We start from the raw sequence: 106,276 nt of genomic DNA on the forward strand, positions 1-106,276 counted from the left end.
GCACGTTCAGGATCTGGCGCTCCTGCGCCGCCGCCGCGGTGGGCAGCAGGGCCGTGGCCATGGCGACAGCGGCCATCACGCCGAACGCGGAGCCCCGCAGGCCCGTCCTGAAACCTTGCATCAGCGTCCCGTCCGGATGGTGGTGGTCGAGACGCGGCCTGCGCGCTCGTAACGGATGTCCACGGTCGTCGCGTCGGCCAGTTCGGCCCGCAGGCCCGACAGCGCGCCCATGCCGTTCAGCTCGACGCCGTTGACGGCCAGGATGACGTCGCCGGTTTGGAGGCCGGCGCTGCGCAGGGCCTGCCCGTCGCCGGCGGCCGAAACCGTGAAGCCCGACACCGACATCCCCTTCATGCGCGGGCGCAGGGACGCCTGGCCGATCAATCGCCGGGGATCGACCACGGGCGCCGCGGCCCGGGCTTCGGCCGTCGGCTCGGTCCGGGGCGGCGCGACCACCTGTGGGGTCGACGGGGCCGGAGGCGGCGCGGGGGCGCCGGCCGTTTCCCCGAACTCGACCCGTCCGACCACGGGGCCCCGCGCCACCGTCACGTGGTCGGCCGCGACGGTGCGAAGCACGAGCCCGGGAACGATTTCCTCCCCCACGCCGACCGACAGCTGGCGTCCGTCCGCCAGACCCAGAATGGCCGATCCCGCTCCGCCGTCGCCGGCGCGCACGCCGAACAGGCGCAGGCCGTCGACGGCCCCGGCCGCAGCGGGGTCGGCCGGCGTTGCGGCGCCCGGAAAAAAGGCGTCGCTGCGTGTGAAGACGGACGCGTCGGGTCGGGCCACGGACGCGACGGGGGGCGGCGTGGAGGCTTCGGCGGCGGGTGCGAGAAGCGAGAGCGCCGCGCGCGCCGTCTGGCCCAGGATCAGCACGGCCAGCGCGCCTTCGGCCATCAGGCGCAGGCCTTCCGGCCGCGCCCGCAGCGCGACGAAGCGCGTGCCCGCCCGCCCGATTTCCTGACGCACCCGACCGATCACGGCGACGCCCCGCACCACCCCTCCGACGGGGCGGGTTCGTCCTAGACGATGCGTCCGTGCACGGCGCTCATGGCTCTGTGACGTTTGGGCGGCGCTTCCGCGAAACTCGCGCCGATCACGGCGGAACCGTCACGATACTGTCGGATGCGTTCAGCCGCCCTCAGGCAGCGAGCAAAGTGTTGGTGCCCCGGGTCGGGCTCGAACCGACACTCCTTGCGGAACCGGATTTTGAGTCCGGCCGGATTGAAGTATTTTCAGAGTGTTCGCCAAAGGGCGGCGCTGTTGCGGCGCGAACAGCCAGTCAGCAGGCCCGCTCCTGACTCTTCGCGGACCTCCAGAACGTCGACTATCCGGAGCCGTGGTGGCGTTGCCGCCGAACGTTGCCGCAAGTCCGCGGTGCACTGCGGGATCGGCCGCGTCCGGATCTGTGTTAGGGTGTGGAGACGATGGCTCGCGGGAGAACGCCCGCGCGGCCCCAACCGAAGGATTTCGTGGAAGTGCTCTCAAGTCGTATCATCCCGTTGGCCGCTGTCGCCGTGGCCGTTCTCGCCGCGCCGCCGGTGTTCGCGCACGCCCGGCTCTTGGCCGCCACGCCGGCCAGCGGCGCCACGGTCAGCTCTCCTCGCACCATCGCCTTGACGTTCAGCGACCGCTTCGCCGCTCCTTTTTCGACGGTCCGAGTCGAAGACCAAAGGGGCCGTGCGGTCGCACTGACCAAGACCGTTTATCAAGACGGCAAAACCCTAGGCGGCACGTTCGCGGCCCCGCTCCCCGCAGGGGTCTACCAAGTGAGCTGGGCCATCGCGGCGGCCGACGGGCATCGCATGACCGGGAACTACAGCTTCACCGTCCGCTGACGTGCCGATTGATCTGACCGTCGTCGCCCTGCGGTGGGTGCAGTTCGGCTCGGCCGTCGTGGCGCTCGGACTGCCGTTGTTCCAAGTCTACGCATCGGCCGCCGTTCCGGGCACCTCGGGACGTCGGGTGGCGATGATCGCGGGACTGGTTCTGGCGGTGGCCTCCGCGTTCGGACTCTTTGGCCAGACGGCGATGATGGCCGGCAGCTGGGAGGCGGTCGACGCCGCCGCGATCGGATATGTCGTCCAGTCCATGAGCTTGGGGACCGCTCACGTCGTCCGCGCGGGGCTCGCCTTGCTGGGAACGACGGTCTTGCTGCTCGGAGGCGGGCGACGGTCCGCGGCGCTGGTGGCCGCCGCCCTTTTCGCCGGGGCCACGGCTAGTTTCGCCTGGAGTGGGCACGGGGCGTCCAGCCAAGGGCCCGCCGGCTGGATTCACCTTATGGCGGACATCGTCCATGCCTTGGCTGGCGCGGTCTGGCTGGGAGCGCTGATAGGGTTTTCCCTTCTGCTGCTTCATCGTGAGGCCAACGACGTCCACGCGTCGGCACGCTCGTTAACTGGCTTCGGGACGATCGGAACCGCGGCCGTGGCGGCCCTCGCCTTCAGTGGAGTGGTGAACGCGGCTTTCCTGGTCGGCCCCGATGGCTCCCGACTTCTGACGAGCTCCGATTGGGGGCAGCTGCTGGTCGCAAAGCTGGCGCTGTTTCTCTTGATGATCTGGCTGGCGGCCCAGAACCGCTACAGCCTGACGCCGAGGCTGAATCAGGCGCTCACCGAGGGGCGCGACGGCACAGAAGCTGTCCACAGCCTGCGGCTTAGCGTCGGTCTGGAACTGGCCGCCGGCGTCGCTTTGCTGGGGCTGGTCGCGGCAATGGGCGTTCAGTCGCCGCCCGCCTCCATGTGAAGCTCAGCGCGGCGTCCGCGAGGACCAGTGGACATGTCGGATGCGCCAGCCATCGTGTCCTCGCTGAAGGATCATGGTTTCCGCCGTCACGCTGTTGACCGCGCGGCCGTTGAACTCGCCGGTCGTCCGACCCTCCGTCAGCACCCAGGCCAGGTCGCCCTCCACCCATGCGGCGCGTCGCGTGACCTCCGCCGTCGTGGCCGCGGCGAAGGCCATGTCGGCGGAGAGATGGTGGTGAGCATATTCGTCGCGCGACCGCTCCGCCCCGCCGCCTTCCAGAACGACGACGTCCTCAGCCAGGAAGGCCAGAACGGCGTCGCCGTCGCCCGACTTCAAGGCGGCGTGGAATCCCTCGACGGCCGTGACGGCGGAGACCGCGACCGGATCGGCCGATCGCACCGCCGAAGGGGAGGGCGTCGCGTCCTGAGCCGCGGCCGGCGCGGCGATGAGGCCGAGAAAGGCGGCAAGGATCAGGCGGGTCATCATCGGCTCCGAACGGGCGTATGGGTGAAGGGACAGTCGGTCGCAGGCCATGCCGTTGACTCTGTACCAACGTACGCAGTGCAAGTCTGCGCCATGGAATCGAGACCCTATCCCATGATCGAACGAAATCGACGAGGACTTCTGAAGGGACTTGGCGGCGCGGCCACGGCCTGGGCCGCGCAGGGCCTGCTGCCCGTCTGGGCGCAAACGGGTTCGCCGGGACTGCGCGCCGATCTCCCGACGCTGGAAGGCCCCGACGTGCGGCTGAGCGTAGGCCACTCGCCCTTCACCGTCGGCGGCCGGACAGGCCATGCCATCACGGTGAACGGGACCCTGCCCGCGCCGCTGATCCGGCTGCGCGAAGGCCGGACGGCGCGGCTTTCGGTGACCAACACCCTGGATGAGGACACCTCGATCCACTGGCACGGGGTGCTGCTGCCCTTCCACATGGACGGCGTACCGGGCGTCAGCTTTCCCGGCATCCGGCCGGGCGAGACGTTCGAGTACGAGTTCCCGGTGATCCAGTCGGGCACCTTCTGGTACCACAGCCACTCCAACCTGCAGGAGGCGATGGGCCACTACGGGCCGCTGATCATCGATCCGGCGAGGGCCGATCCGGTCACCTACGACCGCGAGCATGTGATCGTCCTGTCGGACTGGAGCTTCCTGCACCCCCACGAGATCCTGGACCGGCTGAAGAAGAGCCCCGGCTATTTCAACCAGTCGCGCACGACCCTATCGGGCCTGATCTCCGGCGAGGACGGGATGTCGCTGGCCGACCGCCGGATGTGGGGCCAGATGCGGATGGACCCGCGCGACGTCGCCGATGTCAACGGCACGACCTACACCTATCTGGTCAACGGCCATGGTCCGGCCGAGAACTGGACCGGCCTGTTCCGGCCCGGCGAGCGGGTGCGGCTCAGGGTCATCAACGCCTCGGCCATGTCGATCTTCAACGTCCGCATCCCGGGCCTGGCCATGACGGTGGTCAACGCCGACGGCGAGAACGTGCGCCCCGTCGAGACCGACGAGTTTCAGATCTCGGTCGCCGAGACCTATGACGTCGTCGTCCGGCCGACCGAGGACCGCGCCTACACCCTGGTCGCCGAGTCCGTGGACCGCTCCGGCATGGCGCGGGCGACGCTGGCGCCGCGTCTGGGCATGACGGCCGAGGTTCCGCCACTGCGCGAGGGGCCGACCCTGACCGTGCGCGACATGGGCATGGGAGGGATGGCCGGGATGGACCATTCGGCCATGGGACACGGAATGGATCATTCCGCCACGGGTCACGGCGGCATGGACCACGACATGCGCAACCCGGACAACGCCCCCGCCGGCATGGCGGTCGGCGTCGGGGTCGACATGATCTCGTCGGACCCGGCCAACCGCCTGGGTGAGCGGCCCATGGGGCTGGAGCACGTCCCGCACCGGGTGCTGGTCTACACCGACCTGGTGTCGCTGGCCCCCAACAAGGACCAGAGGCCGCCGTCTCGGGCCCTCGAGATCCACCTGACCGGCAACATGGAACGGTTCATGTGGGGCTTCGACGGGAGCAAATTCTCCGAGATCGTCGAACCAATCCGTTTCGAGCGGAACGAGCGGGTGCGCGTGACCTTGGTCAACGACACCATGATGGCCCACCCCATCCACCTGCACGGCCACTTCTTCGAGCTGGTGACGGGCGGCCCGTCCGGGCATCAGCCTCTGAAGCACACGGTCAACGTGGCGCCGGGGTCCAAGGTGACCTTCGACCTGACGGCGGACGCGCCCGGCGACTGGGCCTTCCACTGCCACATGCTGATGCACATGCACGCGGGAATGTTCAACGTCGTCACCGTCCGCCCGCTGGATGGAGACGCGGCATGATCCGCTTGATGAGCGCGCTCGCCCCCCTGCTGCTCGTCGCCGGAGCGGCGGCCGCGCAGGATCACAGCCACCATGCGGCACCGGCCCGGCCTCCGGCGCAGGCCCCGGCGGCTGACCCGCACGCAGGCCACGCCGTGCCCGCGCCGACGCAGACCGCCGATCCGCACGCGGGGCACACCATGCCCGCGTCGTCACCGGCTTCTGATCCTCACGCGGGTCATGCGATGCCCGCACAGTCCGACCCCCACGCAGGTCATGACATGGGCGGCCATTCCGTCGGCGGTCCTCCGGACGTCCCGACCAGCGCCGACGACGAGGGCCGTCCGCGCCAGCCGCCCCTGCCGCCCGCCGCCCTGTCCGGCCCGGCCCATGCCGCCGATGCCATCTGGGGTGCGGACCGGATGGCCCGCGCCCGCGACGTCCTGAAGCGCGAGAACGGCGACATGCGGGCGACCGCCGTCATCATCGACCGGCTGGAAGCGGGCTTCGGCGACGGCGAGGAAAGCTGGACCTGGGACGTCGCGGGCTGGACCGGCGGCGACATCAACCGCTTCTGGTGGAAGTCCGAGGGAGAAGGTGACTTCGACGGCGAGGCCGAGGGCGAGGTCCAGGCCCTCTACAGCCGCGCCATCTCGCCCTTCTGGGACGTGCAGGCCGGCGTGCGCCAGGACTTCCGCGGCGACGGCGAGGATCCGACGCATCTGGTTCTCGGGCTTCAGGGCCTGGCCCCCTACTGGTGGGAGGTCGACGCCGCCGCCTTCCTGTCGACCGAGGGCGACCTGACCGCGCGGGTCGAGGCCGAATACGACCAGCGCATCACCCAGCGCCTGATCCTGCAGCCGCGCCTCGAGGTCGAGGCCTCGGCCTCCGACGTGCCGGAGCTCGGTCTGGGCTCGGGCTTCACCCATGTCGAGGCGGGCGTGCGCTTGCGCTATGAAATCGCCAAGGAGTTCGCGCCTTATGTGGGCGTGGAGTGGAGCCGGGAGCTCGGCGACACCGCCGACTTCACCCGCGCGGCGGGCGGAGAGCCCGAGCACACCCGGTTCGTCATCGGCCTCAAGGCCTGGTTCTAGGAGACCTGTTCATGCGCAAGATCATCCCCGCCGCCGCTCTGGCCCTGACCCTCATGGTCCCCTCCCTGACGCACGCCGCGGCTCCTTGCTGCTGCTGCCAGAAGGCCGACCAGGATCCGCCGTCCCGCCACAGCGCCGCGGCGCACGCCGATCATGCCGGGCATGCCGCCCACGGCGTCGTCACCAGTCCGGCGGACGGCGCGATGACCAACGGCTCGCCGGACTGGTTCACCGCGACCTTCCCGCACGCGATGACGCTCAAGGCCGTCACCGTGACGGCCGAAGGTCAGGCCCCCGTGACCGTCCCGGTCGCCGCCTCCGCCGCGACCACGCGGGTGTCGGCCGACCTGCCGACGCTGGCGCCCGGCAACTACGTGCTGAACTGGACTGCTGAAGGCGCGGACGGCCATGAGATGACGGCCGCCGTCCGTTTCATGGTCCACTGATGACGGCCCGTTTGACCCGCCGCCTGCTGCTGGGCGGCGCCGTCGCTCTCGCCTCGGCCGGCGCGGCGATGGCGCAGGATCGACGGATGACGGCCTACAAGACGCCGTGGTGCGGCTGCTGCGACGGCTGGGTGGCGCACATGCGTGCGGCGGGATGGACGGTCGAGGTAGTCGAGCGCGAGGACCTGTCCCCGATCCGTGCCCGATACGGCGTGCCGGACCGCTATGCCGGGTGTCACACCGCCGTGGTCGGCGCCTATGCCATCGAGGGTCATGTGCCCGCCGCCGACGTCGAGCGCCTGCTGCGCGATCGCCCCGCGGCCGTGGCGCTGGCCGCGCCCGGCATGCCCGCCGGGTCGCCCGGCATGGAGGCGGCGGGCCGCCAGCCCTACGTCACCCTGCTGGTCAACCGCGCGGGCGAAGCGACCGTCTTCGGGCGCCACAACGGAGCCTGAGCCTCAGGCGGACTCGCCCTGGAACGCCGCGATGATCGGGCACGGCCCGCTGTCCTTCGACGCGCAGGCGCCCGCCAGCCGCCGAAGGCCTGCCCGCGCCTGCTCCAGATCGGCGATCGTCCGGTCCAGCGCCTCCAGGCGTTCGGCGGCGAGTGCTCGGGCCCGCTCCCGATCCTCGCCCGCGTCCAGCGACAGCAGCTCCCTGATCTGCTCGAGGGTGAAGCCCGCCGTTTGGGCCGAGCGGATGAACCTGAGCCTCCGCACATCCTCGTCGCCATAGCGGCGGATGCCCTCGCCCACGCCGCTGGAGGACCATCGCTCGGGCTTCGGCATCAGGCCGCGCCGCTGATAAAAGCGGATCGTCTCCACGCCCACGCCGCCCTCGCGCGCCAAGCCCGCGATCGTTCGAACCTTCATGGTTGACTCCGTACTTGAGTACGGAACTTAAGCAGAGCGCTCCGGATCGCCAAGCCAAGGAGCGCAACATGTCAGACCCGTCCCGTACCGCCGTCCTCCATCGGATGGTCATGCCCGGCCACACCTGTCCCTGGGGTCTCAAGGCCCGTCACCTGCTGAAGAGCCGGGGCTACGCCGTCGACGATCGCTGGCTGACCAGCCGCGAGGCGGTCGACGCCTTCAAGGCCGAGCACGGGGTCACGACCACGCCCCAGGTCTTCATCGACGGCCGGCGCATCGGCGGCCACGACGACCTGCGTCGCTTCCTGGGCCTGAAGGTCCGCGACCCCAAGGCCCTGACCTACACGCCCGTGCTGGTCGTCTTCCTGACCACGGCCGTGATGGCGGCGATGCTGAGCCTGACGGTCCACGGCACGCCCCTGACGGTTCAGGCGGGCGAGTGGTTCATCGCCCTGTCGATGATGGCTCTGGCCATGCTCAAGCTGCAGAACGTCGAGAGCTTCTCGACCATGTTCCTGAACTACGACCTCCTGGCCAGGCGGTGGGTGCCCTACGGCGAGGTCTATCCCTTCGCCGAGTTCGGAGCGGGCGCCCTGATGCTGGCGGGGGTCCTGACCTGGCTGTCGGTCCCGATCGCCCTCTTCATCGGCGGCATGGGCGCGGTTTCGGTGTTCAAGGCCGTCTACATCGACAAGCGCGAGCTGAAGTGCGCCTGCGTCGGCGGCGACAGCAATGTGCCGCTGGGCTTCCTGTCGCTGACCGAGAACCTGATGATGATCGCCATGGCGGTCTGGATGCTGGCGATGAAGCTCAGCCCGGTGGCGGCTCTGATGCGGATGTGAAACCGCATCTGAGCGTTTGCGTTCAGGCCAGCAATTGATTTTCACTTTTGGCGCAAAGCGGCCCGTCGGCAAGCGGGCCACTTGCAGAGGTCTGCCTCATCGTGTCAGCGCTGCGTCACCCGCTGCTACAGGTCGTTGAACGCCAAGCTGTCGTAGAAGGCGTAGACCTCTACCACTCGGCCGTCCTCCAGCCGCATGAACCAAGCGTAGGTACCCCAGAGCACATCAGCGCACTTGCCGTCTTGGTGACGGCCCTTTCGGGCTTGGTCTGGAGCCTGCGTCGGCGGCGATAGGACTGACCGGCCCATCCACAGCGGAGGGAACAAAAACGGAACGCCGACCTTGCTCAGCGAAGCGGTTGAGCGCAGAGCTGACCGGTCGGTGGCGCGACGGAGGACACATGACCGACACCGACATCGCCAAAGGCGTTGCCGCGCAGATGTGGGAGCTGGCCGAGGTGCTGCTTTCTCAGCCGGGATCCGACTCCCGTGCAGGCCTTGGCCAACTCGTCCGCGAGATCGAGGCCTCACACCCCGGCTTCATCCCGAGGCCGAAGGCCGTCAACGACGCGGGGCGGCTTGAGCTCACGCTGGAAGTCGCCACCGCGCACTGAAGCCATGGGCGGCAACCCTCGCTATCGCAAGTGGACGGCGTCCAACTGGCGGGGCGCGGCCCCCACGGTCGCCGACCTGCGGCGATCCGGCTGGCGCGTCTACGCGATGTGCCAGCACTGCGGGCTGCAGATGAAGGTCGACCTCGAGCGCATCGAACGGAGCAAGGGCGCCGGCTACGAGCTGTGGGGCCGCACGGTCGACTGCAAGCGTCTCCACTGCTGGGGCAAGGCGAACTTCGTGTGCCGTCCCGATCGCTCCGAGGAGGACGTCGTCATGGTGCGGATCTGATGAGCATTCCGATGCGCGCCAACCTCGAGCAGGGCATCGGGCTGGAGATCTCCTGCTGGTGCGGCCACCGCGCCGAGATGCCGGCGGCCGACGCCCTCGCCCGCTTCGACCCAGACATGACCTATGCCCAGGTCGCCAACCGCTTCACCTGCACGGCTTGCCACGCCCACGGCCATCCGCGGATTCAGGTGCGCATGTCGATCGCCGACTTCTATCGGGACTGCCGGGTAAAGGGCCTCGGCGTAGGGAGATAGAAGTCCGGCATCGGCGCTTTCCGAGGGGTCCACTCCCGACCCGGATCCGGCCTCCGTAGCGTCGGCTTCTGGCTACCCCACCCGCCAATACTGGGGCCGAGGATCAGCTCTCGTCAGGCCATCCCGGTTGACTCTGGCAGGTTCGGAACGCAGCGTTTGCTCGCACCGGTTGGCAGTGGGCGGCCAACCTGAGGGGAACACATTATGCTGATGCAACTGTTCGCCGCGGCCGTCGCAAGCCTTGCGGCACCAAGCGCCGACTCCAGATCCGACGACTACCGCTTCTGCAAGGCGTCCGAGCCGGACTACGGCCGCTACCACCTTTACTCGACGGTCTTTTCGGTGCCCGACGGCACCTATCACGTCGGCATCCAGAACAGCTTCTACAGCTTCGCGACCGCTTACGATGGACGCGACTTCGGAGCGAACGTCATCTGCTTCGGTCCGTACGACACCTGGCAGGAGGCCGAGGATCAGAAGAACGCCTACATCGCCCAGAATCGCCGCGACGGTCACGGCGTCTCTTTGGCGCGCTGGGCCTATTACGGCGACTGAGCCTTGTATTCATTATGGAACCCCAAATGGCACAGACAAAGCTGGATTTCGCGGTGCGGCCGTCCCTGCAAGGCGTGGGCGTGGCGCTGGCGTTGCTGATGATGCCGGTCGCCGCATCGGCGCAAACCCCTGCAGGTGCGCAGACGTTCATGAGTAGGGTGGCGGAGCAGGGCGGACTCAAGATGTGGCGATCTTGGCCGGGGACCACTAACGGATTCGTCGGGGGATCTTACGGCCGCGACTGCTCGTACGGATGCGTCGAGACGCACTGGCTACCGGTGGGTGTCCGAACCGCCAGAGGCGAAGGCGAGTGCGGGACGACGCTGATCCACGCACCACCTCAAGGCTATCCCTTCGGCGGTGGGTTGGCGTGGACACCCAACTACCAGATCGAATCAGTCAAGATCGACTGGTCAAAGATTACGCTCGTGTCGATCGCCGACTCAGAGCCGACGCGCGTGCTGCTCACTGGTACGATGCCGGACGGAATCGATGCTCCGTCTTTCGTTTTGGACACGCCCGAGTTGGCGACCCGGGTCAGGACGGCCATGGAGGTTTTGAGGTCGTCTTGCGACCCTCTCGGAAGCACAGGCTTCTAAGCAGCCGGCGAGCCTGACCCCGCCTGAAGTGCCGCGGGGAGCCCAGTCAATGAGGTGCCTAAAATCGAGGTTCACAGCAAACACGTGCTGCTCCTCAGAGTTCGGCGCGCGGGATTGCGCCACCCTGACGAAGCCTGACCATGAATCAACAGAGCTGCCCGAGAGCTTGATTGGCGCGCGAGAGCCTGTCAGCGATATCGGCGTTCAATCAGGGCCGGAGAGACCACCCTATGCGCCTTAAGTCACTTTCTATCGCCGCGATCTTGGTCCTGAGCGCGACGGCAGCCTCGGCCGCGAATAATCTCAACCTCGCCGTCTACTGCAACTCTATCGGGCACGGCGCCAGCCCATCAATGGAATGGGTGCGCGTTGAGGTGCAGTTGGGGACGTACCCGACCATCCGGGCCTGCGATGAGGCCCGGCAGATGCACATGAACAACCACTATGGCGCTCGGGACCGCTGGGGAAATGCCGCACGCACCCAGTGCAGCCAGGTCGACTAGGTCGCAGAGTGCTGGGCACGGCCCTGGATCGAACGGGGCGCTCGCGCGCTTCCCATTCTCTACCTCGACGCGAGACGGCTCATGCCGCGCTTTCACTTCGACATCGCCAACGGCCCGGACCTGCAGCCCGACATCGATGGCTCCGAGCTGGAAGGGTTGAACGCGGCCCGGATTGAGGCGGTCAGGCTGTCGGGCGAGCTCCTGAAATCCTACCCCGATCGGTTCTGGTCGACGGGAGAGTGGAACTGCACCGTGCGCGACGAGAGCGGGCTGACCTTGTTCGTCCTGCACTTCTTCGCCACCGGCTCGGCGGCCACCCTGAAGTCTTGATCCGCCGGCAACGGTGACGCCCGAAACCAACTGGCCCGCCGCGAGGGGGTCGCGACGCGCTCGACGGCCGCCTCCCGACCGTGAGAGGGTGCGCTCATGTGCAACCTCTACAGCCTGACCAAGGCCCAGGACGCCATGCGTCGGCTGTTCAAGGTCGACGACGACCCGACCGGCAACCTGCCGCCCCTGCCCGGCATCTTCCCCGACTACGCCGCGCCGATCGTGCGCGCGGGTTCCGCCGGCCGGCGCCAACTGGTCATGGCGCGCTGGGGGATGCCGTCCTCGAAGAAGGCGCTTCTCGACGCCGCCACCCGCCGCGCCGACAAGGCGCGCGCCAAGGGCAAGGACGTCGACTTCGCCGAGCTTCTGCGGATGGAGCCCGACGCCGGCACCACCAACGTCCGCAACACGGCCAGCGCCCACTGGAAGCGATGGCTGGGGACAGACAGCCGCTGCCTCGTCCCCTTCACCGCCTTCAGCGAGTTCAACCGCGAACACGGCGGCGACGTGTGGTTCGCCTTGGCCGAGGACCGGCCGCTCGCCTGCTTCGCCGGGATCTGGACGCCCTGGTCCTGCGTCCGGAAGATGAAGACCGGCTGGGAGGAGTGCGAGATGTTCGCCTTCCTGACGACCGAGCCCAACGCCGAGGTCGGCGCCGTGCATCCGAAGGCCATGCCGGTGATCCTGACGACCGAGGAAGAGCGCGACGCCTGGCTGCGCGCCGACTGGTCTGAGGCGTCGGCGCTGCAGCGCCCCCTGCCTGATGGCGCGCTCCAGATCGTCGGACGCGGCACGAAGAAGGATCAGCCGGGATGAGACCCGTCGTCGGCTACACCATCGGCGTTCTGGACGGCGCCGTTGCGCTGGAGCTGGAAGGCGCGTGCTCCGCCGAGCAGCTCGCGGCGCTGGAAGGCGAGACGACGCAGTTCATCCTCAGCCCGCGCGCGGCCATCGAAATCGGCAAGGCGCTCATGGAGCGCGGTGAACTGGCTCTACGGCCGGACGAACCGGGGAACTGAAGCACAGACCAACTGGCCCGCCGCGAGGGGATCGCGACGGGCCTGAGAGGGCATCATATCCGTAAGAGGACACCGCGTTAACTTCACTCTCGTGGAACTGGTTCCGTTGGCGGTGAGATCGGCGACGAACGTCGCAGCCAGACCGACGACAGCACCGGCAGCACCAGCAGCGTCAGCAGCGTGGCCGACGTCAGTCCCCCGATCACGACGGTGGCCAGAGGCTTCTGGACCTCCGACCCGGGCCCGTAGGCGAAGGCCATGGGAACGAAGCCGAGAACCGCCACAAGCGCCGTCGTCATCACCGCGCGCAGACGCGCGAGGGCGCCTTCCAGAGCCGCCCGCGCGGGCGGAAGGCCTTCCTCCAGTCGCTGACGCACCGCCTGCATCAGCACCAGCCCGTTCAGCGTGGCGACGCCCGACACGGCGATGAAGCCCACCGCCGCCGAGATCGACAGCGGCATTCCCCGCAAGGCCAGGGTCAGGGCGCCGCCCACCAGGGCCAGCGGCACGCCCACGAAGACCAGAGCGGCGTCCCGCCACGACCTCAGCGCGAGGACCAACAGGCCGCCGATCGTCAGGAACACGATCGGCACGATGAGGCCCAGCCGCGTTGAGGCACGCTGCAGGTTCTCGAACTGACCGCCCCAGTCTATCCAGCCGGATGGCGGCGGCGTCACCTGGTCGGCCACCCGCCGCTGCGCCTCGGCGACGAAGCCGCCGAGATCCCGTCCGCGGACGTTCGCCTGGACGATCATCCGGCGCTTGCCGTTGGAACGGCTGATCTGGTTCGGGCCGTCGGCCAGATCGAACCGGGCCAGCGCCGACAGGGGCACGGTGGGCGTCCCGGCGTCGGCGTTCTCCGGCATGACCGGCAGGCCGGACATGACGACCGGGTCGTCGCGCAGCCTTTCGTCCAGCCTGACGACGACGTCGAAGCGTCGGTCGCCCTCGTGAACCTGACCGGCCGCCCGGCCGCCCAACCCGATCGCCAGGGCGTCGGCCGCATCGGACGCGTGGACGCCGAGTGAGGCCGCCACCGTACGGTCGACGCTGGCGGTCAGCGTGGGCTGCCCCGTCACCTGCTCCACACGCACGTCGGCCGCCCCTGGGATGCCCGACAGGATGCCCGCGACCTGGTTGGCGGTGCGCGTCATGGCGCCGAAATCGTCCCCGTAGATCATGACGGCCACGTCCGACCGCACGCCGGCGATCAGCTCGTTGAACCGCATCTCGATCGGCTGGGTGAACTCGTAGTTCTGGCCGATGAGGGGCGTCAGCGCCGTCTCCATGTCGGCGACGACCTCGGCCTTCGACCGACCGCCGTCAGGCCAGTCTTTTCGATCCTTCAGGATGACGAAGGTGTCGGAGATGGAGGGCGGCATCGGATCGGACGCCACCTCCGCCGTGCCAGTCCGTGTGAACGTCCGCTCGACCTCGGGCACCGTCAGCAGGGCCTTCTCGACCTGAAACTGCATCGACTGACTCTGCTCGAGGCTGGTCGACGGAACGCGGATGGCCTGGACTAGGGCGTCGCCCTCGTCCAGCTGCGGCACGAACTCGCGGCCGAGGGTCGCAAAGGCCAGCGCGCCCGCCACCAAGGCCGCGACGGCCGCGGTCACCACGGTGCGAGGCCGTGCCAGGCTCCATTCCAGCAGCGGCCGGTACCGCGTCTTGGCGGCCCGCGTCAGGCGGGTTTCCTCATGAGCCGCGGCCGGCGCCTTGACGAACAGGGCGGCCATCGCCGGCACGAAGGTGAAGCTGAGGATGAAGGCGCCCAGCAGAGCCAGCATGACGGTCGCCGCCATGGGGCCGAACATCTTGCCCTCGACGCCCTCGAACATCAGCAGCGGGGCGTAGACCAGCAGGATGATCGCCTGGCCGAATGCCGCGGGCCGAGCCATTTCCCGGGCCGCCGCGGCCGCGCAGGAGAGCCGCTCGCCGATCGCCAGCGGGCGGTGCAGCTCCTGCCGACGAAGGCCCAGCCTGCGCAGCGTGTTTTCGATGACCACCACGGCTCCGTCTACGATGAGGCCGAAGTCCAGCGCGCCGAGGCTGAGCAGGTTTGCGCTGATGTCGAAGCGCTTCATCGCCACCGCCGCGAACAGGAAGCTGAGCGGGATGACCAGCGCCGTGATGATCGCGGCCCGGGCGTTGCCCAGCGCCAGGAACAGCACCGCGATCACCAGCAGCGCGCCAAGCGCGAGGTTGTGTTCCACCGTGCGGATCGTCGCTTCCACGAGCTCCGTCCGGTCCAGCTCGGGCCTGATCGTCACGCCCGGTGGCAGGCTGGCGCGGATCGATGCGATGCGTTCGCCTACGCGATGCGCGACCTCACGCGAGTTCTCGCCCTGCAGCATCAGGGCGGTCCCGACCACGGTCTCGCGGCCATCGGCGCTGGCGGAGCCGAGGCGGGGCGCCCGGCCGATTTCGACGGTGGCCACGTCGGACACACGGATGACCTGTCCGCCCCTGTTCAGGATCGGCGTCGCGGCCAGCTCCTCCAGCGACTTCACACGGGCGTCGGCCCGCACGACGTACGCCTCTCCGGCACGATCGACGTAGCCCGCGCCGGCGATGCGGTTCGCGTGCTCGAGGGCCTCGACCAGCTGGACCAGGCCGACGCCATACGCCGCGAGCCGCGCCGGGTCGGGGTGCACCGCATATTCCTTGACGTACCCGCCGAGCACGTCGACTCCGGCCACGCCCTCGACCGTCAACAGCTGCGGCCGGACGATCCAGTCCTGCACCGTCCGCAGATAGGTCGCCTTCTCTTCATCGCTGGAAAGCCGTTCGCCTTCCGGAGTGACGTAGACCGTCCCGGCGCGGGCGGCCGAACCGGTGAAGGAAAGCGTCCAGATGTAGACCTCGCCGAGCCCGGTGACGACCGGCCCCATCGAGGGCGTCAGGCCTTCGGGCAGATCCTCCCGCGCAGCCTGCAGGCGCTCGTTGACCAGGCCTCGCGCGAAGTAGACGTCCGTCGCGTCGGTGAACACGGCCGTGATCTGTGAAAATCCGTGCCGCGAGAGAGAGCGCGTCTCCGTCAGGCCGGGCAGGCCCGCCAGCGCCGTCTCGAGCGGGAAGGTGACCTGGCGCTCGACCTCTTCCGGTCCCAGCGCGGGGGCCACGGTCGTGATCTGTACCTGCCGGTTGGTGATGTCGGGCACGGCGTCGATCGGCAGGCGCAGCAGCTGATGCAGACCGAAGGCCGCGAAGACGGCCGCCAGTGCGACCACCAGCCAGCGAAAACGCACGGAGGCGTCGATGATGCGGTCCAGCATGTCAGTGCCCGTGCTCCGCTTCGGACTTGCTCAGCTCCGCCTTCAGCAGGAAGGCGTTGCGGCCGGCGATCCGCTCGGCGCCGGTCAGGCCCGTGACGATCTCGATGCGGCCCGCGGCGACCGCGCCCGTCACGACCGGCGTCGCGCGAAACCCTTGGGGCGTGAGCACGAAGACGGACGGCACGCCGTCCACAGTCTGAACTGCGTCCAGAGGCACAGTCAGGCCGCCCCCCCCGCCGCCGGCCGACAGCCGGGCGGACACTACGGTTCCCAAAGGCGGAGGCGCGCCGGCAGCGCGCGCGCGGATCACCACCACGCCCTGCTCGTTCGCCGGCGCGACCGCGATGACCGAGCCGGTCATCGAACCTCCGCCCGGCAAATCCGCCGTGACCGGTGCGCCGACGGCCAGCAGCGACGCGGCCGAGGGTGGGGCTTCGAACACCAGCTCGACGCGGCCCGCGTCGGACACGGCGGCCACCTGCAGCGCCTCTTCGTGCAGCACTTGTCCAGGGGCCACGCTGACGCGGGTCACGACGCCGGCGATCGGACTGCGGACCGCGACCAGCCCGTCCGGGCCCGGACCGCCGTAGGCGCCGACCCGAGCCCTCGCCGCGCGCAACTGCGCTTCCGCCCGCCGCGCCTCGGCGGCCGTGGCGTCCAGCCGGGCCTTGGACACCCAGCCTTGCTGGAACAGCGTGCGGTCACGGCTCTCGGCGGCCCGGGCCGCGTCGACCGTGGCGGCGGCCGCATCGACGTCCGCCCGACCCGCCGCGCCCTCCGGGCTCCTCACGATGGCCAGCGGGGTGCCGACCCGGACGGGATCCCCCACGCCGACGCGGACCGCCGTAACCACGCCCGGCAGCGGCGCGTCGACGCTGGCCTCGGCGCCCGGCGCCGCGTGGACGCGCCCGGGGAGTTTCAGCTCTCCCCCGCCGCCGGCACGCGGCGCCGTCAGTTCTATGCCGAGCCTCATCGCCTCCCGCTCGGTCAGCGCCACCAACCCTTCGGCGGATTCGCCCTCGTCATGTCCCTCTTCCTCGTGGGGAGCCTCGGCGGCCGGGCCTTCCGTCAACCGGGCAGCGCCGAACCCCAGGCCCAGCGCCGCGACCACGGCGGCGCCCGTCATCAGCCAATGCTTGTGTTTGATCATCTGTCGTCCTCGCCCGGACGCACCGGGCCGATAGCGGTTGGGCGCGCCCGGCTTCAGGCACGCGGTGCATCGATCGGGCAGGGCCCGATGAGGATCAGGATCGAGGGGGGCGGTCCGGGCCGGAGGGCCGCAGGGCGGGAGGCGCCGCGACGTCGGCCCACGCCACCGCCATGGCGAACCGCGGCGTGGTCGCAGCCGGGGGCGCGGAGCTCGGCAAGGCGGGGTGGGAGGCGTGGCAGCAGCCGCCCGCGCACGCAGGCCCGCAATCCGGGCAGCCCGTCGCGCCGCCGTCGTCGACCATCGCGCCCACCGAGACGTCGCCGTCGGGAATGGCGCAGGCGTGGCTCTCGAACGCCGGCGCCGCGAACAGCAGCGTGGCCAAGGCCAGCAGGACCAGGCTCAGGCGACCGAAGGCAGTGCGCGGCGCGGTGAACATCGACCCCGTCATAGCAGGTTTGAAGAACCGTGCGATGCGTCATCGACGCCGCGCGTCAGAAAGGCCATCCCTCCCTTGCCGCACCTCGGCGTCTCGCGCCTCGCACGCCTGGATGATGGCGAACCCGGTTCGCTTCTGGTCGTTCGCGCGGTTCAGCCGACCGGTCTCGGCCAGCCGTTATGAGGTTTGGACGCGACCATCGTGGGTCGAAATCGGGTGGCTCGCCTTGACGAGACTGCAGATCGTACGGCCTGAGACGGCAAGGTAGGTGGGAGGCGGTTCTCGCTACACGTCGCGGTTTCGAAGCCGCGAAGAAAGACAAGTTGTCGCGCCCTGCATGGGCAGGGGCCGCCATGCTCCCATGCCTGTTGGACGCGGAAGGCTTTGGCTGCGACCGCCGGCGTGGTTGCCCTGATCGAAGCGCCTCACATCTCACGTCTCACCCAGGTTCCCGCAACCCCTTCAATCGGGCTGTCACCATCAAGGCCTAGGGAGACGCTCCTTCTACGCGTTATTCAAAATTGCCTGAGACGTGAGACATGAGACGGTCGTTGGTCAGGCCGCTGCCCTCAGCGAACGGTAAAGCGTCGAACGACCGACGCCGAAGGACTGTGCGACCGCGGCAGGACTCGCCCCCAATGCGATCAGCGACTGAGCGTGCTGAAGCTGGGCGGAAGACAGGACAGGTCGCCGGCCGAGACGCACGCCGCGCGCCTTCGCCGCCTCAACACCAGCCTGCGTCCGCTCGCTGATTAGTGCCCGTTCAAACTCAGCCAACGCGCCCATCATGTGAAAGACGAACCGGCCCTGTGCGCTTGTGGTGTCGAGACCATCATTCAACGACTGGAATCCAATGCCGCGCTGGCCTAGGTCCGCAACGACCGAGATGAGGTGCGGTAGCGACCGGCCCAAGCGGTCCAGTCGCCACACAACCAGCGTGTCTCCTTCACGAAGGGCGGCCAATGCCTCGGCGAGCCCCGGCCTGCAGCTCGCAGCGCCAGACACCCGATCGGCGAAGACACGTTCGACGCCGGCTTCGCGCAGGGCGCGGTCTTGCAGGTCGAGGTTCTGGTCGTCTGTCGAGACGCGGGCGTATCCCAATTTCATCCCGGAATTTTGATACAGGAATTCGGGACGCGCAAGTGTTTGATTTCACACGCGCGACTGACGTGTCCCGCAATCGATCCTTTTTGGGACAACGCGGCGAAAGCGTCCCTGACTTTTCGGTTCGACCTTTGACAGCCCCCAAGCCTACCCCCCGGCGGGGGGTGCGAACGCATAAGCGAAACGCGCATTCCCTCGCGCGCTCAAAATTTTGCGAATTGTCCCTGACCGGGCTTGGCAGCCCGACCGACTCGGCCTCGTCTTTGATCCGTCGCGATGCCAGCACCTTGGGTGTCGTGCGGGACTAAAAGCAAAGCTACCCTGAGAGTCCCCAGGTTCCGCGAAGGCGGGCGGCGTTACGAACTGATCGCCGGGTTCAGAGGATTGGCGCGCCGCTGAAGGTGCTGCCGGACTTTCCATCAGCAAACTGTGGTTCTTGTGGCGACGAATGCGCTCGCCTGGATAGGACCCGGCCCGAAAGTCATTCGCTGTGACCGATTTTAAAGCTTACGCCGCCGCAGGTTTTCTGAAAGACCTGCTGCCGATCCTTCCGCACGATGCGGTAATCCATCCCGACAGCCCCGCTTTTTCGGGGCTTCTGCAGAACAAGGGCAAGGTCCCGGGCAGGAAGCGCGCCGGGGGCTGGCAGGGGTACGGAGGTTGGACCGATGCACAACCTGACCATCATGACATCGTCGTCTGGGCAGGCTGGGGCGCTGGTGTTGGAATGCAAGGGCGTCGGTTCCCCGCGCTCGACATCGACGTTGATGATGCTGTGCTCGCGGACGCCATCCATCGCGAAGCCAGTTTGCTGTTGGGCGAAGCCCCGGTCCGTTTCGGACGCGGCTCCCGTCGCATACTTGTCTACGCCGGCGCCGGCTTCGCCAAACGCCGACTTGCCTTCCAAAAAGCCCGGCAGGCACCGGAGGAAGGCCTACCCGACGAGCTCGCATCAAGTGATCGCAGCCTCACTCACCCTGAGGACACGTCGTCTCGCGAAAGCCCAGTCCGGTCCGATGTGCAAGCCGTCGAGTTCCTTGCCAACGGCCAGCAATACGTCGTCGAGGGCATCCATCCGAAGACCGGCCAGCCCTACGTCTGGCGGGACGGTCGCTCTCCTGCCGTCGTCGGTCCTGATGCCCTCGCTCCCGTCGATGCCGCGAAGCTCGATGCGTTCTATGAGCGCCTAGAAAAGCTCCTCGACCTCTACGGCTATGAGGTCGTGTCGCGGTCGATGGGGCAGGGCGGCGACGGCGGTGTCTGGCAGGAGGGCCTGCTGGCCCCGAGCATCGACGCGATCCGCCGGGCGCTGGCCGCCGTGCCCAACGAGGTCGATTACGACACCTGGCTGGTGATCGGTCGGGCGATCAAGGCGGCGGCCGGTCCCGAGCGTGAGGGCGAGGGGCTGGAGCTTTTCGTCGACTGGAGCCTCCAGTGGCCCGAGAACACGCCCGAGGCGGTCGAGGGCAAGTGGCGGTCGTTCGATCCGCCCCACAGGGTCGGATGGGACTATCTGGCCCGCTTCGCCACCGATCAGGGCGACGGCACCTTCCACGCGGCGGAGGAGGACTTCGACGCCATCGCCGAGGCCCCGCCCGAGGGTGAGGACTCGAAGGGTCCGCCCGTCTCCCCGAAGGTCGAGCGGATGTTCGACCGCTACGTCTGGGTGGAGCGGATGGAGCGCATCTGCGACATGCAGACCGGCGAGCTGCTGACGCGGACGCAGTTCAACGTGCGGAACAGCCACATCGGGCCGCCGACCTCGAACAGCGAGTGCGCATGGGCCGTCTTCGTCTCCGCGCCGAAGCGGATGCGCAAGGTCAAGGGCGTCACCTACCGGCCGGGCGGCGAGCTGATCGTCACCGAGAACCTGCCGGGCCTGACGGGGCCGTGCATCAATCGGTGGACCGATCCGACGACCGAGCTGCCTGTGACGGCCAACGAGGCCGAGGTGGCGGTCTGGCTGGATCACGTCGCCTTCGTCATCCCCGACGAGCGCGAGCGCGGCATCCTGCTCGATTGGCTGGCGTGGATCGTCCAGAACCCCGGCCAGAAACCCAACTGGAGCCTCGTGGTCGGATCGACGGCCGAGGGCATGGGCAAGGACATGATGCTCGACCCGGTGCGCGCGGCGCTGGGCGCGGCGAACGTGCGGGAGATCGGCCCCGAAGACCTCGCCAGCGGGAACACCGACTATCTGGAGAACACGCGGCTCCTGATCGTCGAGGAAATGGAGATGGCCGAGCGCAAGGCCATGATGAACAAGCTCAAGCCGATGGTCGCCGCGCCGCCCTACACGCTGCGGGTCAACATCAAGTTCGTGCCCCAGTTCCAAGTGCCCAATCTGCTGGCCGTCATCTTCTTCACCAACATGGAGAACGCGCTGGCGCTGACGCGTCAGGGCAGGCGATACTTTGTGACGTGGAACGATGGCGCGCCGCGCGACGAAGACTACTATGTTCAGCTGGCGGCGTGGTTCGCGGCCGGTGGGGCGGCGAAGTCCGCGCGCTGGCTCTTGGATCGGGATGTTTCGGCGTTCAACGCCAAGGGCCGAGCGCCGGACACCAAGGCCAAGGACGACATGCGCAAGGCGTCGCGCTCCCGTCTCGATGAATGGGTGGAAGACCGCTTGGAGGATCGGGATGGTGTACTTGGAAAGCGCCTGTTCACGCGCGCCGAGGTGGCAAACGAGCTGCGCCTGGAACTCCCAGATCTGAAGGTCAGCGATGCAAAGGTAGGCGCGGCTTTGCGCCGCGCAGGGTGCATCGCGGCGGGGCGCTCACTGCTGAGCGATCCGGCCCAGGGCGGCGTGGGCCATGGGAGGCGAGAACCCACCATTTTCGTCAGGTCGGGCGACGAGCTGATCGGCGCTGAACCAGCTGCGCTTCGGAGGGCGTACCGCGGTGAGCGTCAGTCGGAGCAAAAATCCGACAACGTGCTCTTCTGGTCGGGAGCAGCACCGTGAACCAGCGTCTCGACGGAGCCGAAGCCATAGCCGCCTACCTCGGCAAGCCGGCCCGCTGGGTCTACCAGGCCCGCGAGCGCCGCTGGCGAGTGCCGATCAGGAAGGCTGACGGGTTGGGTCTGTACGCCTTCGTGGATGAGCTGGACGCGTGGCAGCGCGATCCGTCCACCCTTGCGTAACAGGATCGGAAGGGCGGGGACGTGACGGCCCCGCCCGACCGTGCAAAAATTCACGATCAGGAGGGCAGGGCGCATGGCCAACGTTCGCAAGATCACGCACCCGCGTCGGAAGGACGGGTCGACCAAATCGAGCTGGCGCGCGACGTGGACTGCGCCTGACGGCAAGCGGCAATCGAAGAATTTCCCGCGCAAGGCCGAGGCCGACACGTGGCTCCGCGACGTCGGCGCAGGTCGCGTCGGCGGCTCATCGGCGATGACCGTTACCGAGCTGGCGGCTGCGCACATGCGGTACTTCGACGGCTTGGTGAAGGCCGGCGAGCGGGAAGCGGTGACGCTCGACGGCTACCGGACGGTGTCCAGTGTCCACCTCGCCGCCCATCCGGGCTTCGCGCGGCGACGACTCTGCGACCTGACCGCCCCCTCGATCCAAACGTTCCTCGACGAGACGTTCGCCCGCACGGGCTCGGCCGATCTGGCGGCCCGCGTGCGCCGAACGCTAGTGACTTGGTGCAAGTTCGGCATGCGGCGCGGCTGGCTGCACGCCAACCCCGCGCAGGTCTGCGTCGTGGAGCGGACGCGCCGGACGAGCGACGAAAAGGGCAACGGGTTCAACCTTCCTGACAAGGCGACCCTGGCGGCCCTTCTCACCGCAGCGGGAAAAGGGCCGCACGCCGCGAGGGACACGGCAGTCGTGCGCCTGCTCATGTTCGGCGGCCTTCGCATCTCGGAGCTGCTCGGGGTCGCGGACGATGCGCTCGTGCTGAAACCGAATGCCGCGACGGTCCGGGTGCGCGAGCGCCTCCAGCGACGTCACCGGACGCTTGGGCCGCCGAAGTCGGCGAAGGCGCGGCGAGATGTACCGGTCGGCGAGACCGCCGCCTTGGCCGTGCGCGCCTGGCGTCTGGCGCGCGGCCCGGTGCGGGCGTTCAGCCACCGCGATGGACAGCTCCTGACGACCCGCGTCGGCGGTCGGCTGTTCCCCGCGCCGGACGGGGGTGACGTCTGGTTCTACGATGATTTCATCAACGGTTGCTGGCTGCCTCTGATGCGTCGCGCCGAGCTGGTCGAGATGCTGCCGGACAGCAAGGGCAAGAACCGACCAGTTGCGGTGTTCAGCCCACACACGTTGCGGCACGTCGCGGCCAGCCTCTGGATCGCGCAGGGCCTTTCACCGAAGAAGGTGCAGGATCTGCTTGGCCATTCGACCATTCAGCTGACCATGGACCTGTACGGGCATTTGTGGACCGACCCGGACGCGGATGATGCGCTAGCGCAGGCGAGCGAACGGCTGATCGGGCTTGTGTGAGCTTGGTCGCTAGAGAAGCGGGGCGGCCCACGTGTATCTGCCACCCAGTCCGCCATTGTGCGGCGGCTCACCACGTCCGAGACGGTTCTCTACGAACTTGCGATGCTGATTTGACCGGCCGATTACGATTTGATCTGCCTGCTGACAGACTGCGTCGTTAAAGGCTCGCTCGAGGGCCGCGCTATCTTGGTCGGCGAACGCCCGAATTACATCTTGGCGGTTGGCCGCGAGGAACAGACGGTCCGGTCCGACCGGAAGGGCGATGAAGCTTCGGTCGTGGTCAAGACCGTTACTCATCAGTACAGGGTCATCGCAGGTGAGGAGCCCGTGCTTGGGTTTGCTTAACTGAATGATACTCCAACTCATCAGCACGATGGCATTTCCGATCATCGTCGAGTCGACGAGCGACTGAAGCAGCACGGCACGGGAGCGGCTGAGCCGCGTTTCGTCGGCATCGGCGAAGACACGACTCAATGTGGGCGGGTCCTCTGGCCGACGCAGTGCTTGGTAAGTTGCCTCATCCTCGGGGGTGGTTTCGACGATATGATTGCGAATGAGGTTCTCCAAGTACGCCAAGCGCCGCGGTGACCGATGCAGCAGCGACATGACGAACCGAGCCCATCCGTCCCGGAGCGCTATATCTGTTGGCCGCTGCTTCGTGCGTTCGATATGGTCCAGGGCGGCTGCCGCGACATTGTCCAAGGGAGACATTAGCCGCAGCTCAACCTGCTCCCGGAGCTGTGGGTCAACCTCGCCGGCGATGCTGTAAAGATGTTCCTGCTTTCCAGTGCCTTTGGTCGATCGCCGTCGGACAACAACTAAGTCACGAGGGCGCGAGTATTCCCATAGCTCCCCGATCCCCGGGTCGATCCACCGGCTGAGGTAGAATCGGGGAAGAAAGTGATGGTCGCGTGGGACTGACAATGGGTTCGCATAACCGCCGATGCGTAAGCGTAGCTGCACATTCGCGATTGGAACAGCCAGAGAACCTTGCGGCGCTGGCGCGGCGCTCGGAGTTTGGCGGACTCGGGCGAAAATCCGAGAAAACGGAAGAAAATCAACGGCGCACGGAGTAGGGGCGGTAGGGGGTGAGCGCGACACTTCGCGTCGGCTAAGCCGTTGACTTAATTATGGTGCCCCGGGTCGGGCTCGAACCGACACTCCTTGCGGAACCGGATTTTGAGTCCGGCGCGTCTACCAATTCCACCACCGGGGCGCGTGCCCGCGATGCCACGCCGGGCCGCGCGCGTCCAGCGGCCTATTTCAGCTGGCTGTCCTTGCTGCCGCGCCGGTTGATGCCGGGGATCACGGCCCGGGCGTCCCGGCCGGACTGGCACTCGACGCAGGTCACCACCCCGGGCAGGGCGCGGCGGCGGGCTTCCGGGATCGGGTCGCCGCACTCACGACAGTGGGTGGCGCCCTCGCCCTGCGGCATGCGCGAACGCGCATGGAGCACCGCGTCGCGCACCGTGTCGTCGATCTGGTCCTGCACCGCCCCGTCGGGGGCCCATCCGGTCGCCATGAGCATCGCCTTTCCTGCCTCTGGAGGTAGGTGGCGGGGGCTGGAATCCAAGCGGAGCTGCAGCCTGTCGAAAACGTAACGCGACGCCGCGCATCCGCCGCAGCCGCCCGCCGCCTCCTTCCCGCGAACGAAGGAGTCCCTCATGTCCCGCTCCCGACTGGCCGTTCTGGCCGCCGCCCTGCTGACCTCGTGCGCCGGCCCGACGCTGGTGATGGCCCAGGCGCCGTCTCCTCACCCCCACGCGGCGATCACGGCGGAGCACCGGGTGCGGGCGCTGGACGTGCTGGATCGGCGGCTGGCCCACTACGTCCACGCCGAGTTGACGCCCGCGATCCGCGCCCGCTTGGCCGAGCGGCGCTCGCATTACCTGACGCTGACGGACCCGGAGGCTTTCCGCGCCGCGATCAACGCCGATCTCTATGACATCAGCCGCGACAGGCATCTGCAGGTCTGGATCGAGGGGCGCAGCCGCGACGACGCCATGGCCGACGGACCCCCTCCGACGATGGAACAGATGGCCGCGGAGGAGGCCGGCCGTGGGTTCGGCATCCGGTCGGCGCGCCTTCTGGACGACGGCACGGCCTACCTCGATCTGGCGTATTTTTCCGGCCATCCGGGCGCGGGCCCGGCGATCGACGCGGCGCTGGAGCCTCTGCGCGGCGCGCCGGCCCTGATCATCGACCTGCGCACGAACGGCGGCGGCGGCGAGGCCGCCTTGCTCAGACTGATGGGCCATCTCGCGCCCGCGCCGCTGCCGCTCGAAACCATCTTCTTCCGCCACTGCGAGCCCGACCCGAACGATCGCGAGGGCTGCCTGCAGGACGGCCGCCGCGACGCGCAGGTCCGTCGTGCGGACGCGGTGGCGCACCCCGCCTTTCCGACCCAGCCGATCTACGTGCTGACCTCGAAGAACACGTTTTCCGCGGCGGAAGCTCTCGCCTACGGCCTGCAGGCGCAGGGGCGCGCGACGGTCATCGGCGAGGTGACCGGGGGCGGCGCCAACCCCTCCGTCGCCATGGACCTCGGCCCGTGGTTCACCGTCGTCATGCCGGTCGCCGTGACCGTGCACCCGGCCACAGGCGGGACCTGGGAAGGTGTTGGCGTGACGCCCGACGTCGCCGTGCCTGCGGACTCGGCGCCGGAGACGGCGCGCGGGCTCCTCACCGCGGATCGGGCCGACGCGGCTCTCACTGCATCCGGAAATCGACACGGAACATGACGCGTCGCACGGGAAAGGGCGCCTCGGATCCGTCCGCATGCCCCACGCGCGCCCCGCGGGCGCCTCGCAGCACCTCCTCGCCGAAGCCGCCGTCGCGGGGGTGCTCCGTCTCGATCACACAGTCCCGAAGTCTGCCGTCGGGCGCGGTGACGCACGTGGCGACCGCAAAGCCGCGAACATAGACCTTGCGGCCGTTCGGATAGTCGGGACGCGGACGACGCGTCCACATCATGCCGCTGGGCAGGCCGACGTCGTCCAGGTCCGTAAGCATTGCGTCGCGCGGGTCGACCAGCGGTCTCCCGCAAGCGGTCAGCGTGTCATCGATCGCGGCGGCCGAGGCAGGAAGCATCAGATCATATCGCAGGTTCCGGCCGCCCTCGGTGGCCGCGGGGACGACGATCTGCAGTCGTCCACCCTCCCGCAGCCGCCGGGCCAATGGCGCGGGCAATGGGCTCACGGCCATGGTGTCGTCGACGGCCACGTTCCAGTTCTGGAAGTGCGGAGCGGCCGACGGCTCGCCGAAAACCAGTCTCAGGGGGCGGGTCGATTCGTCGCCGGCGGGAGGAAGCCCCCCGATGACCGCGTCGTAACCGCCGTCCTGACATCGGAAAGTGATCCCCACGCCGGCATCGAAGACCGCGTAGGCCATCACCGTCTTCGTCCGCTCGTCCCGGTGCACGTCCCAATCCTGCGCGCCTGCCGGCACCGGCAATGCGACGGCCGCCGTCGTGGCTGCGATGACGAGAGCGCGCATCGCCTCACTCCACGAGGGTCGTCAGACGGATCGTCACCAACCTGTCGACAGGGGTGTCCGGCCTGAGCCGCGATTCCCTCAGAGAGTTGACGCTGGCGCGGCCGAAGCCGTAGCCCACGGGGCCCTCGGCCTCGACCTCGCAGTCGTCGAGCATGACATGGACGCGCGTCATGCAGGTGACCACCGCCCAGCCTGATACGTGATCCCGGGACGCCATTGCGGGGATGTGCACACGCCCTCGTCGAGTCCAGAAATCCTCCCCCAGAGGAAGAAATTCCGCTTCATCCCGCGCGCTGGTGAGCGGCTGGCCGCAGGCCGTGAGCAGATCCTTGATCGGGGTTTCGTCGGCCGGCGGAGCGACGTCCAGCATTGCGGCGCGGTCGCCGAATCCGAACTGGAAGCGCGCTTCGGAGGCGGACGCCATGCCGCGCATCAGGTGGGCGGGCCGGTCCGCCACCAGATAGCGACCGTCTTCCGATCGGGTCCATTTGACGTCGCGGACGCGACCGCCGTCGAACTGCGCGGCACCCTCTATCTCGGGTACGGCCAGCCGCACGCCTTGAAGGAGGAGCTCGAGCGTCCCGGATTGGCACCGGGCGATCATGGCCACGTCGGCTTCAGGAAAGACAGCATAGGCGAGCCGCACGTCGCCCGATTCCTGCGCGCTCCAGGCGGCCTCTTGAGCAAGGGTCGGCGTGGCGGCCAGTGACGCGGCCACCCATCCGAGCAACGCCGACGTCTTCATGCCGCCTCCACCGTCTGTTCGATAGTGCCGAAGATCGAGTGGTGCTTTTCGTCCAGCATCTCGATCCGAACCACGTCGCCCGCCTTCAGGAACGGCGTCTCCGCCTTGCCGTGCAGCAGTGTTTCCACAGTGCGGACCTCGGCGATGCAGGAATAGCCAAGCCCGCCTTCGGCGACCGGCTTGCCCGGGCCGCCGTCGGCGTCGCGGTTCGACACCGTGCCCGAGCCGATGATCGATCCGGCGCCCAGCGATCGGGTCTTCGCCAGATGGGCGATCAGGATTCCGAAGTCGAAGGTCATGTCGACGCCGGCGTCCGCCTGACCGAACGGTTTGCCGTTCAGCTCGACGGTCAGCGTCCCGTGCAGCTTGCCGTCCTTCCAGCGGTCGCCCAGGGCGTCCGGCGTGACGAAGACGGGCGACAGGGCGCTGGCCGGCTTGGACTGGACGAAGCCGAACCCCTTGGCCAGCTCCGCGGGGATCAGGTTGCGCAGCGAGACGTCGTTGACCAGACCCACCAACCGCACCTGCGCCAGGGCCTCGTCGCGGCTCGCGCCCAGCGGCACGTCGCCGGTGACGACGACCACCTCGGCCTCCAGATCACAGCCCCACGCCTCGTCCCCCAGGGGGATCGCCTCGCGCGGGCCCAGGAAGCGGTCGGATCCGCCCTGATACATCAAGGGATCGGTCCAGAAGCTGGCGGGCATCTCGGCGCCGCGCGCCTTCCGCACCAGTTCGACGTGATTCACATAGGCCGAGCCGTCGGCCCACTGGTAGGCGCGCGGCAGCGGCGCGGCGGCCTCGCGCTCGTGGAACCGTCCGCGCGGGGCCGACCCGTGCTCCAGCATCTCGGAGAGGCTGCGCAACTCCGGCTCGCACCGGTCCCAGTCGTCGAGCGCCGCCTGAAGCGTGGGCGCGATCAGGAAGGCGTCGGTGTACCAGGCCAGATCTTCGGAGACGACGACCAGACGACCGTCGCGGCCGTGCTTCAGCGATGCGAGTTTCATGTCCGAATCCTTAGCCCGCCCCCGTCACAGCCGCCAGCCCGGCTGCGCCCGCGCCATGGCCCACGCCGCGCGCTGCAGCTTCTCCACGGTGTCTGTGTAGGGGCCGCCCAGATTGGCCAGGGCTGCGAAGGCGTAACCGCCGGCCGTCCGGCACAGGAAGGCGGCCGTGCCCGGCAGGATGCCTGTGTGCCACCAGGTGTCTTCGGCGTCGACCTGCCACCCGTGGCCGAAATCGGCGCCCGGATACGGGGGGGTGGCCATTGACCGCGTGGTGTTCGCGTGCAGGAAATCCGGCACTCCGGCGAAGCCGTCGATGCGCGCCAGCACGCGCAGCAGTTCGGTCGGTGTGGCGATCCATCCCCCGGCGGCGCCCAGCCGGCGCTGGTCGTGTTGATGCGGCAGTCCGCCGGAGATGGAGACGTAGGCGCTTTCGTCCAGCCCCGGCACGCGGGCCCCAATCCGCATGCCGCCTGCTCCGCACGGTTCCAGAAGCTCCCGCCGCACCCAGCTTTCATACGGCTCGCCCGTCGCCTGCTCGACGACCCGGCCGAGCAGCACGTAGCCGAGGTTTGAATAGCGCTGCAGCGTCCCGGGCTGGGCCGTCAGCGGCAGCCCTTGCAGCGCGCCGACGATCATCTGGTCCCGCGTGAGGCCGTCGTCGCGCATCGTCGGGTCGGTACCGTCGTTGGTCCAGCCGCCGCCCGTGTGGCTCAGCAGGTGTTCGACGGTGATCTGCTGCGCCCATGGCGAGCTCGGGCCGTAGGTTTCGCCCAGCCACGAACCGGGGCCGAAGATGCGGTCCTGCATGCCCAGCGCGCCGCGCTCCGCCAGCATCATGATCGCCGCCGCCGTGACCGGCTTCGACAGGCTGGCGATGCGAAGGCGATGTCCGGGCGTCAGGCGCTCGCCCTGCGGCCCGGTCCGGCCCCATGCCCGGGCGAAGCGGAGCCGTCCGTCGCGCGCCAGCGCCACCGACATCCCCGGCGCCCCGGTCAGGCCCATGAAGGTGCGCGCCGCGTCGTCCACGTCGCGGGCCATGACGGGTCCCGCCGCCGCCAGGGTTGCGGTGACCAGACCTCCGGCCAGAAACGCCCGGCGGCCGACGCTCACCTGTCCCAGACCCGCCTGCCCGCGTCGTGATGATCGTGGGCATGGTCGTCGTGATGGCCCTTGCCGCCGTGTGCGGCCTCGCGCGGCGGCATGCGCGACAGCGCCGCCCGCGCCGCCTTCAGTTCGTCGACACGCGCGCCCGCCTGCGACCAGTGGTCGTGAAACGCCCGCACCGCCCTGGCGATCGCCTCGACCTGCTCGTCATGGCTCAGCTTGCGCGTCTTCGGCTTGTCGGCCGCAGGCGGGGAGGCCGGCGCAGGTGAGATCACCGTCACCGTGTTCACGGTGAGCGGCGACGCGACGGCGGACGCCGCCTCGGTCTTCGTCCCCCCGGCCGGCGCCGGCTTCGTCTCGTCCTTGACCTCGCCCTTCAATGCCTCATCCAGCGCCTTGACCTTCGCGCCCATGCCGTTGGCGACGGTGATCACCGGGCCCAGCAGGTCCTCGATCACCGCGCGCAGAATTCTCGCCTTTTCGTGCAGCCGGTCGCTGGGGGCCGACAAGGCCGCCTGCGCCGCCTTCAGGACCCGCTTGTGAATTTCGCCGGGCGCTTCGTCCGGCCCGTCGGCCGCGCCCTCACGCCGGCCCATCAGCCAGGCCAGTGCGGCCACGCCCAGCAGCAACAGAAGGAACAGCCCGACCACGATCGGCTCGACGCCGAGAAACAGCGGATCGTCGACGCCGCCATACGCCGCGGGCGGCGCTCCGAACTCCGGCGTGAAATCGGTCACCGACGCCTCCCCGCGTTTTCAGTGGCAACCATGTTGACCACGGCGCGGCCGCAATCAAGCGCGTATGCTGGGCGACGTGGCCTTGAGGCGGGGGCAGGGCTGCGATAGACCGCGCCCAGGCCATCGCGGGCATGATGTAGTGGTAGCCTGGCAGCTTCCCAAGCTGCTCGTGCGGGTTCGATTCCCGCTGCCCGCTCCAGCCGCTTCGGCCGAGCTCAGTCGAACAGGCCGCCGGTCTCCGGCCGCTTCGGCGGCTCGCCCAGGCCAAGGTGGGCATAGGCGCGGGCGCAAGCCATCCGGCCGCGCGGGGTCCGCTGGATGAAGCCTTGTTGCAGCAGGTAGGGCTCGATCACGTCCTCCACCGCGTCGCGCGCCTCCGCGATCGCCGCAGCCAGCGTGTCCATGCCCACCGGCCCGCCGCCGTAGTTCTCGATCAGCGCCCTGAGGAAACGGCGGTCCAGCGAATCCAGTCCGGCCTCGTCCACTTCCAGACGACTCAGCGCCCGGGCGGCTTCAAACTTGCCGATCGAGGCCGAGCCCTCGGCGTCGGCGAAGTCCCGCACGCGGCGCAACAGGCGACCCGCCACGCGCGGCGTGCCCCGCGACCGGGCGGCGATCTCCAGCGCGCCGTCCTCGGTGACGGTGGCCCCCATCTTGCGCGCGGCGCCCATGACCACGCGGGTCAGTTCCTGCGGGGTGTAAAACTCCAGCCTCAGCGGGATGCCGAACCTGTCCCGCAACGGCGTGGCCAGCAGCCCGGCCCGAGTGGTGGCGCCGACGAGGGTGAAGGGCGCCAGATCGATCCGCACCGACCGCGCCGACGGCCCTTCGCCGATGATCAGGTCCAGGACATGGTCCTCCATGGCCGGATACAGGATCTCCTCCACCGCCGGGTTCAGGCGGTGGATCTCGTCGATGAAGAGGACGTCGCGCGGCTCCAGATTGGTCAGGATCGCCGCCAGGTCGCCGGCCTTGGCCAGAATGGGGCCCGACGTCGCGCGGAAGCCCACGCCCAGTTCGCGCGCCACGATCTGCGCCAGCGTGGTCTTGCCCAGCCCCGGCGGCCCGAACAGCAGGACGTGATCCAGCGCCTCTCCACGCGCGCGGGCGGCGTCGATGAAGACCTTCAGGTTTCCCTTGGCCTGCTCCTGCCCGACGAACTCCGACAGGGACTGCGGCCGCAGGGCCCGGTCGTAGGCCTCGCCCGGCGCCGGGGCGGCCGAGATGATGCGCTCGTCGCTCACCGGCCCAGCTCCTGCAGTGCCGCGCGGATGACGGCCGACAGGTCGGCGTCCTCGCCCAGCCGGATCACGGCCTGATCGACGGCGCGACGCGCGTTCACCTCCGCCACGCCGAGGCCCAGCAGGGCAGACACGGCCTCGCCGGACAGACTGGGCTGCGCGGTCGGGGCGTCGATGGGGACGCCCGGCGCCGACGGGGTGAAGCTGACGTCGCCCAGCGGCTTGCCCTTCAGCTCGGTGACGATGCGCAGCGCCAGCTTGGGCCCGACGCCGTTCGCCCGCGCCACCGCCGCCTTGTCCTCGCGCGCCACGGCGGCGGCAAGATCTCCGGGCGGCAGGACGTCCAGCACGCTGAGCGCCGCCTTCGGACCCACGCCCTGGATGCCGGTCAGGGTGGTGAAGGCGCGGCGCTCCGCGCGGTCCAGGAAGCCGTACAGGCGCGGGCCATTTTCGGCCGACCAGCTGGTTTCGACGTGCAGTGTCGCCTCGTCTCCGGGCGCGGGCAGGCGCTGCAGCGTGCGTGAGCCACATGCGACCACATAGCCCACGCCGGCGCAGTCGATCACGCAGTGGTCGGCTTCGACCTCGGCGAGGATGCCGCGCAGCCGCCCGATCATGCCGCCAGCCCCGGCGCCCGCCGCAACTGGGCGTGGGTGATCGCCACCGCCAGCGCGTCGGCCGCGTCGGCCGTCACATCGCCGGCGGCGGGCAGCAGCCGCTTCACCATGAAGGCGATCTGGCTCTTGTCGGCATGGCCCGCGCCGACCACCGCCTTCTTGATCAGGTTCGGCGCATACTCCGCCACCGACAGGCCGGCGCGGGCGGGAGCCAGCATGACGGCGGCGCGCGCATGGCTCAGCTTCAACGTCGATCCGGGGTTCATGTTGACGAAGATCTCCTCGATGGCCGCCTCCGCGCAGCCGTGCGCGGCGCAGACCTGGGCTACGCCCTCCATCAGCGCCAGCAGCCGCGCCGACAGCGGTCCGTCTTCCGGCGCCCTGACGACGCCGTGCGCGATCCAGCGCAGGCGAGATCCCGACGCCTCCACCACGCCCCACCCGGTGCGGCGCAGGCCGGGGTCCAGTCCCAGGATTCGAGTCGGTTCGTTCGCCATCCGTTCCTGTCATGCCCGAAGGATGCCTAACGGACAATGACCGGCGTCAGTCGTCGCGGGGATCGAGCGTGAAGGCGCAGACGCCGGCCGTGGCCGACAGACGATCCGCAAGCGCCGCCAGATCGGGATCGGCGGCGCGGACGCGATACCCGACGCGTCGTGTGCCGTCGGGCTCCAGCCCGTGGAAGGTGTGCTTCAGCCGCCCGTCAAGCCGCTCCAGCTCCGCCTCAACGGCCTTGAGACCCGCGTCGTCGTTCGGTCTCCAGGTGATGCAGACGTCCACCACCGTTCTCGCCGGCAGGCGTTTGCTGATGAGCCGCAGCGCGATCAGGATCGCCAGCGTCAGCACCGTCGCCGCCCCGCCGAGCGCGAAAAGGCCGGCGCCGAAGGCGAGGCCCAGCGCCGCGGTGATCCAGAGCGAGGCGGCGGTCGTCAGTCCGTGGATGGAGAATCCGGTGCGGAAGATCACCCCGGCGCACAGGAAACCGATGCCGGTCAGGACGCCATGCGCCATACGGGTCGGATCGGCCACGATCTCCGCCCCGGCGATCGGCAGGAAGCGCCACGCGCCCTGGCTGACCGCCATCTCCATCAGCAGCGCCGAGGCCAGACAGACCAGAATGTGCGTGCGCAGCCCCGCCGCCCGTCCCCGCCATTCGCGCTCCAGCCCGATCAGGCCGCCGGCCGACATGGCGGCGATCAGCGGCAGGGCGAAGGCGGGCAGGTCGGCGAAGTCCATTCCTCCGTCAACGGAGGGTCTGGGGCGGCGGTTCCGGCCGGCTCAACCCATTCGGAACTGGATCGTGAAGACGACCGACGAGTCCGTGTCGGCCCCGTCGACGCGCCTCGGGTGCATGCGTCCGCGCCGGGCGGCCTCCAGAGCGGCCTCTCCGAACCCTTGCCCCGGCGGATCCTCTCTCAGCACCGTGCACGAATCCAGGCTGCCATCGGTCCGAGCCGTGCAGCGGACCTCCACCGTCCCCTCGGCTCCCGCACCAAGGGCCTTGACGGGGTACAGCGGCCGGGGCCGGGAGATCCAGCGCGGCGGTGCGAACGGCTCGGTCGAGGGCGCCTCGGCTGACGCCTTGACCGCTTGACCGACCCGGATCAGCGACTGCATCCCGACGGCGAACGCCCACGCCCCGCCGGCGAGGAGAGCCAGCGCTGCGGTCCACGCCGCCAAGGTTAGGAGCGGACTTCCGCCTGTCGTATCCGGAGGCCGTTCGTCTCCCCGACTCACGCGATCAGCCCCCCCAGGTCTCCCAGTCCGCGTCGGACACGTCCTCGTTGGAATAGACCTGCTGCACGTCGTCCTCGGCGTCCAGCGCGTCCATAAGTTTGACCAGCGTCCCCACCGCCTCGCCCGACAGAGGCGTTTCGGACTGCGGCTTCCACACGACGGCGGTCGACTTGGGGTCGCCCAGCGTCTTCGACATGGCCTCCGCGACCTCGTTCAGGTCCTCGAAGGCGGTCCAGATCACGTGTCCCGGCGCATCCTCATACTGGTCCGGCTTGACCAGATCGCTCTCGACGTCCTGGGCGCCCGCCTCGATTGCGGCCTCCATGACGGCGTCTTCCGTGCCGGCCTCGGCCGGATAGTGGATCTTGCCGACGCGGTCCCACATGAAGGTGACGCTGCCGGTCTCGCCCAAAGCCCCGCCGTACTTGGCGAAGGCGGCGCGCACGTTGGATGCGGCGCGGTTGCGGTTGTCGGTCAGCACCTCGACCACGAACTGGACGCCGCCCGGGCCGCGGCCCTCGTAGCGGATCTCCTCCATGGCGTCGATTTCGCCGCCGGAGGCCTTCTTGATCGCCCGCTCGATGTTGTCCTTGGGCATGGACTCGGCCTTGGCGTTGTTCACCGCCAGGCGCAGGCGCGGGTTCATGGCCGGGTCGGGCATGCCCGACTTGGCCGCCACGGTGATTTCCCGCGACAGGCGGCTGAACAGCTTGGAGCGCACCGCATCCGCGCGCCCCTTGCGGTGCATGATGTTCTTGAATTTCGAATGGCCGGCCATTGTTTGCTCTTTGAATGCGCTGACGCTCGCGACGCGGTCGCTCGCTGCTTGAGCGCGATCCGTGCGCGTCGTCGGGGCGTCTAGCCGAGCCCGCGTCGCGTGTCACGACGCCGGAACCGCTGCCGTTCGCCGGGCATTTCCGCCACGAACCTTTCCTCGGGAGATCGCCATGACCGCCGTCGACGAAACCTGGATCGAGGACGACGAGGGTCAGGCCGACATCGTCGAGTGGTATGAGGCCCGACCGGTGACCGTCTCGACCGCGGCCGCCACCGGATCGCTGATCGGCGCCTTCGCTCTGGGCGCCCTGGTCGCCGTCGGCGCCCTGATGGTCATGGGACGGCTGGACCTCGACTAGGCCTTCAGGCTGTCGAGGAAGCCGCGCATCCTGTCGTCCACCGGCACGGGCCGCTTGCTGTCGCGGTCGACGTAGACGTGCACGAAGTGGCCGACGGCGGAGGCCTCGTCCTCATTGTTCTTGAACAGGCCGATCTCGTACCGGACCGAGCTGGTGCCCACGTGCGCGACGCGCACTCCGGCCTGGATCTCGTCCGGAAAGGCCGTGGGCGCGAAGTAGCGGCAGCCCGTCTCGACCACCAGGCCGATGGTCTTGCCGTGATGGATGTCCAGCACGCCGTTGACCACGAGCAGGCGGTTCACGGCTGTGTCGAACCACGAATAATAGACCACGTTGTTCACGTGACCGTAGACGTCGTTGTCCATCCACCGCGTGGAGATGGCCTGAAAACGGCGATAGTCGCTGCGTCGCGTGCGTTCGATGGTTCCGCTCACTTCGTTCGCTTTCCTTCCTTGTGCCCCACCGCTCGACGCGCTGCGTCTCGCTGCTTGAGGACGGATCGTTTCCCCTGACGCGTCTTCGCGCGTTCGACGGCAGCCTTGGGCTTGACGGACCCGGCGTCAAGCGGCCCCGATGGCGTCATGAACATCCGCGCCGCCGTGCTGCGCGCCACCGGCGCCGCCAGACCCTATGCCGACAGCCTCCCGCTCTCGATCGAGACGGTGCGGCTGGATCCGCCCGGTCCGGACGAGGTGCTGGTCTCCGTCAAGGCCGCCGGCCTGTGCCATTCGGACCTCAGCGTCATCGACGGCAATCGCCCCAGGCCGCTGCCGATGGCGCTGGGGCACGAGGCGGCGGGCGTCGTGGAGGCCGTCGGGCAGGGCGTCGACGATCTGAAGCCCGGCGACCGCGTCGTCATGGTCTTCATGCCGTCGTGCCGTCACTGCGCGCCCTGCGAGGCGGGCCGCCCCGCCCTGTGCGAGCCCGGCGCGGCCGCGAACGGCAAGGGCGAGCTCCTGGCCGGCGGGCGGCGGCTGCACGACGCGACGCAGGACCTGAACCACCACCTCGGCTGTTCCGCCTTCGCGGAAAAGGCGGTGGTCTCGCGCCGTTCGCTCGTGCGGGTGCCGGACGACCTGCCGTTCCAGCACGCCGCCCTGTTCGGCTGCGCCGTCCTGACCGGGGTGGGCGCGGTGATGAACACGGCCGCCGTGCAGCCCGGGCAGTCGGTGGCCGTGGTGGGGCTGGGCGGGGTCGGCCTGGCCTCGGTCATGGGAGCCCTGGCGGCGGGCGCCTCGACCGTGGTCGCCGTCGACCTGTCCGACGACAAGCTGGCGCTGGCCAGATCCTTCGGCGACGTGGCCACCGTGAACGCCGCCGACGCCGACGCGGTGGATCAGGTCCGCACCCTGACGGCAGGCGGCGCCGACGTCGTGCTGGAAATGGCCGGGTCGGCCCTCGCGCTGGACGCGGCGTGGCGCATGACGAAGCGCGGCGGAACGACCGTCACCGCCGGCCTGCCGCCGCCCGACGCGGCCCTGTCGGTCAACGTCGTGCAGCTGGTGGCCGAGGCGCGCGCGCTCAAGGGCTCGTACATCGGCGACGCCGACCCGGAACGGGACGTGCCCCGCTACGTCGACCTGTTCCGGCAGGGCCGGCTCCCGGTCGATCGGCTGCTGACCCGCACCATTCCGCTGGACCAGATCAACGCCGCCTTCGACGAGCTCGCCGACGGCCGCACGGTGCGCACGGTGGTGACCTTCTAGGCGTTCAATCTCCCGACCGCCTCGTCCCCCGCCAGACAGACGTCCCCGTCCGGCTTCACGCCCTTCTCGCCAAGCGCCGTCAGGATGGCGCGGATCACGTTCAGTCGGGCGACCTTCTTGTCGTCCGTCATGATGACGGTCCACGGCGCAGTCGCGTGCGTGGCCTCAAGCATGCGGTCGCGGGCCGCGGAGTAGGCGTCCCACCGCTTCTGCGCCTCGGCGTCCAGCGGCGAGATCTTGAACCGCTTCAGCGGGTCCTCGACCCGCTCCTCCAGCCGCTTCGCCTGCTCGGCCTTGGAGATGTCCAGCCACAGCTTGATCAGGGTGATCCCGTCGTCGATCAGCATGCGCTCGAAGGTCGGCGCCTGCTTCAGGAAGGCGTCGGTCTGCTCCGGCGTGCAAAAGCCCATCACCGGCTCGACGCCCGCGCGGTTGTACCAGGAGCGGTTGAAGATCACCGTCTCACCGGCCGCGGGCAGGTGGGCGACGTAGCGCTGGAAATACCACTGGGTGGTCTCGCGCTCGGTCGGTTTGGGCAGGGCCACGACCCGCGTCCGGCGCGGGGCCATGTACTCCGTCAGGCGCTTGATCGCCCCGTCCTTGCCGGCGGCGTCGCGACCTTCGAACAGGATCAGCACGCGCCGTCCGCCCTCGATCAGCCGGTGCTGCAGGTCCACCACCCGCTCCTGCAGGCGTTCCAGCTCGCGGTCGTGGTCATCCTTCTTGCCCATGCGCCCAGCCTGCGCCGTCCCGCGCGAAATGTCATGCGCCCGACGCGCCGTCCGGGTTAGACAGGGCGCATGACGCCGTTCCCTGCCCGTCCCGACCGTCGCGCCGTTATGGCCGGAGGCGCCGCCCTCATCGCCGCTCCCCTGCCGGCGCGGGCCGCCGATCCCCGAGCCTATGAGGATCAGCTGGATCTCAGCTTCTCGCGCAGCGGCGCGCCGGCGCTGGCGGGCATGATCGTCGGGCGGTCGGGGGCGTCGTGGATCGGCGTGCGCGGCGTGCGCCGACTGGGCGTGGCCGACGCCGTGACGCGCGACGACCGCTGGCACCTCGGCTCGAACACAAAGGCCATGACGGCCGCCCTGTGGGCGCGTGCCGTCCAGGCGGGCAAGGCGCGCTGGGACATGCGGGTCGCCGAGGTCTTCACGGACCTGACCCTGCACGAGCGTCTGGCGACGGCGACCATGGACGACCTGATGCGCCACAGGGCCGGGCTTCTGGACGCGCCGCTGATGGAGCAGGGCTGGCTGCGCACCTCGCGCACCGACACCCGATCGATGGCCGAGCAGCGAGCCGCCGTCGCGGCGCAGCTTCTGGCCGCCGCGCCTCCCGGCCGGCCCGGAAGCTTCGCCTACGCGAACGTGAACTACATCATCGCCGGCGCCGCGCTGGAGCGCATTCATGGCCGGCCGTGGGAAGCGCAGATGGCGACCGACCTGTTCGCCCCGCTCGGCATCACCACCGGCGGCTTCGGCGCGCCGGTCGACCCCGCGCCCTGGGGTCATCGCGCGGCCAACGGCGTGTCCGCGCCCGTCGCGCCCGGCCCGCTGGCCGACAACCCCGCGGCGCTGGGTCCGGCCGGCACGGCGCACATGACGCTGGCCGACTATGCGCGCTTCATCGCGGTCTTCCTGGACGCGGGGAAGGGCTGGTTGACCCAGGCCTCGCTGGCCCGGCTTGCGACCCCGCCGGAGGGGCCGCCGCCGGCATATGCCTACGGCTGGGGCACGATGCGTGCGCCTTGGGCCGGGCGCGACCGCGGCGTCGGGCCGTTGCTGACCCACGACGGGTCCAACACCTTCTGGTACCTGAGCGCCGCCGTCGCGCCGGAGCGAGGACTGGCGATCGTCACCGCCTCCAACGACGCGGAGCGCGGGGCCGAAGCCACGGGAGACCTGATGACCCGCCTGATCCGCGCGGCGACCACCTGAGGCGGCATGAAGCGGGACCTCGCGGACTTCTGGAACCTGCTGTGGGAAGGGGCGCTGGGGCTGGCGGCCGCCTTCATGCTGGCCAACGCGTTCGCGCCGGCGCAGGACCTGCCGTGGAAGCCCTTGGACCTCAGCCGGCCGATCGGCTCGGCCACCTCGGCCCAGGTCGCCGACTATGAAATCCGGCGCATGGCCGCGCCCGAGGAGGCGGCCGCCGTCACCGACGCCTGCATCCAGCTGCTGCGCGAGGCGGGGGTCGAGGTCCAGCGGGCCGAGGATCGCGACGACGGCGGCTTCTGCGTCGTCCAGGGGGCGGTGCGGATCACCGGCGGGGCGATCACCCCGCTGGCCCCCGGCGGCCTCGTCATGCAATGCCCCATGGCCGTGCGCTACGTCATCTGGGACCGGCAGGTGCTTCAGCCCGCCGCGCGCGAAGCCTTCGGACAGTCCGTCGCCCGCGTGGACAACATGGGCACCTACGCCTGCCGCCGCATCTACGGTCAGGAGGACGTCAACGCCCGCCCCAGCGAGCACGCGCGCGCCAATGCGCTGGACTTCGCGGGCGTCACGCTGGCGGACGGTCGCAAGGTTTCCGTGCTGGCCGACTGGAACGGGGACGGCCCGGCGGGCGTGCAGGGCGGGACCTTCCTGCGCCGCATCCGGGAAGGCGCCTGTCGCGTCTTCGCCACCGTCCTCAGCCCCGAATACAACGCCGCGCACCGGGATCACCTGCATCTGGACGGGGCCGAGCGAGGCCTCTGTTCGTAACCATCCTCGCCGATCGGGCGAATCGGAATCCGGTTGACCGTGGCTTCACAGCGGGTGAGAACGTCGGCGCAGTCCGGATTTTCGCGGTGTCCAAAGCCGCGTGCAGCTCCTCCTCGTGAACGAGCCTGTCCAGATGGGCTGACGGACGCCCCGCCGGGGCGTCTGCCTGGAAAGCGCGTTTACGGAGACGCACGATGGCGACCGGCACGGTCAAATGGTTCAACCCGACCAAGGGTTACGGCTTCATCCAGCCCGATGGCGGCGGCAGCGATGTGTTCGTTCACATCACCGCGGTTCAGAAGGCCGGCCTGATGGGCTTGGATGAGAACGCCAAGGTCGAATACGAGCTGGAATCCCAGCGCGGCAAGACCTCGGCGGTGGACCTCAAGGTCCTCTGATCCGAAGCTGATCTACGAACCGGCGGGCGCGGGACTTTCGGGTTCCGCGCCCGCTTTCTTTTGGGCCGAGCGCTGGGCCAGAACGACGGCGCCCAGCACCAGCGCCCCGCCAAGGGCCTGCACCGGGGTCAGGGCCTCCGCGAACAGGACCCAGCCCAGAAGAGCGGCCACGACGGGCTGAACCAGAATGGTGACCGCCGTCACCGAGGCCGGCAGGCGACCCAGCGCCCAGGCCACGCCGCCCTGTCCGACCACATGCATGACCCCCAATCCGGCCAGCGCGGCCCAGCCGCCCGCCGTTTCCGGCGTCAGGTCCTCACGCAGCGCCAAGGCGGCGATCAGCAGCAGTGGCAGGCCCAGCGCGGTCGACCACAGGGTGACCCGCAGGGCGCCGGCCGTACGCCGGGCCGCCTGCACGGCCAGAAAATATCCGGCGTACCAGAGAGCGACCGACAGGCTGAAGACGTCGCCCAGCAGGGGGTTCGACCCCTGGCCGCCGTCGGCGCCGGCCGCCATGGCCAGGGCGCCCAGCATGGCGAGGGCGAGGGCGATCAGGAACATCCGGCTCGGCCGCTGACCCCAGACGATCCAGGCGAAGGCGGTCACCACCACCGGGGTCAGGTTGCACAGCGTCGTCGCGTTCGCGACCGAAGTCATGACGATGCCGTAGTGCCAGAAGCCCAGATCCAGCACGAAGAACAGGCCGGCCAGCGCCATCCATTTCGACGGCCGTCCCACGCCGTCGCCGCCCGGCCGCGCCGTCAGGATCAGGAGCAGGGGCAAGGAGAAGGCGAAGCGCCACATGCCCGCGGCTGCGGGGCCCACCTCGGCCAGCCGCACCAGAATCGGCGCCAGCCCCAGCACCATGGCTGCGGCCACGAGCACGATCATGGCCAGACGGCGGTCGGCGGGGGAGGCGTCGGCGGAAGGGGGCAAGGTCGATCGATCGGTCAGCGGCTGGACGTGAGAGTCCGGGAAAAAAAGACTCTCATTTCCATCACGCGGGAAGGCGAGGGGAGGGGTCGACGGATGATAGCAGACGCCGCGAGCGTGTGCGGTAGATGGCGAAAAACGCAACCGCAACAGAAGCGGTCCTAAAGGTTCACCGTCTCGGACCCGTCTTCCGCCTCCAGTCGCGCCGACAGGATGCCGCGATGGCATTTAGCGTGGTCGCCGCAGAAGCACAGGATGGCGGTCGGCCGGTCGCGGGCCGTCTGGCGCAAGCGTTCGAAGTCGAGCTGGAAGGCAGGCTCCTGCATATGGGCGCCGTAGATGGCGTGCAACTCGTCGCGTCGCCCGGCGCGCGCCGCTTCGCGCCCCGCCTTGGGCGTGCCGACGCCGCGCAGGTGCACGTACTCGATCCCGCTCTCGGCCAGAGACCCGGCCAGCAGCGTCTTGGAGAAGCCGGCGCGCCGGGACGCCGCCACGGCCCGCACGTCGGCCAGCACCTGAACGCCGGCGTCCTTCAGCCGGCCGATCACCTCGGCTTGCGGCTGGCCCTCGTATCCGATGGTGTACAGCTTCATAGGCCGCACATGGGGCCGGAGGGGCCGATGATCCAGAGAGACGTCCAGACCGACGGCCTGATCCACCGAGTCCTCGAGTCGGGACCGACGGACGGTCCCCTGGTCCTGCTGGTGCACGGCTTCCCCGAACTGGGCGTCAGCTGGCGGGCGCAGGTGGCGGCCCTGGCCGAGGCCGGCTTCCACGCCGTGGCGCCCGACATGCGCGGTTATGGCGGCACGCGCGCCGAGACGGGCTTCACCATCCTTCATCTGGTCGGCGACATGGTCGATCTGGTGCGGGCGCTGGGCCGCGACGGCTGCGTCGTCGTCGGCCACGACTGGGGCGCGCCCGTGGCCTGGCACTGCGCCCTGATGCGGCCGGACCTGTTCACCGCCGTCGCCGGCCTGTCCGTGCCGTTCCAGCCGCGCAGGCCCAAAGGTCCGCCGACGCCGGCCATGGCGGCGATATCGAAACGGGCCGGACTGGGCGACCTCTACATCACCCGGTTCCAGGCGCCGGATGCCCACAAGCCCTTTGACGCGGACCCGGCGACCGCCCTGCGCAAGATGTTCTTCGCCTATGACGGCGCCACGGCCGACGGCGAACAGTCGACCGGCTTCCTCACCCCCGGCGTCGACCTGCTGGACAGCATCGCCGACGCCGCGACCCTGCCGCCGTGGATGTCGCCTGAGCATTTCCGGGAGTACGTCGACGCCTTCTCGGCCGCCGGCTTCGCGCGACCGCTCGACTGGTACCGCAGTCTCGACCGCAACTGGGAGCTGACCGCCTGGCTGCAGGACCGGCGCATGGACCAGCCGTCGCTCTTCATCGTCGGCGAGCGGGATCCCGTGCGCCACTATGCCGGCGCGCACGAGGCGGGGCTGAAGGACTGGCTGACCGACTTGCGAGGCCAGCACGTGCTGCCGGGCGCCGGCCACTGGCTGCAGCAGGAACGTCCCGATGAGGTGAACCGGCTGCTGCTCGGCTTTCTACAATCCCTGTGAGGCCTCGGCGGTGATCTCCAGACTGCGGATGCGCGCCTCGACGTCGAAGATCATTCCGGTGGTCATGACCTCGTCGACGCCGGTGAGGGCGACGAACGCGGCCAGCCGTTCGCGCACCCGGTCGGGTCCGCCGATGGCCGCATGCTCGAGGCGCGCCTGCACCGCCGAGATCTGGTCCGGGGTCAGGTGGGCGGCGACGTCGTCCACCGGCGGCTTCAGCCGCCCCGGCTTGCCCGTCACCACGGCGGCGAAGGCCAGCTGCATGGACGTCGCGACGCGGCGCGCCTCATCGTCCGTGTCGGCGGCGAAGACGTTCATCGCGGCCATGGCGTAGGGCCGGTCCAGCGCCTTCGACGGGCGGAATCCCTGACGATAGGTGCGCAGCGCCGGCAGCAACAGCTCGGGCGCGAAATGGCTGGCGAAGGCGAAGGGCAGGCCCAGATGCGCCGCCAGCTCGGCCGAGAACAGGCTGGACCCCAGAAGCCAGACCGGCACCTTCGATCCCGCGCCGGGCCAGGCGGTCACGGCCTGTCCGGGAACCGGGTCGTCGAGGAAGGCCTGCAGCTCCATCACGTCCCTCGGAAACTGGTCGGCCGAGTCGAAATAGCGCCGCAGCGCCCGCGCCGTCGCGCCGTCCGTGCCCGGCGCGCGGCCCAGCCCCAGATCGATCCGGCGCGGATGCAGCGCCTCCAGCGTGCCGAACTGCTCGGCCACCATCAGCGGCGCGTGGTTGGGCAGCATGACCCCGCCGGAGCCGACGCGGATCGTCGTCGTGTTCGCCGCCACGTGCGCCAGCGCCACCGCCGTCGCGGCCGAGGCGATGCCGGGCATGTTGTGATGCTCGGCCAGCCAGAAGCGCGTGAAGCCGAGCCTGTCCGCCGCCTGCGCGTACCGCGTCGTCTCCAGCAGGCCGCGCCGCGCGTCGCCGCCTTCGACGATGGGGGAGAGGTCGAGAACCGAAAATGCCGTCATCCGCATCAGATCGTGATGCGGATCGGGCGTTCAAGGCCGCGTCACACCGGGTGCGTCTGATCCGGCTTCACGTCAGGGGCCGGTTCCGGCGTCGACGGCACGTCGGGCAGGGGGATGAACTCGTGATCGTCCTCGGTGGGGAGGGACATGCGCCCGGCCTTCCAGTCGGCCTTGGCCTGCTCGATGCGCTCCTGCTTCGAGTGGACGAAGTTCCACCAGATGTGCCGCGGCCCCACGCTCTCGCCGCCCAGCACCATGACGGTGGACGGGCGCAGCGCGCGCACCGTGGGCTCCGCGTGCGGCTCCAGCACGATCATCTGCCCTTCGCCGAAGGTGCGGTCGCCGACCTCGATCTCGCCCCTGGCGACGTACAGGGCCCGCTCCGCCATGCCGCCGGCGCCCGTGCCAGGGGGCGGCGCGGTGCGGACGTCGGCGTCCATTTCCCAGTGGACGTAGAACAGCGGCGACGAAGTCGGCACGCCGGCCTTCGCGCCATAGGCCTCGCCGGCCACCAGCCGCGCGAACAGGCCCTGGTTCTCATAGGTGGGCTGGTCGCCCTCCCCGTGGTGGTGGAACGCCGGCGTGGTCTCTTCCAGATGTTCCGGCAGGGCGATCCACGCCTGCATGCCGTGCATGGCGCCGCCCGTGCTGCGCTTCAGGGGATCGGTCCGTTCCGAGTGCACGATGCCGCTGCCGGCGGTCATCCAGTTCACCTCGCCGGGCCGAATGGCTTGGGTCGCGCCGGTGTTGTCCCGGTGCATGATCTCGCCTTCGAACAGATAGGTCAGGGTCGACAGGCCGATGTGCGGATGCGGCCGCACGTTGATGGCCTCGCTGCCCGGCGCGAACTCCGCCGGTCCCATCTGGTCCAGGAAGATGAAGGGCCCGACCATGCGCCGCGCGTGGAACGGCAGGATGCGCCCCACCTCGAACCCGCCCAGATCCTTCTTCCGGGCCTGGATCACCATCTCGATCATGTCGAAGCCCCCTTCGCTCGAACCGTAACCGGGACTATTGCACGTGCGGCGTGACGATGCCCAGCGGCAGGGTGGTCACGTTCTTCACCCCGCGCGTGACGATGTGGCTCTCGCAGTCCGAGACGATGCCGAGCGCCAGCAGCTTCTCGCGCAGGAACTTGTCGAAGGCGTGCATGTCGCTGGTGACGATGCGCAGCACATAGTCCTCGCGCCCCGTGATGGTGGCGCACTGGACGACCTCGGGCCAGCCGGCGACGGCCGCCTCGAACCGCTCCAGATTCTCGGTGGACGGCAGGTTCAGCTTGACGATGGCGTAGACCTCGAAGTCCAGACCCAGCTGAACGGCGTCCAGCAGGGTCACCCGCTTCACGATCAGGCCCTGATCCTCCAGGCGCTTGATCCGCCGCCAGCACGGCGAGGCCGACAGGCCGACGCGGTCCGCCACCTCCGCCACCGACAGTCCCGCGTCGTGCTGCAGGATGTCCAGGATGCGGGCGTCGATGGCGTCGAGCTCTTCCGCCAAGGTTGTTTCTCCGATTGCTGATTCAGCGCAATGAAATAGCGTCAAAAGCCGATATGCAAGTCGGATTTGAGCGAGCCTTCCCGCGCGCCCCCGTGCTAATGCAAGTTCGAGGAAACGCGGTCGGATCAACCGAACGGGATCGATGATGAAGAAGCCAAATGCCCCGGCGCTGAGCCTGCGCGTGCCCGAGCCCTCGGGCCGCCCCGGCGACGCCCCGGACTTCAGCCACATCAAGCTGGACGCACCGGGCGCCGTCGACCGCCCCGCGGTGTCGACCGCGCCGTTCGACATGCGCGACCACGCCTTCAAGCTGGTGCGCGTGCTGGACGATCAGGGCCGCGCCGTCGGTCCGTGGGACCCGAAGCTGGATCCGGAGACCCTGCGCAGGGGCCTGAGGGCCATGATCCTGACCCGCGCCTTCGACGACCGGATGCATCGCGCCCACCGTCAGGGCAAGACCAGCTTCTACATGAAGTGCACGGGGGAAGAGGCCATCGCGGTGGCCCAGGGCATGATCCTGAGCCGCGAGGACATGGGCTTCCCGACCTATCGCCAGCAAGGCCTGCTGATCGCGCGCGGCTATCCGCTCGCCGAGATGATGAACCAGATCTATTCGAACGCGGCGGACCCGATCAAAGGTCGCCAGCTGCCGATCATGTACTCGTCGAAGGCGTACGGGTTCTTCACCATCTCGGGGAACCTCGGCACCCAGGTGCCGCAGGCCGTCGGCTGGGCCATGGCCAGCGCCTACAAGGGCGACGACAAGATCGCCATCAGCTGGATCGGCGACGGCGCCACGGCGGAGGGCGACTTCCACAACGCCCTGACCTTCGCCGCCGTCTACCGCGCTCCGGTGATCCTGAACGTCGTCAACAACCAGTGGGCCATCTCGTCCTTCATGGGCATCGCCGGCGGGCTGGAGACGACCTTCGCGTCCAAGGCCATCGGCTATGGCCTGCCGGCGCTGCGGGTCGACGGCAACGACTTCCTGGCCGTCTGGGCGGCGACCCAGTGGGCCGAGGAACGGGCACGGACGAACCAGGGCGCGACGGTGATCGAGCTGTTCACCTATCGCGGCGCCCCGCACTCCACGTCCGACGACCCCAGCCGCTACCGCCCCGGCGACGAGCACGAGAAGTGGCCGCTCGGCGATCCGGTCGAACGCCTGAAGCAGCATCTGATCCAGCTCGGCGAGTGGTCCGACGCGCAGCAGGAAGAGGCGGAGAAGGACGCCGTCGAACAGGTCCGCGCGGCGGGCAAGGAGTCCGAGGCGATCGGCACGCTGGGCCAGTCGCGCCCGTCGGTGAAGACCATGTTCGAGGAGGTCTACGCCACCGAGGACTGGCGCCTGGTCGAGCAGCGCCGCGAGGTGGGAGTCTGAGCATGAGCGACAATGCTGTCTTCACCGACGCCGACCGCGCTGACGGCGTCGAGCCCGACATGGTCGATGCGAACAACGCGCCGAAATCCGCCGCGCCGAACGCCGGCGTCCAGCCAATGAACATGATCCAGGCGCTGAACTCGGCGCTGGACGTGAAGATGTCGGAGGACCCGGACGTCCTGTCGTTCGGCGAGGACGCGGGCTATTTCGGCGGCGTCTTCCGCGTCACCGATCACCTGCAGAAGAAGCACGGCCTGACGCGCAGCTTCGACGCCCCGATCAGCGAATGCGGCATCGTCGCCGCCGCCATCGGCATGGGCGCCTACGGGATCCGTCCGGTCGTGGAGATCCAGTTCGCCGACTACATCTATCCGGCCTACGACCAGATCGTCTCCGAAGCGGCCAAGATGCGCTACCGCTCGGGCGGGCAGTTCACCTCGCCGATCACCATCCGCAGCCCCTACGGCGGCGGCATCTTCGGCGGCCAGACGCACAGCCAGTCGCCGGAGAGCCTGTTCACCCACATCGCGGGGCTGAAGGTCGTCATCCCGTCCAACCCCTACGACGCCAAGGGCCTGCTGACCGCGGCGATCGAGGACGACGATCCGGTCGTCTTCTTCGAGCCCAAGCGCCTCTACAACGGCCCCTTCGACGGCTGGCACGAGAAGCCGGTGTCCCCGTGGAAGGCGCAGGAGCTGGCCCAGGTCCCGACCGGCAAGTACGTCGAGCCGATCGGCAAGGCGCGGGTCATGCGCGAGGGGAACGACGTCACCATTCTGTGCTACGGCACCATGGTCTGGGTCTCCTTGGCGGGCGCCGACCACGCCGGGGTGGACGCCGAGGTGATCGACCTGCGCACCCTCGTCCCGCTGGACATCGAGACCATCGAGGCCTCGGTGAAGAAGACCGGCCGCTGCGTCATCGTGCATGAGGCGCCGAAGACGTCCGGGTTCGGCGCCGAGCTGTCGGCCCTGGTGCAGGAGCGCTGCTTCCATTGGCTGGAAGCCCCGATCGCGCGCGTCACCGGCTGGGACACGCCCTACCCCCATGCCTTCGAGTGGGAATACTTCCCCGGCCCGCAACGCGTGGCCGACGCCCTGGAAGTCACGATGAGCGGGGGCCGCTGATGGGTCGTTTCGTCTTCAAACTGCCGGACGTGGGCGAAGGCACCGCCGAGGCCGAGCTGGTCGGCTGGCACGTCAAGGTCGGCGACGTGGTCGCCGAGGACCAGATCGTCGCCGACGTCATGACCGACAAGGCGACGGTGGAGATCACCGCCCCCGTCTCGGGCAAGGTCACGGCCATCCACGGCGAGCCCGGCCAGATGATCCCCGTGCGCGGCCCGCTGGTGGAGTTCGAGGTCGAGGGCGCGGGCAATGCGTCCGCCGACGAACCGGCGCCGGCCCCCGCACCGAAGGTCGAAGCCGCGCCGGCTCTGGTCGAGACGCCGAAGCCCGCCGCGGCCACGGCGGCACAGCCGGCCTCGGGCGCCAACTACGTCTTCAAGCTGCCCGACGTCGGCGAAGGCACGGCCGAGGCCGAGCTGGTGGGCTGGCACGTCAAGGTCGGCGACACGGTGTCGGAGGACCAGATCCTGGCCGACGTCATGACCGACAAGGCGACGGTGGAGATCACCTCGCCCGTCTCCGGCCTCGTCGTGGCGACGCACGGCGAGGCGGGCCAGCAGGTCGCCGTCGGCGGCCCGCTGGTCAGCTTCAAGGTCGAGGGCAAGGGCAACGTGTCGGCGTTGGCGCCCACTCCGGCCCCCGCGCCGGCCCCGAAGTCCGAACTCGCTCCGGCTCCAGACGCCAAGGCCGCCGCTCCGGCAGCACAGCCCTCGTCGAAGCCGCAAGCCGAAGCCTTCACCACCCGCGTCGCCGGCCAGCGCCCGCTGGCGTCCCCCGCCGTCCGCAACCGCGCACGTGACCTGGGCATCGAGCTGCAGTACGTCCCCGGCTCGGGCCCGGCCGGCCGCATCGAGCACGGCGATCTGGACGCCTATGTGGCCTCGGGCGGGCGCGGATCGTCCGCGTCCGGAGGATCAGCCGGCTCGACCTATGCCAAGGCCGAAGGCACGACCGAAACCCGCATCATCGGCCTGCGCCGCAAGATCGCGGAGAAGATGGCCGAGAGCGTCCGCCGCATCCCGCACATCACCTATGTCGAAGAGATCGACGTCACGGCGCTGGAGGAGCTGCGCGCCCATCTGAACGCGCAGGCGAAGACGACCGGCAGGCCGAAGCTGAACGTCCTGCCCTTCATCGCCCGTGCCATCGTGGTGGCTCTGCGCGATCAGCCGACCATCAACAGCTGGTACGACGACGAGGCCGGGGTGCTGACCACCCACAATGCGGTTCACCTGGGCATCGCCGCCCAGACGCCGAACGGCCTGATGGTCCCGGTGGTCCGCCACGCCGAGGCGCGCGATCCGTACGACACGGCCGAGGAGATCGCCCGCGTCTCCGGCGCCGCCAAGTCCGGCAAGGCCAGCCGCGAGGAGCTGTCCGGCTCGACCATCACCATCACCTCGCTGGGCACGCTGGGCGGCATCACGCACACGCCCATCATCAACCACCCCGAAGTCGCCATCGTCGGCCCCAACAAGATCCAGGAACGGGTCGTGGTGCGCGACGGCCAGATGGTCGTGCGCAAGATGATGAACCTGTCCTCGTCCTTCGATCACCGCATCGTCGACGGCCACGACGCGGCGGTTTTCGTGCAGCGGATCAAGGGCCTGCTGGAGCACCCGGCGACGCTGTGGATGAACTGACGAATGGCTGAGCAGATTGAGACCAAAGTCCTCATCATCGGCGCCGGCACCGGCGGCTATGTCGCGGGCATCCGTTGCGGTCAGCTGGGGCTGGACACCGTGCTGGTGGACGGCGGCGATGGGCTGGGCGGGACGTGCCTGAACGTGGGCTGCATTCCGTCCAAGGCGGTGATTCATGCGGCGAACAAGTTCGAGACGGTCGCCAAGGCCGCCGACGGCGGCACCCTGGGCATCACGGCGTCGAAGCCGGCCATCGACCTGAAGGCCACGGTCGCGTGGAAGGACGGCATCGTCAAAAAGCTGAACGGCGGCGTCGCGGCCCTGCTGAAGAAGGCCAAGGTGAAGGTCGTGAACGGCTGGGCGACGTTCAGCGACGCCAAGACCTGCACGGTGACGACAGCCGAGGGCGAGGTCGTCATCACCGCCGAGCACGTCATCCTGGCCACGGGATCGGAGCCGGTCGAACTGCCCTTCCTGCCGTTCGGCGGCGACGTCATCTCCTCCACCGAGGCCCTGTCGCTGGACAAGGTCCCGGGCAGGCTGGTCGTCGTCGGCGGCGGCTACATCGGGCTGGAACTCGGCATCGCCTACCGCAAGCTGGGCGCCGAGGTGACGGTGGTCGAGATGGCCGACCGCATCCTGCCGCTCTACGACAAGGCCCTGACCGATCCCGTCGCCAAGTGGATGGAGAAGCACGGCGTCGTCCTGATGCTCGGCGCGAAGGCAGGCGGGTTCGAGAAGGGCGCGCTGAACGTCACCGACAAGGACGGCCAAGCGGTCAAGCTGAAGGCCGACAAGGTGCTGGTCACCGTCGGCCGCCGCCCCCGCACCAAGGGCTGGGGGCTGGAAAACATGGGCGTGGCCATGGCCGGGCCGTTCGTGAAGATCGACGAGCGCTGCGCCACCTCGATGAAGAACGTCTGGGCCGTCGGCGACCTGACCGGCGAACCCATGCTGGCCCACAAGGGCTCGGCACAGGGCGAGGTCGTGGCCGAAATCATCGCAGGACATGACAGGCGCTTCGATCCGGTCACCATCGCCGCCGTCTGCTTCACCGAGCCGGAGATCGTCTCGGCCGGTCTCGGCCCGCAGGACGTCGAGGGGCGCGACGACGTCATCCAGGCCGTCTTCCCCCTGTCCGCCATCGGCCGGGCGCTCGCCATCGAGGCGGGCGAGGACGGCGGCTTCGTGCGCGTGATCGCGTCGAAGGCCGACCACCGCCTGCTGGGCGTCCAGGCCGTCGGCCAGCACGTTTCCGAGATGTCCAACAGCTTCGCCCAGATGCTGGAGATGGGCGCGATTCTGGAAGATGTCGCCGGCGTCATCCACGTGCATCCCACGCTGGGCGAGGCGTTCCACGAAGCGTCCCTGCGCGCGCTCGGCCACGCGATCCACATTTAAACGGCCCTGCCGCTCGCGACGCGGTCGCTCGCTGCTTGAGGGCGTTCGGCGTAGGCTCTTCCGCTTCGCCCGAATGTCTGTAGGCTGATCGTCGCGGCGGGGAGGCCGCGATCATGAAGCTCGTCCGCACCGCGACCGCGCTGGTCGCCGTGGGCGCCCTGGTGGCTTGCGCCTCCACGCCCCGAGGTTTCGCCCCCGTCATGTCCGTTCCGCCCGAGGACGCCGCGGCCTTCCAGGCGGCGTTCGACGTGTGCGGCGCGGAGGTGGCGGCCGGCCGCCGCGAGAATTTCCGCGAGGGCCGCGGCGGGTCGGCCGCGCGAGGGCTGGCGCTGGGCGGCGCCGCGGCCCTGGTGACGGGGGCCTCGGCGGCCTCCGGCGCGGGCATGCTGGCGGGCGTCGCAGGCGGCGTCGGCCTCGCCGCCGGACTGGTCGTCTTCGCGCCCCTGGCCATGTTCGGCGTGTCGCGAATGCAGCGCGCTCACAAGGAACGCGAGATCACCGCCGCCATGAGCGCATGCCTGGCCGAAGAGGGCTACGTCGTCGAGGACTGGCGGCTGATGGGACGCGGCGAGACGGGCCTGGCTTCTCCGACGGCCGCTCCACGCGCCGCCGCGCCGCGCTGAACGCGCACCTTACCGCGGTTTCACTTGTGAGGTGGCCGGCGGGGCCGCATCCTCGGGGCTCAATCCCCGGAGTTCCCTTGATGCGCCTCGCCCTCGCCGCCCTCGCCTCCATCGCGGCCGTCGTCCTGACCTCCGGCGCCGCCTCCGCCCAGGATCCCGCCAAGGACGGCGAGTACCGCGCCGCCCTGACCAAGATGCTGACCGAGACCACCCAGGGCGTCTGCCCCGCCGACGTCATGGCCGACGGACTGCTCGAGGCCTGCGAAAGCCAGATCGGCCAGATGGCCCCCGCACTGCAGTCGCTGGGCGGCATCTCCTCCATGGTGCTGGTGAGCGCGGAGGGTGAAGGCGCGGCGAAGGTCGAGCGTTACGAGGTGACCTATGACGCCGGCCCGACGCTGGTCTGGTTCATCGGCGACCGCGGCGCCGACGGCCGCTTCAGCTCCGCCGGCACCGGCCGCTGATGCGCACGCCGGCCGCCGCCGTCGCCCTCGCCGCCGCCCTGTTCGGCGCGGGCGCCGCCGCGGCGCAGGATCCCGCGACGGACGGTCAGTTCCGCGTCCCTCTCCAGTCCATCATCACGGGTCTGGCCGAGGGCACGTGCGACCCCGCGCACCTCGCGCCCGACTTCGTCCCCCTTTGCGAAGAGCAGCTGTGGGAAGTGGGTCAGGCGCTGCAGATGTTCGGCGCGATCACCGAGATGCGTCTCGTCGACCATGAGGGCGAGGGAGACGCCCGGCGGGAAATCTACGAAGTGGACTTCTCCTCCGGGCGCACCGTGAAGGCCGGCATCGGCGGGCGCGTGGACGGCAAGTTCACCAGCCTGTCGTTCGACGGCTGATCAGGCCGCCTTGGGCCGCATCGCCTCGGCGTTGACCGCGGCGTCGGCGATCGTCGTCAGATCCTCGTCGGTCTGCGACTCTTCCTGCAGGGTTTCGTCCAGCAGCCGGACGGCTTCGTCCAGGCCCAGCACCGTGGCCCAGCGCTTCAGCGTGCCGTAGCGCGTGATTTCATAGTGTTCGACGGCCTGGGCAGCGGCCAGCAGGCCAGCGTCCAGGGCCGCCGTGTCCTTGTACTCCTCGGCGATCTCGTCGCCCTCGTCCAGGATGCCGTCGATCGCCGGGCAGGTCTTCCCACGCGGCGTCTTGCCGATGATCTCGAACACCCGCTGCAGCCGTTCGATCTGACCCTCGGTCTGGTCGCGGTGCTTCTCGAACGCGGCCTTCAGCTCGGGAGCCTGGGCCGCGCGGGCCATCCGGGGCAGCGACTTCAGGATCTTGCGCTCGGCATAGTAGATGTCGCGCAGGGTGTCGTGGAACAGGTCGTCCAGCGTCTTCTCGGCCATGGTCGGCACTCCGTTGAGCCTGGGGTGAGCCGCTGAAATGGCTCGCGCGCGCCGGGGTTTCGCGCCTGCCCGGCGCGCCCGAAATCGTGATCGGAAAGTCGGAAATCGGCACAGGAACCGCCCGCAAAGCCGTGCCGTTGCTGGGTCGGAGGAGTTTTCCACATGACCCAGGATTTCAGGAAAAGGGCAGCTGCCGACCGCCCTACCCGGCGGGAGGGCCGATGCCCTCCCGCGATCTCACCGACCTCATCGCCGCGCTGGTCGAGCGCGGCTTCTATGTGATCGGGGCGGTTCCGCGAGATGACGCAGGATCCACAGACAGGCCTGACCTCGGCCCTGCCGGAGGCGACGGCGCGACGGCTCGAGGAGATACTGACGCGGCTGGATGAGGCCGACCTGACCGTGGCCCTGGCCGAAAGCTGCACCGGCGGCCTGGCTTCCGCCGCCATGGCCGGCGTCGAGGGCGTGTCGCACGTCCTGACATGCGGCTTCGTCACCTATTCCGACGACGCCAAGCGCCGCGTCCTGGGCGTGCCGGCCGGCATTCTGGAAGCCGACGGCGCGGTTTCGCGCGCCTGCGCGGTCGCCATGGCCGAGGGCGCGCTGAAGGGCTCGAGCGCCGATCTCGCCGTGTCGATCACGGGCTTCGCCGGACCCGGCGGGCCCGACGACGAGGAAGGCTTGGTCCACTTCGCGCTCGCCCGCGAAGGGCGCGCGACGGAGACCCGCGAGGCCCACTTCGGCGCGATCGGCCGGGACGCGGTGCGCCTGTCCTGCCTGAAATGCGTGCTCGACCTGATCGAAATGAGCCTGAACGCGGGCGCCCGCGCGGCCGCCTGACGCAAGGAGTTTCACATGCCCGGAGGCGACAAGTCCGCCTACACCGACAAGCAACGCCGCAAGGCCGAGCACATCGCGGAGGGCTACGAGGACCGCGGCGTCGCGGAGAAAGAAGCCGAGCGCCGGGCCTGGGCCACCGTCAACAAGGACGACGGCGGGGGCAAGAGGTCCGGTTCCGGGCGGGGCAGGCGCACCGGAAATCCGTCGGCCCACAAGGGGGGTCGCAAGGGCGGCGCCGCTTCGGCTTCACGATCGAAGGCCGACCGTTCCGCGGCCGCGAAAAAAGGTTGGGAAACGCGCCGGCGCAGGGCCGGCCAGGCCTGACGAGAGGATGATCATGGACAGTTTGCAGAACGCCCCCTGGCTCGTCGTGGTGGTCCTTGGCCCCCTCGCGCTGCTCATCGCCTTCATCTGGGCCCGCATGCGGACCGGCAAGCGCAACGATCGGCTGGACCCGAACACGCCTTCGGACGATCCGTCCAAGGGCATGCCCGGCCACGACTAGGAGCCCGCCATGCTGAAACGCTACGCCTACGCCTGGCTGACCCTCCTGTTCTTCGCCGTGTCGTTCGGCCTGCACTGGTTCTTCGGCTGGAATGCCTTCGTCGACCAGGCGCGCGACCACGGACAGACGCCCGAGGTGGCCGCCTACCTCACCGAAATGGGGCGCGACACCTTCGAAAACTGGCAGTCGGAGTTCCTGCAGCTGCTGTGGCAGGTCGTCGGCCTGGCCTACTTCCTTTACGTCGGCTCGCCCTCCTCCAAGGAGAACGACGACCGGCTGGAGGCGAAGATCGACGCCCTGCTTGAACTGGTCGGAAAGGAGCGGGGCCTGGAACTGGTGAACGAGATCGACGAGACGCACCTGCGGCGCGGCGGCCATGCCGACATCCATCAGGAGCCGCCCTACGCGCGCGGCGCATGACGTCCGGGCCCATCTCTCCGCCGCCCGCCCGGGGACCGCGCGGGGCCGACCTGCCGGCCTACCTGTCGAACGGCCTGATCGGCCTGCGCGTGCGCGAGGATCCTCTGACGCCGGGCCTGTGCATCGTGTCGGGCTTCGTCGGCGAACACCATGAGCGCCGCATCGAGGCGGCCGCCGCGGGACCCTTTCCGCTCGGGCTCGACGTCTCGCTGGACGGTCTCTGGGCCTCCGATCAGGCCGCCGCCGTCGAACCCCCGGACCAGACGTACGACTTCGCCACGGCCGAATTGACGACACGCGTCCGCCTTCGCGTCGGAGAGGCCGCCGCCGTGGTCGAAACCACGGCCTTCTGCAGCCGCAGCCATCCCACCCTCGTCTGCGAACGCATCCGGGTGACGCCGGAAGGAAGCCGGAAGATCCAGGTGCGCCCGCGCGTGTCGGTGACCGGTCTGCGCGGACGGTCTCTGGAGCGCCGTCTCGACACGCCCGGCGAGCCGGACCCTGCGGCGGACGGAACCCTGTTGTGGGAATCGGAAGGTGGCCTGGGCCGGCTGGGCCTTTCGCTGGCGACCACGGCCCGCGATCAGGCCGAGCGCACGCAGGAGCCGTGGGATGAGCACGGACCCCTGTCGACCACGTGGAGCTTTCCCCGCGGCGCCCGTCCGGTCGTGGTCGATCGCCTGGTCTCCCTCGTGCCGGACGTCATGCACGCCCAGCCCCAGCGTCAGGCCCTGCGTCTGGTCGCCCACAGGGCGGAGCTCGGCTTCGACGAATTGCGCCGCCGCAACCGGGCCGCATGGGGCGAGCTCTGGAAAGGCCGCATCCGGCTCCAAGGCGCCGACGAGAGATGGCAGGCGCTGGCCGACGCGGGCCTCTTCTACCTGAACTCGTCCGTTCACAGATCGTCGCCGTCCTCGACCTCGATCTACGGCCTCGCGACGTGGATCGACTACCACTACTATTTCGGCCACGTGATGTGGGACGTCGACGCCTTCGGGGCGCCGCCGCTCAGCCTGCTGCAGCCGGACGCGGCGCGGGCGATGCTGGAGTACCGCACACGATGCCTGCCCGCCGCGCGGATGAACGCCCGGATGCAGGGTCGGGCGGGACTTCAGTTTCCTTGGGAGAGCGGGCCCCGGGCGGGCGAGGAGACAAGTCCCGGCGCCGGCTCGGCCGCGGTGCGAGAGGTGCACGTCAACATGCACGTGGCCCGCGCCTTCGCTCTCCACGCCGACGCCACCGGCGACGCCGGCTTCCTCGCGGAGCAGGCATGGCCGGTGCTTGAGGGCGTCTGCGACTGGATCGCCGACCGGGTGACTGCGACGCGGGAAGGCTTCCGCTTCGAGGAGCTGGGCGGGCCTGCCGAGAATCCGGGCTTCATCGACGCCGACGCCCTCACGACCTTGGCCGCGCAGGTCGTTCTGCGGCGCGCCGTGCGCGCTGCCGCCCAGCTGGAGCGCGTCGCCCCGGCGCGCTGGACCGAGGTCGCCGACGGGCTGCGGCCCGTGATCCGCTCGGACGGCGCGATCGCCTCGCACGCCGACTTCCGCGTCGACGAACCGAAAGGCGCCACGCCGGGATCCCTGATGGCGATCTTTCCCTACTGGGCCGACCTCGACCCGACGACGCGTGAGCGCACGCTGGAGTTCTATCTCAAGCACTGGCGCGACTACGTCGGTTCGCCGATGCTTGCGGCCCTGTACGGGACGTGGGCTGCCTGGACCGGCGACCGCGACCTGTCGCTGAAGCTCCTCGACGAGGGCTACGCGAAATATCAGATGGGCCGGTTCGCCCAGACGCTGGAGTACCGCCTCGACAGGATCGACGGCGTCGCCTCGGGGCCCTTCTTCGCCAACATCGGCGGTTTCGTCAGCGGATTGCTGACCGGTATGCCGAGGCTGAAGATCACGGACGCCGACCCGTCGACGTGGGCGCAGGACCGCGTCGTGCTGCCCGCGGGCTGGACCGCGATCGAGTGCGATCGGCTGTGGATCCGCGGCGAGCCCTGGAAGCTGGTCGCGCGCCACGGTGAACGCGCCGAACTCAGCCCGGCCTGAACTTCACGTGAAGGGTGCCGTGCCTGCGCGGCTGGCCGCGGCGCCCGGCGTGACGTCCGCAAGCTCGGCCGCCTGCGACTTCGGGGGGACGCCTTGCAGGTCGTCCTGCCCCGTGTAGTCGTCGACTTCCTTGACGGACATCACGCTTTCGCCCGGCAGGGCCAGCGGCATGGCGGCGTCGGTGGCCTGGACGTCGGTCTCCGACGGCACGCGGACGGTGCGTGTCTGGCCGTCGCGGCCCAGCGTCACTTCATAGACGCGCAGGGTCATGGTTCGCTCCTTGTTGTGATGAAAGGGGAGCGCGGCTTGCCTCGCACGGGTTCCCGATCGCGTTCACCGGGCCGGGCCGACGATGGATTCCAGCCGCTGCCGCAGGATGGCGTGGCATTCGCAGGCGGCGGCCTCCAGCCCCGTGCGGTCGACGATCCGGATCGCGCCGCGCGCATAGGCGATCAGCTTGCGTCGTCTCAGCAGCGTCGCAGCCTCGCTGACGGTGGAACGACGTGCGCCGACCAGCCGCGCCAGTTCCTCCTGCCGGAAGTGCAGCGTGTCGACTGGCGACAGGTCGCGCGCCGTCAGCAGCCAGCGGGCCACGCGCGCGGGCACGGAATGCCGGGCGTTGCAGGCGGCCGTCTGCGCCGCCTGGGCCTGATAGAAGTCGGTCAGGTCGTGCAGGCGTCGCATGAGCTCCGGCCGGCTCTCCGCCAGCGCCCGCAACGCCGTCGCCTCGGCGATCCAGGCCGTCCCCGGCGCCCGGCAGCCCACCTCCCAGCCGCAGGGCCGGTCGGCCATGAACGGGGCCAGCCCCGTCAGGCCCTCGAACCCGATCACCGCCGTCTCGACGGTCGAGCCGTCGGTGAAGCGGATCAGGTTGGCGAACTGGGCGTCGATCGGGAAATGGACCTCCCGGACCGGCGTGTCCTGTTCGATGACGACCTGTTCCAGCCGTAGCTGCGCCCGCCGCAGCAGGGGGCGCAGCGCGGCCGCGTCCTCGGGATCGAGCGCGGCGATGAATCGGTTCTCGGCTGGGAGGTCCATCCCGCTTCAACGCCAACGGCCGCGCTTGGCTGCGTCAGGCACCCGACGCTTGGGTCAGGCGCGCTTCAGGTCCGGCGGCGTCGCCTCGTCCGTCAGGATGCGGATGGCCTCGTCGACCGACACCACCTCCTGCGCCTGGCTGCCCAGACGGCGAATCGCGACCTCGCCCCGCTCGGCTTCCTGCCGCCCGACCACCGCAATGACCGGCACCTTGGCCACCGAGTGCTCGCGCACCTTGTACCCGACCTTCTCGTTGCGCAGGTCCGTTTCTACGCGCAGGCCCGCGGCGCGGAACCTCGCCGCCACGTCCTCCGCATACGGATCAGCTTCGGACACGATGGTCGCCACCACGGCCTGGACGGGCGCCAACCACAGCGGGAAGGCCCCTGCGTAGTTCTCGATCATGATGCCGATGAACCGCTCGAAGCTGCCCAGGATGGCCCGGTGCAGCATCACGGGGCGGTGCTTCTGCCCGTCCTCGCCGACGTACTCCGCTCCCAGCCGTTCCGGCAGGACGTAGTCGAGCTGGATGGTGCCGCAGGTCCACTCGCGGCCGATGGCGTCCTTGACGATGAAGTCCAGCTTGGGCGCGTAGAAGGCGCCGTCGCCCGGCGTGATCACCGGTTCGGTCCCGGCGGCGCGCGCCGCCTCGGCCATCAGGGCCTCGGCCTTGTCCCAGAACTCATCGGAGCCCGCGCGCGTCTCCGGCCGCGTGCCCAGGCTGATGTAGGCCGTCTCCATGCCGAGGTCGGCGTGGACGCTGCGGGCCAGCTCGATGAACCGCGCCGTCTCGTCGACGATCTGGTCCTCGCGACAGAAGATGTGGGCGTCGTCCTGAACGAAGCCGCGCACGCGCATCAAACCGTGCAGCGATCCGGACGGCTCATAGCGGTGACACGCCCCGAACTCCGCCATGCGCAACGGCAGCTCGCGGTACGACCGCTGGCCCTGGTCGAAGATCTGCACGTGGCCCGGGCAGTTCATCGGCTTCAGGGACAGCTCCTCCCCTTCCACCGTTTCGCAGACGAACATGTTGGGCCGGTACTTCTCCCAGTGGCCCGAGGCCTCCCAGAACTTCCGGTCCAGAACCTGCGGCGTCTTGACCTCGACATAGCCGGCGGCGTCCAGCCGGCGGCGCATGTAGGCCTCGATCACCCGCCACAGCACCCAGCCCTTGGGGTGCCAGAAGACCATGCCGCGGCCTTCCTCCTGCATGTGGAACAGGTTCATGGCCCGGCCCAGCCTGCGGTGGTCGCGCTTCTCGGCCTCTTCCAGCCGCTGCAGGTGGGCGTCCAGGTCCTCTTTCGTCGCCCAGGCGGTACCGTAGATGCGCTGCAGCTGCTCGCGTTTGCTGTCGCCGCGCCAGTAGGCGCCGGCCAACTTGGTCAGCTTGAAGGCCTTGCCGACGTGGCGGGTCGAGGGGAAATGCGGACCGCGGCACAGGTCGATCCAGTCGCCCTGCTTGTACAGCGTGATCGTCTGGTCCTCGGGCAGGTCGCGGATCAGCTCTGCCTTGAACTTCTCGCCCTTGCCTTCGAAGAACCTGATCGCGTCGTTCCGGTCCCAGACCTCGCGCTCGAACTTCGCGTCGCGGTCCACGATGCGCCCCATCTCCTTTTCGATGGCGGCGAAGTCGTCGGTCGAGAACGGCTCCTCCCGGAAGAAGTCGTAGTAGAAGCCGTCCTCGATGGCCGGGCCGATGGTCACCTGCGTGCCGGGGAACAGCTTCTGCACCGCCTCGGCCAGCACGTGCGCCGTGTCGTGGCGGATGGTGTACAGCGCCTCCGGATCGTCGCGCATGATCAGGCGGAAGTCGCCGCCGGTCTCCAGCTCGCGCGACATGTCGCGCTGCTCGCCGTTCAGTTCGGCCAGCAGGGCCTTCTTGGCCAGCGACGGCGAGATGGAGGCGGCCACGTCGCGGGCCGTCGTGCCGGCGGGAAACTGGCGCACCGCGCCGTCGGGAAATTTCAGGTTGATCATTCTGCTGTCTTCTTCGGAGGCACCGGGTCGTACCCCGACCCTCCCCACGGATGGCACTTACACAGGCGGCGCACCGTCAGCCATCCCCCGCGCGCCGGTCCGTGCAGGATCAGGGCGTCGCGGGCATAGTCGGAGCAGGTCGGCAGGAACCGGCACTGCTGCCCGAAGATCAGGCTGAAGGTCAGCTTGTAGGCGCGATGCGCCAAGCGAACGCCGCCTTCGTACAGGGTCCGGCCGGACACGGGCTCAGGCCGCGCCGGCCCGGAGAGTTCGCGCCTCCAGCGCCGCCGTGACGGCGTCGCACAGGGCCTCGATGGCGACCATGCTGGACGCGTGCCGCGCCGGATAGTCGGCCACAGGCTTCAACAGGCGCAACCCGTCGAAACGGCCCGTCGGACCGTCGCCGCCCGCCTTCAGCATGTCCCGCATGGCGTCGCGGGCCGCCTGCGCTTCCGTCAGCGTCGCCCCCCGCGCGTGCCCCCCGACGATCGAGGCCGCCGCCTGGCCCAGGGCGCAGGCCTTCACGTCCTGGGCGAAGTCCGAGACCCTCCCGTCGGCGTCCAGCGTCACGTCGACGACGGCGCGCGATCCGCACAGCTTCGCCGTGCGTTCGCCCGTGCCGTGCGGACGGTCCAGCCGGCCCGCGTGTGGCAGGTCCGCGGCCAGCCGCAGGACGTCCCTGGAATAGATCTCGTCGATCATGGGCGGAACATAGGGTCTCGCGGCCCCGCGGGCGAGCCTACTGCAGCGAACCCCACGTCCGGCCGCCGGCGCCGGTTCCGCCCGCCGAGCGCTGCCGGATCCAGGCCAGGTTGGCGTCGGCCATTTCGGGCGGCAGGTCGCGGCGCAGCATGCGTTCGGCCTCGCCGAGCTCGCCCTTCAGCCCCAGGACCAGCGCCAGGTTCTGACGCACCTGGAGGCCGGCGTCCGGATGGGCGGCCGCGCGGCGCAGATAGGTCTCGGCGGTCGCCAGGTCCCCGCCCATCATGGGACCCATGGCCATGTTGGTCAGGATGGCGGGATTTTCCGGCGACAGGGCCAGGCCCTGGGCCCACGCCGCCGCGGCGTCTTCCGGCCGCCGCGTCTGCTCAAAGGCGACGCCCAGCAGCGAATGGGGCCGCCAGTCGCGCGGCGCCAGCCGGGCCGCCCGTTCCAGATGCGCGATGCCGTAGAAGGCCTGTCCGCGCGCGATGTGGGCCCGCCCCGCCTCCAGCAGCACCTCGACGTTGTCGGGCTGGACCACCAGCGCGCGCTCTGCGGCCTCGGCCGCCTCCTGATGCCGGCCCAATTCCCGCAGCGAGCGGGGCAGGGCGGCGCCCGCCTGCGCGTCGGCCGGATTCTTCTCGAATTCCTGCGACCAGAACAGGCTGCGGCTCAGCGGGTCCATGCGGTCATAGCTCGCCCGGACCTCGGCGGGCGCCGGGGCGGCGGCCTGTTGCTGGGCCAGCGCGGGCGCGGCCATCAGGGTCAGGGCGGTTGCGGCGAGCAGGAGGGTGCGCGACATGATCGACGTCCGTTCGGCGTGGCGTCGAGAATCGCGCCGCCGCGTCAAGGGACCGTTAACGCTCGCTCGCCCGGAGCCCCGCATGATCGCCGCCGCAGACGTCCTGATCACCTCTTCAGACGCCGCCCTGCCCGTGCGCCCCGCGCGGGGCGTCAAGGGGCTCGAAGGCGCCGCCGCGGCCTGGGCCGCCGCGAACGACTTCACGGGCAAACCGGGGCAGGTGTTGATCGTTCCCGGTTCCAGCGGCACGCCCGACCACGCCCTCCTCGGGGTCGGTGAGGGGGACGTGGATCCGATGGCGGGCCGGCCCCTGACGGCGAAGCTTCCGGCGGGCGACTGGCGGCTGGAGGGTTGGCACGCGGCAGAAGCGAACGCGCTGGCGCTCGCCTTCGCGCTCGGGGCGTACCGGTTCGACCGCTACAGGGCGAAGTCGGCGCCGCGTCCGCGGCTGGCCGTCCCTGAAGACCTCGATCCGGCGGCCACGCAGGCCGTCGCCGACGCCTGTTTCCGCGTGCGCCGCATGGTCGACACCCCGGCCGCCGACATGGGCCCGGCCGAAATCGAGGCCGAGGCCCGCGAGGTGGCGCAGGCCGGCGGCGCCTCGATCGCCGTCGTCGCCGGCGACGCCTTGCTGGAGGCGAACTATCCGGCCGTGCACGCCGTCGGCCGGGCTGCGGCGCCGCATCGCGCGCCGCGTCTGATCGAGCTCGGCTGGAACCTCGACGCCGAGGACCGGCCGCTCGTCGCCCTCGTCGGCAAGGGGGTCGCCTTCGATTCGGGCGGACTGGACATCAAGCCCGCGGCCGGCATGCGCAACATGAAGAAGGACATGGGCGGCGCCGCCCACGTCCTCGGCCTCGCCGAGCTGATCATGGGCGCGAACCTGCCGGTGCGGCTGGTGGTGCTGGTGGCGGCGGTGGAGAACGCCATCTCCGGCGACGCCTTCCGCCCCGGCGACGTGCTGCAGACCCGCAAGGGGCTGACGGTGGAGGTCGGCAACACCGACGCCGAGGGGCGGCTGATCCTGTCCGACGCCCTGACCCGCGCGGGCGAGCACAGGCCGGACCTGACGCTGGACTTCGCCACCCTGACCGGCGCGGCGCGCGTCGCGCTCGGTCCGGAGCTGCCGCCGCTCTACACCGACGACGAGACGCTGGCCGCCGACCTGATGACGGCGTCGGCCCGCGTCGGCGATCCGCTGTGGCGCATGCCGCTCTGGCCGGGATACCGGTCGTCGGTGGAGGCCGAGATCGCCGACCTGCGCAACGATTCCGCGGCGTGGGCGCAGGCCGGCTCGGTCACGGCGGCCCTGTTCCTGCAACGCTTCGCGCCGGCGACGGGGTCGTGGGCGCATCTGGACGTGTTCGCATGGAATCCCCGCGCGCGCCCTGGCTGGCCGGAAGGCGCCGAGGCCCAGGGCGTCCGCGCCGCCTTCGACATGCTGCAGCGCAGATTTCCACAGGGCTGACGGCGGGCGTTAACGGCCCTTTCGGCCTTCCGCGTCAGGATCGGCGACGAACCGGACCCGACGTTTGCCGCACGATCTCCACAGCCCGGACCCGCGCTTCCTGCCCGCGCGACCCCACCTCGCCGCCGCGGCGCTGGAGGGGATCGTGCGCGCGCCGGCGTATCGCGCGACGGAACCCATGCGCGGCGCGGCGGCGGTGGCCGACCTTCTGGACGACGACGGAAACCTGATCAGCCAGCTGCTTCACGGGGAGGCGTTCGACGTGCTGGCGCACGACGGCGCGCGCGCCTGGGGCCAGTGCCGCCGCGACGGCGTCGTCGGCTGGATCGCCGCCGACGCCCTGACCGCCGGGGCCGGAACCCCGACGCATCGCGTGGCGTCGGTCGGGGGCCGCCTGCCGCTCAATGCGGTGATCGATTCCGGTCGGGATCCCGTCGGCGACGTGCCCCTGATGCCGATCGGCGAGTTCGAGCGGGACCTCCCGACCGTGGCCGCACGCCTGCTGGGTCGGCCGCATCGCCTGGGCGGGCGCTCGGACGGCGGCACGGACTGCGCCGGTCTGGTCCAGACTTGCCTGATCGCCTGCGGCCGTGCTGCGCCGCGCTATGCCGACGGACAGGCCGAACTGGGGCGGGCGATCACGCAAGGGGATTTGCGCCGCGGCGACCTGGTCGTGTGGCTTCATTCGAAGGGCGGCCCCGGCTGGAGCGGTCACGCGGCCGTCGCCGTCGACGCCGCCACCGTCATTCACGCCTCCGGTCGCGCCGGATCCGTGGTGATCGAGCCGATCGCGGAGGTGGACGCGCACCAGCGCGCCGAGGGTTTCGGCGCGCCGGCGTTCCGTCGGATTTCTTGAGCTACTAGCGCTCGCCGGTGTTGGCGGGGGCGGCGTCGGTCGGCGGAGGCGCGACCGGAGCCGTCTCGGCCGTCGGAGCCGCGCCGCCGCCGGCGACGGGGGCGCCGGTGGTCGCGCCCGTGGCCGCGGCGCCTTCGACCGGAGCCGCCGCGTCGGCCGCCGGAGCGGCGGTCGCGCCGGCCTGACGCGCGGGATCCGGCGCCGGAATGGCGAAGCCGCCCGAGCCCTGGCTGCGCAGGTAGGCGATCAGGTTCACGCGCGTCTCTTCGTCGCGCAGGCCGGCGAACGACATCTTGGTGCCGGGGACGTAGCGCGCCGGCGCGGTGATGAAGGCGTCGAGCTGGTCGTAGCCCCAGGTCGGGGCCTCGGCCTTGTGCGCGGCCATGGCGTCGGAATAGGCGAAGCCTGCGCGGTGCATGACCGGCCCGCCGACCACGCCGAACAGGTTCGGACCGATGCCGTCGGGTCCCCCCGAGGCGATCGAGTGGCACGCCTTGCAGCGCGCGAAGGCGGCTTCGCCCGCGGCCAGATCGGCGGTCGGAAGCACGGTGCCCCAGTCGATCGGCAGGGCCTCGGCCGCGCCGCCGGCCGCCGCCTCTTCAGGCGCGTCGACGAAATAGCCCATCTTTTCGGGGGGCTCGGAGTGATAGATCGCGCCCGTCACCTGCTGCACGCCGATGATCACGAAGGCGGTCGCCAGGCCGGCGCCCATGATCTTGTTCCACTTCAGGTCGCCGCTCATCGCGTCGTCGCATCCCATGTCTTGATGACGCCAGACCGCGCGCGCGGGTGCGCGGGCGGCCTCGCCTTGCGTGGGCGTCTCTGACACGGTAGCGCGCCCTTCGCAACCGGCCCGCGGGGAGACTCCGCCATGAACCCGCTCGTCATCATCCCGGCCCGGATGGCCGCCACCCGCCTGCCGGACAAGCCGCTGGCCGACATCGGCGGCACGCCCATGATCGTGCGCGCATGGCGGCAGGCGGCCGCCTCCGGCCTGCCCGTCGCCGTCGCCGCCGGCGACCCGGAAATCGTCGAGGTCGTGACCGATGCGGGCGGGGTGGCGGTGCTGACCGATCCCGGCCTGCCGTCGGGGTCGGACCGCATCATGGCCGCGCTTCACGCCCTGGACCCGGAAGGGCGCCACGACGCCGTCATCAACCTGCAGGGCGACATGCCATTCGCCGACCCCGGGCTGGCGACCGCCTGCGCCGCCCTGCTGCACGGCCAGCCGGACTGCGACGTGGCCACGCTGGTGGCGCCCGAGGCCGACGTCTCGGACCGGTCCAACCCGGACGTGGTCAAGGCCGTACTGGCCATGGAGCCCGGCGAACGTCACGGCCGCGCCCTCTACTTCACCCGCTCGACCCTGTACGGCGACGGACCCGTCTGGCGCCACGTCGGCATCTACGGCTACCGCCGCGCGGCGCTGGAGCGGTTCTGCGCCGCGCCGCCGTCGCCGCTGGAGCGCCGGGAAAAGCTGGAGCAGCTGCGCGCGATGGAGCTCGGCCTGTCCCTCTGGGCGGCGGTCGTCGACGCCCCTCCGCTGTCGATCGACAATCCCGCCGACCTCGAGGCCGCGCGGGCGCTGGTCTGAAATCCCACGCAGTCAGACTCCGTCATTTGCGCCGGCGCCCGGGGCGGCGCATGAAAGGCTCCTCATCGGAGGGACACACATGCTTCGCTTTGCCGCCGCCGCCGTCGCCGCGCTCGCCCTGACCGGCGCCGCCGGCGCCGCATCCGCCCAGGACGCCACCGGCGCAGCCCTGGTCGACTACATCTTCGGCCAGCTGGAAGGCGAGTTCGGCATCTCCGCCGCCAGCCGCGCGACCGGCCGCCTGTCGGAAGGCGGCTCGACCACCGGCACCTTCAACGTCTCGGCCAACGCCGCCTACATCGTCATCGGCGCCTGCGACGAGGGCTGCTCGGATCTGGACCTCGTCGTGCGCGACGCTTCGGGGAACGACGTCGGCTCGGACTTCGAGGACGACGACGCCCCCATGGTGGTGATCCCGGCCGGTTCGGGCGGCCGCTACACCTTCGAGGTGCAGATGGCGACCTGCTCGGCCAACTGCCACTGGGGCGTCCGCTCCTACAACGCCGGCAACTGAGCCCCGCTCAGGCCTCGAACCCGTCGACCCACGCCCGGATCAGCGTCCGGGCGATGGCGACGGGCGGAGGCGCGATCACCGTCGGATGGCGGCCGGCCAGGGCGTCGGCCGCCTCCTGACGCGTCAGCCACGCGCTCTCGGCCAGTTCGGCCGGATCCAGCGTGACCGCGTCGTTCTCCACGGCGCAGACCAGGCCGATCATCAGCTGCGAAGGGAACGGCCACGGCTGGCTGGAGTGGTGCCGCACGCGCGTCACCTTCAGCCCCGCCTCCTCGAACAGCTCCCGCGCGCACGCCTCCTCGATCGTCTCGCCCGGCTCGATGAATCCGGCGGGCGCAGACATCCGTCCGGCCGGCCACGTCGGCCCGCGCGCCACGAAGCAGCGGTCCTGAAACACCGGCAGCATGATGCAGACCGGGTCGACGCGCGGGAAATGCTCGGCCGCGCACGACGGACAGACGCGCTTCCACCCCCCGGCCGCCGGGTCGGTCGCCGCGCCGCAGTTGGAACAGAACCGGTGCCGCCGCCGCCAGTCGAACAGACTCTTGGCCGCCCCCGCCATGGCCGCGTCGGCGGGGGACAGCGCCATGGCCGCCTCGCGCAGCGGCGTTCCGCCGTCGGGCGCCTCCACGGCGAACGCCGGGGCATCCTTCCAGAGTCCCAGAAAGACCGCTTCGCCAACGGTGCCAGGCCGCGAGACGTCCAGCGGCGTCCAGGCCAGCCGCGGCCCCTCGGGGCCGTCCTCGACCACCGGCCCGGCCGCGTCGCAGCGCATCGCCAGCGCTTCCGGATGGGCCGCCATCCGCGCGAGGAAGGCCGGATCGTTGCGGCGGTCGCCAGCCCGGTCCAGCGGATTTCCGGCGAAGATGTTCGAGGGCGCGTCGCTCATGCCGCCTGAATAGCGTGGCCCCGCTTGCGTCCGCGACCGCGAAATCGCATATGTCCTCGCGGAGATCGCGGGCGAAGGCTTCGCCAACCTGGTCAGGGCCGGAAGGCAGCAGCCACAACGAATTCCCCTTCGGGTCGCGGTCTCCACCTCCTTTCCTTTTTGGCCCTGCCGCTCGCCCCGCGGGCGCTCGCTGCTTGAGGGCAGTGCGGAACCTCGCGCGCGTTCGCTCCTTCCTTCCCGCACAGCGGAAGGAGCGACCCATGAGCATTCTCGGAAAAATCCTCGGCCCGATCTGGGAGCGCGCCAAGGCCGGCCCCGGTCACAAGCCGGACCGGACGGCGACGCCGACGTCGGCGCCCGCGCCCGCGCCGAAGCCCGCGCCCTCCACGATCGACGCCGGCGCGGCCACGGCGCCCCAGCCGCACGCCGCCGCCCAGCCCGTGGACGTCGACGGCATCCTCGACTTCATGAACGACCAGCGCGACCAGAAGCTGAACTGGCGCACCTCCATCGTCGACCTGATGAAGCTGACCGGCATGGATTCGACGCTGGACGAGCGCCGCGAGCTGGCCGACGAGCTGGGTTATGACGGCGACAAGTCGGACACCGCCGCCATGAACATGTGGCTGCACAAAAAGGTGCTGGAACGCATCCGCGCCGACGGCGGCCAGATCCGCGACCTGACCGACTGATCCACCGCTTCGCTTCGCAGGGGGGATGCGCGGCGCGGCCAGTCCGCGCTAAGCATCCTGCATGAGCGACGCCGGACCGAATCCCGACGGGCCGCCCTGGGACGAGGACGAACCCTCGGACGCGGCGGAGGAGCGGGATCCCAACACCGAGGACATGTTCGGCGCGCCCGAGCCCGAGGGCATGCGCGTCGCAGAGGCGCTGGCCGCGCCGGAGCCCGCGCCCAACCTCGTCGCCGATGCGCCCGCCCTGCCCAGGGCGGGGCCTGCGGTTCCTGCGTCCGGACCGGCCGAGGTGGACGCCGACTACACGGTTCTGGCGCGCAAATACCGCCCCCGCGCCTTTTCCGACCTGATCGGGCAGGAGGCGATGGTCCGAACCCTGACCAACGCCTTCGCCACCGGTCGCATCGCCCACGCCTTCATGCTCACCGGGGTCCGCGGGGTCGGCAAGACGACGACGGCCCGCCTGCTGGCCCGCGCCCTGAACAATGAGACGGAGACGATCGACCGCCCCTCGCTCGACCTGTCCCCGTCCGGCCGGCACGACGCGGCCATCATGGCCGGCCAGCACATCGACGTCATGGAGATGGACGCCGCCAGCCACACCGGCGTGGGCGACATCCGCGAGATCCTGGACAGCGTCCGCTACGCCCCGGTCGAGGCGCGCTACAAGGTCTACGTCCTGGACGAGGTTCACATGCTGTCGACGCAGGCGTTCAACGCCCTGCTGAAGACGCTGGAGGAGCCGCCACCCCACGCCAAGTTCATCTTCGCCACCACCGAGATCCGCAAGGTGCCGGTGACCATCCTGTCCCGCTGCCAGCGCTTCGACCTGCGCCGCGTGGAGCCGGAGGTGCTGGTGACCCATCTCGGCAAGGTGGCCGAAAAGGAAGGCATGGCCATCGAGGCCGACGCGCTGGCCCTGATCGCGCGCGCCGCCGAGGGCTCGGTGCGCGACGGCCTCAGCCTGCTGGATCAGGCGCTGGTGCAGGGTGAGCGCGGCGCGGTGGTCGAGGCAGAAACCGTGCGCGACATGCTGGGTCTGGCCGACCGCACCCGCACCATCGCCCTGTTCGAACAGGTCATGGCGGGGCGCACGCCGGAGGCGCTGGAGACCTTCCGCACCTTGTACGGCTACGGCGCCGATCCGGTGCAGGTCATGGGCGATCTGCTGGAGCACTGTCACGCCGCCTCCGTGTCCAAGATGCTGGGGCCGCAGGCCACGCGCCTGCCCAACGATCAGGCCCAGGCCCTCGCGGCGCTCGGCGCGGCCATCTCCGCCGGCGCGCTTTCGCGGGTCTGGCAGATGCTTCTCAAGGGACTGGACGAGGTTCGGCGCGCGCCCAGCCCGGCCGACGCGGTGGAGATGGTCATCGTCCGCCTCGCCTATGCCGCCGACCTGCCGGGACCGGAGGAGGCGTTGAAGGCTCTGCGCGACGGCGACGTCACCGGCGGCTCCGGCCCTTCGCGCGGCGGCGGCGGCGGCGGGGGCGGAGGCGCGTCCGCCGCTCTGGCTCCGCGCATGGCCGCGGCGCCGGCCCTGCCTGACCCGCAGACGTTTGAGCAGGTCGTCGGGCTCATCGGGGTCAAGCGCGACGTGGCGCTGCAGATGGACGTCCAGCGCTACGTCCGTCCGGTCTCGTTCCAGCCCGGCCGCATCACCTATGAACCGGTGCAGGGCGCGCCGGCCAACCTCGCCACGCGGCTGGCCGGCCGCCTCAAGGAATGGACCGGCAAGGTCTGGCTGATCGCCGCCAACGGTCAGGGCGGTGGCGAGACCCTGATCGAGATCGAGAAGAAGGCCCGCGCCGCCCAGCGGGCTGAGGTCGAAGCCGACCCCTTCGTCGCCTCGGTCATGGCCACCTTCCCGGGCGCCAGGCTGGGTGAGATCCGCGTTCCGCCCCCCGCGCCGGACCTGCCGACCATCCCCGACGAGGTCGAGGACGACGACTGATGGCGCGCCGCGACTTCGACCCGGCCACCATCACTCCCGACGGCCGCCCGCCGACGAAGACCCGCCTGTTCGATCCTGCCGTCGAGGGGCCTTGGCGCGGCGCCGTGCCCGGCCTGACGCAACAGACGGGCATCACCGTCCTGGCCTACGGCACGGACGAGATCGGCGTCGGTCCGCGCCTGCACGTTCATCCCTATGACGAGACCTTCATCGTCATTCAGGGACGCGCCCGCTTCTTCGTCGGCGACCGGACGCTGGACGCCGAAGCCGGCGAGGTCGTGCTGGGGCCCGCCGGCGTGCCGCACAGGTTCGAGAACCTCGGCCCCGGCCGTCTGCAGACGATCGACGTCCACCACTCGCCCGAGTGGATCCAGACCGACCTGGATCAGGACTGACGAAACCCGACGACGCACGTCACGGCTCTGGATTTCGGGGACCGTCGCGCGTCATGGTCGTCTCGCATAACGGGGGATTTCCACATGCGCATCATTCTGCTGGCGGCGTCGGCCGCAGCGGTCGTGGCCGTCACGTCCGCCCATGCGCAGGAGGCGGGCGTGCCGCCGCTCACGCCCGAGGAACGCGCCGAAATCGCCGAGGGCATGGCGTTTCTCGACGCCCAGATGGCCCCCTTGGCGGCCCAACTCGACATTGAGGTTCCCGCTTTCGCGCCATTGCTGACGCCCCTGGCCGAGGCCGTCCAGGCCGGGCTGCCGCCGGGCGACGACTACGCCTTCGACATCGACTACGACCTGCGTTTCAAGCCTCTGACGGACCAGACGCCCCCCGGGGATCTGCTGCCGCTGCAGGCCGACGCGCAGGCCTGCCTGATCGCGGCGGGGCCGTACCGGCGGGTCGTTCACTTCTCGCGCCTCACGGTGCCGGGGGGCGGGGGTCACCGCTGCGCCTCCATCGGACAGGACGCCGACGGCGGGGGCTGGACCTTCCGCTCCGACGTGGTCGTCCGCACCGCCGATCGCCAGATCGTGGTCAGCTCGGCCGGAATCGCCAGCTCTGACGACATGAGCCGTGCCCAGCAGGTGATCGAGGGGCAGACCGACCGCCTGATGGACGTGGCCGTCGCCTTCGACCAGCGGGTGGTGGAGACCTTCCTGACCGTCCGAACGCCCGCCCAGCGGGCGGCGCAGGCTGCGGCGCAATGATCCGCCTCGTTTTGAGCGCCGGTCTGCTGCTCGCCGTGTCGACGAGCCCTGTTCAGGCGCAGGACTACGTCTATGAAGTCGACGGCCAGCAACTGACCGCCTCCCAGGCCGAAACCGTGCGTCAGGGCGATGGGGCCCTGCAGCGCGGTCTGGAGGCCCTTCAGCGCGAGGACTGGAACGGGGCCATTCGCGACTGCTACGCGGCCGTGGCCCGATACCGCGACGCCGGCCTGGGGAACTATGGCAGGGTCGGCGAGTGGTTCAGCCGCGCGTACGCCTGCGTCGCCGACGCGCAGGCCCTCAGCGGAAATCCGGACGAGGCCTGCCGGATCTATCGCGACAACGACTGGGAAACGCTGACCGTGCGCGACCCGCGCGCCATCTGCGAGCGTCGCGCGGCCGCGGAGACCGCCAGGGTCGATGCCCACGACGCCTATTCCGACCTGTTCGCCGAGTTCGCCGACATGACGGGCCGCCTTCAGACCCTGACGCCGGGCAGTCGCGAGCGCGCCGATCTGGGCGAGCGGATGTACGCGCTGTGCGGGCGGATGGCCGGCTACAAGGACCTCGCTCCCGTCGCCTTCGCGGGCGCCAGCTATTGCACCGCCATCGTGCGGTTCGAGGCCAACCAGCCGGATCGCGCCTGCCAGATCCTGTGGACGGCCGCCAGGTGGACCGCACAGGCCGATCCCGGCTCCATGTTGGCCGAGCAGGCGCGCCACCTGCGGGACATCGACGCGACGTTGAACGGGTTTCGCGCGACGTGCGCGGACTTCGGCCACCCATGGCCGTCCTTCGCTCGGGAGTGGCCGACGACCTGATCGGGCCCCTGTCGCACGCGGTCCGGACCCCCTATCTTGGCCCCATGAAAGACCTGACCGATCTGATGAAACAGGCCCAGGCCATGCAGCAGAAACTGCAGGAGGCCCAGGCGCGCATGGCCGAATCCACCGCCGAGGGGACCTCCGGCGGCGGGCTGGTCACGGTGGCGCTGAAGGGGCCGGGCGAGATCACGTCGGTGAAGATCGACGACTCGCTGATGCAGCCGGGCGAAGGCGAGATCCTGGCCGACCTGATCGTCGCCGCCCATGCCGACGCCAAGCGCAAGCTGGACGAGGTCAACGGCCAGCTGATGCGCGAGGCCGCCGGGCCGATGGCCGGGATGAACATCCCCGGCATGCCGAAGCTGTTCTGACGGCGTGGCCGCCTCCGCCGGACCCGAGATCGAGCGGCTGATCGGCCTGCTGGCGAAGCTGCCGGGCATGGGCCCGCGCTCGGCCCGTCGCGCGACCCTGGCCTTGCTGAAGCGGCGCGACCAGCTTCTGCTCCCTCTGGGCGACGCGCTGGTGGACGTGGCCGCCAAGGTGAAGTCCTGCTCCGTCTGCGGCACGCCTGACACCCGCGACCCCTGTGCCATCTGCTCGGACGCGACGCGCGACCGGCGCCTGATCTGCGTCGTCGAGGAGGCCGGCGCCCTGTGGGCCATGGAGCGCTCGGGCGCCTTCCGCGGGCGCTACCACGTGCTGGGCGGCCTGCTTTCGGCGCTGGACGGCGTCGGTCCCGACGCCCTGCGGGTGACCGAGCTGGTCGGTCGGGTGAAGGGCGGCGAGGCGGCCGAGGTCGTGCTGGCCCTTCCGGCCACCGTCGACGGCCAGACCACGGCCCACTACCTGGTCGAGCGGCTGGCGGGCGCCGGCGCGGAGGTGACGACCCTCGCCCGCGGCGTTCCCGTCGGCGGCGAGCTGGACTGGCTGGACGACGGCACCATCGTCCAGGCCCTCCGCGCCCGGCGGCCCGCCTGATCCACGACCGTTTCTGACGTGCGTCATGGCGATGGTCCGTCGCCGCGACTCCCGCTAAGGAACGGACCATGAACGCAGAAATCATCGTCGCCCTCGCCGCAGTCGCTGCTGCCTTGGTTGCCATCATCATCGCCGTGGCCGCGCGACGCGGAGGATCGACCGCCGGGCTTGAAACCGCGCTGACGCGCGAGGTGGATCGTCTGCGGGACGAGATGGACCGCAAGGCGCAGATGCAGCGCGAGGAGGTCTCGGCGGGTCTCTCTAGGATGTCCGACAGCTTGGACCAACGCATAGGCGCCCTGACGACCAACTTCGACACCCGGTTAGGCGCCTTCGCCGAGTTGCAGACCAAGTCCTCGTCCGACTTGGCCGAGAGCCAGCGGCAACGCTTGGGGGAGACCAATCAAGCGGTGCTGAAGCTGACCGAGACTTTGGCGAACCAGCAGGCCGAAGGCCGAAAAGCCCTTTCCGAAGAGCTTGAGAAGGTCCGCGCCGCGCTGGGCGATAACATGGAGAAGCTGCGCAAGGAGAATGAGGCCAAGCTCGAGCAGATGCGCGCTACGGTGGACGAAAAACTTCAGGCCACCCTCGCCGAGCGTTTGGGCGAGAACTTCAAAATGGTCAGCGAGCGGCTGGACACTGTCCACCGCGGACTGGGCGAGATGCAGGCTCTGGCCACCGGCGTAGGTGACCTCAAGAGGACGCTGGGTAATATCAAAGCGCGCGGCTCCTTCGGCGAGGTGCAACTTGGCGCCCTGCTGGACGATATGCTGACCCCGGAACAGTACGGGCGGCAGGTCCGCGTACGGCCCGGCACGGCTGAGGCCGTCGACTACGCTGTTTTTTTGCCCGGCCGTGACGAGGGCAGCCGCCTTCTGCTACCGATCGATTGCAAATACCCGGCGGCGGACTACGAGCTCCTGATGGGTGCACAAGAATTGGGAGATCCCGCCGCGGTCGATTCGGCGGCGAAGGGGCTGGAAAAGGCCATCCGGATTCAAGCCAAGAGCATTCGCGACAAGTACGTGCATCCGCCGGAGACGACGCCTTTCGCCATCCTGTATCTGCCAACCGAAGGTCTGTTTGCTGAGGTCATCCGCCGACCTGGGCTGGCGGCAGCTCTCTCGGCGGACTTCAGCGTCACCGTGACGGGTCCAACCACGCTGGCGGCCACGCTGAACAGTCTCAAGATGGGCTTCCAAACGTTGGCCATTCAGAAGAACGCCGGCGACATCGCCAAGGTGTTGGGCATGGCAAAGTCTGAGTTTCAGAAATACGGCGCCGTCTGGGAGCAGTTGGGTCGGCAACTCGACACCGCCCGCAAGACTGTTGACGAGGCGGGACGTCGCACCCGTGCGGTAGAGCGCCAGCTGCGCAGCGTCGAGGTCGTTGCCGACGGACGGCAGGAAACCTCGCTGTTGGATGCCGCTGTGGATGCCGACCCCGCCGGCTGACGACGACAAGCCTTGCGGACTTTCTGACAAGGTCGCTTGACAGTGTTGCCGATCGATGTAAAACACCCTTGTCAAATCGACGGGGGAGCTTGTCATGACCGACCAACCGATCCGCAGACGTCGCCGCCTCGGCTACGTGGCCATGCTGGGCGTCAGCGCGCTCGTCGGCCTGGTCGTCGGAGGCCTGTCCGCCCTGATCGATCACGTCGGCGGCGCGGCGGCCGGTCCGCTGCGGATCGCCCTGCTGTCGGCCGGCGTCGCCGCGGCCGCCTGGATCTGCGTGGCCTGGTGGCGGAGCGCCGATGAAGCCGTGCGCGAGGCGCACAAGTGGGCGTGGTACTGGGGCGGCTCGACCGGCATGGCCGCCGCCATGGGCCTTTTCGCCCTGTCGACCTGGGGCGCGATCGACGTCGCCCTTCCGCCGCTGGGCAGCGGCCCGGACGACCTCATCATGACCGGCATCGCCTTCACCGTGGGGGCCCAGATCGTCGGCTATGCGATCGCCTGGGCGCTCTGGTGGCTGCGGCATCGGTAGGGGCAGGCCATGAACAACCGCCTCAAGGTGCTCCGCGCCGAACGCGACTGGTCCCAGGCCGATCTGGCCGACCGCCTCGGCGTCTCCCGCCAGACCGTCAACGCGCTTGAGACCGGCCGCTACGACCCGTCGCTCCCCCTCGCCTTCAAGATCGCCCGCGTCTTCGGACAGCCGATCGAAGCCATCTTCACAGACGACTGAACCCTCCCCGAAAGGACCTCCACATGACCCTCGCCTCCCGCCTCAAGACCTCCGTTGCGGCCCTGACCCGCTCCGCAGCCGGCGCCGCGCTCGGTCTGGGCCTCGTCGCCACGCTGGCCGGCTCTCCCGCCGCCTGGGCCCAGGAAATCGCCGTCGCCCCCGCGATCGTGCCCCAGGCCCCGGCCGGTTCCGGACCCGCCCTCTGGGTCGTCAGGGACGCCGATTCCACCATCTACCTGTTCGGCACCGTCCACGTGCTGCGCCCGACCACGGCGTGGGGCACCCCTGCGGTGGACGCGGCTTTCGCCGACGCCGAAGAGATCTGGTTCGAGATCACCAATCCGGACGATCAGGCCGCGGCCCTGCCCCTGATCATGGAGCACGGCATGGACCCGTCGCGCCCGCTGAACACGCTGCTCACCGAGGCCGAATACGCAAAACTGGGAGAGGCCGCCGGCGTCGTCGGTGTGCCGGTCCAGCAACTGAACATCATGAGGCCCTGGCTGGTCGGCCTGACGTTGTCGATGGCGCCGCTGGTCAAGGCCGGTTACGACCCGACGTCCGGCATCGAGTTGGTCCTGCGCGCCCGCGCGGTGGCCGAGGGCAAGCCGGTCAAGGGGCTGGAGACGATCGAGGAGCAGATCCGGATCCTCGCCGGGTTCCCGGAGGACGCCCAGCTCAACTTCCTGCGCCAGTCGCTGGAGACCTATGAGAACGCGGCCACCGAGCTGGACGATCTGGTCGCCGCCTGGTCGACGGGGGACGTCGACGGTCTGGCCGGGTTCGCCCACGAGATGCGCGACGACGACGCCCGCATCTACGACGCCATGCTGACGCGTCGGAACACCAACTGGGCCGGCCAGATCCAGACCCTGCTCGAAGGGGAAGGCACCGTGTTCATCGCCGTCGGCGCCGCCCACCTGGCCGGCGACGACTCCGTGCAGACGATCCTCGCGAGGCGCGGCGTGACCGTCGAACGCGTGCAGTAGATTCCCCCCGACCGCTGCTGCGCGACGCCCGCTTCCTTTCCGGAGGCGGGCGTCTTCGCGTGCGGCGACGCTTGGTGTTGCATATGACAATGCTTCGCAATAGACGTGCGCGCCCCGCTTTCTGCCGCCGTCGAGTCCCATGCGCCCCCTGCTGCTTCTGTCCGTCTCCCTCACCGCCGTCGCGGGCGCCGCCCACGCCCAGCAGGCCCCGGCCGCAGCCGGGCCCACCATCGTCGATCCCATCGTCGTCACGGGCCGGGCGGAGGGCTACCGGGCTCTGAACGTCGTCACGGCCACCAAGACCGACACCCCCCTGCTCGACGTCCCCCAGAGCGTCGCCGTCGTCACCGCCGAGCAGGTCGAGGATCAGGGTCTGGACAGCCTCGGCGACGTCCTGCGCTACGTCCCCGGCGTCACCGTGGGGCAAGGCGAGGGCAACCGCGACCAGATCACCCTGCGCGGCCAGAACACCACGGCGGACTTCTTCGTCGACGGCGTGCGCGACGACGTCCAGTACTATCGACCGCTGTACAACCTCGATCGCATCGAGGTGCTCCGCGGCCCCTATGCCCTGATCTTCGGCCGGGGCGGCGGGGGCGGCATCGTCAACCGCGTGCAGAAGGCCCCCGGCGCCGACGCGGCCTTCGGACAGGCCCGGATCTTCGTCGACGGCTACGGCGGCCGTGGCGCCTGGATCGACGTCAACCGGCCGCTGGGCGACCGGGTCGCCTTCCGTCTCAACGCCATGGTCGAGGAGAGCGAAAGCTTCCGCGACTTCGTCGACGGCTCGCGCTGGGCGATCAATCCCTATCTGGCGGCCGAGATCGCGCCGGGCTGGGACCTGGGTCTGTCGTACGAGCACGTCGACGACGACCGTGTGCCGGACCGCGGGGCGCCGTCGTATCTGGGTCGCCCGCTGGAAGGGTACGACCAGTTGTTCTTCGGCGTCCCCGGCGTGAACCGGACCACGCTGGACGCCGACGTCGCCAAGCTGCGTCTGGACGGCCGGATCGCCCCCGGACTGAGCCTGAACGCGACGCTGGTCTATGCCGACTACGACAAGCTTTACGCCAACGTATATCCGAATGGCCCGGCGACCTCGCCGACCGGGACCGTGCCGCTGGCCGCCTACGTCGACGCCACGGACCGGACAAACGCCCTGTTGCAGTCGAACCTGATCTGGGAGGTCCTGGGCGGCCCGATCGAGCACCGCGTCATGATCGGCGTCGAATACGGCGATCAGGACACCGACAACGCCCGCCTGAACGGAACGCTGTCGAACCCCACCTTCAGCCTGAGCGCGCCAGCCTATCCGACCGTGACCTTCGGCACGGCCGCGCGCGACACGGTCAGCCGGGTGACCACCACCTCCGCCTACGCCCAGGACCAGATCGGTCTGGGCCGGTTCTTCGACGTGATCCTCGGCCTGCGCTGGGACCGGTTCGAGATCCAGGGGACGGACTTCCTGCCGACGCCCGACCGCGCCTTCGGCCGCACCGACGACATGGTGTCGCCGCGCCTGGGCCTGGTCTGGAAGCCGGCGGAGGCCGCCTCGCTCTACGCCAGCTACAGCCGCTCCTTCCTGCCGCGCTCAGGCGAGCAGTTCGCCTCGCTGACCCCCACGACCCAGAATCTGGAGCCGGAGGAGTTCGAGAATCTGGAAGTGGGTGCCAAGTGGGACGCGCGGCCGGGCCTCTCGCTGACCGCCGCCCTGTTCGAGCTGCGCCGGACCAACGCCACCACGCCGGACCCGGCCAATCCCGCCGTCACCATCAACGTCGGCGAGACCCGCACGCGCGGGCTGGAGCTCGGCGTCGCCGGCAGCGTCACCGACCGCTGGACCGTCGCCGGAGGCTACACCTGGCAGGAAGCGGCGCTGGACGGAAACGATGCGGTCGAACTGGCCCACGCCCCGGAGCACAGCCTGTCGCTCTGGAACCGCTACGAGGTCACCGCGACGCTGGGGCTGGGCCTCGGCGTCGTGCATCAGTCCGATCAGTGGGCGGCCATCCGGACCGCACCGACGACCACCCGTTTGCCAGGCTTCACCCGCGTGGACGCCGCGGTTTTCTGGGCCCTTACGCCGTCGGTGGACGTGCAGATCAACGTCGAGAACCTGCTGGACGAGGGCTACTGGTCGGACGCCCACAACAACAACAACCTGACCCCCGGCGCGCCGCGCAACGCCCGCCTGACGCTGTCCGCCCGGTTCTGAGCCGCGGCCTCCCGCTCATGAAAAGGCCCCCTCCGTCGCCGGAAGGGGCCTTCATCATTCAGCGCGGGCGGAGCGTCAGCCGCGCACGCCCAGTTCCCGGAGCAGGCGCGGCTGCGGATAGACGACCCGAAGCGCTTCCGTCACCGCCGCCGTCGACACCGACACCGTCCGGTTCAGCGCGGCGTCGTAGCCGAAGTTTCCGCCCAGGGAATGGATGTTGCCGTCGAAGGCCGCGCCGATCACCTCGCCGCGGGCGTTGATCACGGGCGAGCCCGAGTTGCCCCCGATGATGTCGTTGGTCGAGGAGAAGTCGAATACCAGATCCTTGTTGATCCGGCCTTCCGCGGCCAGGAAGCCGGCCGCCGCATTGAACGGCTCCGAACCCGTGGCGCGCTCGTACAGGCCGCCGATCCGGGTGAAGGCCGGAACCTCGACCCCGCGATAGGTCCACCCTTTCACCTCGCCGTAGCTGATGCGCAGGGTGAAGGTCGCGTCCGGATAGATGTTCGAGCCGTAGACGGCGAAGCGGGCCTGCGCGACGCGTTCGGCGGCCTGGGCCGTCGGGATGGTCACCTTCTGGTTCCACTCGGTCGCCACGGCCTGCGAGGCCGCGTCGTTGGCCATGACCCAGGCGATCAGCGGATCGGCCGCGGCCAGCTGTTCCGGCGTCATCGACAGGGCCGCGACGCGGAAGGCCGGATCGGCCAGCTTCGTGCCGCCGATCACGCGGTCGGCCAGCGCCTCAGGGCTTTCGCGGCCCAGCAGCGCCTTCACCTGCGGATGGTCGACCGTCAGGTACTCGCGCGTCTTGGACAGCCAGTAGCCGAGACGGATCTCCTCCATGTCCATGTAGATGGGCGTCGCTTCGCCCAAGGCCGCCTCAAGCTGGGTCTTGCGCTCCGCGGTCAGCTGTCCGGCCGCGTTCTGGGCGGCGGCGCGGCCGATGGCGCGGGCGTAGGCGAACAGCTGCGAGCCGCCGCCGGCGCTCTGCGCCAGCTGGCGATACGGCAGGTACAGGTCGCGGGCGACGCCCTGGATGGCTTCCAGCTCGGTCCACGGGTCGCCGATGCGCTGCTTCAGCGCCGGGTCCGCCTCGACGGCGGCGCGCAGGCGCGCCTCCTCTTGCCGTTTGGTCCCCATGAAGGCGGGGTCCAGCAGGGACTGGTGCTGCCCGTACTGCGCCTTGAAGCTGTTCTCCAGACCGAAGATCGGATCGACGGAGACGCGCTTGGCCTCGTCGCCCGAGGCGGCGTAGGTCAGCAGCCGGCCGCGCAGCTCGGACGACTGGATCAGCGTGATCGGAAGCTGCTGGTCGCGCAGACGCTCCAGCTGGCTCATGGTCAGCAGGCGCGACGTCGAGCCGGGATTGCCCACCACGAAGGTCGGCTCACCCTCGCGCGGCGCGTTCGGGTTCCACTTCAGATGATTGGGCGTGGCGACCGGCTTGCCGTCCTCGTAGGCCCGCAGGAACGAGGCGTCGAGCGCATAGCGCGGGAAGTTGAAGTTGTCCGGGTCGCCGCCGAAGAAGGCCGCCTGGAACTCGGGCGCGAAGGCGATGCGCACGTCGTCATAGCGACGGTACTTGTACAGGGCGAAGCGGCCGCCGCGGTAGAAGTCGACGACCTGACAGTTGAACTTCGGATCGCCGGCGCAGCTCTCCTGCGCGATGCGGGCGACTTCGGCCTGCCGGGCCTGGGCGAAGGCCTGACCTTCCATGCCCATGCCGGCCATCAGCATGCGGTCGGTGACGTCGACGATCTCCGTCAGCACCTCAGCGGTCTGGCCGGGGCAGCGCTTCTCTTCCTCGCGCGTGCCGACCTGGAAGCCGTCCTTCACGTAGTCCGTGTCGGACGACGAAAGCTCCTGCAGGCAGCCGACCACGCAGTGATGGTTGGTCAGGATCAGACCTTCGGGCGAGACGAAGCTGGCCGAACAGCCCTGGATGCGGACCGCCGCCATCCGCACCCGGTCGAGCCAGGCCTGGTCGAGGCTCAGATCGTACTTCTCGTTCACCGTCTGCAGGGGGAAGTTGTCGAAGGTCCACATGCCTTCGTCGCGCGCCACCGAGACGCTGGGCGCGGCGATCATCATGGGGGCGGCGGCGATCACCGCCGACAGCGCCATGGACAGGCGCAGGGATCGGAATTTCATGCGTGAAAGGCTCCGGGCGCCGCGGACCTTCCGCGACGAGACGGCGGACCATCCTCCTGCGCGGGCCGCGGGGCAAGAGGGTCCGTTACCCCGATTTAACTTGGCCCCCCCGACCTTCGCGGGGGATACCGGAACACTGTCAGGGGAACTCGCGTCGAATGTCGCTCGCGCTCGCAACGCTGCTCTATGAGTGGCGCCGCTACATGGCCGCCGTGATGGCGCTGGCGCTGTCCGGCCTGCTGGTCATGGCCATGACGGGCCTGTTCATCGGCATCGGCCGCGGCTTCACCGCCCAGATCGACCGCGCCGGCGCCGACGTGATGGTGCTGGCCCCCGGAGCGAAGGCGCTCGGCAACGGCCCTTCCGGCGTGCCCCGTCGCTTCATTCCGCTGGTCTACCGTCATCCCGAGGTCGTCCAGGTCCGCGCCCTGTCCGGTTGGGGCGGCCAGTTCCAGAGCATCAAGGAATACGATCCGACCGAGTCCGCGGCCCAGCGCGCCAAGCGCGGCGCGCCGCGGCAGGAGCAGGTCCAGATCAGCGTGGTCGACACCGCGCCCGGCGCCGTGACGATTCCGACCGACTATTCCGACGAACTGGTGAACGCCCTGCGCCAGCCGTACACGGTCGCCATCGACGAGACCGCGCTCCGGCGGCTGGGCGTGAAGCTCGGCGACAAGGCCCTTCTGAACGGCAACACCGTCACCGTCGTGGGCGTGACGCGCGGCTACCCCAACATGATGGTCGCCACGGTGGTGATGTCGCGCGACACCCTGCGCATGATCGGCGGTCCCAACGATTCCAGTCTGCGGGTCGGCCCGCTGATGGTGAAGGTCCGGGATCCGGCCCGGGCCGAGATCGTCGCGGCCCAGCTCAACGAAATGGGGGCCGGTCAGTACCGCGCCTGGACCCGCAGCGAGCTGGCCCAGGCCAACGAGGCGTCGATGTTCGAGGAGGGAATCCTCGTCGTCATCATCGGCGGGTGCGTGGTGCTGGGCACCATCATCGGAGTGGCCATCACCTGGCAGACGCTGCGCGGCGCCATCATGGCCAACATCAAGGAGTTCGCCTCACTGCGGGCGCTGGGCGTCGGCATGGGGTCATTGCGCCGCATCATCATGGAGCTCAGCTTCTGGGTCGGCATCGTGGGCGTCATCGCCGCGGCGGGCCTGACGTGGCTGGTGTCCCTGCTCGCCATGGCCGGAGCCGTCATCATCTCCATCACCCCGGCCATGCTGATCGTCGTCGGCGGCGGCCTGATCTTCATCGCCATGATGTCCGGCTTCCTGTCGCTGGGCGTGCTCAAGAACAGCCAGCCGGCGGACCTGCTGCGATGATGACGACCAAGGTTCACGGCAAGCACGGCGACTTCGCCATCGAGGCCAGGGGGCTGCGCAAGCGGTTCAAGACCGGCCGCACCTTCATCGAGGTGCTGAAGGGCGTGGACTTCGACGCCCGCCACGGCGACCTGACCATGGTCATGGGGCCGTCGGGTTCGGGCAAGTCGACCCTGATCGCCGCCCTTTCCGGCCTCCTCAAGCCGGAGGAGGGGCGCGTCGACGTGCTGGACGTCGACGACCTGTGGAAGCTGTCGTCCGGCCGCATCGACAAGTTCCGCCTGGATCACTGCGGCTTCATCTTCCAGGGCTTCAACCTGTTCCCGGCGCTGACGGCCCTGCAGCAGGTCGAGACCGTGCTGAAGTTCCAGGGCCTGTCCGACGGCGACGCGAAGAAGCGGGCGAAGGCCGCGCTCGAGGAGGTGGGCCTGGGCCCGCGCCTGCACATGCGTCCCTCGTCCCTGTCCGGCGGCGAGAAGCAGCGCGTCGCCATCGCCCGCGCCCTGGCCAAGGATCCCAAGATCCTGTTCGCCGACGAGCCGACCTCGGCCCTGGACGGCGAGAACGGTCAGGTCGTCATCCGGCTGCTCCGCCGGGCGGCTTCCGAGCACGGCGCCGCCGTCATCTGCGTCACCCACGACCCGCGCCTCGAGGCCTGGGCCGATCGCATCATCAAGATCGAGGACGGCGTCATCATCGACGACCGTCGTCACGTCCCTGACCCGAACGCCGTTCTGGCGTCGCATCACTGAGCCGCGAAAGACCATGGCCATGCCCGGTTTCCTGAAGAAGAAGCGCACCTGGATCGGGCTCGCGATCATCGTGCTGCTGATCGTGGGCTTCATGTTCATGCAGGCGCAGGGCGCGGCGAAGAAGGCGGCCGACGACAAGGCCGCGGCCGAGGCGCCGGAGAGCCCCTACGCCGCCGTCGCCAACGGCAAGGCGGACGTCGAGGGCGGCATCGTGCAGATCGCGGCCCGCCGCGGCGGCATCGTGCGGGCCGTCTACGTGCAGGAGGGCGACCGCGTCGTCGCCGGCCAGATCCTGGCCCGTCAGGAGGACGACGAGGCCCGTCTGGCCTACAGCCGCGCCGCCGCCGAGGTGGCCCAGGCCGAAAGCCAGCTGGCCCAGATCCGGGTCGAGCTGTCGACCGCGCGGCGCGAGCTTGAGCGTCTCTCGGCCCTGGTCGATTCCAACTTCGTCGCCGCCCAGCGGATCGATCAGGCCCGCGATGCGGTGGCCTCGGCCGAGGCGCGCATGCAAAGCCAGAACGCCTCGATCCAGACCGCCCGCGCCCGGCTGGCCGAGGCCGCCTACAATCTGGAGCTGACGGTGATCCGGGCGCCGATGAGCGGCCGCATCGTGCGCCGCTACGCCAATCCGGGCGCGGGCGCCTCGACCCTGAACGTCTCGACCATGTTCGACCTCGAGCCCGACGCGCCGCGCATCGTGCGCGCCGAGATCGTCGAGAGCGACATTCCCAACATCATCGTCGGCCAACAGGTCGAGATCAGCCCCGAGGGCGACCCGTCCAAGGTCTACGTCGGCCGCGTCCTGCGTCGCGCGGCCGTGTTCGGGGCCCGCAAGCTGGCGTCGGACGACCCGTCGCAACGCTCCGACGAGCGCGTCGTCGAGGTCGTGGTCGCCTATGACGAGGCGCCGCTGCTGATCGGCCAGCGTGTGCTGGTCAAGTTCATGAAGCCCGGCCAGACCGCCGGCGCCGCCCGTCCGGCGGTCGTCGGGGTCGGCCCCGACCGGGCGATGAAGAAGGCGGGCTGACCTAGGCCAGCGCCGCCTCCAACGCCGCGTCGCGACCCGCGGCGATGGCCTCTGAGGTCTGCGGCGCGAAGACGTCCGGCTCCACGCCGGCATCGGGTTGCGGTTCCGGCGGGAACTGCCCGATCAGGGGCAGGTCGACCTCCAGTCCCGTGGCCGGCAGCCGCACGAAGTAGAAGGCCCCGCCGTTTATGCCGCGCCGGTTGCCGCCGGTCGTCTCTCCGACCAGACGGCCCAGCCCCTCGCGCTGGATCATCTGGGCGAAGTTGAAGGTGGCCGAACTGTTCTGCGGTCCCACCAGCACCGACACCGCGCCCTGGTACCGCGGCCCCTTGGGCACGATCTCACCGTCCACTTCCGCGCCTCGCTCGAGGCTGAAGTAGCGGTCGTCGAACAGCACGGCCGCGTCCCCCCAGTCGTCGAAGCTGCGGTCCCAGGTGTCCAGCATCGGCTTCAGATCGTCCGGCACGCGGCGATACCGCACCAGCCGGCGGACGGGCGCGGGTCTCAGGGTCCGGTCCGTGAGACGCGCCGCCAGCACGTCGCCGCAGTCGATGCCGCCCTCGTTGGCCCGGACGTCGACGATCAGCCGGGGCACGCCGTCCGCGACCAGCTGGTCCATCTGCCGGTCCAGCCAGCCGCGCCAGTCCCAGCCGCTGTCGTACAGGCCCCAGTCGCCCATGGTCAGCACCGCAGCGTCGCCCAGCCGCTCCAGGGTCCAGATCGGCTGGTCGCCGTCGGGCTCAGTCACCTTGCGCTGCGCCCGTCTGGCCTCGAGCGAGAGGCCGTCGACGCTCGCCGACCGGGTCCGCCCGTCGGGGCCGACCACCTCCAGCGTATGCCGGCTGCGCGCCCCGAACAGCAGGGAGTGGAAGACGTCGAAGCTCTCGTAGCCGTCGGTGGCCTGCACCGACATCAGCCGGCGCCGCTTGCCGTCGGCGCCGCCGTCCGCCCGCGCGACGGACATCAGACCGGCCAGCACCTCGCCCGCCGGCCGGCCGTTCAGGCGCACGACCTCGCTGCCGGGCGCGATGCCCGTCCCCGTCGGATCCGCCGTCACCACCATGCGGTCGCCCAGCCACAGGAAGTGGAACGGCAGCCGGTCCGGCCTGTCGAACAGCCGGGCCTGCACCGCGCGCGTCTGATTATAGAAATTCGCATAGGTGTGGCCGCAGCGGACCCGCCCCAGAAACCGGGACAGCGTCACATAGGCGGCCTCCAGCGACCGCACGTCCGCCGCCTCGGCTTCCAGCCGTTCGAAGGCCGTCGCCGCTTCCGGTGGGGTCAGGTAGCGCAGCAGGCCGGGATGCAGCGTCTCGTACACGCGGCGCAGCGCCCGCACGTCCTCGACCAGGGCGCCGGCGGGCAGGTCTTCGGGCGCCGCGATGGCCATGGACGGAGCGAGCGCCGCCGCCGCGGCGCCCGCCAGCATCGTTCGTCTCGAGAGGGGAAGGGTCATCGTCGCCTCCTGCTTCAGGCGGTCACGTCGCCACGCCGGAGGCGCGGGGTCGTCCCAGATCACGGCAGAAGGTCGAAAACTCAGGATTCGGGACGTCGCGCCCGCGCGCGCATCTGGCGCGGCGTGACGCCGTGGCGCGCCAGAAACGCCCGGTTGAAGCTGGCCTTGGACGCGAAGCCCGCCTCCAGCGCCAGATCCAGCACGCCCTCGTCCGATCCGGCGAGAAGACGTTCCGCCACCTCGTCGCTGCGCAGGTCGTTGACGAAAGTCGAGAAGTTGACGCCCAGCCCCTCATTGACGGCGCGCGACAGATAGCCGGCGTTGGTGCCCAGCTTCCGGGCCAGGCCGGAGAGCGTCAGGTCCGGCTGCCGGTGCCAGCCCTCCGCCCGGACGCGCTCGGCCCAGACCCGCCCCTGCGCGCGCCAGTCCCGGGCCGGGGCTCCCGCATCGGGCGCGTCGACCTCGGGGCGCGGCCAAGGCGTCCGCGTCTGGCGCCAGCCTTCGACGGCCAGATAGACGGCCATCGCGGCGACGCCGAGGTACAGGCCCATCAGCCCGCGATACCCCAGCGGCCGCACCGCGTCCCAGGTCTCGTACGTCACCCAGAACACGCCCAGCGCGGCGCCGGCCACGGTCACGCGGTCCAGCCAGCCGGCGGCGAACCCCGCGTCGTCGCTTCGCGACCGGGCCAGCCGTCGCCGATGTCGGCTCAGCACCCGCGCGGTCGCCCAGCCATAGCCGATGAAGCCGACGGCCAGCCCCACCGCGACGACCAATTCCGACACCGGGCTCGTCAGGTCGGACCAGCGGCCCTTGAGGGACAGGGGCAGGATGAAGGCGGCCGCCTGCCAGACGAACTGCGCCGCGCCGGGCAGAAGGTGGACCCACCATCTGGCCGGCCACCCGCCGGTCGTCAGCGCGCAGGCGTACAGCCACAGCAGCGGCGCCGCCCACAGGGCGTTGGCGACGGGCAGGAACGTCAGCCACGGCCAGCGGTCGTAGAACCCGGCGAAGCCGATGGTCCACGGGGTGAAGACGCCGACCAGCACCACGAGAAGGGCGGCCAGGGTGCGCGCGGCCCGGCGGTCATGAAAGCTGAACCAGAGGCCCAGAGCCACCGGCAGCACGACCGCCGTCGCGGTGACGAGCACGGCCGTCCGCCATCCGAAGACCAGTCCCTCCAGCATCACGTCAGCTTAGCCGAAGCGCGGCCGCTGTCAGCGCCCCTCGAACCCGGGCGTTCGCTTGTCCAGGGCGGCCGACGCGCCCTCCGCATGATCGTCGGTCAGGTGCGCCAGCGCCTGCATGGCCGCGGTCATTTCCAGCATCTGGTCGAAGGTGACGTCGCGGCCCTGCCGCAGCAGCGCCTTGGCCATCCGCAGGGCGTGCGGCGCCTGGGCGGCGATCTGCCCGGCCGTGTCCATCGCCTCGACCATAAGGCGGTCGTGCGGGACGACGCGGTTGACCAGGCCCCAGCGCTCGGCCGTTTCCGCGTCGATGGATCGACCCGTGAACAGCAGTTCGGCGGCGCGCGCATAGCCGACGTGGCGCGGCATCAGCCACGCCCCGCCGTCGCCGGGCACGATCCCCAGCTTCAGGAAGGGGACGCCGAACACCGCGTGGGCGCTGGCGATCTTCACGTCGCCCAGCCCCGCGACGTCGCAGCCCAGTCCCATGGCCGGTCCGTTGATCGCGGTGACGAGCGGAACTTCGAGCCCGTACAACGATCGCACGATCCGATGGACGACGCGGCGATACCGTTCGCGGATCTCGGCGCCCGAGCCGGCGAACAGGTCGCGCCTGTCCTTCATCGCCCTCAGGTCGCCGCCGGCGGAAAACGCCCGGCCCGATCCCGTCAGCACCACGCAGCGCACGCCCATGTCGGCGTTCACCGCCTCGCAGGCCGCGGCGAAGGCTTCACCGTCCTGAAGGTCCGGCATGGCGTTCAGCCGGTCCGCCCTGTCCAGCGTCCAGATTTCGACGTGGCCGTCCCGCCGCCGCTGGATCAGATCGGTCATGGTCGCCCCTTGAACCCGCGCCCCCGCCTCCGATATGGAGCGCGCCAAGCGAGGCCACGTCCTCCCCCGCCCGCGCGCGGGTTTCAAGTCCGGGACGGCCCGGCGTTTCCCAAGGGAGAACGCCTCGTGGCCTGGATGTATCTCGTCGTCGCCGGACTGCTGGAAGTGGTCTGGGCCTATCTGATGAAAAGGTCGGACGGCTTCACCCAGCTGTGGCCGTCGATCGGCACGCTGGTTTTCATGGGGCTGAGCTTCGGCCTGCTGTCGCTGTCGATGAAGTCCCTGCCGCTGGGCACGGCCTACATGGTCTGGACCGGGATCGGCGCCGTCGGCGCCTTCGTGGTCGGCGCCGCGGTGCTGAACGAGCAGGTCGGACCGATGCGGGTCGCCGCGGCCTTGCTGATCGTGGCCGGCATCGTGCTGATGAAGCTGTCGTCCAAATGAACAACCCCGGCCTGGGGCCGGGGTTCACTTCACGCCGAAGGGTGCGCTTAGCGGGTCTTCGACCCGAGCAGGCCCTTGAGGGAGAACAACGGCGCGCGCCGCGGTCTCGGGGCCGGATCGACCAGCAGTCCGCCGAAGTAGGCGAACGAGGTCATGGCGTGTTGCAGGTTTCTGCGTTCTTCGTTCATTTTTGGCGTCTCCTTTCACGGAACGAGGAAAAGAGACGCGGCGTGCTCTCAGGGATTCTCACCCTCTCAGTCGTTTCGCGTCACGGTTCCATATGGGGACACGCATGGCCGCCTGTCCAGCTTTTTCGTCCGGTTTCGGAGCATATTTCGTGAAACCGTCCATCTCGCCGCGGTCGATCCCGACGCCCTGCGTGCAGGTCTGCATCGTCGAGCCGACGTCCGGACTTTGTCTCGGCTGCAAGCGCACCCTGCCGGAGATCGCGCAGTGGTCCCGCTTTTCGGACGCGGAGCGCGCGGCGATCATGGCCGACCTGCCGTCGCGCGAGACGCCGTTCTGAGCGTCAACCTTTCGTCAGCCACGTCCCTTCACCGCGTTCTCACCCGCCGCCTCTAGAAGGATCCGGTCCGCAGAAGCGGACGCGTGAGCGAGGCGTGCATGCGACTGGGCGGTTCCAATCTGGCGGCGGCGGTCATGGCGGCGGGCTCGGCCTTCACCGCCGCGTGGTGGCTGAATCAGCTGGAGGCCGTTTCTCCCGCGCACGCCGCCGTGCCGGTGGTCGTCCAGCAGGACTGGCCCCGCGACGCGGCCGGAGGCGGCGCGACGCAGATCCTGCGCGGGCCCGACGGTCACTGGTGGGCCGACGCCATGGTCGACGGCCGCGCCGTTCACCTGATGGTCGACACCGGCGCCACGGTGGTCGCCCTGACGCCCGAGGACGCGCACCGCCTCGGACTGGACCTGTCTCCCGCCGACTTTTCAGACGAGATCCGCACCGCGGCCGGTCCTGCCCGCGCCGCGCGCGTGCGGCTTCCCTCGCTGTCGGTCGGCGCCGTGCGCGTGGCCGACGTGGACGCCGTCGTCGTCGAGAACGGCCTGCCGCATTCGCTTCTGGGCATGAGCTGGCTGGGGCGCCTGTCGGGCTTCGAGGCCTCGGCCGACGCCCTGACCCTGCGGCCCTAGAGGGCTTTGACGACCACCGCGCCGGCCGCGATCAGCAGATAGATCGCGAACGACAGCCTCAGCGTCCGCTTCGGGAGGCTGTGCGCCAGCCGCGCGCCCCACGGCGCGACCAGTCCGGTCACCGTGCCCATGATCAGGGCGGCGGGCACGTTGACCCACCCGAGCGACAGCGGCGGCCGGCCTTCCGCCCCCCAGCCGAAGACCACAAAGCCCACGGTCGCCGCCGCGCCGATGGCCATGCCGAAGCCGGACGCCGTCGCCACCGCCTGATGGATCGGTCGGCCGCACAGGGTCATCATCAGCCCTCCGAAGCTGCCGCCGCCGATGCCCATCATGGCCGACAGCCCGCCGATGCCCGCGCCCACCAGCCGCCGCGCCCATCCCGTCGGGAGGTCTGGCCGCAGGCGGAAGCCCTCGGGCGTCAGGGCCAGCTGCAGGGCGACGGCGCCCAGCCCCAGGCCGTAGACGATCGCCAGACCCTCCATCGACGCCAGTCCCGCGATCGCTGCGCCGATCAGCGCCCCGGCCCCGACCCAAGGCGTCCAGGCCTTCAGAACCACCTCGTCGACGGCGCCGTGCCGCCGGTGAGCCGCCAGCGAGCGCCAGCTGGTGATGACGATGCTCAGCAGGCTGGATCCGACCGCGACATGCAGATTGCTCTCGCCGCCGACGCCCAGGATCTCGAAGGCCCAGAACAGGACGGGCACGATCACCGTGCCGCCGCCCACGCCGAACAGGCCGGCGATCATCCCGGCGAACACGCCGGCGCCCAGCAGGGCGGCGATCAGCGCGGCCCCCTCCGCGACGCTCACGCCGCGCGCCTTGCCTCGGCCTCGCGCACGGCGTTCAGCGCCCGGTCGACGACCTCCAGACCCGCGCCGGGCCGGATCGCCTCGACGGTCAGGATGCGGCGGAAGGCGCGGGCGCCCGGCCGGCCGTGCATCACGCCCAGCATGTGCCGGGTCATGGCCGCCAGCGGCACGCCGTCGGCCAGCCGCGCGGACAGGTAGGACTTGTGCGTCTCCACCGCCGCGAACGGATCGACCTCCGCCCCTGTCTCGCCGAAGACCTCGCGGTCGACCGAGCCCAGCAACGCCGGTTCGTGATAGGCGGCGCGACCCAGCATGACGCCGTCCAGCGTCACCCCGTCGCCGCCGGGCGCCAGATGCTCCAGCGCGTCGTCCAGCGACGGCACCCCGCCGTTCAGGCAGATGGTCAGGTCCGGCCGCTCCGCCTTGAGCCGCCGCACCAGCCCGTAGTCGAGCGGCGGCACGTCGCGGTTCTCCTTCGGCGAGAGGCCCTGCAGCCATGCCTTGCGCGCATGCACGGTGAAGCTGCGGACGCCGGCCTCGGCGCAGGCGTCCACCAGCGCGAACAGGGCGACCTCCGGCTCCTGATCGTCCACGCCGATCCGGCACTTGACCGTGACGGGCACGTCGACGGCCGCGCCCATCGCCGCCATGCAGTCGGCGACCAGCGCCGGCTCGCGCATCAGACACGCGCCGAAACGGCCGGACTGCACCCGATCCGAGGGGCAGCCCACGTTCAGATTGATCTCGTCGTAGCCCATGTCCGCGCCGATCCGCGCCGCCTGCGCCAGCTTCGCCGGGTCCGAGCCGCCCAGCTGCAGCGCCACCGGATGCTCCGCCGCGTCGAACCCCAGCAGACGCTCGCGGTCGCCGTGCCGCACCGCCTCGGCCGTCACCATCTCCGTGTACAGCAGGGCGCGCCTCGTCAGCGCGCGATGAAACGCGCGGCAGTGCCGGTCGGTCCAGTCCATCATCGGCGCGACGGACAGTCTGTGCGCGGGAGGCGTCATGACGGCGGCCTCCTACACGAAATCCCCGCGCGGCGCGACGCGCCCCATTCCCGGCGCCGTCCCGCCCAAGTTGCAAGCGGATCGCAGGGGCGCCTATGCTCGTGACGACACCCGGCGCCGATCGGCGTCGAGGCCTCCCCCCACTCAAGGACAGTTCATGCGCATCGCTTTCCTCGTCGCCGTCTCCGCCCTGACCCTTTCGGCCGCCCCGGCCCTGGCGCAGGAGGCGACGACCGCCGGTGAACCGGCCGGCGCCGCCGCTCAGGCCGGCGACTTCACCGACGCCGAAATCCAGGGCTTCGCCGCCGCCATGGCGAAGATCGCGCCGATCGCCCAGTCGCTGGCCGGCGCCGCGCCGTCGGCCGAACAGCAGGCCCAGATGGTCGCGGCCATCGAGGCCGCCGGCCTGACGCCCGACCGCTTCAACGCCATCTCGACGGCGGCCCGCGCCGACCGCGTCACCGGCGCCCGCGTGCTGGTGGCCCAGGCCCCGGCCGGCACGGTCGACGCCGGCGTCACCGATCAGGAAGTCGAAGCCTACGCCGCCGCCATGGCGAAGCTGACGCCCATCGCTCAGTCGCTGAACGGCGCGGCCCCCAACGAGGCGCAGCAGGCCGAGATGGCCGGCATCGTCTCAGCCTCGGGCCTGTCGCTGGAGCGCTTCAACGAGATCAGCGGCGCGGCCTCGGCCGAGCCCCGCCTGCGCGCCCGCGTGGCGCTGGCCGACGCCCGCGCCGGGCGCTGACACTCCCGACGCCGACGAAAGGGGTCGCTTCTGCGGCCCCTTTCCATTTGCCGGTCAGGACTCGGCCTTCTCGACCTCGTCCTCGTTCAGCAGCCGGCCCTCGCGTTTCGGCTTCATGTAGGGCTCCGGCTGCGGGGTCGGCATGTTGCCCCGCATCATGTGGCGGCCCGCGGTCAGTCCTCCCGCGAGCTGCAGCGTCAGGCGCTCGCGATCGCGCCAACGGACCTCGTCGATCGTTTCGTCGGCCTCCACCGGGTCGAAGCCGAGATCGACCAGCACCTCATGGCCGAAGACCAGGGCGCTCTCGAAGGTCTCGCGGATCTGGTAGTCGACGCCCGCCTGGATCAGGCGAATCGAATGGCCGCGGTCGAAGGCGCGAACGAACAGCTTGGTGAGCGGGAATTCCGACTTCACCAGTTCGACGATGCGGTCGGCCTGCTCCGGCTTGTCGACGCACACCAGCACCGCCTCGGCCTTGTCCACGCCCGAGGCCCGCAGCACGTCCAGCCGGGTGCCGTCGCCGTAATAGACCTTGAAGCCGAAGTTGCCGGCGACCTGGATCATCTCGACGTCGTTGTCGATGATCGACACGTCGACGTCGCGCGCCAGCAACGACTGACAGACGACCTGGGCGAAGCGGCCGAAGCCCACGACGAGGACCCGCTCCCGAAGGTCTCGCGCCTTCTCCACGCCCTCGGCGTCCTCCGGCGACAGCGTCTCCGCGGGCATGAAGCGCCCGACCACCATGGTGGTCAGCGGCGTCAGCACCATCGACAGGATGACGATCGCCGTCATGGAGGCGGAGATGCGGGCGTCGAAGATGCCGGCCATGCCCGCGGCGGCGAACAGGACGAAGGCGAACTCGCCGCCCTGGGCGAACAGGACGGCGCGCTCGACCGCCTCGCGCTCGGTGGCCCGGAACAGTCGGGCGACGGCGTAGATGGCGACGGCCTTCACCGCCATGAAGGCGATCACTCCACCGACGATCACCTGCCAGTCGGCCAGCACGACCCCGAGATCCAGGCTCATGCCGACGCTCAGGAAGAACAGGCCCAGCAGGATGGCGCGGAACGGCTCCACGTCCGCCTCCAGCTGGTGACGGAAGGTCGATTCCGACAGCAGCACGCCGGCAAGGAAGGCGCCCATGGCCATCGACAGCCCGCCTTCGCCCATCAGCCAGGCCGCGCCGACCGCCACCAGCAGGGCGGCGAAGGTCATCACCTCGCGGCCGCCGTACTGCGCCAGCACACGGAACAGCGGGTTCATCAGGAAGCGCCCGGCCAGGAAGACGACCGCGATCGCGCCGATCGCCAGTCCGACGGTGCGCCACAACGGCGGGGCGGCTTCGCCCGCCGTTCCCAGGACCCCGCCCAGCACGGCGACGATCGCCAGCAGCGGCACGATGGCCAGGTCTTCCAGAAGCAGGATCGACACCGCCCGCTGACCCAAGGGCGTGCCCAGCTCGCCGCGCTCGTCCAGCATCTGCATGATGACGGCGGTCGACGACAGGACGAAGCCCATCGCCGCCACGAAGGCCACGGGCGCGCTCAGCCCGCCCGCCATTCCCGTCAGCGTCAGCAGAAGACCCGCCGCTCCGACCTGCGCCGCGCCAAGACCGAAGATGTCCTTCCTCAGGCTCCACAGCCGGGCGGGCCGCATCTCAAGGCCGATGATGAACAGGAACATCACCACGCCCAGTTCGGCGACGTGCAGGACGGCCTCCGGCTCGCGGACCAGGCCGATGCCCCACGGCCCGACCAGCAGGCCGGCCGCGAGGTAGCCCAGCACCGAACCCAGCCCCAGCCGACGGAACAGCGGCACGGCCACGACCGCGGTCGCCAGCAGCGCCACCGCATGACCCAGTTCCAGCCCGCCGCCCGCTTCCGCCGCCATGTCGTCGATCCCCCAAAGCTTGACCGACAGGTAGGGCGCCCGCCGCGCTGACGCCAGTTTCGGGCGGTCAGGACATGCTAAGCGGGGGCGTGGACACGCTAAGCCTCAGGACCGCCCGTCGCATCGCCCTGTTCGCGCAGGGATTCGGACGCGCCCGCCCCGCATCGCCGGACCGACGGCACGTGCGCGACCTCGTGCGGCGGCTGGGCGTCGTCCAGATGGACAGCGTCAACGTCCTGACCCGCACCCACTATCTGCCGACGTTCTCCCGCCTCGGCGCCTATCCCCGCGAGGCGCTGGAGGCCGAGGCGTGGGGTCCGCGACGATCGCTGTTCGAATACTGGGGGCATGAGGCGTCGCTTCTCCCGCTCGAACTCCAGCCCCTGTTCCGCTGGCGGATGGAAAGAGCACGCGACGGCGCAATGTGGACCGGGCTGGCCCGCTTCGGGCGCGAGCGGGCGGATTACGTCGACGGCGTGCTGGCCGAGATCGAGCGGCGCGGCCCGGTCACCGGCGGCGACTTCGCCACCGGTTCCCGCGGCGCGCCCGGCTGGTGGGAATGGTCGGACGGAAAGCGCGCGCTGGAATGGCTGTTCTGGGCCGGGCTGATCACCACGAAGACGCGGCGCGGCTTCGAGCGCGTCTACGACCTGACCGAACGCGCCCTGCCGGCCCGCATCCTGGACCAGCCGACCCCGACGGAGGCCGACGCCCAGCGCGACCTGATCCGCATCTCCGCCCGCACCATGGGCGTGGCGACCGGGGCCGACCTGCGCGACGTCTTCCGCCTGCCGCTGGCGGAGACGAAGGCGCGGATCGCCGAACTGGTCGAGGCGGGTGAGCTGACGCCCGTGGCGGTGAAGGGGTGGAAGCAGACGGCGTATCTGGCGCCCGGCGCCCGCGCGCCGCGCAAGGTGACCGGCGACGCCCTGCTGTCGCCCTTCGACAACCTGATCTGGACCCGAGACCGCACCGAGCGCGTGTTCGGCGTGCGCGTGCGGCTGGAGATTTACACGCCCGCTCACAAGCGCGCCCACGGCTACTACGTCCTGCCCTTCCTGCAGGACGAGGCGATCACCGCCCGCGTCGACCTGAAGTCCGACCGAAAGGCCGGGGCGCTCCTCGTTCAGGCGGCCTGGCGCGAGACCGACGCGACGCCGGAGACCCCCGCGCGGCTGGCGGCGGAGCTCGGACGCATGGCCGGATGGCTGGGTCTGGAGCGGGTCGAGGTGGCGGGGAGGGGCGATCTGTCCGAGGCGCTCGCGGACGCGCTCTAGAGGTCGAACCTCACCCCCTGCGCCAGCGGCAGGTCGCGGCTGAAGTTCACGGTCTGGGTCTGGCGGCGCATGTAGGCCTTCCAGGCGTCCGAGCCGCTCTCGCGCCCGCCGCCGGTGTCCTTCTCGCCGCCGAAGGCCCCGCCGATCTCGGCGCCGGACGGGCCGATGTTGACGTTGGCGATTCCGCAGTCGCTGCCCCAGGCCGACAGGAAGGCCTCGGCCTCGCGCACGCTGTCGGTGAAGACGCAGCTCGACAGCCCCTGCGGCACGGCGTTCTGCATCTCGACCGCCTGATCGAAGTCGCGCCAGGTGAGCACGTACAGGATCGGCGCGAAGGTCTCGTGTTCGACCACCGCCGTCTGCGCCGGCATCCGCACGATGGCGGGCCGCACGTAGGCGCCGTCGCGCGCCATGCGGTCGCCGCCGGCGATCACCTCGCCGCCCTCGGCCACGGCCTGCGCCAGCGCCCGGTCGAACGCCTCCGCCGCATCTGCGTCGATCAGCGGCCCGACCAGCGTGCCGTCGTCTCGCGGGTCGCCGATGGGCAGGGTCCCGTAGGCCGACTTCAGCCGCCCGATCAGGGCGGCGGCGACGTCCTCGTGGACCAGCAGGCGACGAAGGGTGGTGCAGCGCTGACCGCAGGTGCCGACCGCCGAGAAGGCGATCGCCCGGACCGCCATGTCCAGATCGGCCGACGGCGTCACGATCATGGCGTTGTTGCCGCCCAGTTCCAGCAGACTGCGTCCCAGCCGCTCCGCGACCGTCCGCGCCACCGCCCGACCCATGCGGGTAGAGCCGGTGGCCGACACCAACGGGATGCGCGGGTCGGCGGCCAGCGTCTCGCCCGCCTCGCGCCCGCCGATCACCACCTGGGACAGGCCCTCGGGCGCGTCGTCGCCGAACCGCGCCAGCGCGCGCTGAAACACCGCCTGCGTCGCCAGCGCCGTCAGCGGCGTCTTCTCCGAGGGCTTCCAGATGACCGGGTCGCCGCACACCAGAGCCAGCGCCGCGTTCCACGCCCAGACCGCCACGGGGAAGTTGAAGGCCGAGATCACCAGCACCACGCCCAGCGGCTGCCACGTCTCGCGCATGTGATGCCCCGGCCGCTCGCTGGGCAGGGTCAGGCCGTACAGCTGGCGCGACAGACCGACGGCGAAGTCGCAGACGTCGATCATCTCCTGCACCTCACCGAGGCCTTCGGACGTGATCTTGCCGGCCTCCAGCGTCACCAGACGGGCCAGGTCTTCCTTGCTGGCGCGAAGCTCCTCGCCGAACAGCCGCACCAGTTCGCCGCGTCGGGGCGCGGGCACGCGCCGCCACGCCCGGAACGCCTCGACCGCGCGCGCGGCCACGCCCTCCAGATCGCGGGTCTCCTCCAGCGTCCGTCCGACGGAGCCGTCGATCGGCGACCGGGTCTTCAGGCCCGTCTCCGCGCCCTCGGCCGTCGCGCCCAGCCGCGCCAGCACCTCCCACGCCTCGTCGATCGCCGCCATCGTCCGTCTCCCGTTCGGCGCCCGCATAGCGGCCCGCGCGGCGTGGCGGAACCCCGCGCCGCGCCCCGGGTTCTGGCTTCACCCCCCGCAAGCTTGAGAGGACAAGACCATGAAGGTGCGCGACGTGATGAGCCGGGACGTGCAGGTGGCCCGCCCCAACGACACCCTGCGTGAGGTCGCGGGCCGCATGCGCGCGGGCGACTTCGGCTTCATGCCGGTGGCCGACGGCGACCGCCTGCTGGGCACGGTGACCGACCGCGACATCGTCGTCCGTGGACTGGCTGAAGGCGTCGGCCCGGACGCCACCGTCGACGGCTGCATGACGCGCGACGCCAAATGCGTGCGCGCCGACGACGATCTGAAGGCGGCGCTGGATTCCATGGGCGGCTCGCAGATCCGGCGCCTGCCGGTGCTCGACAAGGACGACCGTCTGGTCGGCGTCGTCTCGCTGGGCGACCTGTCGACCCGTGTGAAGGAAAGGTACGCGGGCGAGGCCCTGGAAGAAATCTCCCGTTAACCGACCGGGCACACCGGCCGTTCACCCGCGCGCGTCATCCTCCCCGGTCAGGGATCGGAGCTGTCGATGGCGCGCGCGCAATTCCAGAAGGGTCAGAAGGTCTGGGTCGAGTGCGTCGGCGCATGGGCCCAGGTCGAGAAGGTCCTGCCGGTGTGGGCCAAGGGCTTCGACGAGCCCGTGCGCGTCACATACGACGTGGGGCTGGGTCGCGAGTTTCTGGCGCAGGAACTGCTGACGCCGGTCGAGGACGGCGCCTCGCATGGCGGCGACAACTGGCGGCTGCTGCGCGCCCGCAACAAGTGGCAGGCCGCCGAGGACTGTCCGCACCATCCCTTTCCGGGAACCTATCCCGTCGTGGTCACCGATCCGACCGACTGGGGCGGCTGGCGTGTGCCGGGCGCCGAGTACGACCGCGATCCCGACCGCATCGAGCGTCAGGCCCGCCTCATCGCCGCGTCCCCGGCGCTGGAGAAGCTGGCGCGCGATCTGCTGGCCGCCGTGGCCGAGGCGCCGGACGACGCGCCCCCGGCCATGCAGGAACTGGCGCGGCGCGCGCGCGACCTGCTGCGCCCGGTCGACGAGGTGCTGGCCGCGCCCGAGGCGGCTCGCGCCGCCTGAATCACGTTCCGCGCAGGGTCGACAAGATTCCGCGACGCAGCCTAGATTCGTCGCTCAGGATGATTTGACCGGAGGGCGCCTTGCGGGGCCAGGAGCGCCGCATTTCGGGAGACGGGCGCCGCGTGGCCGACCGCCGCCGCGGGCCGCCGCCGTGGGTGCGGATCCTCGTCCTGCTGACCGCAGTCGGGCTGGGTCTGTACGCCCTGTGGGTGACGCGGGTCCAGGGCGTCTCGCTGAACCCCGGCGACGTCACCCGCGACGGGTGGATCCTGATGGTTCCCGCCGCCGTCGGCCTGATGATGATCGGCCTCGTGCTGGCGCTGAACGCGCGTCAGGCCGCCATCCGCCGCGAATGGCACGAGACCGAACAGCGCTTCCGCATCGCCGTCGAGGGCGCGCGGTGCGGCATCTGGGAATGGGACCTGCGCACCGATCAGGTGGACCTGTCCGACTACATGGCCGCCCTGCTTGGGCTCGACGGGGGTCTGCATTCGTCCGAGGCCATCCTGTCCCGGGTCCATCCGGACTACCGCGAGCCGCTGCGTCATGCCCTGCGTCAGGCCCAGACGTTCGGACATTTCGAGGCGACCTTCCCGGTGCCGGACGCGCAGGGCCGGCCCCGCTGGATCGACGCCCGCGGCCAGGCCCAAGGCCATAAGGACGAGACCGGCTTCACCCACATCATGGGCATGGCGCTGGACATCACCGAGGAGCGTCGCGCAAAGGCGCAGGCCCAGGCCGCCGAGGGACGTCTGCGCGACGGCATCGAGAGCGTGACCGACGCCTTCGTGCTGTTCGATCGTCTGGGCCGGCTCATTCTCTGGAACCGCGCCTTCGAGGACGCCTTCGGGTTCGAGCCCGGCGCCGTGAAGCGCGGCGCCCTGAAGGACGAGCTGAACCGCATCGCCGCCCTGGCGGTCAAATCCGATCAGCCGGCGACCGGCGGCCGCGCGGGCGCGCGGGAGCTGGAACTGCACGACGGCCGCTGGCTGCAGGTGTCCGAACGCTTCACCGGCGACGGCGGCACGGTGGTCACCGCCGCGGACGTGACGGCCATCAAGCGCCAGGAAGAGGAGCGCCGGAAGTCGGCCGAGAACCTGCGCGTCATGGTCTCGCAGCTGGAATCCAGTCAGGAGAAGCTGGCGCAGCTCGCCCGCAAGTACGAGGTCGCGATGACCCGGGCCGAGGCCGCCAACCAGGCCAAGTCGGAATTCCTGGCCAACATGAGCCATGAGCTGCGCACGCCGCTGAACGCCATCAACGGCTTTTCCGAGATCATGTCGGCCGAGATGTTCGGCCCGCTGGGCGACCCCCGCTACAAGGGCTACGCCGCCGACATCCTGCGCTCGGGCCAGCACCTGCTCAGCCTGATCAACGACATCCTCGACATGGCCAAGATCGAGGCCGGCAAGATGACGCTGCACTACGAGACGGTGTCGCTGAAGGAGCTGTGCGACGACGCCCTGCGCCTGATGCGCGGCAAGATCGAGGAGGCGGGGCTGACCGCCATGCTGGATGCGCCCGACCTTCCGGACGTGGAGGCGGATCATCGCGGGCTGAAGCAGGTGCTGCTGAACCTCATATCCAACGCGGTGAAGTTCACGCCGGAAGGCGGTTCGATCGTCGTGGCCCTGTCCCGGCCCGACGGCGACCACGTCCGCGTCGCGGTCACGGACACCGGCATCGGCATCGCGCCGGAGGACATCGACCGTCTGGCGCGGCCGTTCGAGCAGGTCGAGGGACAGCATTCCAAGACGACCCAGGGCACCGGTCTGGGACTGGCCCTCACCAAGTCGCTGGTGGAGATGCACGGGGGCGAACTGGGTCTGGAGAGCGAGCCGGGCAGGGGCACCACGGTCAGCTTCGTCATGCCCCTCCGGCGTCCCACGCCTGCGGCCGCACCTGAGGCGCGCGCCCGCGCCGCCTGAGGGCGCATTACGGCACCGTAACTTTCGCCGCCTTCCCGCCCTGATAGGGTCCGGCCGACCCCTGTTCAGGAGCTTCGGCCATGATCCGTCCGCGTCCCCTCCGCGCCGCCCTTCTCGCCGCCTCGGCGCTGGCCCTGCTGACCGCGTTTCCCGGCGCGGTGCGCGCGCAGGACGCCGCCATGGTCGTTCCGCCGCTGCAGTACACGCACCGTGAACTGTCCAACGGGCTGGACGTCTACGCCATGCCCGACCCGACCGCCGGCACCGTCACGGTCCAGGTCTGGTACGACGTGGGCGGCAAGGACGATCCGGAGGGCCGCAGCGGCTTCGCCCACCTGTTCGAGCACATCCTCAGCCGCAAGACGGTCAACATCCCCTACGGCCAGATCTCGACCTGGGTGGAGAACGCCGGCGGCAGCCGCAACGCCTCAACCGGTCAGGACTTCACCAACTACTACGAGACCGTCCCGCCGGAATATCTCGAGACCATGCTCTGGACCCACGCCGAGCGCATGGCGCGGCCGGTGGTCGATCAGGCCGTGTTCGAGGCCGAGCGCTCGATCGTGAAGGAGGAGCTGCGCCAGCGCGTGTATGCGCCGCCCTATGGCCGTCTCGGCGTCTTCGTCATCGGCGACAACAGCTTCGACGAGAGCATCTATCGCCGCAGCGTGATCGGTTCGATCGAGCAGCTGGACGCCGCGACCATCGACGACGCCCGCGCCTTCCACGAGGCCTATTATCGCCCCGCCACCGCGACCCTGATCGTCTCAGGCAATTTCGATCCGGCGCAGCTGGACCGCTGGGTGGACCAGTATTTCGCCGGCATTCCGAACCCGGAGCGGCCGGTCCCGGTGTTCCAGCGCCCGACCGCCGCGCCGCGGACCCAGCCGCGGGACGTCGTGTCCTACGCGCCGAACGTGCCGCTGCCGGCCGTGGGCCGCATCTGGCCGGGCGTCGAGGCGACCCATCCGGACGCCGCGGCGCTCGACGTGCTGCAGGGCATCCTGTCTCGCGGTCAGAACAGCCGCCTGTATCAGCGCCTGGTCTACGTCGACCAGGTCGCCACCAGCGCGTCGTTCGGCGCCAACACCATGGAGGAGGACGGCGTCGTCTCCGGCACCGTGATCGTCGCCCAGGGCAAGTCGCTGGAACAGGCTGAGGCGTCGTATGACGCCGTCATCGCCGAGATCCGCACGAACCCCGTCACCCAGGCCGAACTGGACGAAGCCAAGGTCGAGATCATTTCGTCGGAGCTGCGTCAGCGCGAGACGGCGTCGGGCCGCGCCTTCATCCTGGGGCAGGCGCTGGTGTCGGAGGGGGACGCGAACGCGCCCGACGCGCGTCTGGCGGCCATCCAGGCCGTGACCGTCGACGACGTCCTGCGCGTGGCGCGCACCTATCTGCGCGACGACGCCGTGGTGCGCGTCCGATATCTGGACGAAAGCCAGCGACCGGAAGGCGTGCCCGAGGACAGCTGGCGCAATCCGGCGCCGGTCCCGACCTTCGTCAGCGTGCCGCCGGCCATCCTGCCGCCGAACGAGCTTCTGCCCGAGGGCCGGCGCATGGCCCCTCCGGCTCCGGGCGCCGCCCGCGTCGCCGCCACGCCGGCCGTGGCCGAGCGCACCCTGCCCAACGGCCTGCGCGTCATCGTGGCGAAGTCGACCGATCTGCCGATCATGAACGCCCAGCTGATCATCGGCGGCGGGGCCTCCGGCGATCCGGAGGGCCGCATGGGTCTCGCGTCGGCCACGGCGGCCCTCGCCCGTGAAGGCGCCGGCGGCCGCACGGCGCCCCAGATCGCCGCCTCGCTCGAATCGCTCGGCGCCTCCATCGGCGCGGGGGCCAATCCGGACGTCACGACCGTAAGTCTGTCGGCGCCGGTGGCGTCGCTGGACCGCGCCACGCCCATCTTCGCCGACGTGGTCCTGCGCCCCGACTTCCCGGCCGCCGAACTGGAGCGTCTGCGCACGCGGTCGCTGAACGGCCTGCGCGTGGCCCTCCGCGATCCGGCCACTCTCGCCGCGGCCACGCTGAACCGGGTGGTCTTCGCCGGTGCGCCCTACGGGGCGCCCAGCTCAGGGACGGCCGAGAGCCTGTCGGCCATGACGCGAGACGACGTCGCCGCCCATCATGCCCGCTGGTGGCGACCGGACAATGCCGCGCTGGTCATCACCGGCGGCATGGATCCCGAGGCCGCTTTCGCCTTTGCCGAAGCCGCCTTCGGCGACTGGGCCAGGCCGGCCGCGGCCCTGCCGGTGATCGGCGACCGCGCCGGTCAGGCCACGGCGCCGCGCGTCCTGGTGGTCGACATGCCGGGCGCGGGCCAGGCGGCCGTCGCCGTCGCGGTCCGGGGGCCCGACCGGTCCGACGCCGACTGGTATCCGGCCTCCGTCGCCAACGCCGTCATCGGCGGCGGCAGCGGCGGGCATCTGTTCAATGAGGTGCGGGCCAAGCGCGGCCTCAGCTATGGGGCCTATTCCAGCCTCGTCACGCGCGTGGACGGCTCCCTGTTCGCCGCCCAGACCCAGACCAAGAACGAAAGCGCGGCCGAGGTCGTCGAACTGGTCCTGTCGGAAGTCGACCGCCTGACCGGCGAGGCGATGACCGATCAGGCCGCCACCGATCGCGAAAGCTTCGTCCTCGGCGGGTTCTCGCGGTCGATCGAGACCACGGGCGGTCTCGGCGGCTTCATCGGCGACACGGTGGCCCTGGGCCTGCCGTTGTCCGAACTGCAGACCTATCCGGAGCGGATGCGCGCGGTCGATCCGGCCGCGGTGTCGTCGGTGGCCGGTCGCTGGCTGGGTCGCGAGCGGGCCTACGTCGTCGTGGTCGGCGACGCGGCGCAGTTCCTCGAGCCGCTGCGGGCCGCCCATCCGGATCTGGTGGTGATCAAGGCCGAGGACGTCGACCTGAACGCGGCGGATCTGGGCATCGAGTAAGGGGGCGGGGAGGGCGTCAGCCCTCCCTGAATGCCTTCACCGCGTCGACGGCCGCGCGGACCCGGGCGGCGATGCCGTCCCAGTCGCCGGCGGCCACCGCCGCGTCCGTGATCAGCTTCGATCCCATGCCGGCGGCCACGATGCCGGCTCCGAACCACTTCGCGATCGAGGCGGGGTCGGGGTCGACGCCGCCCGTCGGCATGATCTTCGTCCAGGGCATCGGCCCCTTCACGGCCTTGACGAAATCGGGTCCGCCCACGCTGGCGCCCGGGAACAGCTTCACGATCTCGCAGCCCAGCTCCTGCGCGCGGATGATGTCGGTGACGGAGCCGCAGCCGGGAAAGTAGGCCGTCATGCGCCGATTGCAGACCACCGCCACCTCCTCGACCAGCCCCGGGCTGACGACGAAGCGCGCGCCGCGGTTCAGGAAGTCGGCCGCCGTGCCCGCGTCGATCACCGAGCCGATGCCGGGGATGACGTCGGGGTCCGTCCCCTGCAGCTCGCGCGCGATCTCGCCGAACAGGTCGACGGCGAAGTCGCCCCGGTTTGTGAACTCCACCACCGGCGCCCCGCCGCGCCCGCACGCGCGGATCACGTGCAGACAGACCTCCGGGTCGGCGTGGTAGAAGACCGGGCACACGCCCTGCGCCTCCAGGGCGGTCAGCACGCTCAGACGGTCGTGGGGCATGGGCATCTCCTCAGCCTGACTCGGCCGTGCGGCAGGTTTCGTCAAGGGCGGCTGGAACCGCACGCGTCCCTTCCGCTTTAGTGCTCCAATGCTGGCCCTGATTCCGTCACTTTTGGTTCTGACGCAGGATCCGCCGCCGGCCCCCGCGGCCTCCCCGCCCTCGGATGTGGCCATCTCGGTGAATGCCCGCGCGGACAGCGTGCGCTGGCGGCAGACGGGCTCCGTCACCGTCCGTGCCTGGAGCGAGCCGTCCGGCGCGGTGATCGAGGAAAACCTGAGCACCGGCCTGCCGCGACCCATCCCGGGCCAGCGCACCTTCCGCAACGTCGGCTGGACGCTCCGCGCCGCCGCATCGCTGACGGGGCCAGGCGCGGCCCCGCCGCCCACCGAAGACGTCCCCTCACAGGAACCCGCCGAACGAAAACGCTGACCGTCGCCCTCGCCGCCCTGCTCCTGTCCGCCGGCGCCGCCGCCGCCCAGAACCGCGAGGGCGTGCCGCCGGTCCAGCCGCTGTCCGACGCGACGCCGCAGACGTCGCGCGCGCCGTCGGACCAGCCCGACGTCTTTCTCGACGTGCCCAATCTGAAGGTCGAAGAAATCACGATTGAAGTGGAGAACCTTCAGGCCGACCTCGCGCTCGACGCCCGTCTGGCCAACCTGCTGCATCTGCGCGCCGGGGCCCAGGTGTCGGTCGACAAGGTGTCCATCCAGATCAAAGGCGTCGAGGCCTCGGTCCAGCTGGTGGTCCGCCTCGACAACGTCGCCCACATCATCGATCGAACCCTGACGACGATCGACCGCAATCCGGAGATTCTGGAAGGCCTGCTGGCGACGGTGGACAACACCGTGAACACGGTGGGCGGTGTCGCGAACACCACGCTTCAGCCGGGTGGCGTCGTCGACAACACCGTGAGCACCGTCGGAAACGTCGCCGGGCAGGCCACCCAGCCGCGCCGCTGAGGCCGATCAGGGTGCGGTCGCCAAATCCGCCACCCGTTGCACCATCGCGCTCCGGGCATCCCTCAGTGGGTCCAGCACGGTGAAGTGATCGGCGCCCTGCACCACCTCGACCCGCGTCTCCACGCCCCGCCCGCCCCACAGCGCCGCCATGTCGCGCGACTGGCGGATGAACTCGGCGCTCTCCTCGCCGCCCACCCAGCAGTCCAGCGTCGTGCCGCCGGGCGCTGAACCGTCCGGCACGGGCCAGTTCGTCACGCTCAGGGCCCGCGCCTCCATCGCGTCCAGCCCCAGCGCGATGTTCAGCGACGTCGGGATCAGAGGCTCCAGATCGAACACCCCGCTGATCGCCAGCGCCGCCGACGCCCGCCCTTCCGACAGCATGGCCGCCGCCATGTGGCCTCCGGCGGAGTGGCCGAAGACGACCGGGCGCGCGCCGCTCCTCCGGCGGACCGTCTCCACCGCGTCGCGCACCTGCATCAGGATGCGCCCCAGGCGCACCGAGGGCGCCAGGTCGTAGGAGGGGATGGCCACGCTGATGCCCCGCGCCACCAGCGCCGGCGCGATCCAGCTGAACCAGCTGCGGTCCAGCGCCTGCCAGTAGCCGCCGTGCAGGAACACGGCGACCGGCGCTCCTTCGCTCGCCTCGAACAGGTCCATGACCTCGCGCGCGCCCGGGCCGTATGGAAGCTCGACGGGCCGCGTCGCCCGCGCCGCCTCGGCGTCCGCCTTCCAGCGCAGCATGACCGTCTGGTGGTCGGGCACGCGGGCGCGGTTGTTGTACTCGGCTTCGAGATCGATCGACTTGCCGCCCGCCGCGCCGTCCGCCACTAGAAGCCTCGCACCAAGGGAACCGCCGCCATGATGACCGCCATCTTCGTCTTCATCAAATGCGAGCTGGGCCACGCCAACGACGTGGCGGCCGATCTGGTGGACGAGGTCGAGCACGTGTCCGAGGTCTATTCGACTTCCGGCCAGTACGACCTGCTGGCCAAGTTCAACCTGCCGCGCGAGATGGACATCGGCACCTTCGTGACGAAGTCGGTCCAGACCCGGCCGCACATCCGCGACACCTTCACGGTCATCACCTTCTCGCCCTTCCTGCCGTCGAAGGGCTGAGGCGCGGACGCCACACCCGGCGCGGACTTCGCTCCGGGGGCGGAACGCTCCGACTCCGACCCGCATTGCACAGGTTGAAGGAGTGTTCCCATGGCCGCTGAAAAGCCCGCCCGTCCGAGTCTGAAAGTCGTCGGAGACGCCGAGATCTACGACCTTATGCGCACGCCGGAGACCACGGCGGAGCGCGTGAAGCGCCTGCAGATGGAAGCGCGCGCCCTCGCGCTGGAAGAGGTCGAGGAGCTGGCGCGCACGTTGAAGGCCGCCGCCCAGATCGCCGACCGCATCGCCCAGGGCGGCGACGCCTATCCGGTGGGCGCCCGTGAGATGGCCTCGCGCCTGTCCTCCGACCTGCCGGCAAAGGCGGAAAGCATCCGCGCCATCGCGGCCAAGACCCTCTAGGCCGGTCGCGGACGGGCCTCGCGCCAGCGCCGCAGCCGCCGCGCCAGCCGGAACACCGCCACCGCCAGGGCGACCAGCAGCACCGGGATCAGGATCGGCGCCAGGAAGGCGAGGATCACGGTGAAGAAGCTGAGCACGTCCTCGATCAGGCTCAGCACCGGATTGCCCAGACCGCCGGTGGTGGCGGTCGACGCCACGCGCGTCCCGCCCTGCGCCGCGTTGAAGGCCAGCGCCGTCGGCGCGCCCACGATGACGCCCGCCACCGCCGCCGTGGTCGGGTCGACGCCGGCGAACAGGCCGCCGGCCGCCACCGCCGCCGCCACCGGCCGCGCCACCAGCCCCAGTGAGTGCAGGGCGTGGTCCACGCCGGGGATCTTGTCGCCGACGAACTCGACCACCGCCGCGACGCCCAGCGCGATGATGGCCGCGTCGGACGTGACCCAGCTCCAGCTCTCGTTCAACTGCAGACCGAACAGGCTCAGCCGCTCGGCTCCCGCCATCATCAGCAGCGGCAGGAAGGTCCGCAGCCCGGTCGCCGCCGCGAGGCCCAGACCCAGCAGGACCGGCAGCACCCAGGTGACGCCCGTCTGGCCCCAGAGCGACGTCAGCGTCTCGCGCGCCGCCTCGATCGAAACCCCGTCCATGTCGTTCCTCCGGCCCGCCGCCTGAACGCGCGCGGCTTCATCCTGATCCGGTTCAGCGGTATCGTCGATCCATGCCCGCCGCCCCGCGCGTCCGCGCCGCCGACGTCTTCAGCCCCGAGGAATGGGCCCCGTTCCAGACGCGCGCCGCCTGGGTCGGGCCGCTGCTGGTCGCGCACTGCTGGGGCGTGATCGCGCTGGCGGCGGCGGTCGGCGTCGTTTGGCCGATCCTGATCCCCGTCTGCGTCATGGTGATCGGCACGCGGCAGCTGGGGCTGGCCATCCTGATGCACGAGGCGGCCCACGGCGGCCTGTCGCCGAACGCCCGGCTGAACGCCTTTCTCGGCCACTGGCTGTGCGCCGTGCCGGTGGGCGCGAGCCTTGCCGCCTATCGGCCCTATCATCTGGCCCACCACAAGTATGCCCAGCAGGCCGAGGACCCCGACCTGGTCCTGTCCGCGCCCTTTCCGGTCAGTCGCGCGTCCCTGCGCCGCAAGATCATCCGCGACCTGACCGGCCAGACCTTCTTCAAGCAGCGGGTGCTGTTCGCGCTGAAAGCGTTCCGCACGTCACACGACGCGGACGTGGCCGAGGGTGCGGTGGTCACCGGCAAGTCGGTGCTTCCCTTTCTCGCCGCGAACGCCGCCTTGTTCGTCGTCATGGCGCTGGCCGGCGTCTGGTGGGCCTGGTTCGTGCTGTGGCTGCTGCCGCTGGCGACGTGGTTCCCGATGGTGACGCGGCTGAGGAACATCGCCGAGCACGCCTGCGTCGAGGGCTCCTCCACCGACCCCTTCCGCGCCGCGCGCACCACCCGCGCCAGCTGGTGGGAACGCGCCTTCATCGCCCCCTACTGGGTCAACTTCCACGCGGAGCACCACCTGTTCATGCACGTCCCCTGCTGGAAGCTGCCGGCCCTGCACCGCGCCGTCCGCGCGACGGAGCCGGGGAAGCGGATCGAAGTGGCGCCGGGCTATGCGGCGGTCATGCGGGAGGCGACTGCGCGCTGATGGAGGCCGAGTATCGACTTCGAAAAGCCTCATGGCGGGCGGGCGACCGCTCGCGCGAGAACAGTCTCCACCTCCTTTACCTGTCGTGGATGCACTGGGCGGATCCGCTGTTTGTCACAGGTTTCGAAGATGACCCCGAGGCTGCACGACTGTGGATTGAAGCGTTCAATCATTTTGGCGGGGAGCACTCGGAGGACGCGGAGTTTCTCCACGTCGCGGCCTTGATGGCTGATCTCTTTCCTTGGGCGTTGGGCGACGAAGTGGAGTGGGAGGCGAGAGCTGAGCGCATGCGTGTCCGCGCTATCGGCTTGGCCCCCGAAGGCTTTGCTCCCGACCGGTTTGAGGGCCGAGGAGAATACGGAATGTATTTCGCTCACCATGCACGTGCATCGGAAGACAGGTCAGCGGCTCCCCAGAGCTTTCTGGCTCGGCTCAAGTCCGGATGGGCGCGCTACAGCACCCTCCTTAGACTGGGATGGCGCTGAAGCGCTTCCAGTCGTCGAATGTTGCATGTTGCGCCTCTCGTGCCGCCGCTTCACTGTCCGCCGCGTCAGTTTTCGTGTCGGAGCCACAGCATGACCCTCGGCCGCCGGATCGTCGCCGCCGCGACCGCCTTCACCCTGATCGCCGCCCCCGCCGTGCAGGCGGGCGAGGGGATGTGGACCTTCGACAACTTCCCCATCGCGCGGGTGAACCAGACGCTGGGCACCAACATCGACCAGGCGTGGCTGGACCGGGTGCGGCTGTCGTCGGTGAAGTTCGGCGGCTGTTCGGCGGGCGTGGTCTCACCCGAGGGGCTGGTGATGACCAACAACCACTGCGTCGCCTCGTGCGTGGCGCAGCTGTCGACGCCCGAGGTCAACTACGCCGCCACCGGCTTCCTGCCGGCCTCTCGCGCAGAGGAGAAGCGCTGCCCCGGAGCCTCGGCCGAGATCCTGACCGACATCGCCGACGTGACCCGGCGCATGCAGGCCGCCGGCGCCGGTCAGTCGGGCGCCGCCTTCGTGCGCGCCCGCGACGCCGAGGCCGCCGCCATCGAGGCCGAGGCCTGCGCCGGCAAGACCGACAGCCGCTGCCAGGTGGTGACCCTGTACCGCGGCGGCCAGTTCAAGCTGTATACCTACAAGCGCTATGCCGACGTGCGTCTGGCCTGGGCGCCGGAAGACCGCGCCGCGACCTTCGGCGGCGACCTGGACAACTTCAA

121 protein-coding genes, 3 tRNA genes and 1 other RNA gene (2 of these 125 cut by a window edge) are annotated in these 106,276 nt (G+C 70.1%); 74 read left to right on the top strand and 51 right to left on the bottom strand.

Features of this window, described 5'->3' with window-relative positions:
* The 3 genes from gspD to VGR32_RS03845 form a co-directional block, all read right to left on the bottom strand.
* Positions 1-121, bottom strand: the beginning of a protein-coding gene (gene gspD, locus VGR32_RS03835) for a type II secretion system secretin GspD (RefSeq protein WP_327448216.1). 1,949 nt of this gene lie to the left of the window's left edge; the window shows 121 of its 2,070 coding nt (coding positions 1-121); the start codon lies at positions 119-121; its stop codon lies off the left edge, out of view.
* Positions 121-996 carry a type II secretion system protein N gene (locus VGR32_RS03840; RefSeq protein ID WP_327448218.1) on the bottom strand — a complete coding sequence of 292 codons (876 nt, stop codon included), beginning with the start codon at positions 994-996 and terminating at the stop codon, positions 121-123. The genes gspD and VGR32_RS03840 overlap by 1 nt, the downstream gene beginning before the upstream one ends.
* Positions 997-1,161: 165 nt before the next feature.
* Positions 1,162-1,259: transfer RNA gene (locus VGR32_RS03845), tRNA-Leu, on the bottom strand.
* A 213-nt stretch (positions 1,260-1,472) separates the two neighbouring features.
* On the opposite strand from VGR32_RS03845, the gene copC reads away from it, so the two are divergent.
* Together copC and copD are read left to right on the top strand one after the other, a co-directional pair.
* Positions 1,473-1,838, top strand: a complete 366-nt coding sequence (gene copC, locus VGR32_RS03850) for a copper homeostasis periplasmic binding protein CopC (RefSeq protein WP_327448220.1) — start codon at positions 1,473-1,475, stop codon at positions 1,836-1,838.
* 1 nt (position 1,839) lies between these two features.
* Positions 1,840-2,745, top strand: coding sequence for a copper homeostasis membrane protein CopD (gene copD / locus VGR32_RS03855; protein WP_327448222.1), 906 nt, complete (start codon positions 1,840-1,842; stop codon positions 2,743-2,745).
* A gap of 3 nt (positions 2,746-2,748) precedes the next feature.
* Here copD and VGR32_RS03860 read toward each other — a convergent pair whose 3' ends face one another.
* A complete protein-coding gene (locus VGR32_RS03860) occupies positions 2,749-3,228 on the bottom strand; it encodes a nuclear transport factor 2 family protein (protein WP_327448223.1) in 480 nt (159 codons plus the stop codon).
* Positions 3,229-3,342: 114 nt separating this feature from the next.
* Between VGR32_RS03860 and VGR32_RS03865 the strand changes: the two genes are divergently transcribed.
* From VGR32_RS03865 to VGR32_RS03880, 4 genes are read left to right on the top strand one after another with little or no spacing between them, the layout of a single operon-like run.
* On the top strand, positions 3,343-5,094 hold the full coding sequence (locus tag VGR32_RS03865) for a copper resistance system multicopper oxidase (protein ID WP_327448226.1): 1,752 nt from the start codon (positions 3,343-3,345) through the stop codon (positions 5,092-5,094).
* Between the two features lie 8 nt (positions 5,095-5,102).
* Complete coding sequence (locus VGR32_RS03870) at positions 5,103-6,167, top strand: copper resistance protein B (RefSeq protein WP_327448228.1); 1,065 nt, start codon at positions 5,103-5,105, stop codon at positions 6,165-6,167.
* Between the two features lie 11 nt (positions 6,168-6,178).
* Entirely contained in the window at positions 6,179-6,613 is a 435-nt protein-coding gene (locus VGR32_RS03875) for a copper resistance CopC family protein (protein WP_327448230.1), read from the top strand.
* Positions 6,613-7,068, top strand: coding sequence for a DUF411 domain-containing protein (locus tag VGR32_RS03880; RefSeq protein WP_327448232.1), 456 nt, complete (start codon positions 6,613-6,615; stop codon positions 7,066-7,068). Before VGR32_RS03875 ends, VGR32_RS03880 begins: the two co-directional genes overlap by 1 nt.
* A 3-nt stretch (positions 7,069-7,071) precedes the next feature.
* Here the strand turns inward: VGR32_RS03880 and VGR32_RS03885 are convergent, their stop codons facing one another.
* Positions 7,072-7,485 carry a MerR family transcriptional regulator gene (locus VGR32_RS03885; protein WP_327448234.1) on the bottom strand — a complete coding sequence of 138 codons (414 nt, stop codon included), beginning with the start codon at positions 7,483-7,485 and terminating at the stop codon, positions 7,072-7,074.
* A gap of 68 nt (positions 7,486-7,553) precedes the next feature.
* On the opposite strand from VGR32_RS03885, the gene VGR32_RS03890 reads away from it, so the two are divergent.
* From VGR32_RS03890 to VGR32_RS03930, 9 genes are all read left to right on the top strand, one after another.
* Complete coding sequence (locus tag VGR32_RS03890; protein WP_327448236.1) at positions 7,554-8,327, top strand: glutaredoxin; 774 nt, start codon at positions 7,554-7,556, stop codon at positions 8,325-8,327.
* 400 nt (positions 8,328-8,727) lie between these two features.
* Positions 8,728-8,940 (top strand): hypothetical protein, encoded by a 213-nt coding sequence (locus VGR32_RS03895; RefSeq protein ID WP_327448238.1) that lies wholly within the window; start codon positions 8,728-8,730, stop codon positions 8,938-8,940.
* 4 nt (positions 8,941-8,944) lie between these two features.
* Entirely contained in the window at positions 8,945-9,229 is a 285-nt protein-coding gene (locus VGR32_RS03900; protein WP_327448240.1) for a hypothetical protein, read from the top strand.
* Complete coding sequence (locus VGR32_RS03905) at positions 9,229-9,483, top strand: hypothetical protein (protein WP_327448242.1); 255 nt, start codon at positions 9,229-9,231, stop codon at positions 9,481-9,483. The genes VGR32_RS03900 and VGR32_RS03905 overlap by 1 nt, the downstream gene beginning before the upstream one ends.
* A 210-nt stretch (positions 9,484-9,693) precedes the next feature.
* Positions 9,694-10,038: a hypothetical protein gene (locus VGR32_RS03910; RefSeq protein ID WP_327448244.1), complete on the top strand. Its 345-nt coding sequence runs from the start codon at positions 9,694-9,696 to the stop codon at positions 10,036-10,038.
* Between the two features lie 26 nt (positions 10,039-10,064).
* Positions 10,065-10,637 (top strand): hypothetical protein, encoded by a 573-nt coding sequence (locus VGR32_RS03915; RefSeq protein WP_327448246.1) that lies wholly within the window; start codon positions 10,065-10,067, stop codon positions 10,635-10,637.
* Between the two features lie 584 nt (positions 10,638-11,221).
* Entirely contained in the window at positions 11,222-11,470 is a 249-nt protein-coding gene (locus VGR32_RS03920; protein WP_327448248.1) for a DUF6894 family protein, read from the top strand.
* A gap of 96 nt (positions 11,471-11,566) precedes the next feature.
* Positions 11,567-12,286 carry an SOS response-associated peptidase gene (locus tag VGR32_RS03925; RefSeq protein ID WP_327448250.1) on the top strand — a complete coding sequence of 240 codons (720 nt, stop codon included), beginning with the start codon at positions 11,567-11,569 and terminating at the stop codon, positions 12,284-12,286.
* Positions 12,283-12,489, top strand: coding sequence for a hypothetical protein (locus VGR32_RS03930; RefSeq protein ID WP_327448252.1), 207 nt, complete (start codon positions 12,283-12,285; stop codon positions 12,487-12,489). The genes VGR32_RS03925 and VGR32_RS03930 overlap by 4 nt, the downstream gene beginning before the upstream one ends.
* Positions 12,490-12,572: 83 nt before the next feature.
* On the opposite strand, the gene VGR32_RS03935 is transcribed toward VGR32_RS03930, so the two are convergent.
* The 4 genes from VGR32_RS03935 to VGR32_RS03950 all read right to left on the bottom strand — a co-directional run bounded on the left by VGR32_RS03935 (position 12,573) and on the right by VGR32_RS03950 (position 18,460).
* A complete protein-coding gene (locus tag VGR32_RS03935; RefSeq protein WP_327448254.1) occupies positions 12,573-15,767 on the bottom strand; it encodes a CusA/CzcA family heavy metal efflux RND transporter in 3,195 nt (1,064 codons plus the stop codon).
* 1 nt (position 15,768) lies between these two features.
* Positions 15,769-16,917 carry an efflux RND transporter periplasmic adaptor subunit gene (locus tag VGR32_RS03940; RefSeq protein ID WP_327448256.1) on the bottom strand — a complete coding sequence of 383 codons (1,149 nt, stop codon included), beginning with the start codon at positions 16,915-16,917 and terminating at the stop codon, positions 15,769-15,771.
* A 94-nt stretch (positions 16,918-17,011) separates the two neighbouring features.
* Positions 17,012-17,353 carry a hypothetical protein gene (locus tag VGR32_RS03945; RefSeq protein ID WP_327448258.1) on the bottom strand — a complete coding sequence of 114 codons (342 nt, stop codon included), beginning with the start codon at positions 17,351-17,353 and terminating at the stop codon, positions 17,012-17,014.
* A 555-nt stretch (positions 17,354-17,908) separates the two neighbouring features.
* Positions 17,909-18,460 carry a recombinase family protein gene (locus VGR32_RS03950; protein ID WP_327448260.1) on the bottom strand — a complete coding sequence of 184 codons (552 nt, stop codon included), beginning with the start codon at positions 18,458-18,460 and terminating at the stop codon, positions 17,909-17,911.
* Between the two features lie 487 nt (positions 18,461-18,947).
* On the opposite strand from VGR32_RS03950, the gene VGR32_RS03955 reads away from it, so the two are divergent.
* From VGR32_RS03955 to VGR32_RS03965, 3 genes are all read left to right on the top strand, one after another.
* A complete protein-coding gene (locus tag VGR32_RS03955) occupies positions 18,948-21,422 on the top strand; it encodes a DUF5906 domain-containing protein (RefSeq protein WP_327448262.1) in 2,475 nt (824 codons plus the stop codon).
* A complete protein-coding gene (locus VGR32_RS03960; protein WP_327448264.1) occupies positions 21,419-21,601 on the top strand; it encodes a hypothetical protein in 183 nt (60 codons plus the stop codon). Before VGR32_RS03955 ends, VGR32_RS03960 begins: the two co-directional genes overlap by 4 nt.
* Before the next feature lie 73 nt (positions 21,602-21,674).
* Positions 21,675-22,907, top strand: coding sequence for a tyrosine-type recombinase/integrase (locus VGR32_RS03965; RefSeq protein ID WP_327448267.1), 1,233 nt, complete (start codon positions 21,675-21,677; stop codon positions 22,905-22,907).
* Positions 22,908-22,916: 9 nt separating this feature from the next.
* On the opposite strand, the gene VGR32_RS03970 is transcribed toward VGR32_RS03965, so the two are convergent.
* From VGR32_RS03970 to VGR32_RS03980, 3 genes are all read right to left on the bottom strand, one after another.
* On the bottom strand, positions 22,917-24,008 hold the full coding sequence (locus VGR32_RS03970) for a DUF4238 domain-containing protein (RefSeq protein ID WP_327448269.1): 1,092 nt from the start codon (positions 24,006-24,008) through the stop codon (positions 22,917-22,919).
* A gap of 30 nt (positions 24,009-24,038) precedes the next feature.
* Positions 24,039-24,123, bottom strand: a tRNA-Leu gene (locus tag VGR32_RS03975).
* Between the two features lie 42 nt (positions 24,124-24,165).
* Entirely contained in the window at positions 24,166-24,429 is a 264-nt protein-coding gene (locus VGR32_RS03980) for a DksA/TraR family C4-type zinc finger protein (RefSeq protein ID WP_327448271.1), read from the bottom strand.
* Between the two features lie 142 nt (positions 24,430-24,571).
* On the opposite strand from VGR32_RS03980, the gene VGR32_RS03985 reads away from it, so the two are divergent.
* The gene (locus VGR32_RS03985; protein WP_327448273.1) at positions 24,572-25,648 is read left to right on the top strand and encodes a S41 family peptidase; all 1,077 of its coding nucleotides are present in this window, start codon (positions 24,572-24,574) and stop codon (positions 25,646-25,648) included.
* Here VGR32_RS03985 and VGR32_RS03990 read toward each other — a convergent pair.
* Genes VGR32_RS03990 through VGR32_RS04010 form a run of 5 tightly spaced genes read right to left on the bottom strand, consistent with a single transcriptional unit; the run spans position 25,617 to position 29,992 of the window.
* A complete protein-coding gene (locus VGR32_RS03990; protein ID WP_327448275.1) occupies positions 25,617-26,402 on the bottom strand; it encodes a hypothetical protein in 786 nt (261 codons plus the stop codon). The two genes, VGR32_RS03985 and VGR32_RS03990, sit on opposite strands and share 32 nt — an antisense overlap.
* 4 nt (positions 26,403-26,406) lie before the next feature.
* Entirely contained in the window at positions 26,407-27,147 is a 741-nt protein-coding gene (locus tag VGR32_RS03995) for a hypothetical protein (protein ID WP_327448277.1), read from the bottom strand.
* Positions 27,144-28,151 (bottom strand): fumarylacetoacetate hydrolase family protein, encoded by a 1,008-nt coding sequence (locus tag VGR32_RS04000; protein WP_327448279.1) that lies wholly within the window; start codon positions 28,149-28,151, stop codon positions 27,144-27,146. Before VGR32_RS04000 ends, VGR32_RS03995 begins: the two co-directional genes overlap by 4 nt.
* Before the next feature lie 24 nt (positions 28,152-28,175).
* A complete protein-coding gene (locus VGR32_RS04005) occupies positions 28,176-29,261 on the bottom strand; it encodes a serine hydrolase domain-containing protein (protein ID WP_327448281.1) in 1,086 nt (361 codons plus the stop codon).
* Positions 29,258-29,992, bottom strand: coding sequence for a hypothetical protein (locus VGR32_RS04010; RefSeq protein WP_327448283.1), 735 nt, complete (start codon positions 29,990-29,992; stop codon positions 29,258-29,260). The genes VGR32_RS04005 and VGR32_RS04010 overlap by 4 nt, the downstream gene beginning before the upstream one ends.
* A 125-nt stretch (positions 29,993-30,117) precedes the next feature.
* Here VGR32_RS04010 and VGR32_RS04015 point away from each other — a divergent pair.
* Positions 30,118-30,191: transfer RNA gene (locus tag VGR32_RS04015), tRNA-Gly, on the top strand.
* Positions 30,192-30,207: 16 nt separating this feature from the next.
* Here VGR32_RS04015 and ruvB read toward each other — a convergent pair.
* The 6 genes from ruvB to VGR32_RS04040 all read right to left on the bottom strand — a co-directional run bounded on the left by ruvB (position 30,208) and on the right by VGR32_RS04040 (position 34,365).
* Entirely contained in the window at positions 30,208-31,236 is a 1,029-nt protein-coding gene (gene ruvB / locus VGR32_RS04020; RefSeq protein ID WP_327448285.1) for a Holliday junction branch migration DNA helicase RuvB, read from the bottom strand.
* The gene (gene ruvA, locus VGR32_RS04025) at positions 31,233-31,850 is read right to left on the bottom strand and encodes a Holliday junction branch migration protein RuvA (protein ID WP_327448287.1); all 618 of its coding nucleotides are present in this window, start codon (positions 31,848-31,850) and stop codon (positions 31,233-31,235) included. The genes ruvB and ruvA overlap by 4 nt, the downstream gene beginning before the upstream one ends.
* Entirely contained in the window at positions 31,847-32,347 is a 501-nt protein-coding gene (ruvC, locus tag VGR32_RS04030; RefSeq protein WP_327448289.1) for a crossover junction endodeoxyribonuclease RuvC, read from the bottom strand. The genes ruvA and ruvC overlap by 4 nt, the downstream gene beginning before the upstream one ends.
* 46 nt (positions 32,348-32,393) lie before the next feature.
* Positions 32,394-33,086, bottom strand: a complete 693-nt coding sequence (locus VGR32_RS04035) for an MgtC/SapB family protein (protein ID WP_327448291.1) — start codon at positions 33,084-33,086, stop codon at positions 32,394-32,396.
* Between the two features lie 42 nt (positions 33,087-33,128).
* Positions 33,129-33,467, bottom strand: coding sequence for an energy transducer TonB (locus VGR32_RS13435; RefSeq protein ID WP_414642889.1), 339 nt, complete (start codon positions 33,465-33,467; stop codon positions 33,129-33,131).
* Between the two features lie 124 nt (positions 33,468-33,591).
* Positions 33,592-34,365, bottom strand: a complete 774-nt coding sequence (locus VGR32_RS04040) for a YebC/PmpR family DNA-binding transcriptional regulator (RefSeq protein WP_327448293.1) — start codon at positions 34,363-34,365, stop codon at positions 33,592-33,594.
* 169 nt (positions 34,366-34,534) lie between these two features.
* On the opposite strand from VGR32_RS04040, the gene VGR32_RS04045 reads away from it, so the two are divergent.
* Positions 34,535-34,723, top strand: coding sequence for a hypothetical protein (locus VGR32_RS04045; RefSeq protein ID WP_327448295.1), 189 nt, complete (start codon positions 34,535-34,537; stop codon positions 34,721-34,723).
* Here VGR32_RS04045 and VGR32_RS04050 read toward each other — a convergent pair.
* Positions 34,720-35,157, bottom strand: a complete 438-nt coding sequence (locus tag VGR32_RS04050) for a thioesterase family protein (protein ID WP_327448297.1) — start codon at positions 35,155-35,157, stop codon at positions 34,720-34,722. The two genes, VGR32_RS04045 and VGR32_RS04050, sit on opposite strands and share 4 nt — an antisense overlap.
* Positions 35,158-35,304: 147 nt before the next feature.
* On the opposite strand from VGR32_RS04050, the gene VGR32_RS04055 reads away from it, so the two are divergent.
* Positions 35,305-36,429: a zinc-dependent alcohol dehydrogenase family protein gene (locus VGR32_RS04055; protein WP_327448299.1), complete on the top strand. Its 1,125-nt coding sequence runs from the start codon at positions 35,305-35,307 to the stop codon at positions 36,427-36,429.
* On the opposite strand, the gene ppk2 is transcribed toward VGR32_RS04055, so the two are convergent.
* Positions 36,426-37,160, bottom strand: a complete 735-nt coding sequence (gene ppk2 / locus VGR32_RS04060) for a polyphosphate kinase 2 (RefSeq protein ID WP_327448300.1) — start codon at positions 37,158-37,160, stop codon at positions 36,426-36,428. The two genes, VGR32_RS04055 and ppk2, sit on opposite strands and share 4 nt — an antisense overlap.
* A 69-nt stretch (positions 37,161-37,229) precedes the next feature.
* Between ppk2 and VGR32_RS04065 the strand changes: the two genes are divergently transcribed.
* The 3 genes from VGR32_RS04065 (at position 37,230) to VGR32_RS04075 (ending at position 39,532) form a co-directional block, all read left to right on the top strand.
* Positions 37,230-38,366 carry a serine hydrolase domain-containing protein gene (locus VGR32_RS04065; protein WP_327448302.1) on the top strand — a complete coding sequence of 379 codons (1,137 nt, stop codon included), beginning with the start codon at positions 37,230-37,232 and terminating at the stop codon, positions 38,364-38,366.
* A 6-nt stretch (positions 38,367-38,372) separates the two neighbouring features.
* Positions 38,373-39,134, top strand: a complete 762-nt coding sequence (locus VGR32_RS04070; RefSeq protein WP_327448304.1) for an extensin family protein — start codon at positions 38,373-38,375, stop codon at positions 39,132-39,134.
* A gap of 194 nt (positions 39,135-39,328) precedes the next feature.
* Complete coding sequence (locus VGR32_RS04075; RefSeq protein ID WP_327448306.1) at positions 39,329-39,532, top strand: cold-shock protein; 204 nt, start codon at positions 39,329-39,331, stop codon at positions 39,530-39,532.
* Positions 39,533-39,544: 12 nt separating this feature from the next.
* Here the strand turns inward: VGR32_RS04075 and VGR32_RS04080 are convergent, their stop codons facing one another.
* Together VGR32_RS04080 and VGR32_RS04085 are read right to left on the bottom strand one after the other, a co-directional pair.
* On the bottom strand, positions 39,545-40,468 hold the full coding sequence (locus VGR32_RS04080) for a DMT family transporter (protein WP_327448308.1): 924 nt from the start codon (positions 40,466-40,468) through the stop codon (positions 39,545-39,547).
* Between the two features lie 158 nt (positions 40,469-40,626).
* On the bottom strand, positions 40,627-41,058 hold the full coding sequence (locus VGR32_RS04085) for a DUF488 domain-containing protein (RefSeq protein ID WP_327448310.1): 432 nt from the start codon (positions 41,056-41,058) through the stop codon (positions 40,627-40,629).
* A gap of 27 nt (positions 41,059-41,085) precedes the next feature.
* On the opposite strand from VGR32_RS04085, the gene VGR32_RS04090 reads away from it, so the two are divergent.
* Entirely contained in the window at positions 41,086-42,042 is a 957-nt protein-coding gene (locus VGR32_RS04090; protein ID WP_327448312.1) for an alpha/beta hydrolase, read from the top strand.
* Here the strand turns inward: VGR32_RS04090 and VGR32_RS04095 are convergent.
* From VGR32_RS04095 to VGR32_RS04105, 3 genes are read right to left on the bottom strand one after another with little or no spacing between them, the layout of a single operon-like run.
* Positions 42,028-43,014 (bottom strand): LLM class flavin-dependent oxidoreductase, encoded by a 987-nt coding sequence (locus VGR32_RS04095; RefSeq protein ID WP_327448314.1) that lies wholly within the window; start codon positions 43,012-43,014, stop codon positions 42,028-42,030. The two genes, VGR32_RS04090 and VGR32_RS04095, sit on opposite strands and share 15 nt — an antisense overlap.
* 41 nt (positions 43,015-43,055) lie before the next feature.
* Positions 43,056-43,991, bottom strand: a complete 936-nt coding sequence (locus tag VGR32_RS04100) for a pirin family protein (RefSeq protein ID WP_327448316.1) — start codon at positions 43,989-43,991, stop codon at positions 43,056-43,058.
* A gap of 34 nt (positions 43,992-44,025) precedes the next feature.
* Complete coding sequence (locus tag VGR32_RS04105; RefSeq protein WP_327448318.1) at positions 44,026-44,514, bottom strand: Lrp/AsnC family transcriptional regulator; 489 nt, start codon at positions 44,512-44,514, stop codon at positions 44,026-44,028.
* Positions 44,515-44,659: 145 nt separating this feature from the next.
* Between VGR32_RS04105 and VGR32_RS04110 the strand changes: the two genes are divergently transcribed.
* The 7 genes from VGR32_RS04110 to VGR32_RS04140 all read left to right on the top strand — a co-directional run bounded on the left by VGR32_RS04110 (position 44,660) and on the right by VGR32_RS04140 (position 51,530).
* A complete protein-coding gene (locus tag VGR32_RS04110; RefSeq protein WP_327448320.1) occupies positions 44,660-45,895 on the top strand; it encodes a 3-methyl-2-oxobutanoate dehydrogenase (2-methylpropanoyl-transferring) subunit alpha in 1,236 nt (411 codons plus the stop codon).
* Positions 45,896-45,954: 59 nt separating this feature from the next.
* Positions 45,955-47,022 (top strand): alpha-ketoacid dehydrogenase subunit beta, encoded by a 1,068-nt coding sequence (locus VGR32_RS04115; protein WP_349255943.1) that lies wholly within the window; start codon positions 45,955-45,957, stop codon positions 47,020-47,022.
* Positions 47,022-48,665, top strand: coding sequence for a 2-oxo acid dehydrogenase subunit E2 (locus VGR32_RS04120; protein WP_327448324.1), 1,644 nt, complete (start codon positions 47,022-47,024; stop codon positions 48,663-48,665). The genes VGR32_RS04115 and VGR32_RS04120 overlap by 1 nt, the downstream gene beginning before the upstream one ends.
* A 3-nt stretch (positions 48,666-48,668) precedes the next feature.
* Positions 48,669-50,066 carry a dihydrolipoyl dehydrogenase gene (gene lpdA / locus VGR32_RS04125; RefSeq protein ID WP_327448326.1) on the top strand — a complete coding sequence of 466 codons (1,398 nt, stop codon included), beginning with the start codon at positions 48,669-48,671 and terminating at the stop codon, positions 50,064-50,066.
* A gap of 113 nt (positions 50,067-50,179) precedes the next feature.
* Positions 50,180-50,689: a hypothetical protein gene (locus VGR32_RS04130; RefSeq protein WP_327448328.1), complete on the top strand. Its 510-nt coding sequence runs from the start codon at positions 50,180-50,182 to the stop codon at positions 50,687-50,689.
* An 80-nt stretch (positions 50,690-50,769) separates the two neighbouring features.
* Positions 50,770-51,153, top strand: coding sequence for a hypothetical protein (locus VGR32_RS04135; RefSeq protein ID WP_327448330.1), 384 nt, complete (start codon positions 50,770-50,772; stop codon positions 51,151-51,153).
* Positions 51,153-51,530, top strand: coding sequence for a hypothetical protein (locus tag VGR32_RS04140; protein WP_327448332.1), 378 nt, complete (start codon positions 51,153-51,155; stop codon positions 51,528-51,530). The genes VGR32_RS04135 and VGR32_RS04140 overlap by 1 nt, the downstream gene beginning before the upstream one ends.
* Here VGR32_RS04140 and VGR32_RS04145 read toward each other — a convergent pair whose 3' ends face one another.
* The gene (locus tag VGR32_RS04145) at positions 51,531-52,034 is read right to left on the bottom strand and encodes a ferritin-like domain-containing protein (protein ID WP_327448333.1); all 504 of its coding nucleotides are present in this window, start codon (positions 52,032-52,034) and stop codon (positions 51,531-51,533) included.
* Between the two features lie 300 nt (positions 52,035-52,334).
* Here VGR32_RS04145 and VGR32_RS04150 point away from each other — a divergent pair, with 300 nt between their 5' ends.
* The 5 genes from VGR32_RS04150 to VGR32_RS04170 are packed head-to-tail and all read left to right on the top strand — an operon-like array spanning position 52,335 to position 55,856.
* Positions 52,335-52,874 carry a nicotinamide-nucleotide amidohydrolase family protein gene (locus VGR32_RS04150; protein ID WP_327448335.1) on the top strand — a complete coding sequence of 180 codons (540 nt, stop codon included), beginning with the start codon at positions 52,335-52,337 and terminating at the stop codon, positions 52,872-52,874.
* A 15-nt stretch (positions 52,875-52,889) separates the two neighbouring features.
* Entirely contained in the window at positions 52,890-53,198 is a 309-nt protein-coding gene (locus VGR32_RS04155) for a plasmid stabilization protein (protein WP_327448337.1), read from the top strand.
* 13 nt (positions 53,199-53,211) lie between these two features.
* Positions 53,212-53,379 carry a hypothetical protein gene (locus tag VGR32_RS04160; protein WP_327448339.1) on the top strand — a complete coding sequence of 56 codons (168 nt, stop codon included), beginning with the start codon at positions 53,212-53,214 and terminating at the stop codon, positions 53,377-53,379.
* A 9-nt stretch (positions 53,380-53,388) separates the two neighbouring features.
* A complete protein-coding gene (locus tag VGR32_RS04165; protein ID WP_327448341.1) occupies positions 53,389-53,799 on the top strand; it encodes a DUF6766 family protein in 411 nt (136 codons plus the stop codon).
* A complete protein-coding gene (locus VGR32_RS04170) occupies positions 53,796-55,856 on the top strand; it encodes a glycoside hydrolase family 65 protein (RefSeq protein WP_327448343.1) in 2,061 nt (686 codons plus the stop codon). The genes VGR32_RS04165 and VGR32_RS04170 overlap by 4 nt, the downstream gene beginning before the upstream one ends.
* A 3-nt stretch (positions 55,857-55,859) precedes the next feature.
* On the opposite strand, the gene VGR32_RS04175 is transcribed toward VGR32_RS04170, so the two are convergent.
* The 6 genes from VGR32_RS04175 to VGR32_RS04200 all read right to left on the bottom strand — a co-directional run bounded on the left by VGR32_RS04175 (position 55,860) and on the right by VGR32_RS04200 (position 60,378).
* A complete protein-coding gene (locus VGR32_RS04175) occupies positions 55,860-56,126 on the bottom strand; it encodes a hypothetical protein (RefSeq protein ID WP_327448345.1) in 267 nt (88 codons plus the stop codon).
* A 63-nt stretch (positions 56,127-56,189) separates the two neighbouring features.
* Positions 56,190-56,894, bottom strand: a complete 705-nt coding sequence (locus VGR32_RS04180; protein ID WP_327448347.1) for a Crp/Fnr family transcriptional regulator — start codon at positions 56,892-56,894, stop codon at positions 56,190-56,192.
* A 54-nt stretch (positions 56,895-56,948) separates the two neighbouring features.
* Positions 56,949-58,874, bottom strand: a complete 1,926-nt coding sequence (gene thrS, locus VGR32_RS04185; RefSeq protein ID WP_327448349.1) for a threonine--tRNA ligase — start codon at positions 58,872-58,874, stop codon at positions 56,949-56,951.
* Positions 58,871-59,080, bottom strand: a complete 210-nt coding sequence (yidD, locus tag VGR32_RS04190) for a membrane protein insertion efficiency factor YidD (RefSeq protein WP_327448350.1) — start codon at positions 59,078-59,080, stop codon at positions 58,871-58,873. The genes thrS and yidD overlap by 4 nt, the downstream gene beginning before the upstream one ends.
* A gap of 40 nt (positions 59,081-59,120) precedes the next feature.
* A complete protein-coding gene (locus VGR32_RS04195) occupies positions 59,121-59,576 on the bottom strand; it encodes an iron-sulfur cluster assembly scaffold protein (RefSeq protein WP_327448351.1) in 456 nt (151 codons plus the stop codon).
* Between the two features lie 37 nt (positions 59,577-59,613).
* On the bottom strand, positions 59,614-60,378 hold the full coding sequence (locus VGR32_RS04200) for a hypothetical protein (protein ID WP_327448352.1): 765 nt from the start codon (positions 60,376-60,378) through the stop codon (positions 59,614-59,616).
* Between the two features lie 82 nt (positions 60,379-60,460).
* Here VGR32_RS04200 and VGR32_RS04205 point away from each other — a divergent pair, with 82 nt between their 5' ends.
* Together VGR32_RS04205 and VGR32_RS04210 are read left to right on the top strand one after the other, a co-directional pair.
* Positions 60,461-61,846: a leucyl aminopeptidase family protein gene (locus VGR32_RS04205; protein ID WP_327448354.1), complete on the top strand. Its 1,386-nt coding sequence runs from the start codon at positions 60,461-60,463 to the stop codon at positions 61,844-61,846.
* 64 nt (positions 61,847-61,910) lie between these two features.
* Positions 61,911-62,702, top strand: coding sequence for an NlpC/P60 family protein (locus VGR32_RS04210; protein ID WP_327448356.1), 792 nt, complete (start codon positions 61,911-61,913; stop codon positions 62,700-62,702).
* 4 nt (positions 62,703-62,706) lie between these two features.
* On the opposite strand, the gene VGR32_RS04215 is transcribed toward VGR32_RS04210, so the two are convergent.
* Positions 62,707-63,444, bottom strand: coding sequence for a cytochrome c family protein (locus VGR32_RS04215; RefSeq protein ID WP_327448358.1), 738 nt, complete (start codon positions 63,442-63,444; stop codon positions 62,707-62,709).
* A gap of 129 nt (positions 63,445-63,573) precedes the next feature.
* On the opposite strand from VGR32_RS04215, the gene VGR32_RS04220 reads away from it, so the two are divergent.
* Both VGR32_RS04220 and VGR32_RS04225 read left to right on the top strand, forming a co-directional pair.
* Positions 63,574-64,296 carry a 3-deoxy-manno-octulosonate cytidylyltransferase gene (locus VGR32_RS04220; RefSeq protein WP_327448360.1) on the top strand — a complete coding sequence of 241 codons (723 nt, stop codon included), beginning with the start codon at positions 63,574-63,576 and terminating at the stop codon, positions 64,294-64,296.
* Between the two features lie 79 nt (positions 64,297-64,375).
* Complete coding sequence (locus VGR32_RS04225) at positions 64,376-64,810, top strand: hypothetical protein (protein ID WP_327448362.1); 435 nt, start codon at positions 64,376-64,378, stop codon at positions 64,808-64,810.
* Positions 64,811-64,817: 7 nt separating this feature from the next.
* Here the strand turns inward: VGR32_RS04225 and nudC are convergent, their stop codons facing one another.
* Complete coding sequence (gene nudC, locus VGR32_RS04230) at positions 64,818-65,699, bottom strand: NAD(+) diphosphatase (protein ID WP_327448364.1); 882 nt, start codon at positions 65,697-65,699, stop codon at positions 64,818-64,820.
* A 57-nt stretch (positions 65,700-65,756) separates the two neighbouring features.
* Here nudC and ffs point away from each other — a divergent pair.
* The 13 genes from ffs (at position 65,757) to VGR32_RS04295 (ending at position 76,701) form a co-directional block, all read left to right on the top strand.
* Positions 65,757-65,850: signal recognition particle sRNA small type (ffs, locus tag VGR32_RS04235), an RNA gene on the top strand.
* Between the two features lie 109 nt (positions 65,851-65,959).
* The gene (locus tag VGR32_RS04240) at positions 65,960-66,391 is read left to right on the top strand and encodes a DUF3597 domain-containing protein (protein ID WP_327448366.1); all 432 of its coding nucleotides are present in this window, start codon (positions 65,960-65,962) and stop codon (positions 66,389-66,391) included.
* 61 nt (positions 66,392-66,452) lie between these two features.
* Positions 66,453-68,345, top strand: coding sequence for a DNA polymerase III subunit gamma/tau (locus VGR32_RS04245; protein WP_327448368.1), 1,893 nt, complete (start codon positions 66,453-66,455; stop codon positions 68,343-68,345).
* The gene (locus VGR32_RS04250) at positions 68,345-68,740 is read left to right on the top strand and encodes a cupin domain-containing protein (RefSeq protein ID WP_327448370.1); all 396 of its coding nucleotides are present in this window, start codon (positions 68,345-68,347) and stop codon (positions 68,738-68,740) included. The genes VGR32_RS04245 and VGR32_RS04250 overlap by 1 nt, the downstream gene beginning before the upstream one ends.
* An 84-nt stretch (positions 68,741-68,824) precedes the next feature.
* Positions 68,825-69,505, top strand: a complete 681-nt coding sequence (locus tag VGR32_RS04255; protein ID WP_327448372.1) for a hypothetical protein — start codon at positions 68,825-68,827, stop codon at positions 69,503-69,505.
* Positions 69,502-70,326, top strand: coding sequence for a hypothetical protein (locus VGR32_RS04260; RefSeq protein ID WP_327448374.1), 825 nt, complete (start codon positions 69,502-69,504; stop codon positions 70,324-70,326). The genes VGR32_RS04255 and VGR32_RS04260 overlap by 4 nt, the downstream gene beginning before the upstream one ends.
* Positions 70,327-70,370: 44 nt before the next feature.
* Positions 70,371-70,700, top strand: a complete 330-nt coding sequence (locus VGR32_RS04265; RefSeq protein WP_327448376.1) for a YbaB/EbfC family nucleoid-associated protein — start codon at positions 70,371-70,373, stop codon at positions 70,698-70,700.
* Positions 70,701-70,704: 4 nt separating this feature from the next.
* Positions 70,705-71,307, top strand: a complete 603-nt coding sequence (gene recR, locus VGR32_RS04270; RefSeq protein WP_327448378.1) for a recombination mediator RecR — start codon at positions 70,705-70,707, stop codon at positions 71,305-71,307.
* Positions 71,308-71,375: 68 nt separating this feature from the next.
* Positions 71,376-72,761: a DNA recombination protein RmuC gene (rmuC, locus tag VGR32_RS04275; RefSeq protein ID WP_327448380.1), complete on the top strand. Its 1,386-nt coding sequence runs from the start codon at positions 71,376-71,378 to the stop codon at positions 72,759-72,761.
* A 94-nt stretch (positions 72,762-72,855) separates the two neighbouring features.
* Positions 72,856-73,296, top strand: coding sequence for a hypothetical protein (locus tag VGR32_RS04280; protein WP_327448382.1), 441 nt, complete (start codon positions 72,856-72,858; stop codon positions 73,294-73,296).
* Between the two features lie 9 nt (positions 73,297-73,305).
* Positions 73,306-73,497: a helix-turn-helix transcriptional regulator gene (locus tag VGR32_RS04285; RefSeq protein ID WP_327448384.1), complete on the top strand. Its 192-nt coding sequence runs from the start codon at positions 73,306-73,308 to the stop codon at positions 73,495-73,497.
* Between the two features lie 23 nt (positions 73,498-73,520).
* Positions 73,521-74,486: a TraB/GumN family protein gene (locus tag VGR32_RS04290; RefSeq protein WP_327448386.1), complete on the top strand. Its 966-nt coding sequence runs from the start codon at positions 73,521-73,523 to the stop codon at positions 74,484-74,486.
* A 139-nt stretch (positions 74,487-74,625) separates the two neighbouring features.
* Positions 74,626-76,701 (top strand): TonB-dependent siderophore receptor, encoded by a 2,076-nt coding sequence (locus VGR32_RS04295; protein ID WP_327448388.1) that lies wholly within the window; start codon positions 74,626-74,628, stop codon positions 76,699-76,701.
* A 75-nt stretch (positions 76,702-76,776) separates the two neighbouring features.
* On the opposite strand, the gene VGR32_RS04300 is transcribed toward VGR32_RS04295, so the two are convergent.
* The gene (locus VGR32_RS04300; RefSeq protein WP_327448390.1) at positions 76,777-78,852 is read right to left on the bottom strand and encodes a S46 family peptidase; all 2,076 of its coding nucleotides are present in this window, start codon (positions 78,850-78,852) and stop codon (positions 76,777-76,779) included.
* Positions 78,853-79,010: 158 nt separating this feature from the next.
* Here VGR32_RS04300 and VGR32_RS04305 point away from each other — a divergent pair, with 158 nt between their 5' ends.
* The 3 genes from VGR32_RS04305 to VGR32_RS04315 are packed head-to-tail and all read left to right on the top strand — an operon-like array spanning position 79,011 to position 81,965.
* Positions 79,011-80,186: an ABC transporter permease gene (locus tag VGR32_RS04305; RefSeq protein WP_327448392.1), complete on the top strand. Its 1,176-nt coding sequence runs from the start codon at positions 79,011-79,013 to the stop codon at positions 80,184-80,186.
* Positions 80,186-80,938 (top strand): ABC transporter ATP-binding protein, encoded by a 753-nt coding sequence (locus VGR32_RS04310; protein ID WP_327448589.1) that lies wholly within the window; start codon positions 80,186-80,188, stop codon positions 80,936-80,938. The genes VGR32_RS04305 and VGR32_RS04310 overlap by 1 nt, the downstream gene beginning before the upstream one ends.
* 19 nt (positions 80,939-80,957) lie before the next feature.
* Entirely contained in the window at positions 80,958-81,965 is a 1,008-nt protein-coding gene (locus VGR32_RS04315) for an efflux RND transporter periplasmic adaptor subunit (protein ID WP_327448394.1), read from the top strand.
* 1 nt (position 81,966) lies between these two features.
* Here VGR32_RS04315 and VGR32_RS04320 read toward each other — a convergent pair whose 3' ends face one another.
* The 3 genes from VGR32_RS04320 to VGR32_RS04330 all read right to left on the bottom strand — a co-directional run bounded on the left by VGR32_RS04320 (position 81,967) and on the right by VGR32_RS04330 (position 85,439).
* A complete protein-coding gene (locus VGR32_RS04320; protein ID WP_327448396.1) occupies positions 81,967-83,421 on the bottom strand; it encodes a S41 family peptidase in 1,455 nt (484 codons plus the stop codon).
* A gap of 80 nt (positions 83,422-83,501) precedes the next feature.
* Positions 83,502-84,608 carry an AraC family transcriptional regulator gene (locus VGR32_RS04325; protein ID WP_327448398.1) on the bottom strand — a complete coding sequence of 369 codons (1,107 nt, stop codon included), beginning with the start codon at positions 84,606-84,608 and terminating at the stop codon, positions 83,502-83,504.
* 30 nt (positions 84,609-84,638) lie between these two features.
* Entirely contained in the window at positions 84,639-85,439 is an 801-nt protein-coding gene (locus VGR32_RS04330; protein ID WP_327448400.1) for a crotonase/enoyl-CoA hydratase family protein, read from the bottom strand.
* Between the two features lie 126 nt (positions 85,440-85,565).
* On the opposite strand from VGR32_RS04330, the gene VGR32_RS04335 reads away from it, so the two are divergent.
* Positions 85,566-85,883, top strand: coding sequence for a multidrug efflux SMR transporter (locus VGR32_RS04335; RefSeq protein WP_327448402.1), 318 nt, complete (start codon positions 85,566-85,568; stop codon positions 85,881-85,883).
* A gap of 47 nt (positions 85,884-85,930) precedes the next feature.
* On the opposite strand, the gene VGR32_RS04340 is transcribed toward VGR32_RS04335, so the two are convergent.
* The gene (locus tag VGR32_RS04340) at positions 85,931-86,071 is read right to left on the bottom strand and encodes a hypothetical protein (RefSeq protein ID WP_327448404.1); all 141 of its coding nucleotides are present in this window, start codon (positions 86,069-86,071) and stop codon (positions 85,931-85,933) included.
* A 149-nt stretch (positions 86,072-86,220) separates the two neighbouring features.
* Here VGR32_RS04340 and VGR32_RS04345 point away from each other — a divergent pair, with 149 nt between their 5' ends.
* Both VGR32_RS04345 and VGR32_RS04350 read left to right on the top strand, forming a co-directional pair.
* On the top strand, positions 86,221-86,409 hold the full coding sequence (locus VGR32_RS04345) for a DUF1289 domain-containing protein (RefSeq protein WP_327448406.1): 189 nt from the start codon (positions 86,221-86,223) through the stop codon (positions 86,407-86,409).
* A gap of 83 nt (positions 86,410-86,492) precedes the next feature.
* The gene (locus tag VGR32_RS04350) at positions 86,493-87,032 is read left to right on the top strand and encodes a TIGR02281 family clan AA aspartic protease (protein ID WP_327448408.1); all 540 of its coding nucleotides are present in this window, start codon (positions 86,493-86,495) and stop codon (positions 87,030-87,032) included.
* Here the strand turns inward: VGR32_RS04350 and VGR32_RS04355 are convergent.
* On the bottom strand, positions 87,029-87,844 hold the full coding sequence (locus tag VGR32_RS04355) for a sulfite exporter TauE/SafE family protein (protein ID WP_327448410.1): 816 nt from the start codon (positions 87,842-87,844) through the stop codon (positions 87,029-87,031). The two genes, VGR32_RS04350 and VGR32_RS04355, sit on opposite strands and share 4 nt — an antisense overlap.
* Positions 87,841-88,815: a tRNA dihydrouridine(20/20a) synthase DusA gene (gene dusA, locus VGR32_RS04360; protein ID WP_327448591.1), complete on the bottom strand. Its 975-nt coding sequence runs from the start codon at positions 88,813-88,815 to the stop codon at positions 87,841-87,843. Before dusA ends, VGR32_RS04355 begins: the two co-directional genes overlap by 4 nt.
* Positions 88,816-89,008: 193 nt before the next feature.
* On the opposite strand from dusA, the gene VGR32_RS04365 reads away from it, so the two are divergent.
* Positions 89,009-89,596: a DUF4168 domain-containing protein gene (locus VGR32_RS04365; protein ID WP_327448412.1), complete on the top strand. Its 588-nt coding sequence runs from the start codon at positions 89,009-89,011 to the stop codon at positions 89,594-89,596.
* Positions 89,597-89,650: 54 nt separating this feature from the next.
* Here VGR32_RS04365 and VGR32_RS04370 read toward each other — a convergent pair whose 3' ends face one another.
* On the bottom strand, positions 89,651-91,489 hold the full coding sequence (locus tag VGR32_RS04370) for a monovalent cation:proton antiporter-2 (CPA2) family protein (protein WP_327448414.1): 1,839 nt from the start codon (positions 91,487-91,489) through the stop codon (positions 89,651-89,653).
* A gap of 182 nt (positions 91,490-91,671) precedes the next feature.
* On the opposite strand from VGR32_RS04370, the gene VGR32_RS04375 reads away from it, so the two are divergent.
* Entirely contained in the window at positions 91,672-92,766 is a 1,095-nt protein-coding gene (locus tag VGR32_RS04375) for a winged helix-turn-helix domain-containing protein (RefSeq protein WP_327448416.1), read from the top strand.
* On the opposite strand, the gene VGR32_RS04380 is transcribed toward VGR32_RS04375, so the two are convergent.
* On the bottom strand, positions 92,763-94,259 hold the full coding sequence (locus VGR32_RS04380) for an aldehyde dehydrogenase family protein (protein WP_327448418.1): 1,497 nt from the start codon (positions 94,257-94,259) through the stop codon (positions 92,763-92,765). The two genes, VGR32_RS04375 and VGR32_RS04380, sit on opposite strands and share 4 nt — an antisense overlap.
* A 109-nt stretch (positions 94,260-94,368) precedes the next feature.
* Here VGR32_RS04380 and VGR32_RS04385 point away from each other — a divergent pair, with 109 nt between their 5' ends.
* The 4 genes from VGR32_RS04385 to VGR32_RS04400 all read left to right on the top strand — a co-directional run bounded on the left by VGR32_RS04385 (position 94,369) and on the right by VGR32_RS04400 (position 100,261).
* Positions 94,369-94,776, top strand: coding sequence for a CBS domain-containing protein (locus VGR32_RS04385; protein WP_327448420.1), 408 nt, complete (start codon positions 94,369-94,371; stop codon positions 94,774-94,776).
* Between the two features lie 66 nt (positions 94,777-94,842).
* Positions 94,843-95,394: a hypothetical protein gene (locus VGR32_RS04390; RefSeq protein WP_327448423.1), complete on the top strand. Its 552-nt coding sequence runs from the start codon at positions 94,843-94,845 to the stop codon at positions 95,392-95,394.
* A 122-nt stretch (positions 95,395-95,516) separates the two neighbouring features.
* Positions 95,517-97,322 (top strand): PAS domain-containing sensor histidine kinase, encoded by a 1,806-nt coding sequence (locus VGR32_RS04395; RefSeq protein WP_327448427.1) that lies wholly within the window; start codon positions 95,517-95,519, stop codon positions 97,320-97,322.
* Between the two features lie 80 nt (positions 97,323-97,402).
* Complete coding sequence (locus VGR32_RS04400; RefSeq protein ID WP_327448428.1) at positions 97,403-100,261, top strand: pitrilysin family protein; 2,859 nt, start codon at positions 97,403-97,405, stop codon at positions 100,259-100,261.
* Between the two features lie 16 nt (positions 100,262-100,277).
* Here the strand turns inward: VGR32_RS04400 and VGR32_RS04405 are convergent, their stop codons facing one another.
* Positions 100,278-100,949 (bottom strand): bifunctional 4-hydroxy-2-oxoglutarate aldolase/2-dehydro-3-deoxy-phosphogluconate aldolase, encoded by a 672-nt coding sequence (locus VGR32_RS04405; RefSeq protein WP_327448430.1) that lies wholly within the window; start codon positions 100,947-100,949, stop codon positions 100,278-100,280.
* A gap of 88 nt (positions 100,950-101,037) precedes the next feature.
* Here VGR32_RS04405 and VGR32_RS04410 point away from each other — a divergent pair, with 88 nt between their 5' ends.
* Together VGR32_RS04410 and VGR32_RS04415 are read left to right on the top strand one after the other, a co-directional pair.
* Complete coding sequence (locus VGR32_RS04410; protein ID WP_327448432.1) at positions 101,038-101,379, top strand: hypothetical protein; 342 nt, start codon at positions 101,038-101,040, stop codon at positions 101,377-101,379.
* A 62-nt stretch (positions 101,380-101,441) separates the two neighbouring features.
* The gene (locus tag VGR32_RS04415; protein WP_327448434.1) at positions 101,442-101,909 is read left to right on the top strand and encodes a hypothetical protein; all 468 of its coding nucleotides are present in this window, start codon (positions 101,442-101,444) and stop codon (positions 101,907-101,909) included.
* A 6-nt stretch (positions 101,910-101,915) separates the two neighbouring features.
* On the opposite strand, the gene VGR32_RS04420 is transcribed toward VGR32_RS04415, so the two are convergent.
* A complete protein-coding gene (locus VGR32_RS04420) occupies positions 101,916-102,737 on the bottom strand; it encodes an alpha/beta hydrolase (RefSeq protein WP_327448436.1) in 822 nt (273 codons plus the stop codon).
* 30 nt (positions 102,738-102,767) lie between these two features.
* Here VGR32_RS04420 and VGR32_RS04425 point away from each other — a divergent pair, with 30 nt between their 5' ends.
* Together VGR32_RS04425 and VGR32_RS04430 are read left to right on the top strand one after the other, a co-directional pair.
* Positions 102,768-103,025: an Lrp/AsnC family transcriptional regulator gene (locus VGR32_RS04425; RefSeq protein ID WP_327448438.1), complete on the top strand. Its 258-nt coding sequence runs from the start codon at positions 102,768-102,770 to the stop codon at positions 103,023-103,025.
* Positions 103,026-103,115: 90 nt separating this feature from the next.
* Positions 103,116-103,424 (top strand): hypothetical protein, encoded by a 309-nt coding sequence (locus VGR32_RS04430; RefSeq protein WP_327448440.1) that lies wholly within the window; start codon positions 103,116-103,118, stop codon positions 103,422-103,424.
* Here VGR32_RS04430 and VGR32_RS04435 read toward each other — a convergent pair.
* Positions 103,421-104,068 carry a DUF4126 domain-containing protein gene (locus VGR32_RS04435; protein ID WP_327448442.1) on the bottom strand — a complete coding sequence of 216 codons (648 nt, stop codon included), beginning with the start codon at positions 104,066-104,068 and terminating at the stop codon, positions 103,421-103,423. The genes VGR32_RS04430 and VGR32_RS04435 overlap by 4 nt on opposite strands.
* Positions 104,069-104,139: 71 nt before the next feature.
* Here VGR32_RS04435 and VGR32_RS04440 point away from each other — a divergent pair, with 71 nt between their 5' ends.
* From VGR32_RS04440 to VGR32_RS04450, 3 genes are all read left to right on the top strand, one after another.
* Positions 104,140-105,072 (top strand): fatty acid desaturase family protein, encoded by a 933-nt coding sequence (locus VGR32_RS04440; RefSeq protein ID WP_327448444.1) that lies wholly within the window; start codon positions 104,140-104,142, stop codon positions 105,070-105,072.
* The gene (locus VGR32_RS04445) at positions 105,072-105,557 is read left to right on the top strand and encodes a hypothetical protein (RefSeq protein WP_327448446.1); all 486 of its coding nucleotides are present in this window, start codon (positions 105,072-105,074) and stop codon (positions 105,555-105,557) included. The genes VGR32_RS04440 and VGR32_RS04445 overlap by 1 nt, the downstream gene beginning before the upstream one ends.
* A gap of 90 nt (positions 105,558-105,647) precedes the next feature.
* Positions 105,648-106,276, top strand: the start of a protein-coding gene (locus VGR32_RS04450; RefSeq protein WP_327448448.1) for a S46 family peptidase. The gene runs 1,438 nt beyond the window's last position; 629 of the gene's 2,067 nt are visible here — the first part of the coding sequence; it begins with the start codon at positions 105,648-105,650; the stop codon falls past the right edge of the window.

The organism is Brevundimonas sp. (genome assembly GCF_035935935.1).
GTDB lineage: Bacteria > Pseudomonadota > Alphaproteobacteria > Caulobacterales > Caulobacteraceae > Brevundimonas.

Excerpts from the sequence above, each read along its gene's own strand:
- VGR32_RS03860 (WP_327448223.1), bottom strand. The coding sequence starts at position 3,228 with ATGACCCGCCTGATCCTTGCCGCCTTTCTCGGCCTCATCGCCGCGCCG.
- VGR32_RS03865 (WP_327448226.1), top strand. The coding sequence starts at position 3,343 with ATGATCGAACGAAATCGACGAGGACTTCTGAAGGGACTTGGCGGCGCG.
- VGR32_RS03870 (WP_327448228.1), top strand. The coding sequence starts at position 5,103 with ATGAGCGCGCTCGCCCCCCTGCTGCTCGTCGCCGGAGCGGCGGCCGCG.
- VGR32_RS03875 (WP_327448230.1), top strand. The coding sequence starts at position 6,179 with ATGCGCAAGATCATCCCCGCCGCCGCTCTGGCCCTGACCCTCATGGTC.
- VGR32_RS03880 (WP_327448232.1), top strand. The coding sequence starts at position 6,613 with ATGACGGCCCGTTTGACCCGCCGCCTGCTGCTGGGCGGCGCCGTCGCT.
- VGR32_RS03885 (WP_327448234.1), bottom strand. The coding sequence starts at position 7,485 with ATGAAGGTTCGAACGATCGCGGGCTTGGCGCGCGAGGGCGGCGTGGGC.
- VGR32_RS03890 (WP_327448236.1), top strand. The coding sequence starts at position 7,554 with ATGTCAGACCCGTCCCGTACCGCCGTCCTCCATCGGATGGTCATGCCC.
- VGR32_RS03895 (WP_327448238.1), top strand. The coding sequence starts at position 8,728 with ATGACCGACACCGACATCGCCAAAGGCGTTGCCGCGCAGATGTGGGAG.
- VGR32_RS03900 (WP_327448240.1), top strand. The coding sequence starts at position 8,945 with ATGGGCGGCAACCCTCGCTATCGCAAGTGGACGGCGTCCAACTGGCGG.
- VGR32_RS03905 (WP_327448242.1), top strand. The coding sequence starts at position 9,229 with ATGAGCATTCCGATGCGCGCCAACCTCGAGCAGGGCATCGGGCTGGAG.
- VGR32_RS03910 (WP_327448244.1), top strand. The coding sequence starts at position 9,694 with ATGCAACTGTTCGCCGCGGCCGTCGCAAGCCTTGCGGCACCAAGCGCC.
- VGR32_RS03915 (WP_327448246.1), top strand. The coding sequence starts at position 10,065 with ATGGCACAGACAAAGCTGGATTTCGCGGTGCGGCCGTCCCTGCAAGGC.
- VGR32_RS03920 (WP_327448248.1), top strand. The coding sequence starts at position 11,222 with ATGCCGCGCTTTCACTTCGACATCGCCAACGGCCCGGACCTGCAGCCC.
- VGR32_RS03925 (WP_327448250.1), top strand. The coding sequence starts at position 11,567 with ATGTGCAACCTCTACAGCCTGACCAAGGCCCAGGACGCCATGCGTCGG.
- VGR32_RS03930 (WP_327448252.1), top strand. The coding sequence starts at position 12,283 with ATGAGACCCGTCGTCGGCTACACCATCGGCGTTCTGGACGGCGCCGTT.
- VGR32_RS03935 (WP_327448254.1), bottom strand. The coding sequence starts at position 15,767 with ATGCTGGACCGCATCATCGACGCCTCCGTGCGTTTTCGCTGGCTGGTG.
- VGR32_RS03940 (WP_327448256.1), bottom strand. The coding sequence starts at position 16,917 with ATGATCAAACACAAGCATTGGCTGATGACGGGCGCCGCCGTGGTCGCG.
- VGR32_RS03945 (WP_327448258.1), bottom strand. The coding sequence starts at position 17,353 with ATGTTCACCGCGCCGCGCACTGCCTTCGGTCGCCTGAGCCTGGTCCTG.
- VGR32_RS03950 (WP_327448260.1), bottom strand. The coding sequence starts at position 18,460 with ATGAAATTGGGATACGCCCGCGTCTCGACAGACGACCAGAACCTCGAC.
- VGR32_RS03965 (WP_327448267.1), top strand. The coding sequence starts at position 21,675 with ATGGCCAACGTTCGCAAGATCACGCACCCGCGTCGGAAGGACGGGTCG.
- VGR32_RS03980 (WP_327448271.1), bottom strand. The coding sequence starts at position 24,429 with ATGGCGACCGGATGGGCCCCCGACGGGGCGGTGCAGGACCAGATCGAC.
- VGR32_RS03985 (WP_327448273.1), top strand. The coding sequence starts at position 24,572 with ATGTCCCGCTCCCGACTGGCCGTTCTGGCCGCCGCCCTGCTGACCTCG.
- VGR32_RS03990 (WP_327448275.1), bottom strand. The coding sequence starts at position 26,402 with ATGCGCGCTCTCGTCATCGCAGCCACGACGGCGGCCGTCGCATTGCCG.
- VGR32_RS03995 (WP_327448277.1), bottom strand. The coding sequence starts at position 27,147 with ATGAAGACGTCGGCGTTGCTCGGATGGGTGGCCGCGTCACTGGCCGCC.
- VGR32_RS04000 (WP_327448279.1), bottom strand. The coding sequence starts at position 28,151 with ATGAAACTCGCATCGCTGAAGCACGGCCGCGACGGTCGTCTGGTCGTC.
- ruvA (WP_327448287.1), bottom strand. The coding sequence starts at position 31,850 with ATGATCGGGCGGCTGCGCGGCATCCTCGCCGAGGTCGAAGCCGACCAC.
- ruvC (WP_327448289.1), bottom strand. The coding sequence starts at position 32,347 with ATGGCGAACGAACCGACTCGAATCCTGGGACTGGACCCCGGCCTGCGC.
- VGR32_RS04035 (WP_327448291.1), bottom strand. The coding sequence starts at position 33,086 with ATGGACTTCGCCGACCTGCCCGCCTTCGCCCTGCCGCTGATCGCCGCC.
- VGR32_RS13435 (WP_414642889.1), bottom strand. The coding sequence starts at position 33,467 with ATGCAGTCGCTGATCCGGGTCGGTCAAGCGGTCAAGGCGTCAGCCGAG.
- VGR32_RS04040 (WP_327448293.1), bottom strand. The coding sequence starts at position 34,365 with ATGGCCGGCCATTCGAAATTCAAGAACATCATGCACCGCAAGGGGCGC.
- VGR32_RS04045 (WP_327448295.1), top strand. The coding sequence starts at position 34,535 with ATGACCGCCGTCGACGAAACCTGGATCGAGGACGACGAGGGTCAGGCC.
- VGR32_RS04055 (WP_327448299.1), top strand. The coding sequence starts at position 35,305 with ATGAACATCCGCGCCGCCGTGCTGCGCGCCACCGGCGCCGCCAGACCC.
- ppk2 (WP_327448300.1), bottom strand. The coding sequence starts at position 37,160 with ATGGGCAAGAAGGATGACCACGACCGCGAGCTGGAACGCCTGCAGGAG.
- VGR32_RS04065 (WP_327448302.1), top strand. The coding sequence starts at position 37,230 with ATGACGCCGTTCCCTGCCCGTCCCGACCGTCGCGCCGTTATGGCCGGA.
- VGR32_RS04070 (WP_327448304.1), top strand. The coding sequence starts at position 38,373 with ATGAAGCGGGACCTCGCGGACTTCTGGAACCTGCTGTGGGAAGGGGCG.
- VGR32_RS04075 (WP_327448306.1), top strand. The coding sequence starts at position 39,329 with ATGGCGACCGGCACGGTCAAATGGTTCAACCCGACCAAGGGTTACGGC.
- VGR32_RS04085 (WP_327448310.1), bottom strand. The coding sequence starts at position 41,058 with ATGAAGCTGTACACCATCGGATACGAGGGCCAGCCGCAAGCCGAGGTG.
- VGR32_RS04090 (WP_327448312.1), top strand. The coding sequence starts at position 41,086 with ATGATCCAGAGAGACGTCCAGACCGACGGCCTGATCCACCGAGTCCTC.
- VGR32_RS04095 (WP_327448314.1), bottom strand. The coding sequence starts at position 43,014 with ATGACGGCATTTTCGGTTCTCGACCTCTCCCCCATCGTCGAAGGCGGC.
- VGR32_RS04100 (WP_327448316.1), bottom strand. The coding sequence starts at position 43,991 with ATGATCGAGATGGTGATCCAGGCCCGGAAGAAGGATCTGGGCGGGTTC.
- VGR32_RS04110 (WP_327448320.1), top strand. The coding sequence starts at position 44,660 with ATGAAGAAGCCAAATGCCCCGGCGCTGAGCCTGCGCGTGCCCGAGCCC.
- VGR32_RS04115 (WP_349255943.1), top strand. The coding sequence starts at position 45,955 with ATGGTCGATGCGAACAACGCGCCGAAATCCGCCGCGCCGAACGCCGGC.
- VGR32_RS04120 (WP_327448324.1), top strand. The coding sequence starts at position 47,022 with ATGGGTCGTTTCGTCTTCAAACTGCCGGACGTGGGCGAAGGCACCGCC.
- lpdA (WP_327448326.1), top strand. The coding sequence starts at position 48,669 with ATGGCTGAGCAGATTGAGACCAAAGTCCTCATCATCGGCGCCGGCACC.
- VGR32_RS04130 (WP_327448328.1), top strand. The coding sequence starts at position 50,180 with ATGAAGCTCGTCCGCACCGCGACCGCGCTGGTCGCCGTGGGCGCCCTG.
- VGR32_RS04135 (WP_327448330.1), top strand. The coding sequence starts at position 50,770 with ATGCGCCTCGCCCTCGCCGCCCTCGCCTCCATCGCGGCCGTCGTCCTG.
- VGR32_RS04140 (WP_327448332.1), top strand. The coding sequence starts at position 51,153 with ATGCGCACGCCGGCCGCCGCCGTCGCCCTCGCCGCCGCCCTGTTCGGC.
- VGR32_RS04145 (WP_327448333.1), bottom strand. The coding sequence starts at position 52,034 with ATGGCCGAGAAGACGCTGGACGACCTGTTCCACGACACCCTGCGCGAC.
- VGR32_RS04150 (WP_327448335.1), top strand. The coding sequence starts at position 52,335 with ATGACGCAGGATCCACAGACAGGCCTGACCTCGGCCCTGCCGGAGGCG.
- VGR32_RS04155 (WP_327448337.1), top strand. The coding sequence starts at position 52,890 with ATGCCCGGAGGCGACAAGTCCGCCTACACCGACAAGCAACGCCGCAAG.
- VGR32_RS04160 (WP_327448339.1), top strand. The coding sequence starts at position 53,212 with ATGGACAGTTTGCAGAACGCCCCCTGGCTCGTCGTGGTGGTCCTTGGC.
- VGR32_RS04165 (WP_327448341.1), top strand. The coding sequence starts at position 53,389 with ATGCTGAAACGCTACGCCTACGCCTGGCTGACCCTCCTGTTCTTCGCC.
- VGR32_RS04170 (WP_327448343.1), top strand. The coding sequence starts at position 53,796 with ATGACGTCCGGGCCCATCTCTCCGCCGCCCGCCCGGGGACCGCGCGGG.
- VGR32_RS04175 (WP_327448345.1), bottom strand. The coding sequence starts at position 56,126 with ATGACCCTGCGCGTCTATGAAGTGACGCTGGGCCGCGACGGCCAGACA.
- VGR32_RS04180 (WP_327448347.1), bottom strand. The coding sequence starts at position 56,894 with ATGGACCTCCCAGCCGAGAACCGATTCATCGCCGCGCTCGATCCCGAG.
- thrS (WP_327448349.1), bottom strand. The coding sequence starts at position 58,874 with ATGATCAACCTGAAATTTCCCGACGGCGCGGTGCGCCAGTTTCCCGCC.
- VGR32_RS04195 (WP_327448351.1), bottom strand. The coding sequence starts at position 59,576 with ATGATCGACGAGATCTATTCCAGGGACGTCCTGCGGCTGGCCGCGGAC.
- VGR32_RS04200 (WP_327448352.1), bottom strand. The coding sequence starts at position 60,378 with ATGTCGCGCACCCTCCTGCTCGCCGCAACCGCCCTGACCCTGATGGCC.
- VGR32_RS04205 (WP_327448354.1), top strand. The coding sequence starts at position 60,461 with ATGATCGCCGCCGCAGACGTCCTGATCACCTCTTCAGACGCCGCCCTG.
- VGR32_RS04215 (WP_327448358.1), bottom strand. The coding sequence starts at position 63,444 with ATGAGCGGCGACCTGAAGTGGAACAAGATCATGGGCGCCGGCCTGGCG.
- VGR32_RS04220 (WP_327448360.1), top strand. The coding sequence starts at position 63,574 with ATGAACCCGCTCGTCATCATCCCGGCCCGGATGGCCGCCACCCGCCTG.
- VGR32_RS04225 (WP_327448362.1), top strand. The coding sequence starts at position 64,376 with ATGCTTCGCTTTGCCGCCGCCGCCGTCGCCGCGCTCGCCCTGACCGGC.
- nudC (WP_327448364.1), bottom strand. The coding sequence starts at position 65,699 with ATGAGCGACGCGCCCTCGAACATCTTCGCCGGAAATCCGCTGGACCGG.
- VGR32_RS04240 (WP_327448366.1), top strand. The coding sequence starts at position 65,960 with ATGAGCATTCTCGGAAAAATCCTCGGCCCGATCTGGGAGCGCGCCAAG.
- VGR32_RS04245 (WP_327448368.1), top strand. The coding sequence starts at position 66,453 with ATGAGCGACGCCGGACCGAATCCCGACGGGCCGCCCTGGGACGAGGAC.
- VGR32_RS04250 (WP_327448370.1), top strand. The coding sequence starts at position 68,345 with ATGGCGCGCCGCGACTTCGACCCGGCCACCATCACTCCCGACGGCCGC.
- VGR32_RS04255 (WP_327448372.1), top strand. The coding sequence starts at position 68,825 with ATGCGCATCATTCTGCTGGCGGCGTCGGCCGCAGCGGTCGTGGCCGTC.
- VGR32_RS04260 (WP_327448374.1), top strand. The coding sequence starts at position 69,502 with ATGATCCGCCTCGTTTTGAGCGCCGGTCTGCTGCTCGCCGTGTCGACG.
- VGR32_RS04265 (WP_327448376.1), top strand. The coding sequence starts at position 70,371 with ATGAAAGACCTGACCGATCTGATGAAACAGGCCCAGGCCATGCAGCAG.
- rmuC (WP_327448380.1), top strand. The coding sequence starts at position 71,376 with ATGAACGCAGAAATCATCGTCGCCCTCGCCGCAGTCGCTGCTGCCTTG.
- VGR32_RS04280 (WP_327448382.1), top strand. The coding sequence starts at position 72,856 with ATGACCGACCAACCGATCCGCAGACGTCGCCGCCTCGGCTACGTGGCC.
- VGR32_RS04285 (WP_327448384.1), top strand. The coding sequence starts at position 73,306 with ATGAACAACCGCCTCAAGGTGCTCCGCGCCGAACGCGACTGGTCCCAG.
- VGR32_RS04290 (WP_327448386.1), top strand. The coding sequence starts at position 73,521 with ATGACCCTCGCCTCCCGCCTCAAGACCTCCGTTGCGGCCCTGACCCGC.
- VGR32_RS04295 (WP_327448388.1), top strand. The coding sequence starts at position 74,626 with ATGCGCCCCCTGCTGCTTCTGTCCGTCTCCCTCACCGCCGTCGCGGGC.
- VGR32_RS04300 (WP_327448390.1), bottom strand. The coding sequence starts at position 78,852 with ATGAAATTCCGATCCCTGCGCCTGTCCATGGCGCTGTCGGCGGTGATC.
- VGR32_RS04305 (WP_327448392.1), top strand. The coding sequence starts at position 79,011 with ATGTCGCTCGCGCTCGCAACGCTGCTCTATGAGTGGCGCCGCTACATG.
- VGR32_RS04310 (WP_327448589.1), top strand. The coding sequence starts at position 80,186 with ATGACGACCAAGGTTCACGGCAAGCACGGCGACTTCGCCATCGAGGCC.
- VGR32_RS04315 (WP_327448394.1), top strand. The coding sequence starts at position 80,958 with ATGCCCGGTTTCCTGAAGAAGAAGCGCACCTGGATCGGGCTCGCGATC.
- VGR32_RS04320 (WP_327448396.1), bottom strand. The coding sequence starts at position 83,421 with ATGACCCTTCCCCTCTCGAGACGAACGATGCTGGCGGGCGCCGCGGCG.
- VGR32_RS04325 (WP_327448398.1), bottom strand. The coding sequence starts at position 84,608 with ATGCTGGAGGGACTGGTCTTCGGATGGCGGACGGCCGTGCTCGTCACC.
- VGR32_RS04330 (WP_327448400.1), bottom strand. The coding sequence starts at position 85,439 with ATGACCGATCTGATCCAGCGGCGGCGGGACGGCCACGTCGAAATCTGG.
- VGR32_RS04340 (WP_327448404.1), bottom strand. The coding sequence starts at position 86,071 with ATGAACGAAGAACGCAGAAACCTGCAACACGCCATGACCTCGTTCGCC.
- dusA (WP_327448591.1), bottom strand. The coding sequence starts at position 88,815 with ATGATGGACTGGACCGACCGGCACTGCCGCGCGTTTCATCGCGCGCTG.
- VGR32_RS04365 (WP_327448412.1), top strand. The coding sequence starts at position 89,009 with ATGCGCATCGCTTTCCTCGTCGCCGTCTCCGCCCTGACCCTTTCGGCC.
- VGR32_RS04370 (WP_327448414.1), bottom strand. The coding sequence starts at position 91,489 with ATGGCGGCGGAAGCGGGCGGCGGGCTGGAACTGGGTCATGCGGTGGCG.
- VGR32_RS04380 (WP_327448418.1), bottom strand. The coding sequence starts at position 94,259 with ATGGCGGCGATCGACGAGGCGTGGGAGGTGCTGGCGCGGCTGGGCGCG.
- VGR32_RS04385 (WP_327448420.1), top strand. The coding sequence starts at position 94,369 with ATGAAGGTGCGCGACGTGATGAGCCGGGACGTGCAGGTGGCCCGCCCC.
- VGR32_RS04390 (WP_327448423.1), top strand. The coding sequence starts at position 94,843 with ATGGCGCGCGCGCAATTCCAGAAGGGTCAGAAGGTCTGGGTCGAGTGC.
- VGR32_RS04400 (WP_327448428.1), top strand. The coding sequence starts at position 97,403 with ATGATCCGTCCGCGTCCCCTCCGCGCCGCCCTTCTCGCCGCCTCGGCG.
- VGR32_RS04405 (WP_327448430.1), bottom strand. The coding sequence starts at position 100,949 with ATGCCCCACGACCGTCTGAGCGTGCTGACCGCCCTGGAGGCGCAGGGC.
- VGR32_RS04410 (WP_327448432.1), top strand. The coding sequence starts at position 101,038 with ATGCTGGCCCTGATTCCGTCACTTTTGGTTCTGACGCAGGATCCGCCG.
- VGR32_RS04425 (WP_327448438.1), top strand. The coding sequence starts at position 102,768 with ATGATGACCGCCATCTTCGTCTTCATCAAATGCGAGCTGGGCCACGCC.
- VGR32_RS04430 (WP_327448440.1), top strand. The coding sequence starts at position 103,116 with ATGGCCGCTGAAAAGCCCGCCCGTCCGAGTCTGAAAGTCGTCGGAGAC.
- VGR32_RS04435 (WP_327448442.1), bottom strand. The coding sequence starts at position 104,068 with ATGGACGGGGTTTCGATCGAGGCGGCGCGCGAGACGCTGACGTCGCTC.
- VGR32_RS04440 (WP_327448444.1), top strand. The coding sequence starts at position 104,140 with ATGCCCGCCGCCCCGCGCGTCCGCGCCGCCGACGTCTTCAGCCCCGAG.
- VGR32_RS04445 (WP_327448446.1), top strand. The coding sequence starts at position 105,072 with ATGGAGGCCGAGTATCGACTTCGAAAAGCCTCATGGCGGGCGGGCGAC.